Below are 93,336 nucleotides of genomic sequence, written 5' to 3'. Positions count from 1 at the left end.
AGGTAGTGGGGCTGGGGGGGACTTGGGGGCTTCGATGGCTTCCGGGGGGGGTGGGGGCTCGGGGGCCTCGATGGCTTCCGGGGTTTCCAGGACTTCCGGGGGCGGTGGGGTGGTTGCGGTGCTTGATGCTCGGGTGTTGTCCGGGTGGGTGCTGGGGCCGGCCGCCGGGCGGATGACGACGGTCGCGGTGCGGGCGGCGGCGTACGGGACGGGGGCGGCGGGCGCGGGCGGGCGTGAGGGCGACGGGCTTCAGGGGGGCCTGTTCTGACCGCGTTCGCGGGGTGCGTGGGCCGGTGACGGGACTCCCTTCGTCCCGGGGAGGAAGATCGGACCCCGGCGCGGAATACCGGACCCCGACGAGGAAGACCGGACCCCGACGAATGCGGAATGGGGTGCCTGCCTCGTCCACTTCGAGAAGCGCAAGCCGTCCCTCGGAACCTGCGCTCGGGCGTTCGGGCCCTCGCGTATTCACGGGCACGCCTGCTTCTCTGAACTGGCGATAACCCGGGTGAAGAGGCGCGAGGGAAGATCGTGATTGTCCCGGCTCGCCTCCGGGCCAGGAACTACTGTCGCGAGCATGGTCGAACACGATGCCCTCAGTGCCACCAGCGAGGCTTACGACGCTGCCGCCGCCACCTATGCGCAGATGTTCCGCGACACGCTGCGTGACAGGCCCCTGGACCGCGCGATCCTGGGCGCGTTCGCCGAGGCCGTAGGCGCGAGTGGGGACGGTCAGGTCGCGGACCTGGGGTGTGGGCCCGGCCATATCACTGCCTATCTGGACGAGCTGGGGCTGGCGGTGTTTGGTGTTGATGCCTCTCCGGCAATGATCGAGTTGGCTCGACAGGCATATCCGGGCCTGCGGTTCGACGTGGGCTCGATGGCCGCGTTGAACATCGCTGACGGTGCGCTGGGCGGCGTACTCTCACGTTGGTCCGTCATCCACACCCCGCCGCGGGAACTCCCCGTCATCCTGGCGGAGTTCCACCGCGTGCTGGCACCTGGCGGCCACCTTCTGATCGGCTTCTCGGCAAGCGATGACCCGTCTCACCCGACGCAGGTCTTCGATCACACGGTCGCGCCGGCCTACCGGTGGTGGCCTGATCACCTCGCCGCGATGCTGCGCGAGTCCGGGTTGACCGAGGTGGCCCGGATGGTGCGCGAGCCGCAGCCCACCGACCGGCGGCAGTTCCGGGAGACTCAACTGCTCGCCCGCAAAGCCTAGGCGGGGCTTTCTGATCGAGTGCATGACCGCGTCCAGCCTGCTGGGCGGGGAGCCTCGCTCGCCTGGGCTTGCCCATGTTCGGCCGGCTCGCGGGGTGCCGTGACGGCACGGGGATCCCTTGGTTGCCGACAACGAGGCCCGTCACCTGGCGCACAGCAGGTGCACCGACGGTTAAGGCGGGGGAAGGCTCGCTGTGCCGCTGGTGTTCTTGGTATTGGTGATGTCGCTGATGCGGTTGGCATGGTGGGCGTTGCTGGCCTTGTTGAGAGGGGAGGGGGCGGCGTGACGGTAGGTGGTGTGGCGGCGGATGGTGCTGCTGCGGACGGTTTGGTCGTGGACGGTGCGGTCCTGGATGGTGCGGTCCCAGATGGTTCGGAGCAAGTACGGGCGTTTTGGAGGGAATTGGGGCTTCCTGGGCTAGTTGATGTGCATACGCACTTCATGCCCGAGCGGGTGATGGCGAAGGTCTGGGCGTATTTCGATGCCGCCGGGCCGCTGGTGGGCAGGGAGTGGCCGATCGCGTACCGGTTGGCGGAGGAGGAGCGGCTGGCGGTGCTGCGGGGCTTCGGTGTGCGGGCCTTCACCTCGATGATTTATCCGCACAAGCCCGGTATGGCGGTATGGCTGAATGGCTGGGCGGCCGGATTCGCGGCCCGTACGCCCGGCTGTCTGCGGACCGCGACGTTCTTTCCGGAGGACGGGGCGGCGGCGTACGTCCGTGCCGAAGTGGCGGATGGGGCCCGGGTGTTCAAGGCACATGTGCAGGTCGGCGGGTACGATCCGGCCGGTCCGCTGCTCGATCCGGTGTGGGGTGCCCTCGCGGAGGCCGGGACGCCGGTCGTCATCCACTGCGGCTCCGGTCCGGTGCCGGCCCGGTACACCGGGCCCGGACCGGTCGCCCGGCTGCTCGCCCGCCATCCCCGGCTGCGGCTGGTCATCGCGCACCTGGGGATGCCGGAGTACGTCGAATTCCTGGACCTGGCGGAACGCTATCCGGGCGTGCACCTCGATACGACGATGGCCTTCACCGACTTCTTCGAGCGGACCGCGCCGTTCCCGCGTGCCGCACTCGGCCGGCTCGCGGACCTCGGCGACCGGGTGCTCTTCGGCAGCGACTTCCCCAACATCCCCTACGGGTACGCCCATGCGCTGGAGGCGCTCACCCGGCTGGAACTGGGCGAGGAGTGGCTGCGGGCGGTCTGTTACGGGAACGGGGCGCGGCTGTTCGGGGTGGGGTGAGCGGGGCGGCGGGCGGCCGTAGCGCCAGCAGTAGAGCTGTGGGGCGGGGTCCGTGGGGGCTCGGCCGGGCCGGGTGTGCGGGGGTTCAGGCGTCGGCCGCCGCCGCGCGTTCGGTGGCGGCCGTCACGGCGGCGGCCAGGTGGGACATGGCCGTACGGAGGTCGGCCAGGGTCGCTTCGTCGGCGACGCGTTCCGTGGCGCGGTCGATCTTCGCGCCGATGGCGGGGATCTCGCGGCAGGCGGCGGTGACGACCTCGGCCGTCAGCATGCGCAGGGTCTCGCGGAGCTGGGCGTGGGCGTAGTCACCCCCGGTGGGGGATGGCGAGGCGGTGATCACCGCGACCGGCTTGTGCATCAACTCGGCGCTGCTGACCAGCCAGTCGAGGGCGTTCTTGAGGGTGCCGGGGGCGCCGTGCGCGTACTCGGGGCTGACGATGAGAACGGCGTCGGCGTCCGCGACGGCGGTGCGCAGGGCGGCGACCGGGGCGGGTGGTGTGGCGCCCTCGCCGTCCAGGTCCGGATTGAAGTGCGGGAGCGATCCGATGTCGGCGGTGGCGGTCGGCCCGTCGACGAGGGCGAGGGCGGAGCGCACCACCGCACCGTTGGACGAGCGGGCGCGGAGGCTGCCGGAGAGGGCGAGGAGCTTCATACCCGCGACCGTACGGGACGGGCAGAGAGAGGGAGGGAAGGAGGGGGGAGGGAAAGGAGACAGGAGGCTACGGGAGGGGGAAGAGGGGTGGGCCGAGAGGCGTGGGTGTGGGTGAGGACCGGTGATTGTCAGTGGTGGCTGCCATGCTGAACGCGTGTTGATCGGGCTGGACCGCGCGGGGGGCGGCCCAGCCCGGTCGGACGGGTTGCCGGGGCGACGTGACGGGTCGTCGAGGGGACGGGACGGACGGGGGGCGAGCGACGGGATGGACAGGGGCCGAGCGAAGGGACGGGCGGCGTGCCGAGGGGGTGGGTGGTACGGGAAGTCGGGGGAGAGGGGTTGCCGAGGGGACGGGAACGGATGTCGAGGGGACGGGACGCCGACAGGGCAGAGTGGGGCGATGTAACGGGGGCGGGATGTGACGGGGGCGATGTGAGGGGGACGGGATGTGACGGGGCGTTGAGGGCGAGTTGGGCGTGAGGGACGGACGGGGGAGCTGGTGACGGTGACGTCTACGGGGTGAGGAGTTCGCGCGCGGGCGGGGGATCTCGCGTCGAGCCGGGTGGGAATGCCGGGCGCGGGACCGGATGGGGTACGCGCGCGGGATCGGACGGGTACGCGCGCGGGGATTCTCAGGAGATTCACAGGAATCGGCAAGGGAGATCTCACCGGGATTGATGAGGCTGGGGTCATGACCGTGACTCCGTCGTCCTCAGCGTCGTCCCGTCCGTCGTACGCCGTGTCTGACTCCGTGTCGTCCGCCGTGGCAACCGCTGCTCCGGCCGTGGCGGTGCCCGCAGCGGCATCGTCGGTGGCGTCATCGGTGGCAGCCCCTGTGGTGTCCTCCGCGGTGTCAGGCGCGGCGGGCTCCGTGTCCACGGCTCCTTCCACGGCGCCTTCCACAGCTCACTCCTCCTCCGGCGTGAAAGGTGCGCGGCGTATACGGGGCGCGCAGGCCGTGCGGGGTGTGCCGGGGGAGAGCGGGGCGGCGGCGCGGGCGACGGGTAAGAAGCCGGAGTTGTTGCGGGCCGACGGCAGCCCGGTGCGGGTGCTGGTCGTGGACGACGAGTCCTCGCTGGCCGATCTGCTGTCGCTGGCGCTGCGGTACGAGGGCTGGGATATCCGGTCGGAGGGGGACGGCGCGGGCGCGTTGCGGTGCGCTCGCAGCTGGCGGCCGGATGCGGTGCTGCTCGACGTGATGCTGCCCGATATGGACGGGCTGACCGTACTGGGGCGGCTGCGCCGGGACTTGCCCGACGTTCCGGTGTTGTTCCTGACGGCCAAGGACGCGGTGGAGGACCGGATCGCCGGGCTGACGGCGGGCGGCGACGACTACGTCACCAAACCGTTCAGCCTGGAGGAGGTGGTGGCCCGGCTGCGCGGGCTGCTGCGCCGGGCCGGGACCGCGGCCGCGCGCAGCGAATGCCTGCTCACGGTGGGGGATCTGGTACTCGACGAGGACAGTCACGAGGTGTGGCGGGACGGTCAGGAGATCCATCTGACGGCCACCGAGTTCGAGTTGCTGCGGTATCTGATGCGTAATCCGCGGCGGGTGCTGAGCAAGACGCAGATCCTGGATCGGGTCTGGAGCTATGACTTCGGCGGCCAGGCCAATGTCGTGGAGCTGTATATCTCGTACCTGCGGCGGAAGATTGACGCGGGCCGCGAGCCGATGATCCATACCCGGCGCGGTGCGGGGTATCTGATCAAGCCGGGCGGGTAGCCGGCCGATGCCCGGGACGCCGCCCGTATCACCCGTACCGCCCGTATCGCCCGTGCTGCCCGTATCAGCCGCGCCGCCCGAATCATCCGTGCCGCTCCCCGTATCCCCTGTGCCGCCCGAACCGCTGCCGCCGCCCGTATCGTCCGAGTCGCCGGCACGGTCCGAACCGTCAGTGCCCTTCGTACCCTCTTCGCCCTCTTCGCCCTCCGCACCACCCATATCCCCCACACCTCCCGCACCCTCCATGCCGTCCGTCCCGCCATCGGCCCCCGGTGAGGGGCCGACCGGCCGACCCGGCCCCCGCCGACCTGACTCGCGTCTGCCTGGCCCGCGCCGACCCGGCCCCCGCCGACCCGGTCCGCGTCTGCGCGGCCCGCGGCGGCGGTGGTCGTTGCGGACCCGGCTCGTGGTGTCGGCGGTGGCGCTGATCGCCGTGGTGGGGGCCGTTATCGGTACGGTCACCACCATCGCGCTGCACTCCTATCTGCAGGGGCAGCTGGACTCGCAGCTGCGGGAGTCCGTCGTCCGTTCCCAGGCGCCCCGCCCGCACGACCCGATGCGCAACCAGAGCCTGGACTTCGTCGCGATGGGCGGTCTGCCGATCGGGACGGTGGGGGCGCGGGTCGCGCCCGGCGGCCTGGTCGAGGACGGTGCGCGGAACAACGCGTCCACCAGCCGGTTGCCCGGCGAGCGGCTGGACCCGCTGACCGGCCACCAGGTCGCGGCGCTGAACTCCGTACCGCGGGACGGTGCGCCGCACACCGCCGAGCTGCCCGGTCTGGGCGACTACCGCGTGCAGTTCACCGGGGACGGTGCGGCCGTGCTCGGCCTGCCGCTCTGGTCCGTCGACAACACCGTTGGGACCCTTGTTCTCGTGGAGGCGTGTGTGACAGTCGCCGGTCTGATCGCGGCCGGGATCGCGGGCGCCGCCATGGTCGGCATCGCGCTGCGGCCGCTGCACCGGGTCGCGGCCACCGCCACCCGTGTCTCCGAACTCCCGCTCCACCAGGGCGAGGTGGCGCTGCACGTCCGGGTGCCGGAAGCCGAGGCCGATGCGCGTACCGAGGTGGGGCAGGTCGGCGCGGCGCTGAACCGGATGCTGGGGCACGTCGGGTCCGCGCTGTCGGCGCGGCAGGAGAGCGAGACGCGGGTGCGGCGCTTCGTCGCCGACGCCAGCCATGAGCTGCGTACGCCGCTCGCGTCGATCCGGGGCTATGCCGAGCTGACCCGGCGCGGGCGGGAGCTGCCCGGCCCGGAGACCCGGCACGCGCTGGGGCGGATCGAGTCCGAGGCGGAGCGGATGACGGGGCTGGTGGAGGACCTGCTGCTGCTGGCCCGGCTGGATTCCGGCCGTCCGCTCGCCTGCGAGAGCACCGATCTGTCGCCCCTGGCCGTCGATGCGGTCAGCGATGCGCGGGTCGCCGGCCCCGGCCACCGGTGGCGCCTCGAACTGCCCAAAGACCCCGCACTGGTGCTCGGTGACGGCGACCGGCTGCACCAGGTACTGGCCAATCTGCTGGCCAACGCCCGTACGCACACGCCCGAGGGGACCACCGTCACCGCCCGGGTGGTGGCCGCCGCGGGCACCGCGCAGCCGGGCCGGCCGGCGGTCGTCCGCCTGGAGGTGCAGGACGACGGGCCCGGTATCCCGCCCGACCTCCTGCCGCGGGTCTTCGAACGGTTCGCGCGCGGCGACGCGTCCCGCTCCCGCGCCGCCGGCAGCACCGGACTCGGCCTCGCCATCGTCCAGGCCGTGGTCGCCGCGCACGGCGGTACGGTCGCGGTCGAAAGCGTGCCCGGCCGGACGGTGTTCGGGGTCACCCTCCCGGCCGCGTGAGGAAGGGCGGACCAGTTGTCTTCGCCCTTCCCGACTCACAGCCAGGACACAGGTTCAGCACACGGCGGTGACAGGGCGGTTGGCCAGTGTCGTCGGCATGACGACGACACAGCCGGCCCGCGCACCGTTGGGCTCCCTCCCGCCACGCGAGCATCTGCGCCTGGGCCAGATCGAGACGGTCCTCGACGTCGTGGTCCCCGTCTACAACGAGGAGACCGACCTCGAACCCTGTGTACGACGGCTGCATGACCACCTCACCCGCACCTTCCCGTACGGCTTCCGGATCACCATCGCCGACAACGCGAGTACGGACCGTACGCCCGAGGTCGCCGCGCGGCTCGATGACGCGATCGACGAGGTCACCGCCGTACGGCTGGAACAGAAGGGGCGGGGGAGGGCGCTGCGCACGGTGTGGTCACACTCCGAGGCGCCGGTGCTGGCCTATATGGACGTCGATCTGTCCACGGATCTGAACGCGCTGCTGCCGCTGGTCGCGCCGCTGATCTCCGGCCACTCCGACCTGGCGATCGGCTCGCGGCTGGCGCGCAGTTCGCGGGTCGTCCGCGGCCCCCGGCGCGAGTTCATCTCGCGCGCCTACAACCTGATCCTGCGCGGTTCGCTCGCCGCCCGGTTCTCCGACGCGCAGTGCGGATTCAAGGCCGTACGCGGCGATGTCGCCGAGCGGCTGCTGCCGATGATCGAGGACAGCGGCTGGTTCTTCGACACCGAGATGCTGGTGCTCGCCGAACGGGCCGGGCTGCGGATCCACGAGGTGCCGGTGGACTGGGTCGACGACCCGGACAGCACCGTGCACATCGTCCGTACGGCGACCGACGACCTCAAGGGCGTGTGGCGGGTGGGGCGGGCGCTGGCCACCGGCGGGCTGCCGCTGGACCGGCTAGCCCGGCCCTTCGGCGACGACCCCCGGGACCGTGAGCTGTCCGGGGTGCCGGGCGGGCTGGCCCGGCAACTCGTCGGCTTCTGCGTCGTCGGCGCGCTGAGCACGCTGCTCTATCTGGGCCTCTACTCCCTCTTCCGGCTCGGTGTCGGCCCCCAACTGTCCAATGCCTGCGCCCTGTTGGTGTCCGCCGTCGTCAATACGGCGGCCAACCGGCGGCTCACCTTCGGGGTGCGCGGCCGGGACCGGGCGGTCCGCCACCAGGCCCAGGGGCTGGTCGTCTTCGCCATCGGACTGGTCCTGACCAGCGGTTCGCTCGCGGCCCTCGACGCCGCCACCGGCCGGCCCTCGCACGGCACCGAACTCGCCGTGCTGGTGGCCGCCAACCTCGCGGCGACGGTGCTGCGGTTCCTGCTCCTGCGCGCCTGGGTCTTCCCGGAGCCCGATCGCGGGGAGCCCGTGAGCCCCACCGGCCCCCCGAGCGGCTCCGTGAGCCCCACCGGCTCCCCGAGCAGCTCCGTGAGCCCCATCGGCCCCCCGAGCCCCGCTGGTACCCCAAGCACCACCGCTACCCCGAGCGCCCCCGGCTCCCCGAGCCCCACCAACACCCCCAACGCACAGCGCAACCCGAACGACCCCACCAGGAGCGCCCGATGACCCCGCAGCAGCCCAGCATCCCGGCGCCGCCACCGAATCCCCCGGGTTCGTCGCAGAACGCGCAGAGCACGCAGAGCACGCAGAGCACGCAGGCCACGCATCCCCTGCCGGCCCCACCACCCCCACCCGTACGCAGCTACGAGCCCCGGTCCGGGCTGCGGGGGCTGCCCGAGCGGATCGTGCGCGGCCGTCCGGAGGATCCGCGCTGGGCCCGGCCCGCGCTGCTGGTGCTGCTGGCGGTCACCGCCGTGCTCTACCTCTGGGATCTGGCGGCCTCCGGTTACGCGAACCAGTTCTACTCGGCCGCTGTGCAGGCCGGCAGCGAGAGCTGGCAGGCGTTCTTCTTCGGCTCCTCGGACGCGGCGAACTCCATCACGGTCGACAAGCCCCCGGCCGCCCTGTGGCCGATGGCGCTCTCCGTACGCCTCTTCGGGCTCAGTTCCTGGGCGATCCTGGTGCCCGAGGCGCTGATGGGCGTGGCGACGGTCGGGGTGCTGTACGCCGCCGTACGGCGCAGGTTCGGTGCGGCGGCCGGGCTGCTGAGCGGTGCGGCGCTGGCGCTGACCCCGGTCGCCGCCCTGATGTTCCGCTTCAACAACCCCGACGCGCTGCTCTGCCTGCTGATGGTCTGCGCGATCGCCGCCGTGCTGCGCGCCCTGGCGGACGGCCGGACGAAGTGGCTGGTGCTGGCCGGTGTCTGCTTCGGGCTCGGTTTTCTGACCAAGACGCTCCAGGCGTGGCTGATCCTGCCGGCACTGGCCCTGGTCTACGCGTGCTGTGCGCCGGTAGCGCTGCGCCGCCGGCTGGGCCAGTTGCTGCTCGCGGGGCTGGCGATCGTGGTGTCCGGCGGCTGGTGGGTGGCGATCGTCGAACTGATGCCGGCGTCCGCGCGCCCGTACATCGGCGGTTCGCAGCACAACAGCTTCCTGGAACTGACCTTCGGCTACAACGGGTTCGGCCGGATCAACGGCAACGAGACCGGCAGCGTCGGCGGCGGTGGCCACCGGGGCGGGGGCGGCGGTGGCGGCTGGGGCGATACCGGTCTCACCCGGCTGTTCTCCTCCGACATGGGCGGCCAGATCTCCTGGCTGCTGCCCGCCGCGCTGATCCTGCTGGTCGCCGCCGTGTGCGTGCTCCGGCGGGCCCGGCGCGCCGTCGCCGCCGAACAGGCCGCGCAGCGGGCGGAGTTCCTCGTCTGGGGCGGGGCGCTGCTGATGACGTTCGCGATCTTCAGCTTCATGTCCGGGATCTTCCACCAGTACTACAACATCGCGCTGGCGCCCTATATCGCGGCGCTGGTCGGTATGGGGGCGACGCTGCTGTGGCGGCGCGGTGGCCGGTCGGCGCCGGTGGTCCTCGCCGGGACGGTGGTGGTGACCGCCGTCTGGTCGTACGTCCTGCTGGACCGTTCGCCGGACTGGCTGCCGTGGCTGCGCTGGGTGGTGCCGGCGCTCGGCCTGGCGGCGGCGCTGGGGCTGCTGCTCACGGCACATGCGGGCCGCCGCCGGCTCGCGGCGCTCGCGGCGGCGTTCGGGGTGGCGGCGGCGCTGGCGGGCCCGCTCGCGTACACGCTCGACACGGTCGGCACCCCGAAGGGCGGTTCGATCATCACGGCCGGACCCGCGGTCCAGGGCGGCCGGGGCGGACCGGGCGGCGGATGGCCCGGCGGCGCATGGCCCGGCGGTAAGGGCGGCAAAAACGGAAAGGGTGGCAACGGTGGTATGCCGGGCATGCCAGGTATGCCGGGTGCGCCGGGTGCCGGCCAAGGCGGACGGGGCACCGGTCAGGCGCAGGGTGGCAGCCATGGCCAGTTCCCGCAGGGCTTCCCCGGTGGGCCGGGCGGTATGGGTGGTGCGGCGGCCGAGCGGTTCGGTGGCCGGATGGGCGGTATGGGCGGCGGCGGTATGGGCGGTCTGCTCAACGGCAGCAAGGTGAGCGACCGGGCCAAGGCGCTGCTGGAGAAGGATGCCGACCGGTACACCTGGGCCGCCGCGGCCATCGGCTCGCAGAACGCCGCGAGCTACCAACTGGCCACGGAGCGGCCGGTGATGGCGATCGGCGGCTTCAACGGCAGCGACCCGTCGCCGACCCTCGGCCAGTTCAAGCAGTACGTCCGGGACGGCAGGATCCATTACTTCATCGCCGGGGAGCGGGGTGAGCCGGGCGGACAGGGTGAGCCGGGCGGTCCGGGCGGACAGGGCGGACCGGGCGGTCGCGGGGGCTTCGGCGGCGGCAAGGGCCACTCGTCGGAGATCACCTCGTGGATCGAGCAGAACTTCACGAAGGTGACGGTGGGCGGCGCCACGTTCTACGACCTGACGCGGCCGGCCTGACCCGCCGGAATGTCCACCGAAGCGCCCGCCCGATAATGAAATGTACGGCGTATAAGACTCCCTGTACGGTGTAAAGCGATCCGCTCGCACCGTACAGGGAGCCTTCATGCCCACCGTGACCTCCGACGTCACCGTCGTGTCCCGTCAGCCACCCGACCGCCACCCCGCCCGCTGGCTGATCCTGGCGGTCATCTGCCTCGCCCAGCTCACGGTGGTCCTCGACAACACCGTGCTGAACGTCGCCGTGCCCTCCCTCACCGAGGAGCTGGGCGCGACCACCGCCGATGTGCAGTGGATGCTCAACGCCTATTCGCTGGTCCAGTCCGGTCTGCTGCTCACCGCGGGCAATGCCGCCGACCGCTACGGCCGGAAGAAGATGCTCGCCATCGGACTGGCGCTGTTCGGTCTCGCCTCGCTCGGTGCCACCCTCGCCCAGACGCCCGCCCAGCTGATCGCCGCCCGCGCCGGTATGGGCATCGGCGGCGCCCTGCTGATGACCACCACCCTCGCCGTCATCGTGCAGGTCTTCGACGAGGCCGAGCGCCCCAAGGCGATTGGCATCTGGAGCGCGATCAGCTCCCTCGGCTTCGCCGCCGGGCCGCTGATCGGCGGTTCGCTGCTGAACCACTTCTGGTGGGGCTCGCTCTTCCTGATCAACCTGCCGGTGGCGCTGATCGGGCTGCTCGCCGTGGTCGCGCTCGTCCCCGAGTCGAAGAGCCACGGCGGTGAGCGTCCCGACCTGCTCGGCGCGCTGCTGTCCATGGTCGGCATGGTCGGCGTGATCTTCGCGATCATCTCCGGGCCCGGACACGGCTGGCTGTCGGGCCGGGTGCTGATCTCCGCGGCCGTCGGCGTCGTGGGGCTGATCCTCTTCGTGCTCTGGGAGCTGCGCGTCCCGCATCCGATGCTGGACATGCACTTCTTCCGCAATTCCCGGTTCGTCGGCGCCGTCTCGGGCGGCATCCTCGTCGCCTTCGGCATGGGCGGTTCGATGTTCCTGCTCACCCAGCACCTCCAACTGGTGCTCGGCTACGGCCCGCTGGACGCGGGGCTGCGGATGGCGCCGCTCGCCGGCACGGTCATCCTGGTCAACTTCAGCGGGCTGAGCACCCGGCTGGCGCCGCGGCTCGGCACCTCCGGCATGATCCTCTCCGGGATGACGCTGCTGGCGGGCGGTCTCGCCGCCATCGCCACCCTCGGCGGGGACAGCTACGGCGGCATGCTGACCGGTCTGATCGTCATGGGTGTCGGCATCGGGCTCGCCATGCCCACGATGGCCAACGCCATCATGTCCGCGATCCCGCCGGCCAAGGCCGGCGTCGGCGCCGGGGTCAACGGCACGCTGATGGAGTTCGGCCAGGGCCTCGGTGTCGCCGTCCTCGGCGCGGTCCTCAACTCCCGTTTCGTCGCGCTGCTTCCGCTGGTCGCGGCCGGTGCCGGATCGCTCCCCGAGGCCCTCGCCGCGGCCCGTACGGATGCCGAGCGGACCGCCGTCCACGACGCCTTCGCGGCCGGTATCGGCACCAGCCAGCTGGTCGGCGCGGCGGCGGTGTTCCTCGGCGGGCTGCTCGCCGCGGTGCTGCTGCGCCGGGCCGCGGGCCCCGGGGACGAGGGCGGCGCCGGTGCCGCGGCGCAACCGGCCGCCGCCACGGCGGAATAGCATCAGCGGTACGACCCGTATGCCCCGTACGCGAGGTACGGGGCATACGGCGGGGCTTCAGCGAAAGGGAGGGGCGCCATGACAGCGACGGACGGCGGCACCGGGAAGCGGCTGCGCAGTATCTGGCTGGCCGAGCGCCCCCGCCCCAGGCGGAAGGCGGACCAGCCGGCCGGACTGGACCTCGACAAGATCGTCGCGGCGTCGGTCCGGCTGCTGGACGCCGAGGGGCTGGCGAAGTTCTCGATGCGCCGGCTCGCCGCCGAGCTGGGCGTCACCGCGATGTCCGTCTACTGGTACGTCGACACCAAGGACGACCTGCTGGAACTGGCCGTTGACGCGGTGGCCGGCGAACTGACGCTCCCGGACGAGTCGGACGACGCCGCCGACTGGCGCGACCAGCTGCGCGTCCTGGCCGTCGGCTACCGCGACACGCTGCTGCGGCACTCCTGGGCGGCCCGGCTGCTGGGCGAGTTCATCAACGTCGGCCCGCACGCGAGCGCCTTCTCCAACGCCACGGTCCGGGTCATGCACCGCACCGGTCTGGCGCCGGAGCGGATCTCCGGCGCGCTGGCCGCCGTCTTCCACTTCGTCTACGGCTTCTCGACGATCCGGGCTCTGCACGAGGCGCGCTGCCGGGCCGCGGGCATCAGCCTGGACGACTACTTCGCCCAGATCGCCGCCGCGCTCTCGGAACGCCCGGAGCTCGCCGAGGCGCTGGAGCTGTCCGCCGGGACCGCGTACGCCGGCGGGGGCGACGCCCTCGACACGCTGGACCGGGACTTCACGTTCGCCCTGGACCTCCAGATCGCGGGGATCGAGGCGATGCGGGACGGCGGCGGAGCCTGAGGCCCCGCCGCCGTCCCGCCCCGCCCCGCCGTCAGCCCGTCAGCCGGTCGGCAGGCTCTCGCCCTGCACCGCCTGGATGTCCAGTTCGACCTTCAGCGTCGTGCCGATCGCCGCGATCCCGGCCGCGACGACCTGGTTGTAGTTCATCTTGAAGTCCTCGCGGCGCAGCGCGGCGGTGGCCCGGAAGGCCGCCCGCACCCCGCCCCACGGGTCGGGGCCGGTGCCGAGATAGCTCAGGTCCAGGTCCACCGGCCGGACGACGCCGTGCAGGGACAGCTCGCCGTGCACCGTCCAGCGGTCCGCGCCGGCCGGCTCCAGACCGCTGCTGCGGTAGGTGAGTTCGGGGAACTCCGCGACGTTCAGGAAGTCCGCGGAGCGCAGATGGTCGTCGCGCAGACCGTTGCCGGTGTCGATCGACTCGGCCTTCATGACCGCCTGGACGGTCGAGTGCGCCAGGTCCTCGGCGATCTCGATCCGGCCGCTGAACTCGGTGAACCGGCCGTGCACGCTGGAGATCCCCAGGTGCTGGGCGACCGCGGCCACCGTCGAGTGCACCGGGTCGACCGTCCAGACACCGGGCGGCGGCAGCTCCGTACCGCCCTGCCGCGCCAGCACCACCGTGCCGGCGTCCAGCCGGCCGCTCGCCGTCACGATCGCACCGGCCGCCGCCGGGGCGTAGCCGACGGCCGTCACGATGACCGTGTACGGACCGGTGGGCAGCGGCTGTTCGCCGCGGACGGTGCCGTCCTCGTCGGCCGGTGCGCGCAGCACCTGGGCACCCGCCATATCGGTGACGGTCAGTACGGCGTGCTGGACCGCCCAGCCGTCCCGTGTGCGGATCCGCGCCCGTACTCCCGCAGTTCCCGCGCCCGTCGAAGTCATTGCCACTCCCGTTTCTTGCCTGGTACGTGTCGGGCCCCGGGCGGCGGCGTGCAGGCCGTCCCCTGCCTGTGCGCACGGCCGCCGCCGGGGCCCTGGGGCCGGGCCGGGGCGCGTCGCCGCTCACGGCGCGCCCGGCCCGGGGTTTCGCATCCCGGGCGGTTCACCCGGGGCCGGGTCAGTCCCCGGGGTGGGCGAGGTCGATGTCGTGGCCGTCGACCCCGCGTGCGTCCACCTGGAGGCCGGTGGCGACCGGCGGGTAGCCGCTCGCGATGACCGTGTAGTCGCCGGCGTCCAGATCGGTGAAGGCGTACGCGCCGTCCGCACCGGTCGTCGAGGTGGCGACGACGTTGCCCGCCGCGTCCACCAGCGTGACCCGGGCGTCCGTCAGCGGGTCGCGCCCGCCGCCCGCCCGGACGGTGCCCTGCACCCGGGCGCCGGACAGCAGCTCGATCTCGATATGGGCCGTGCCCTGGCCGCCGACCTCGACGGGCAGTGCGGTCGGCCGGTAGTCCGCCGCGTTCACGGCGACGGTGAAGGTGCCGGCGGCCAGTTCGTCGAAGGCGAAGTAGCCCTCGGCCCCGGTCTTCCCGGTGGCCAGCACCTCGCCGCGGACGTCGGTGACGACGACCATCGCACCCTCGACCGGCTCACCGGTGACCGCGCCGCGGACCTGGCCGCCGAGGCCGCTGGTGCCGCTGAGCAGGATGTCGTAGCCGACCGGCCGGTCGCCGACGACGACCGTGGACGCCTGCGGCTGGTGGCCGTCGGCCGCCGCGATCAGGACGTACGAGCCGGCGCCGGGGGCGTCGAGCGTGTACGCGCCGTCGGCCTGGGCGACCGAGCGGCCCAGCTGGCGCCCGCCGAGCGAGATCAGCGTCACCGCGGAGCGCGGTACCGGACCGCCCTCGGCGTTGCGGACGAAGCCGTGCACCGCCGGACCGGCCGGGGTGGCGTCCCCGCCGCCCGCCGAGGCGAACGCCGCCAGCGGCTGAGTGGCCGCCGCCGGGGCCGGCTGGGCCCAGGAGGGGGTGTGGCCGTCCTCGGCGGAGCCGGCCGACGGGGCGCCCACCAGCGCGGGCTCCCGCTCCTCGGCGGCCGCCGGGGCGGCGGTGTCGGCGGAGGTCAGGACGGCGGTACCGGCCGGGGCCGTCGAACCGGACGCGCCCTGCTCCAGCCCGCCCCGGGTCTTCAGCGCGACCTCCTTGATGAACAGGGTGAAGAGGAAGGCGAGCAGCGCGCAGGGCGCGGCGTACATGAAGACATCGGCGACACCGTGTCCGTAGGCGCTCTCCATGATGGTCCGCAGTGGAGCCGGCAGCGCGGACAGGTCCGGGATGCCACCGCCGCCGGCTTGGCCCATCTGCGCGGCCTTCTCGGGACCGAATGTCTCGACCAGGCCGTCCTTCACGTAGTGCGTGACGCGGGTGGAGAGCACCGCACCGAGCACCGAGACGCCCACCGCACCACCGAGGGAGCGGAAGAAGGTGACCAGCGAGGAGGCGGAGCCGAGGTCCTCGGGGGCGACCTGGTTCTGGGTGGCCAGCACCAGGTTCTGCATCATCATGCCGATGCCGAGACCCATCAGCGCCATGAAGATCGCGATGTGCCAGTACGTGGTGTCGTAGCGGATGGTGCTCAGCAGGCCCAGGCCCGCGGTCAGCAGCACACCGCCGGTGACCAGCCACGCCTTCCAGCGGCCGGTCTTGGTGATGACCTGGCCCGAGACGGTCGAGGAGACGAAGAGACCGGCGATCATCGGGATCGTCATGACACCGGACATCGTCGGTGATTGGCCGCGCGCCAGCTGGAAGTACTGGCTGAAGAAGACGGTGCCGGTGAACATCGAGATACCGACGAAGAGCGAGGCCACCGAGGCCAGCGTGATCGTCTTGTTGCGGAACAGCCGCAGCGGGACGATCGGCTCCTTCGCCCTGGACTCGACGAAGACGAAGACCGCGCCGAGCACGATCGCGCCGCCGACCATCACGAAGGTCTGCCACGACAGCCAGTCGTAGTTGCTGCCGGCCAGCGTCACCCACACCAGCAGCAGCGAGACCGCCGCGCTGATGAAGAAGGCGCCCGTCCAGTCGACCTTGACGCCCTCGCGCTTGACGACGGGGAGCTTCAGGGTCTTCTGGAGCACGATCAGCGCGATCACCGCGAAGGGCACGCCGACGTAGAAGCACCAGCGCCAGCCGAGCCAGCTGGTGTCGGTGATGACGCCACCGAGCAGCGGGCCGCCGACGGTGGCGACGGCGAAGGTGGCACCGAGGTAGCCGCTGTACCGGCCGCGCTCCCGCGGCGAGATCATCGCGGCCATCACGATCTGGGCCAGGGCGGACAGACCGCCCACGCCTATGCCCTGGATCACCCGGCACGCGATCAGCATGCTGGTGTTCTGCGAGAGCCCGGCCACCACCGAGCCCAGTACGTAGATGACCAGCGCGGCCTGCACCAGCAGCTTCTTGCTGAACAGGTCGGAGAGCTTGCCCCACAGCGGGGTGGTCGCGGTCATCGCCAGCAGCGACGCCGTCACGACCCAGGTGTAGGCGCTCTGGCCGCCGTCGAGTTCGTGGATGATCTGCGGCAGCGCGTTGGAGACGATCGTCGACGAGAGGATCGCGACGAACATGCCGAGCAGCAGCCCGGACAGCGCCTCCATGATCTGACGGTGCGTCATCGGGCCACCGGCGGGGGCGTCGTGACCGCCGCCCCCGTGCTTGGCGTGGCCGCCCCGCACACCGGCTGGTGTGGTCGTAGCCATGTAGTTCCTTTTCATCCTGCGGGTGTACGGGTGGTGGAGTCGTGATGCGCCCGGATACGGCAGTCGCCGAAGCTCGAACGGAGCCTGGCGAGCAGCTCGGTGAGATGCCCGACGTCGGTGTCGGTCCAGTCATCCAGATACCGGGCGAGTGTTTCGGCGGAGCGTTTGGCGAGGTCGTTGAGGACCTCCGTGCCGCTCGGGGTCAGGCGCAGCAGCCGCGACCGCTTGTCGGCGGGGTCGGGCTTCCGCTCGATCCAGCCGCGCTCGGCGGCGTGCGCGACATGCCGGCTGGTCACCGACATGTCGATCGCGAGCAGCTCGGCGAGCTGGCTCATCCGCATCTCGCCGTGCCGGTCGAGAAGGGTGAGCACACCCGCCGAGGCGGGCGGGCAGTCCGGGGGGAGGATCCGCCCCATTCCGCGTTTGACGGCGCCGATGGCACTGAGTTGCCTGGCCAGCTCTTCGTACTGACTCCGAGCGGCCATGAGCTCCTCCACGATCATTTGTTGCTTCGGGCAACCATAAACTCTGTTGGTTGCTGAAGGCAAACGATTTTGGGGGTCCGGCGGTAAAGGGAGCCAAAATTCTCCCCCGCGACCGGGTCAAAAGGCGGACAGCGGTACGCGCACCCATCCCCCCTCCACGAGCTCCCCGCACCCCCTCGGGCACCCCCGGTTGTGCCCGGACGCGCCCCAGAGGTGCCCCGTCAACTCCCCGTTCGCTAGGGTCCTTCCCCATGGCGACCAACCCGCAGAACCAGGCCGAGGGCAACTACGACCCGGCGGGCAGCACGCAGATGTTCCGAGCCTTCGTCGACGAGGGCGCCCCGCCCCAGCCCGCCGGCTCCCGCCGCGCCGCGGCCCCCCAGCCCGCGGGCTCCCGCCGTGCCGCATCGGGCGGCCCCAGTGTCGGCCTCATCGTCGGCGTGATCGTCGCGATCCTGGTCGTCGTGGGCGCGGCCTGGCTGGCCCTCGGGTAGGTGGCGCCGGGGGCGGCTCCGGGGCCGTCCCCTATATAGCTGCCTCCGCGGCCGCCTCTCCCGCTGTACTCAGTAGTCCTCGGCCGTCCTCTGTGCCCGCGTCTGTGCGCGACTTCCGGTATGCGCCGCCTGTGCGTGACTTCCCGTACGCGTCCGCTGTGCGCTCCCGTCTCTGACTTCCGTGTGTTCCGTGTGTGACTTCCGTACGACCGAGGGGCCCGGCGATGCCGGGCCCCTTCGCTATGCGTGCGCCGCCCAGGCTCCGCCCGTCCGTCCGCCCGTCCGCGCGATCGGGTGCAGGCGCGCGCGGACTGCGGCTCCGCCGGGCCGGAGCACGTTACGTTGCCCCATATCTCCCTATTCGGGTCTTTTTAGGTCTTTTCGGCAGCATCTGGAGTGATGGCATGAGGCAGCTCTGCAAGGCTCTCGGCGCGGTGGTCCTGGCGGCGGTGGTGGGCGTGGCGGTACCCGGATCGGCCCAGGCGGCCACCGGTGACCTCAAGGTCGGCTTCACGACGTACCACAACCCGCGCGGCTGCTACGAGAGCGATATCTTCCCCCTCATCGTCGGGAACCAGACCGACCAGGTGGCGAACGTCTACGACCGGCCGGGCTGCCAGGGGCCCGTCGCGGGCCAGGTCAAGCGGGGCGAGTCCAAGACCTTCGAGTTCGGGGCGAGCGTGCGCATCCAGTGACGGCCACCGGATGACCGGCGGCCCCGCGGCCGGGCCGGCCCGTCGGCCGTCGTCGACCGGACGGGGCCGCCGCGGGCCGTCCGGCGCCGTCAGCCGTACGAGGCCGACCATCGGCCGCGTGCGAAGTGGCATACACCGTCGGGCGTGATGTGCACCCGGCTGCCGTAGATCGGCAGGCCGCCCTCGGCGTTGAGCCGGTGCCGGATGCGTTCCAGCGCCGTCCACAGGCGCCGCGGGCCGCCCTGGTGGACGGCGGGCGGCCGGATCCACGTCGCCGAGGCACGGGCCCATGAGCCGTCGGGGTGTACCAGCCACGCCGTGCGCTGCTCGCCGCGTTCCTCGTAGTGGCACTCCACCCCGGGTGCGGCGAGTTCGAGCATGGCGTGCACATCCCACGCTTCGGCCACGTTCAGCACCGGATAGCGGCCCTCGGTCACGTCCTCGCCCGCACGGTCCCGTACGGCGGCGAACAACTCGCCCGCGTCGGAAGGGTAGGTGGAGCCGGTACGGGTGCGCATGAACCCGGCCCGGTCCCATTCGACCACCCCGCGTGCGCCGCCGTCCGGCTCCTTGTCGGCCGTGACGATCACGTGCATACGGGCGAGGGTGGTCACCAGCCGTCCGCCGGGCCGGAGCGCGGCCAGCACACCGGCGAGATTGCGCAGGGCCACCATCGACACGATGCGGTCGAAGTCCCCGGGGAGCGATTCCGTCGCGTCACAGGTGACCACCCGGGGGGACATGCCCAGCGAGGCGAGCCGCGCCGTCGCGGCCTCGGTCAGGTAGGGGTCCACGTCCATGGCCGTGACGTGCCCGGCCCCGAGCCGGTGCACCGCGAGGGCGGTACTGGCCCCGGTGCCCGTGCCGATCAGGCCGAGGTCGGCACCGTCGTACAACAGCCCGTGGCGCAGCATCCGCACCACCAAGCCGGGCATGGTGCCCGACGACGTGGGCACCCCGCTCGGCCGCTCGTCGGGGCTCGCGTCGTCGGCGTGCCGCGGGCCGACCCGGGTCACCAGGGACGTGTCCGAGTAGGCGGCGCGCAGCCATGCCGACGCGTCTCCCGGCCCGTCCCGCAGCGCCCACGCGCCATCGCCCGCCGGTTCCCACCACCGGGGCACGAAGACGTGCCGGGGGGTACCGGCGACCGCGTCCCGCCACCGGGAGACGGCCGGAGTCACCTCGGCCGCGAGCCGTTCGGCGTGCGTCTTCCACTCCATGGGCAGCCTCACTCGTCGTACTTGAGGTCGCATGCATCCCGCTCGGCGGGCGAGCAGTCGCCGCTGTCCGACGCGGGCTTGCAATCCGGGTCGCACGAGTTGCCGTCGGCGCGGGCCGGGATCGCGTGCAACGCCTCGGCCCACGACTCGCCCCCCAGGATGGCGGCCAAGCCGCTCTTTCGGACGTTGCCGGTGACCAGCCATCGCGACATCACGCACGGCGTCACCTCTCCCGAGGGCAGCACGGCCACCTGTCCGTGCCCGCAGCGCCCGCAGAGCTCCGTCGCGTCTGCCTCGGTGCCAGGCAACGAGGCCCGGCCGAGGTGCCGTGTCCGGTCCGTGCGGATCTGCGTCACGCCGAGTGCTTCCAGTTCCCGGCGCGCCTCGGCCACGCGTTGCCCCCGCAAGACGGACACGATGCCGACGCGCAGCGGGATACCGCGCCGTACGGCCTCGGCGATGTGGGCCCGGGTCCGCTCGTAGCTCCCCGGCCGGGTCGTGATCGCGTCGTGTTCTTCGGCGCGGTCGCTGTAATAGCTGGTGGCCAGCTTCACGCCCTCGCGCGCGAGCACACTCCACCAACCGGGCTTGATGTGGAACAGGTTGCTGTAGACCTCGACCCCGATGCCGAGACACAGCGCGCGGTCGACCAGTTCCGCCCAAGCCGGGTGCATGGTCGGCTCGCCGCCGATGAGCTGTACTTCGCGCATGCCCAGCGCCGCGGCGTCACTGATCACTCGCCGCCAGTCGTCGGCCGTCATCGCGCCGTGCGTGCCGTGTGGCCCCGATTCGGCAAAGCACTGCGTGCACTGGAGCTGACAGGCCCCGGTGATCTCCAGTTCGACAACCTTCGGGGCGGTCGCCGTGCTCTCTACGACCGTGCTCATTGCCGCTCCTTCGGTCTCGGTGTGCTCCGTGACTTCGACCCTGGCGGGGACTCGACGGACCCGATACACGGCTCCGCAGACTCCGCCCCGTACCCGCCCCACGCCAGGAATCCGGCATCGCGCCCCAACGGACGCCTGCGCCGCATTATTTACGGCGCCGCATAAATCCGGAGGTCGGTTTTTCCAGAAAGATGGAAGTGGCGTTTTCTGTAAGCGCATACGGTCAGAAAAGATCGAACGGGTCCGGATTCTGGGCCATATCCCCTAGATCGCGCACCATGACTCCCCCCCCGGAGAACATTCGACCGTGGCCCGCCATAAGGATCCCCCCCAGAATTCCAGGCCCCGCAAGAACTTTGCGTGATACTCCCAGGTCATCGTTTCGCTCTTTCGGGAATTTCTCCGCGGGGGTCGGGAAGGGCCGGTTCCGGGGATGCCGGGGGATAGTGTGGCCGCTTCCCGCGACCCGCCTCGGAGGTGGCTGCCCGGTGTCCGACAGTTTTGTTCACCTGCATAATCACACCGAATACTCGATGCTCGACGGAGCCCAGCGGCTGAAGCCGATGTTCGCGGAGGTCGCGCGGCAGGGAATGCCCGCCATCGCCATGAGCGATCACGGCAATATGTTCGGTGCGTACGAATTTCAGCAGGTGGCCAAGGGCTTCGACGGGGTGAAGCCGATCATCGGGATCGAGGCGTATGTCGCCCCCTCCTCGCGCCGCAATCGCAAGCAGGAGTTCTGGGGCCCCGGCGGTGTCCGGGCGATGGCGGATGACGGTGAGGGTTCGAAGGATGTCAGTGGTGGTGGCCGCTTCACCCATATGACGATGTGGGCGCGGAACGTCACGGGTCTCCAGAACCTGTTCCACCTGTCGACGGAGGCGTCGTACACGGGCCAGTTCCCGGCCGGTAAGCCGCGCATGGACCTGGAGCTGATCGCCGAGCATGCCGAGGGGATTATCGGGACGACCGGCTGCCCCTCGGGCGCCATCCAGACCCGGCTCCGCCTGAACCAGTACGACGAGGCCCGGGAGACCGCCGGCCGCTGTCAGGACATCCTCGGGAAGGAGAACTACTTCCTGGAACTGATGGACCACGGCCTGGACCTGGAGCGCGGCGTCCGCGGTGACCTGCTGCGGCTGGCGAAGGAGCTCGCCATCCCCCTCCTGGCCACCAACGACGCGCACTACGTCCTCGAAGAGCACGCGGACGCCCACGACAACCTGCTCTGCATCGGCGTGGGCAAGAACAAGGACGACCCGAACCGCTTCCGGTTCAACGGCACCGGCTACTACCTCAAGACCGCCGCCCAGATGCGCGAGCTGTTCGCCGAGATCCCCGAGGCGTGCGACAACACGCTGCTGATCGCCGAGCGCATCGAGTCGTACGCGTCGGTCTTCGAGAACGTCGACGAGATGCCGAACTTCCCCGGCGTTCCCGACGGCGAGACCCAGGAGTCCTGGCTGCGCAAGGAGTGCCTCCGGGGCCTCGCCATGCGCTACGGCGACCCGGTCCCCGCCGAGGTCCTGGCGCGGTTCGAGACCGAGATGGCGGTCATCGGCCCGATGAACTTCTCCAGTTACTTCCTCGTCGTCGCCGACATCTGCCGCCACGCCCGCGACAACAGGATCCCCGTCGGCCCCGGCCGCGGCTCGGCGACCGGCTCCATCGTCGCGTACGCCACCCGCATCACCGAGCTGTGCCCGCTGGAGCACGGCCTGCTCTTCGAGCGGTTCCTGAACCCCGAGCGCATCAACCCGCCGGATGTCGACCTCGACTTCGACGACCGCCAGCGCGACCGGATGGTGCGCTACGTCGTCGAGAAGTACGGCGACGCGTACACGGCCATGGTGAACACCTTCGGCAAGCTCAAGGCCAAGAACGCCATCAAGGACACCTCGCGGCTGCTCGGCTACCCCTTCTCGCACGGGGAGCGGATCACCAAGGCGCTGCCCCCGGACGTGATGGGCAAGAGCATCCCGATCAGCGGGATCTTCGACTCCGCGCACCCTCGGTACGGCGAGGCGGGCGAGATCCGCTCGCTGTACGAGAGCGAACCGGACGTGAAGCGGGTCGTCGACGGCGCCAAGGGCGTCGAGGGCCTGATCCGCAACACCGGTGTGCACGCCGCCGCCGTCATCCTGTCGAAGACCCGGCTCACGGACCGCATCCCGCTGCACATGCGCGCCAAGGACGGCGTCAAGATCACCGGCTTCGACTACCCGTCCTGCGAGGACATGGGCCTGGTCAAGATGGACTTCCTCGGTCTGCGCAACCTGGGAGTCATCGACCACGCGCTGCAGAACATCCGCGAGAACCGCGGTGTCACCATCACCACCGACACGGTCCCGCAGAACGGCGACCGGCCGATCCCGCTGGACGACACCGCCACCTTCGAACTGCTCGCGCGCGGTGACACCTTCGGCGTGTTCCAGCTCGACGGCGCCGGTATGCGCACCCTGCTGAAGCTGATGGAGCCCTCCCGGTTCGAGGACATCGCGGCCGCCCTCGCCCTCTACCGCCCCGGCCCCATGGCGGCGAACGCCCACACCAACTACGCGCACCGCAAGACCGGCCGCCAGCAGATCGAACCGATCCACCCGGAGCTCAAGGACGCGCTGGAGCCGATCCTCGGCAACACCTTCCACCTGCTCATCTACCAGGAGCAGATCATGGCCATCGCCCGGCAGCTCGCCGGCTACACCCTCGGCGGCGCCGACCTGCTGCGCCGCGCCATGGGCAAGAAGAAGCCCGAGGTGCTGGCCGCCGAGTGGGAGAAGTTCCACGGCGGTATGCGGGGCAACGACTACAGCGAAGAGTCGGTCAAGGCGCTGTGGGACGTCATGCTCCCGTTCTCCGGCTACGCCTTCAACAAGTCGCACACCGCCGGGTACGGGCTCGTCTCCTACTGGACCGCCTACCTCAAGGCCAACTTCCCGGCCGAGTACATGGCCGCGCTGCTCACCTCGGTGGGCGACGACAAGGACAAGGCGGGCATCTATCTGGCGGACGCCCGCAAGCTGGGGGTGCAGGTGCTGCCCCCGGACATCAACGAGTCCGTCGCCAACTTCACCGCCGTCGGCGACGATGTGCGGTTCGGCCTGCGTTCCGTGCGGAACGTCGGTGAAGGCGTCATCGAATCGCTGGTCGCCTCCCGCAAGTCCAAGGGAAAGTACGCGTCCTTCCCCGACTTCCTCGACAAGGCCGATATCGCGGCACTCAACAAGCGGGCCGTGGACTCGCTGATCAAGGCGGGTGCCTTCGACTCGCTCGGGCACACCCGCAAGGGCCTGTCCGCCGCCCACGAGGACGCCATCGACGCGGTCATCCCGGTGAAGAAGGCCGCCTCCTTCGGACAGGACGACCTCTTCGCGGGGATGGGCGGCGGAGGCAACGATGAGCAGCCCGTGTTCGGGCTGGACTTCCCCATCGGCGAGGACGAGTGGCCCCGCAAGCAACTCCTGTCCACGGAACGGGAGATGCTCGGCCTGTACGTGTCGGCGCATCCCCTGGACGGCACCGAACACATCCTGACGCGCAACCGCGACACCACGATCAGCGAACTCCTCGGCTCGGGCCGCACCGAAGGCGTGGTGCGCCTGTCCGGCCTCATCACCAACGTCGACCGCCGGATGACCAAGCAGGGCAGCGCCTGGGCGATCGTCAACCTCGCCGACCGGGACGGCGAGATGGAGATCCTGTTCTTCCCGGCCACCTACGGCCTGGTCCAGCACGCGCTGATCCCGGACAGCGTGATCTCCGTCCAGGGCCGGCTGAACGAGCGGGACGGGGTGGTCAACATCTACGGGCAGGAGATCCAGCTGCTGGACATCTCCTCCGCCGAGAGCGGCGGCCGGCCGCCGGTACAGCTCGCGTTCTCCGCGTACCGGGTCAACGAGCCCGTGGTCGCCGAGCTGAAGCGGATCCTCACGGCCCACAAGGGCGAAAGCCCGGTACGGCTACGACTCGGGACGCCCGGCCGGACGGTCGTGTACGAGCTGGGCTTCCTGGTGGATCCGGCCTCGCTCGCCTCCGACGTCAAGGGCGCCTTCGGGCCGGGTGTGTGGCTGGGCGTGACGTGACCGGGCCGGACGTACGGTTGCCGAGCGGGGCGTCCGCGCGCCGGTCACACTGGTGCTGAACACCGAACCCCCTGAGCCCATCGTGACCCGGTGGCTCAGGGCCGACGCACCGGAGAGCGCCCCATGAAGATTCACCTGTCCAGTGTCTTCGTCGACGACCAGGACAAGGCCCTGCGCTTCTACACGGACGTGCTGGGCTTCGTGAAGAAGACCGAGGTCCCGCTGGGCGCGGACCGCTGGCTGACCGTGGTCTCGCCGGAGGCCCCCGACGGGACCGAACTGCTGCTGGAGCCCGACGGCCACCCCGCGGTGAAGCCGTACAAGGCGGCGCTGGTCAAGGACGGCATCCCGGCCGCCTCCTTCGCCGTGGACGACGTACCGGCGGAGTTCAGCCGGCTGCGCGGGCTCGGGGTGCGCTTCACCCAGGAGCCGCTGGAGATGGGCCCGGTCACCACCGCGGTTCTGGACGACACCTGCGGCAATCTGATCCAGATCGTGCACAGCGAGTAGGGGCGGGACGCGGGACGCCGGAGGACCTCGGGACGCCGGAGAACCCCGGGGCGTCAGAGGACCTCGGGCCGGCCGGGTGTGAGCCAGTGCAGGCGGTCGGCGATGCCCTCGGCCGCGAACGCGGCGGTGATATCGGCGCGGTCCTCGGTGAAGTGTTCCCACGAGGCGTAGTGGAGCGGGACGACGGTGCGCGCGCCGAGGGAACGCGCCAGGGCCGCCCCCTGGGCGCCGTCCATGGTGATGAGGTCGTCGCCGGCGAAGGCGGCCAGCCGGGCGGCGCCGAGGTGGAGGAAGGCGGTGCCGATGGTGAAGCGGCGGCCGATCTCGTCCAGTTCGGGGAAGTGCACGGTGTCCCCGGAGATGTAGACGGCGCCGTCCTCCCCGGGCGTCTCCAGGACGAAGCCGATGACATCGCCGAACGGGCCGTGCCGTCCCGGGGTGGCGGTGATCCGCAGCGTGCGGCCGTGGGCGGTGAGTTCGCGGGTCTGCCAGGGCGCCAGGCCGATTGCTCCGGCACCGAGGCGGGCCGCACCACTGACGGTGGTGAGGACGGTCTTGCCGGGCAGCAGGGCGCGGCCGGCGTCATCCAGGTTGTCGGGGTGCTCGTCGTGGCTGAGCAGGACCGCGTCGACCGGCGGCAGCTCAGCCGCGGTGAGGGCGGGGTGCCCGGTGCTGCGCAGGGTGATCGGGCCGTGCACGTACGTGGCCGGCGCCGGGTCGAAGACGGGATCGGTGAGCAGCCGCAGGGGGCCGGCCTCCACCAGGGCGGTGGCGGTCCCGATGTGCGTGGCAGTGATCTTCATGAGGTAGTCCCGGTGGTGTTCTGTGCGGTGTTCGGTACGGGGTTCTGCACGGTGTTCTCCTGGGTATCGGTGCGGAAGCGCCGCCGGTATTCGGCGGGGGAGGTGCCGAGCCGGTCGCGGAAGACGCGGTAGAACGTTTCGACGGAGCGCAGCCCGGTGGCGGCGGCGATGCCGGCGGGTGGCCGGTCGGTCCGTTCCAGCAGGCGGCGCGCCGCCTCCAGGCGCAGCCGCTCCACGAAGGCGCCGGGGGTGCTGCCGGTCTCCCGGTGGAAGACGCGGGAGAAGTGCCGCTCGCTCATGTTCATCCGGGCGGCCAGGACCGGTACGGACAAGTCCTCGGCCAGATGGTCGCCGATCCACAGCCGCAGGGCGCGCACATCGGTGCGGACGTCTGCGCGGGCGGCACCGCGGCCGGGCTGCTGATGCGAGAGCTGCACGCTGAACTGGCTCTGGCCGCCCGGCCGCTGGAGGTACATGACCATGATCCGGGCGACCTCCAGGGCCGCCTCGTCGCCGTGGTCGTCCGCGACCAGGGCCAGCGCCAGGTCCATGGAGGACGTGATGCCCGCGCCGGTCCAGATCCGGCCCGAGCGGATGAAGATCGGATCGGGGTCGACCGTCACCTCGGGATGCTCGGCGGCCAGCAGCTGCGCGGCGGCCCAGTGGGTGGTGGCGCGGTGACCGTCGAGGAGTCCGGCCGCGGCGGCCACATGCGTGCCCGCGCAGACGGCGGCGACCCGGCCGGCGTGCGGCGCCGTCTCGCGCAGCCAGGCGACCACCTCGTGGTCGATACGCGGCACCGGCCCCTCCGGGCCGATGTCCATCCGGCCGGGGATCAGCAGGGTGTCGATGGTGCCGGTGTGGTCGGCGAACGTCCCGTCCACGCCGAGCCGCACCCCGGAGAAGGTGTCCACCGGTTCCGCGCGGTGCGCGAGGATCCGCACGTCGTACCCGGGACGGCGCCCGCCCAGGACCTGCCCGGCCATGGCGAAGACCTCGACGGGACCGGTCACGTCGAGTGCGTCCACGCCCGGGAAGACGGCGATCACCACACGGTGCCGGGGAGTGCTCATGGTCACCAGCCTCGCCCGCCTCCCCGATGTCTGCAATGACCGGTCTCTGCATGATCCGGACGTGACCCGGACATGGCGACAACGTGGGGCCCGACGGCTCCAAAGGCGGGTGGCGGCGGTCCGCGCGGGGGCGTGAGCAGGGGCGTCCCGGCTGCGCGTACGTGCCGCCGGGTGCACGCTGGAGGAGTAACTCAGGAGGTGGACGGTATGCAGACGATCGTCGGATGGCACATCGAGGTGGAATTCGAAGAGGTCGAGAAGAAGACACGGGCGGCCGTCCTGCTGCGGCTCCAGGACGGCACCGAGCTACGCGCCAAGGGCCAGGCCACCCGCCACCCCAAGGACCCCGAACAGCAGCGGACCGGTGAGGAGGTCGCGGCGGCCCGGGCGTTGAACGAACTCTCCTGGGCGCTGCTGGAGAAAGCCGGACACGACATCGAGGACGTGACCCATGTGAAGGCCCACCCGGCGATGCGCGTGATGACGTGAGCCCTGACGCGTGTGACGGCATGAGCCCCACCGCGCGACGGCGTGAGCCCCGTACGGGCCGGTGGTGAAGATCCCGCCCGGACCAGCGGCGGGCGGACCCTGACCTGGGCCTGGACCCTGAGGACCCGGACCCGTAGGCACCCCTGCGCCACCACCTCCAGTTCCCCGGCCGGACCACGCTCAGGCCCGACCGGCCACCCCCGGACCACGCTCAGGCCGTCTCCGGGATCGTCTCCGGATCGCCTCCGGGTCACTTCCAGCCGAAGGTCACGTCCCGCGTCTCGATGTGCATCCCCAGCGGTACGCGCCACGCGGCCACGCAGACCCGCCAGGTGCCGGTCGTCCGTCGGCCCGGCGCCAGGGGGAGGGGCAGGCTGTGGGTGGAGTTGACGGTGGCCCAGTCGACGCCCAGGAGGCCGATGACGTGGGTGCCGAAGGTGACGGTGCCGGAAGTCACCGGGGTCTTCGCGGTGTTGAGAAAGTTTAGGGAGACCTGCTCGCACCGGCGGACGTCGGTACCGGCGAGCACCGGCTCGCCGATCAGGAGGCCGACGGGGGCGTTCGGCCCGGCGGGGATGGTGGGGAAGTCGGTGTCGGGGGGAGTGGTGGGAGCGGGAGTACCAGGGGGTTGACCGGTGCCCGGGGAACCATTGCCGTCGCCATCGCTACCGCCGCCACTCGCGCCTCCGGGGGTCCCGGAAGGTGAACTGGGCTTACTTGGGCGGGAGTTGGGTGAGCCGGTCGGCCCGCCACCGGTGCTCCCGCCGCGCCCCACCGCCGACGTACCAGGCGCGCCCGGCCTCCCCGGCGACCCCGAGGCCCTCGGCGATCCGCCCCCGCCCGCGGCACCCGAATCACCGCGGCTGCCACCGCTGCCACCGCCCCCGCCGCCACCGCTGACGTCGCCTTCTCCGCCCCCTCCGTGGTCGCCGCCGTCCAGCGGCGTCAGCTCGACCCCGTCCCGCGGGGGTACGGGCTGCGTCGGCGCCCGGCTGTCGGTGGGGCCTGCCGCGCCCAGCGCGAGGTAGCTTCGGCCGGCCGTGGAGCCGCTGCCGGTGAACAGGATGGCGCCCAGGCACAGTACGGCCGCCGAGGCGGAGGCAACTGCCGTCGTCCGTCGCATCGGGACAGTGTGAGTGACGGGGCGTCAGGTGTACATGCCCGTGAGAGGACCGGTACACCGGGCTGCCCGTACACCAGGCCCCGCGTACGCCCCACGCCCCTCGGCCCCGCCCGAGGGGCTGTCGGAGGCGCGGCGACCGGACACCGGTGGCACGGCGGCACAGGCTGTCGGGACGGCGACGACGGGCCCGCCGGTACGGGTCGTACGGGCGGTGTGGCCGTCCGCCGCCGCCCGGCGGTCAGTCCGAGATCAGGCCCTCGCGCAGTTGCGCCAGGGTGCGGGTGAGCAGCCGGGAGACGTGCATCTGGGAGATGCCGACCTCCTCGCCGATCTGGGACTGCGTCATGTTGGCGAAGAAGCGCAGCATGATGATCTGGCGCTCGCGGGGCGGGAGTTTGGCCAGCAGCGGCTTGAGGGACTCGCGGTATTCGACGCCCTCCAGCGCGGTGTCCTCGTAGCCGAGGCGGTCCGCGAGGGAGCCCTCGCCGCCGTCGTCCTCGGGGGAGGGGGAGTCGAGCGAGGAGGCGGTGTAGGCGTTGCCGACCGCCAGGCCGTCGACGACGTCCTCCTCCGACACTCCCAGGACCACGGCGAGTTCGGTGACGGTAGGGGAGCGGTCGAGCTTCTGGGCCAGTTCGTCGCTGGCCTTGGTGAGCGCGAGGCGCAGCTCCTGGAGCCGGCGCGGCACCCGTACCGACCACGAGGTGTCGCGGAAGAACCGCTTGATCTCACCGACGACGGTCGGCATGGCGAACGTGGGGAACTCCACGCCGCGTTCGCAATCGAAACGGTCGATCGCCTTGATCAGGCCGATCGTGCCGACCTGGACGATGTCCTCCATCGGCTCGTTGCGGCTGCGGAAGCGCGCCGCGGCGTACCGCACGAGCGGGAGATTCAGCTCGATCAGGGTGTCGCGGACGTACGTACGCTCCGCGCTGTCCTTGTCTAGCGTGGCGAGCCGCAGGAAAAGGGAGCGGGAGAGCGTGCGGGTGTTGATGGCGTCGTCGTGCACGTGTGGTGCAGGCGCGGGAATCGCGGGAAGCACCTTCGAGCTGCCCAGTTCTACGGACATGCCACCCCCTTGAGGTCGCGGTCGGGTCGCTGCGGCATGTCCCCGGACCGAGGCGGACCGAGGAGTTGTGCCTCCACCTGAATACCGGAGGCGGCGCCACGGCAAACGCGGTTCCAGCAGAATGTCACATGTCGGCAACACGCTGTAGCGCCAAGTCGACATATCTGCGCGAGAACGGGTCGCTCGTATCGGTTAGACGTCGATCCTGTTTGCGGACCTGAGGCGGGCGAAGCTCCGTGAGAGCAGCCGCGAGACATGCATCTGCGACACGCCCAGCTCCACGCTGATCTGGGACTGTGTCAGGTTGCTGTAGTAGCGGAGGAGGAGAATCCGCTGTTCGCGCTCGGGGAGCTGGACGAGCAGATGCCGGACGAGGTCGCGGTGCTCGACGCCGGCCAGCTCCGGGTCCTCGTAGCCGAGACGGTCCAGCAGGCCGGGCAGTCCGTCGCCCTCCTGCGCGGCCTCCAGGGATGTGGCGTGATATGACCGCCCCGCCTCCAGGCAGGCCAGCACCTCGTCCTCGCCGATCTTGAGGCGGTCGGCGATCTCGGCGGTGGTGGGGGAGCGGCCGTGCAGCACGGTCAGATCCTCGGTCGCGCCGTTGACCTGCACCCATAGCTCGTGGAGGCGGCGCGGGACGTGGACGGTGCGAACGTTGTCACGGAAGTAGCGCTTGATCTCGCCGACGACGGTCGGCATGGCGAAGGTCGGAAACTGGACGCCACGGTCGGGATCGAACCGGTCGATCGCATTGATCAGGCCAATGGTGCCGACCTGGACGACATCCTCCATCGGCTCGTTGCGACTGCGAAACCGGGCCGCCGCGTAGCGGACCAGCGGCAGGTTGGCCTCGATCAGCGCGGCGCGGACCCGGGTGTGCTCGGGGGTTCCGGGGTTGAGGCCGCTCAGCTCGGCGAACAGCACCTGGGTGAGCGCCCGCGTGTCCGCGCTTCGGCTCTCGCGGGATGGAGCCTTGGGCGCAGTACGGGCAGTCACGGTCACGCCACCCTTCACAGTGCATTCATCCGGCAAAAGCGGTCATAGCATCACAAGACATGTGCACTGTGTGCAAGCACCCCATAACGCCGTGTTGGGTAGAGAGTTGGGGTGAAAGGCCCTCGTACGGACCCCTGCCGGTACGGGTGGCCCTCGGGGTGTCGTTCGGGTGGTTGTCCGGGGTGCCGTCAGGGGTGTCATGGCGTACCCCGTTCGGCCCCATGGGGACACGGCGAAGCCCCCCGCCGCGGGGCGAGGGGCTCGGGGGACGGAATAAGGGGAATGAGGGGAGCGAGTGGAGCGGGGCCGAAGGGCGGCGAGGCGCTACGGGCGGCGCGGCTCAGAACTCGTAGTCGGCGATCACCCAGGTGGCGAACTCGCGCCACTGGCCGGCCGCCGCCTGGTGGGCCGGGTGCTCCGCATAGCTCTTGAGGGCGTCCCGGTCGGCCACCGACGAGTTGATGGCGAAGTCGTACGCGATCGGCCGGTCGGTGATGTTCCAGGCGCACTCCCAGGACTCCAGCTCCGGAATCCGGCCCGCCAGCTCCTGGAACGCCCGCGCGGCGGCCTGGACGCGCGGCTCGTCGCGGGAGACGCCTTCGTTGAGCTTGAACAGGACCAGGTGGCGGATCACTGGGGCCTCCGTGCGGGCGGGTGAACGATGCGTGACGGGTCCGGTGGCGCTCAGCTGACCAGCTGGGTCATGAACTCGCCGACGCCCTGAGCGGCGTTCGAGATGCCTTCGAACCCTATCTGGACCAGGCCGGCGGCCCGCGCAGGGGACGTGATGATCGTGTAGAGCACGAAGATGAGGACCAGGTACAACACGATCTTCTTCGCCTGTGCCATCAGTCCGTCTCCCCCTACGGCAGTCCCCGCACGCCCCGGGCGGGTTCCCGGATGCGGTCGGGTGAGTGTAACCACTGGTGTTCGATATTGGTGGGCTCGATCGCCGTATCGTTCCACTTCAGAGCCGTTATGGAACCATGGACGACCGGATTCCCGGCCCCCGTACCGCCGCGCCCGCCGCCCCCTCACCCCCGCCGGCGGGCCGCCCCTCACCCGGCCTTTAAGGACCAAAGGCCCCCCAAACGAGGCCCTTTGCCCGGCCGTTGGGGAATACGGCGCAGGCAGGATAGGTGACGAGCCCAACGGATCTGGCAGGAATCCGGAGGGCCCGGGACCAGGACCTCACTGCGGGGTCCGCGCCGTGAGCTTCCCCCTGAATGCGGCGTGGACTTGGAGGTTCGGTCCTCTTCGGGGGAAGCGGGTTGTCCCCCCGATGCCGCTTCCCCCGACCGAACCACAGGAGCCCCGGCTCCGGGCCGACCGATACACGGCCCGGAACCGGGGCTCTTTCGCGTACACGCCCGTTCCCCCGGTCGTCCCCGTTTCGGGAGCGCCCGCCGCCCCGTCTCCCCGCCGCCCCGTCACCGCGCAACCTTCCGGTGTCCGTCCGGCGTCCCCTTCTCCGTACCACTCCGGGGAGCATCATGTACGCGACAGTACGGAGGACGCGGGGACGCGCGGCGGCACGGGAAGCGCCGCGGCGCGGCGGCGCGTCCGACCACGGAAGGGAAACGGGGCACCGACGATGAGGATCGACTGGGACCGGCGTACCTGCGCGCGCCGCGGGCACGTCACCTACCTCCCCCAGGAAGACGCGCTGCGCGCGCGGCTGCACGCGGCCACCGCGCTCGGTACGGCATGGCGCTGTCTGCGCTGCGGCGACTTCGTGCTCGGCGAACCGCACGGCTCCGGGCCGGCCGCCGACGCCCCGCTCGTCCCGCGCGGCAAGGTGCTGCGCGATCTGTTCATCCTGCGGTTCCTGGCCGTGGAACGCGCGATCCGCGGGGTGTTCATCGTGCTGGCGGCGGTCGCCGTATGGAAGTTCAGCAACAGCCAGGACGCGGTCCGCCGGTTCTTCGACCAGAACCTCGACGTGATCCGCCCGGTGGCCCGGCACTTCCACTACGACCTGGACCACTCCCCGGTCGTCGGCACCATCCAGAAGACCTTCGGCTACCGGCACTCCACCCTGGTGCTGGTGGCCACACTGCTGCTCGTCTACGCCCTGGTGGAGATCGTCGAGGGCGTGGGGCTGTGGCGCGCCAAGCGCTGGGCGGAGTATCTGACGGTGGTGGCGACGGCCGCGTTCCTGCCGCTGGAGATCTACGAGCTGACCGAGAAGGTCAGCTGGCTCAAGATCGCCACTCTGGTGATCAATATCCTCGCGGTGCTCTACATTGCGCTCGCCAAGCGGCTGTTCGGGCTGCGCGGCGGCCGGGCGGCGTTCGACGAGGAGCGGCGGAGCGCCTCGCTGCTGGAGGTCGAGACCTCCGCCGGCATGCCGGCCCCCGCGTACCACGGCGGCACCGGCTGACCGCACGACCTGGGGGAACGAACCGATGGGTAAAAACAACACGATGGGCACGACGGGCACGATGAAGACCAAGGACACGATAGGCATGGGTGAGATGAACTCCGCACGGCAGCAGGCAGGTTCGCGTCGGCACGGTGCGCGGGCGACGGGTGCGCAGGGCACGCAGGGTTCGCCACGACGCACCCGGCGACGGCCGGCGGTGGTGCTGGCGCTGCTGTTCGGCCTGCTGGCGGCGGCCGCCGCGCCGGCCGCGGCGGCCCAGAGCGAGCCGGCACCACACACCGCGGCCGCCGTCCGGCACACGGCCCCGGACACCCGTACGGCACCGGCCGACACCACGCGCCTCGCCCCGCACTCCCAGGACACGAGCCTCCGGGCCGCGGCCCCGGCGCGGGTGACGCTGGCCCAGGAGAAGAAGAAGGTCGGCTTCTTCAAGAAGCTCGGCATCTTCCTGCTCGTGCTGATCCTCATCGTCGTGGCCATCGTGATCCTGGTGATCTGGCTGATCGTCCGCCTGATCCGCCGCATGCTGGGCCGCCGCTGACCCCTGCCGCCGCCCCGGCCGCCGGATGCCGCTTCCGGGCGGGGGCGGCGGCGGGGGCGCGGGATGCCGGCTGCTGGTGGGCGGTGCCCCGGCTCAGCGAGTCCGAGGCCGTACCCACCCTCTTCCGGCGCACCGCATGACGCGTACGGCCGGGAGGCTCGGCGTCTCCTCCCACGGCCGGCCGGACATGATCGCCGGTACACCGAGGCCGTGCGGGCGGAGTCCGGGACGCGCGCGAAGGGGACCCGCACCTCAGGTGCGGGTCCCCTTGCCGTGGAGGTGCGGCGTGCAGCGTGCTCTCCAGGGAGCTGATCCGGCTGGAGGCCCCCGCCTCCGCGCCGAGGGGCCGTCAGAAGTTGTACGGCTTCTCGGTGTTCCAGTTCAGTACGTCGGCCTCGTTCCAGCTGAACTGGGGCTTGTCGCCCTTGAGGTCGACGGAGTAGAAGGGGCCGTCCTGGCCGCCCGTGCCGCGCAGTGCGAGGGCGAAGGAGGTGGCGGTGTGGTTCTTGGAGCCGTAGTCGAACAGGTTGACCGCGCTGTAGACCTTGGCGCCGGGCTGGAGGGTGATGTGCTTGCTGCCGCCCGGGTTGTCCTTCTTGGAGTGCGCCAGTGCGGGGCCGTCGACGTTGTCGCCGAGCTTGACGGAGGGGTAGGAGGTCACCCGGCAGGGCTTGCCGCCCTCGTTCGAGGCGGTGATCAGCAGGTGGTCGCCCTGCTGTCCGGCGAAGCGGTGCACCGCGGTGAGCAGCATCTCGTCGCCGCGGCACTGCTGGGCGCCGGCGGTGGTGCCCTTGCCCGCGACCTCGTGCGTCCCGCCCGAGGCGCTCGTCGAGCGCGCGCCTTCCTTGGCGTGGCCGCTGCTGTTGACCTGCTCCGCACCGCCCTTGCCGTCCGTGGTGGAGGCGGTCCGGCTCTGGGCGGTGCCGGCGGCGTTGTCGTCGCCCGCCGCCTTCGAGCCGGTGTCGGCGCCGCCGCAGGCGGTCAGGCCCAGCGCCAGTGCGGCGGTGACGGCGGCCAGGGTGGCGGTGCGGATCCGGGAAGTGCGCATGATCAGGTTCCCCCTGCGGTTGGTGCGGGACTTCCTTGGGTTGTTCCCGCGGTGTGAACACCACTCTTCCCGGGTCCGCTGACGTCCTGGCAACGCCTCACTCACGTCCCGCAAACAGACCGCGCGCGAACGGGTGGGGACGAGGGTTTCGGCGGCCCCACCGAGGGGGCGCTCCAGCAGCCCCTGTCCGCAGGGGAGTTGGTGACAGTTGCGCTCTCGACGGCGCGCCGTTCGGCGACACCGTGCCGTGCATGTGGGCACCTGCCGCACGCAAAACACCCCCCTGACCACGTTTCCGCAGTTCAGAGGGGTGTTACAAGCGGTAGCGGTGGGATTTGAACCCACGGAGAGGTTGCCCCCTCACACGCTTTCGAGGCGTGCTCCTTCGGCCGCTCGGACACGCTACCGAGAGAGAGCTTAGCCCACGGGGGGCTGTGCTCCGAAATCGGGTGACGGGGGCGGGCCGGGGCCGGTGTCAGCGGTCGCGGAAGAAGGCGGTGAGCCGAGCGGCGCAGTCGGCTTCGAGGACGCCGGTGATGACCTCGGGGCGGTGGTTGAGGCGGCGGTCGCGGACGACGTCCCAGAGGGAGCCGACGGCGCCGGCCTTGGCGTCGCGGGCGCCGTAGACGACGCGGTCCACCCGGGAGAGCACGATCGCGCCCGCGCACATCGTGCAGGGTTCGAGGGTCACGACGAGGGTGCAGCCGGTCAGCCGCCACGCCCCGACGGAGCGGGCGGCGGCCCGCAGGGCGAGGACTTCGGCGTGTGCGGTCGGGTCGCCGGTGGCCTCGCGTTCGTTGTGGCCGGTGCCGAGCACCGTGCCGTCCGCGGACAGCACGACGGCGCCCACCGGGACATCGCCGGTCCCGGGGGCGAGTGCGGCCTCGTCCAGCGCCCGCCGCATCGGCGCGGTCCAGGGATCGCGCAGCGGGTCGGGTACGGGGGAGGACAGCGGGGCGGATGGGGGGACGGTCATGTCCCCAGTGTCGGGGACGTGACCGGGGTGGTGCCCACGGGGCGGCCGGCGGCTTCCGTGCCGGCCGCCGCTAGCGCACGGCTTCCAGGACTTCTGTGCAGCCGAGGGCGTCGGCGATGGTGGCGAGCGCGTCGCCGTCCAGGGCGAGCAGATCCCGCTCGCCGACGCCGAGGTCGGCCAGGAGCCCGGCGTCGCCGAGCGGGCCGGCCGGCGGCAGGAGGGTGTCCGCGCCGCTCACCGTGGAGTCGTTGGGATGGTTGTGGTGGATGTCGTCATCGTTGGCGTCTGATTCGGGTTCGCCGTCCTCCGTGCCGTCCAGGTCGAGGCTGTCGAGGTCGGTCATATCGTCCTCATCGCGGCCGAGGAGCTCGTCGGTCAGCATCGCGCCGTACGAGCTTTTGGCGGCGGCGGCGGCGTGGGACAGGAAGACCCGCGGGTCTTCCTCGCCGTCCACCCGGATGACGCCGAACCAGGCGTCCTCCTGTTCGATGAACGCCACCACCGTGTCGTCGTCGATCGCCGCCTCCCGGGCCAGATCGACCAGATCGGTCAGCGTCTCCACATTGTCGAGCTCCGTATCGCTCGCTTCCCACCCGTCTTCGGTGCGCGCGAGCAGTGCGGCGAAGTACACCGTGACTCTCCCACTGGATAGGCGTGCCGGGCCGGGCGGGGCGGCGCTGGCTGCGCCGAGGTCCCGCCCCCTGGGAATCGTGGCAGAAACAACGCCGCCACGCCGGGTCTTCGGCGTTGCGTCGTGCGTACGTTATGAGAGATGTCGCTCACGTGCCGGAGCGCGGACGGGGGCGCGTACCCGCGCGGCTACCAGCGGAACGTGCGCATCCGCACGGCCTGACGCATCCGGGCGGCCCGTGCGCGGCGCGGCTGGACGCGGTCCCGGAGCTCCTTGGCCTCGTGCAGTTCACGCAGGAACTGCGCCCGGCGCCTTCGGCGCGCCGCGTCGCTCTCGTCACCGGACGCAGCGTCCGCCGCCTCGTCGGCCTGCTCAGGGTCGGACACGCCGCACACCCCCTCGGGCGAGGTCCGCGCCCCGTACCGGAGCCGCGGACCGGGTGTCTGTGCACACGGTGCACGCCTTCCCTGGAAGGCGTATGTCCACACTTTCCCTTGTATCGGTGGTTTGGTGCGGGTGTGGCCGCGGCGCCGGAACGGTCGCGGGGCGCCCCGGGCCGGGCGCCGGGGGCCTCCGGCTCGGTTACTGTCGATGTCATGCGGATCCATGTCGTCGACCACCCGCTGGTGGCGCACAAACTCACCACTCTGCGCGACAAGCGCACCGACTCCCCTACCTTCCGGCGGCTCGCCGACGAGCTGGTCACCCTGCTCGCCTACGAGGCCACCCGTGATGTGCGTACCGAGCAGGTCGACATCGAGACCCCGGTGACGGCGACCACCGGGGTGCGGCTGTCGCACCCGCGGCCCATGGTCGTACCGATCCTGCGGGCCGGTCTGGGCATGCTCGACGGCATGGTCCGGCTGCTGCCCACCGCCGAGGTCGGCTTCATGGGCATGGTGCGCAACGAGGAGACGTACGAGGCGCAGACCTACGCCACGCGGATGCCCGACGACCTCTCGGGCCGCCAGGTGTACGTCGTGGACCCGATGCTCGCCACCGGCGGCACGCTCGTCGCGGCGATCCGCGAGCTGATCAAGCGGGGTGCGGACGATGTCACCGCGATCTGCCTGCTGGCCGCGCCGGAGGGCGTCGAGGTCATGGAGCGCGAGCTGGCCGGTGCGCCGGTGACGGTGGTCACCGCGGCCGTCGACGAGCGGCTGAACTCGGCCCGCTACATCGTGCCGGGCCTCGGCGACGCGGGGGACCGGATGTACGGCACGGCCGGCTGAGCCGACCGCCCGCCGCCCCACCCCTGTCTCACCTGATCATCGCGTTCGGGCCCCTTGCCGCAGACCGGCGAGGGGCCCGAAGGTCTTTCTCCGGACGCCTTCAGGGGCGGCCGGCCCGCGGGCCGGGGACGCGGGTGCGGCGGGCGGGTGTCAGCACTTGGTGCTGCCGGAGGGGGCCGGGGCCGGGTGGGTCAGCCGGGTCAGGGACTTCTCGGCGTCCTGCGGCCGGGCCAGTTCCTTGAACGCGTCGCCGATGATCAGGTCGAGTTCGGCGTCCGCACGGTCGTCGGTCTTCTGCTCGGCACCGGCCAGCTGGGTGCCGAGCACCTTCAGCGGGCCGTCGGCCGCGGCCTTGGGGCCGACCAGCACCCCGGCGCTCTTGACCTTCTTGTCGAAGGCGGCCGGGGCGTTGCCCACCTCGCCGATCTTGAAGCCGCGCTTCTTCAGCTCGTCGGCGGTGCGCTTGGCGAGCCCGCCCTGCGGTGTGGCGTTGAAGACGTTGACGGTGAGGGTGCCCGGTTTGGGCAGCGGTTTGCCGGCGACGGGTTTGGCGCTGGACTGCCCCGCGGCGCCGTCGTCCCGGCATCTCCCCTTGCCCGGCGCGGCGTCGGCCGTACCGCTCGTGCCGCCGAAGACGTCGATGAGCTGTGCGGTACCCCAGCCGGCCAGGCCGAGGACGCAGACCGAGACGGCGGCGACGAGGGCGATCCGGCGGCGGTGCCGGGGACGGCGCATCCTCGGATACCTGCCGCCCGTGACGCGGTACTTCTTACCGCCCATGCCTGGGGGCGTCAGCATGCTCATGGGCGCAGCGTAGTAGGGGCCGGGGGCCGTGCGTACTAAATGATCAACCCGTGGCGCAAGACCCAACCCAAAAGGATCAATCCGGCCACGGGGGCGGGACGGGGGCGGGGGAGGAACCGTACGGGGCGGCCGCGCGCCGGCGGGGCCGGTGGCGTCAGCCCATTTCGAGCACGCGGGCGTGGAGGACCTGGCGCTGCTGGAGCGCCGCGCGCACGGCGCGGTGCAGCCCGTCCTCCAGATAGAGGTCGCCCTGCCACTTCACGACATGCGCGAAGAGGTCGCCGTAGAACGTCGAGTCCTCGGCGAGCAGCGTTTCGAGGTCGAGCTGCTGCTTGGTCGTCACCAACTGGTCGAGGCGTACCGGGCGCGGGGCGACATCCGCCCACTGGCGGGTGCTCTCCCGGCCGTGGTCGGGATACGGCCGCCCATTTCCGATGCGCTTGAAGATCACACGGAAAGCCTACCGGGCGAGCGGCGCCGGGCGCAGCCAGGCCGCGGAGTACGAAGGCGATCAAAGGCCATATGACGGGAGGAGTCGCCTGATGGGAGTGCCGATGGTGACGGGGACTCGGGCGAGGGGCTGCTGCTTGCGTTCGGTGGTTACCCCCTGCGGGCGTCCGTGCGGTACGTCGCGGGCGTCGCGCGGTGCGTCGTGGGCGTGCGGTGCGGCTGCCGGGAGGTGACCCGGGCGGTGCCCCGGCCGACGTGCGCGGGGGCGCCGCTGTCCGGGCCGGCCCGGGGGTTCTTCGCCCCGTGCCCGCCCCGGCCCGCGCGCACGGGGAGAGGGGCGCGGGGGCCAGGGCGGCGGTCCGGGGCGACGCGCCGGTCTCAGGGGGAGTTGCCGGAACCGCCGTTGGGGCGCTGTGCCGGGTCGGGGGTGGCCGTCCCCGGTGGGTGCGGTGTGGCCGGTGGGGTGATCCGGTGTCCTGACGGATCCGTCGGGTGCGGTGTCGGGGTGCCCCTCGGAGGGTGCTGGGGCGGGCTGACATGGACCGTGCCGGAGGGCTGCGAGCCGGGGGTCCGGCCGCTCGGGCCGGGGACGGTGGACGGTTCGCCGGGGTGCCGAAGGGCCGGGCCGGTGGGTGCGGGGGGCGACGGGGACGGGCCCACCGGGCTCGGCGACGACGCGGGCACGGGGCGGGGCGGCGGGCCGCCGGGGCCGAGCGCGAGATAGCCGGCCGCGGCGGCGGTGACCGTGGCGGCGGCCGCCAGGGGCAGCCCGATGCGCCGCAGCCCGAAACGGCGCAGCCGGACCAGGGAGCCGGTGCGGCGGGCGCGGCGCGGATACGGTCCCGGCGGCTCGGCGGGCCGCAGATCACGGATGCCGATCGATTCGGCGCGGGCCGCGAACGCCCGGCGGAGCCGGTCCTCGACGGGGCGGATTTCGGCGGGGTGATCCCCGGTGGTGCGATTCTCGGCGGGGAGGTTCCCGTCGGTGCCATGAGGGGCGGGGCCACCGGGACAGTAGGGGGGAAGGGGGCTGTCGGGGTCTGGTCTGCTGCCGCTGCCGTTCACGGCCGCGCCTCCAAGATCTTCTCCAGGGAGTCCAGGGCGCGGCTGGCGAGGGACTTCACCGAGCCGCGGCTGATCCCGAGGGCCGTCGCGATCTGTGCTTCGGTCAGGTTGCCCCAGTACCGCAGGACGAGGACCTCGCGGCGGCGGGTGGTCAGCTGCTTCAGGGCGGTGAAGACCTCGCGGTGTTCCTCGTCCAGCACGACCAGCTCCTCGACGGAGGGCGCGTTCGCCTCGTGCGGCGGGGTGTAGGCGCGCGCGGTCCGCCGGCGCCGCAGGACCGAGCGGGCGGCGTTGACGACGGCGGTACGCAGATAGGCCAGGGCGTTGTCGACGTCGCCGAGCCGCTCGCCGTGGCGCTTGTAGAGCGCGGTGAACGCGTCCTGGACGACGTCCTCGGCGGTCGCCCGGTCGTCGACGAGCATGATGGCCAGCCGGACCATGTTCAGCCGGTGCGCGTGGTAGAGCTCGCTGATGGTGGGCTGCGGGGCGCCGGACGCGTCGGGTGTGCCGGGTGCGTAGCCGGGGTGCGGACCGTCGTGGGGTGCCGGTGCGGGGACGGTCGTGGGGGAGGGGGCCGGGCGGACGGTGCGCAGCAGCCGCTGCCACCGGCCCGGCGACGGATGCCGCACCGGGCCGGGCGTCCAGCCCTGGGGCGGCCCGGGTGTCAGGGCAGGCCGCAGCCCCGGCACGGTGCACCGTGCCGGGGCGGTGTGCGAGGCGGCGGAGTACTCCATCGCTTCCTCGGGCGGGCGTCGTGCCGTGGCTCAGGCGCGGCGGCGGCGGACCGCGAAGACGGTGCCGCCACCCGCGGCGATCAGCCCGGCGGCGGTGCCGCTCATCGCCACGGTGGCGGCGGGGGAGGCACCGGTGTGGGCGAGCTGCTTGCGGCCGTCGGCCTCCACGGCCGCCTTCCCGGAGCCGCGGTGGGCGCTGGGCTGCGCCTTGTCGCTGCCGGTGCCGGTGCCACGGACGGCGGGGCGGCCCTCCGGCGCCGCGCTCGGCTCGGCGCCCTTGCCGGGCACGGCTGCCGGGGCTCCGCGGCCGGGGCTCACCACCTTGGGCGCGTCGGCCGAGGCGCCGCGACCGCTCGGGGCCGCGGGCGCGGCGCTGGGGGTGCCGCGCCCGGCGGGTGCGGCGGCCGGGGCCGAGGCAGCGCCCGAACGCTCGGTGACCTTCGGCGCCGAGGAGTCGGCGTGCGCGGTGCCGGCCGCCGACAGCGCCGCCAGCGCGACCGCCGCCAGCAGTCCGGCGCCGGCCGCGCCGCGCCGGCGGAGGCGGCCGGCGGGGCGGGACGCGATGCCTTCGGCAGCGGACGACTCGATGCGGTGAGGGGTGCGTGAGAAGTTCACAGTGGGCTGCTCCACGTTCGGCGGGACGGCGCCTGATGGCGCCCTCACCTCTGACGACGTGCGGCGGGGGCCGGGGTTGCCGCCCGGTCCGGGAAAGTTTTCGAGGAAGGTTCGATGACGGGGACGGAGGGGTGGCGAGGGGCGGACGGGGTCGGCGTACGGCGGTGGTCGGCCGGGCCCCTAGAGCATTGGCGCGGCGAGGAGTTCGCGCAGCCAGCGGGCGCTCTCGGCCTCGCACACCGCGCCCATGGTGTCGGCCGCCCCGGGGAAGAGGCGGCCCCAGGAGCAGGCCCGGCCGATCGCCCCGAGCAGGGCGGCGAGGCGCACCGCGCGCCGCAGTCCGGCCGGTGTACGGCCGCCGCCCGTCCACGGCTCCAGATAGGCGTCCCGCAGCCGCGGCAGCACCTCGGGCCCGTACCGCTCGCGGGCCGCTCGGGCGGGGACCAGCAAGCTGCCGAAGGGGTGGGCGACGGCCGCGTCACCCCAGTCGAAGAAGGTGAAACGGCCCGGCTCCGGGACGAATACCTGACCGTCGTGCAGATCGGAATGGTCGAGGGAGTCGGCGATACCCGAGCCCGCGAGCTCCGCGCACCAGTCCGCGATGCGCGGCCGCAGCGCGCGCAACGCCGTACGGTCGCCGGGCTCCAGCGCGGCGTTCGTGCCGACGAGCCGGTCGAAGATCCCGGGAAGCGCGGCCGTACGCGCGTCGGGGACACCGAGTGCCGCGAGCTCCCCGGTGTGCGGCAGCAGGGCCCGCTGCAGCTCGGCGTACTGGCGCAGCGGCGCTTCCCAGGCACGCGGGTCGGCGGGGGCGCGGTGGAGTACGTCCCTGAAGAGCGGGCCGCCGTCCGGGAACAGCGACCAGCCGCGGCCGGCGTCGACGGCGAGCGGCCTCCCCACATGCCCCGGGACCCAGCGGGCCAGCGCCTCGCCCAGCCCCGCCTCGAAGGCACTGGCGGGCGGATTGGCCTTGAACCACACGTCGGCGTGGTCCTCGACGGACATCCGCACCAGCAAGGACCACGGCCGTACCCGCACCGTCCGCGGGCCCGTGGCGCGCAGCCCGTGCGCCGTCAGCTCCCGCTCCGCCCACCCCAGGACGGCCGCCCGCCACCGCGCACGCTCCCAGGGCGTCACCGTCCCCGGGTACCGCCCCCGGTCCACACTCTCCGAAACCTCCGACGCGTCGTGCCGCATCGCGCCATCCCAGCACCGGGCCCGCCGCCACTTCCACCGGGTTTCCGCGCGGGCCGGCGGGCGGTGGTTGTCCGTGACGGTGGGCCGTAGGACGTGGCACCGACGGGCCGCCCGCCGAACGGCGGCAGCCGCGCCCCTGCCGTCAACTAGCCCGCGACAGCGACCGGTTCAGCGTGCTCGTGCGCGCAGAGATCGTCCGTGCCGTGGACGTCCCAGGCCGGGAACGGGTCGTCGGCGGGGGTGGGGGTGGGCTCGCCGGCCGTGAGCAGGCAGGCGGTGAGAGCGGTGTGCAGCCGTTCGGCGCGCAGACCGGTGCCGATGAAGACCAGTTCCTGGCCCTGGACCTCGTCGCCCGCCGCGGCGTCGGCGCCGTCCCCGGCCGTCATGCCCGAGGGCTCGAACCGGGCGACCGCACCGGCCTGGGACCACAGCCCGGTGACGCCGGGGCGGCTCGCGAGCCGGAAGAAGCCCTTGGAGCGCAGGACGTCGCCGTACGCGCCGCTGTCCAGCTCCTCGGTGACGAACCGCCAGAGGCGGCCCGGGTGGAAGGCGCGGGCGGCGCGGAAGACGGTGCTGGAGATGCCGTACTCCTCGGTCTCCGGCACATGGTCGCCGTTGAGTTCCCGGACCCAGCCGGGCGCCTGCTGGGCGCGTTCCAGGTCGAACCGGCGGGTGCCCAGGATCTCGGCGGGCGCCACCCGGCCGTACGCGGCGGTGAGGATCCGCGCGGCCGGGTTGAGGCGGGTCAGTGCCGCCCGCAGCCGGACGGCGGTGTCCGTGTCGACCAGGTCGGTCTTGTTGACCACGATGACGTCGGCGAACTCGATCTGGTCCATCAGCAGATCGCTCACCGTGCGCTCGTCGTCCGCGTACTGGTCGAGGCCGCGCTCGGCCAGCCCGTCGCCGCCGGAGAGTTCGGTGTGGAAGTTCGCGGCGTCGACGACGGTGACCATGGTGTCCAGGCGCGCCAGCTCGCCGAGGGTGGTGCCGTCGTCGTGCGGGAAGGCGAAGGTGGCGGCGACCGGCATCGGCTCGGAGATGCCGCTGGACTCGATCAGCAGGTAGTCGAAGCGGCCCTCGCGGGCCAGCCGGCCGACCTCGTCCAGCAGATCGTCGCGCAGGGTGCAGCAGATGCACCCGTTGGTCATCTCGACCAGCCGCTCCTCGGTGCGGGACAGCGCCGCGCCGCCGCCGCGTACCAGCGCCGCGTCGATGTTGACCTCGCTCATGTCGTTGACGATGACGGCCACCCGCAGCCCCTCCCGGTTGCCCAGGACGTGGTTGAGCAGGGTGGTCTTGCCCGCGCCGAGGAAGCCGGAGAGCACGGTGACCGGCAGCCGGGGGTGCGCCATGACGGGTCAGTCCTCCGGGGTGATCAGGCCGAGCCGGTACGCCTTCACCAGGCGGCGCGGGACCTGGTATACGGAGCCGTCGACGGTGACGGGCACCAGCTGCGGCACGGTCGCCTTCCACTGGGCGCGACGGTGCCGGGTGTTGCTGCGGGAGAGCTTGCGTTTGGGTACGGCCATGGGGGGCCTCCTTCGGGGCGGGCGGGAGCTGCCGGAGGCCAGAGGTTATATGGAAATGACTCTCGTTTTCAAATGGTCCCCCGCTCGTCCGGCCGGTCAGTCGTCCGTCCCGTGACCGGCCCCTGCGGGGCGGTCACGGGACGGGGCGGGGTGACGTCTATCGGGTCCGGACGCGTCGGCCGCGCCCGGTGTGCGGGTCCGTCACACCCGCTCCGGCGCCTGTTCCAGCAGGATCGCGGCGGCCGGGCAGATGGCCGCGGCCTCGCGTACCGCCTCGTGGAGCTCCGCGGGCGGCTGGGCGTCGAGGACGATGACGATGCCGTCCTCGTCGCGCTGGTCGAAAACGTCCGGAGCCGACAGCACGCAGCTTCCGGCGCCGCAGCACTTCTCCTGGTCAACGTGTACGCGCATGGCTCTTCCTGTCGTGGGTCCGGTCCCGGAGGCCGGTGGTTAAAGGGTTAGGGGGTGAGGCGAGGGGCGCGGGCCCCTCGCCGGGTGCTCACCAGGCGATCGGCAGCGAATGCACCCCGTAGATCGCCATGTCATGACGGAACGGGACGTCCTCGAAGGGGACGTCGAGCCGCAGACCGGGCAGCCGGCGCAGCAGCGTCTCCACGGCGATCTGGAGCTCCACCCGGGCGAGCGGCTGGCCCAGGCACTGGTGGACGCCGAAGCCGAAGGCGACATGGCGGCGGGCGTCGCGGCTGACGTCGAGGGTGTCGCCCCCGGGGAAGACCGCGTCGTCGCGGTTGGCCGTGTTGATCGTGCACAGCACGCCCTCCCCGGCGGGGATCGTCTGCCCGCCGATGGTGACGTCCTCGGTGGCGACCCGGCTGACGCCGTTGTGCACGATCGTCAGATAGCGCAGCAGCTCCTCGACGGCCCCCTTGATCAGCGAGGGGTCCTCACGCAGCTTGGCCAGTTGGGCGGGGTTGCGCAGCAGGGCGAGCGTCGACAGTGCCGTCATGTTGGCGGTGGTCTCGTGCCCGGCGATCAGCAACAGCCGCCCCATGTTGGCGACTTCCTCGAAGTCGAGCTCGCCGCGGGCGACCAGCCGGCTGACGATGCCGTCGTCCGGCTCGTGCTGCTTGGACTCGGCCAGGCGGACCAGATAGTCGAACAGTTCGTCCGAGGACGTACGGACCTCCTCGGGGGCCGACCGGAGGCTGAGCAGCACCCGGCTGCGCTCCTGGAAGAAGTCGTGGTCCTCGTACGGGACGCCGAGCAGCAGGCAGATCACCAGGGACGGCAGCGGCAGCGCGAACTCGGTGACCAGGTCGGCCGAGGTCCGGCCGTCGGTCATCCGGTCCACCAGGTCGTCCGCGAGGCGCTGCACGTCGGGGCGCATCGCCTCGACCTTCTTGACCATGAAGTCGGCGGTGAGCATCCGGCGCAGCCGGGCGTGCTCCGGGTCGTCCATGCGGATGAGGCTGGAGCTGGTACTGGTGATCAACTCCCGCAGTCCCGCGGTGAGGAAGGGGAATCCCGGGCGAGTGGCCTCGGCGCTGAACCGCGGGTCGCCGAGTACGTCCCGTACGTCCTGGTGGCGGGTGACCAGCCAGCACGGGGAGCCGTCCCACAGCGTCGCCCGGGTGACCGGCTGCTCGCGCCGGGCGTGGTCGACGGCGGGCGCCGGGTCGAAGGGGCAGCCCGCGGCGCGCGCGGCCGGGTAGGCGAGGGGGCCGGGGTGTCCCGCGGTCTCCGTGCCGGTGGGTGCTGCGGCTATGCGTTCTGCGGTCGTCATGGTGCTGGTCCTTCCACGAACGGGACACGGCTCTGCCGTGGCGAACGGTGCGGGTGGCGCCACTTCTCAAGGGTCGGCAGCCGGTGCGGGCCGCACTGCCGTGCCGCTCGCCCGGTACCGCGGCGCTCCGATGCCGATGGCTCACCGAAGCGCTGGCCGGTGAGCCGAAGTCGCGGCCGCGACCTCACCGACTGGTTGCCTCAGGCATCGACTTGATTACCTAACTAAAGCAAATAAGTTATCGACACGCTAACTCACCACGAGGTGGCGGGGAAGGGGTGTCCCGGGTCGTCCACAGGTTGGCTGAATCCCGCCGGGTGCCTCGAAGCGCCCCCGTCCGACGGATGCCCGCCACATCCCGACCACGCGTCCCGCCGGCCTCTCGTGACTCCTCGGGCAGCTCTGCGCAGGCCCGCCGCCGGTCCGCAACAGGGCGGCTAAAGTTCCCCCATGCCGGACCCCGCGAGAGACCAGGACCCCACCGTCGCGCTGCAGAAAGTGCTGGCCACGCTGTCCTACCTCCTCACCCGATCACAGGCGCACGAACGCCAGGCGGCTCGGGCCGGTGTGAAAGCGGGACGCTCCGACCTGTGGCTGCTGATGACCCTGGACGCCCACGGAGGCGTCAGCCGGGTCGGTGACCTGGCCGCCCTCCTGATGGTCGAACCCCCTCATGTGACCCGCCAGATCAGCCAGTTGGCGTCCCAGAACCTGGTCGAGCGGACCCCGGACTCCCTCGACCGCCGCGCTCGCCAGGTGGCCATCACCCCGCACGGCAAGGCCGTTCTCGAACGCCTCCAGCAGGCCAGTCAGGCCACCCTGCACCAGGCCCTGGACGGTATCGACGACGAGGCCGTGGCCACCACCGTCGCCGTACTCAACCGCCTGGTGGACCACGCCCGCCGGCCCGATGCGGAGGACCCCCGCCCACCGCAGCCGGAGGCGTGATCCGGCCCTCGGACGTACGCGGTTCGGCCACCTGGTGAGCCGGGCGGCCGGAGCGGAGTCCCCGGCCGGCGGCCGGAATCCTCCGCCGGGCAGCCGGAATCCCCCGCCCGGTGGAGAAGCGCCCCTCCTGATGGAGAAGCCCCGGCGAGTAGCGCGAATCCCCGGCCCGGGGGCGGCATCCCGTGGGCCGGGGAGCGATCGTCAGTCGATCTCGATGGACCGGCCGGGTGCCTTGCGCGTACCGCCGTCCGCCTTCTGGATGCCCGCCGGGGCGCCTGCCGGGGTACCGCCCGTGGCGCCCTCCGGGGCGCCGAGGTTGCGGCGGACCGAGTCGAGGATGGTCAGGCCCTGGCCGACCAGGCCCGCGGCGATCTCGCCGAGTCCGTCGGCACCGTTGAGCACATTGACATTGGCGCCCTGGAGGCCCGCGGAGGCCTCCTTGACGATCTGCGGCAGCTGGTCGATCAGCATCCGGTCCAGCGCGACCCGGTCGTACGAGGCCGCGGCCGCGGCCTGGATCTTCATCCGCTCCGCCTCGGCCAGCGCCAGCAGCCGGATCCGCTCGGCCTCCGCCTCGGCGGGCTTGACGATCTCGGCGACCAACTGCTGCTGGCGGAGGAGCGCCGCGCGCTCGGCGAGTTCGGTCTGCGCGGCGAGCACCTCCTGCTGGGCGTGCGCCTCCGCCAGCGGGCCGGCCTGCGCGGCCTGGGCCTGGGCGCGGTCCACCTCGGCCGAGTACTGGGCCTGCACGATGGCGGTCTGCCGGGAGTACTCGGCCTGATTGCGCGCCGCCTCCTGCTGCGCCTCGACCGACGCCTGGGTGGCCTGCGCCTGCGCGATCTGGGCCTGCCGCTGGATGGCGGCCTTGTGCGGGGCGGACATCGCGTCGATATAGCCGGTGTCGCCGTCGTCGATCGACTGGATCTGCAACGAGTCGACGGTCAGACCGATCTTCGCCATCTCGGTCTTCGATGTCTCCAGGACCTCGGTGGCGAGCTTCTGCCGCTCCGTGACGATCTCCTCGACCGTCATCGAACCGATGATGGAACGCAGATGTCCGGCGAAGATCCGGCCGGTCAGCACCGACATCTGGTCCTGTTCGGAGAGGAACCGCTGACCGGCGTTGACGACGCTCTCGGTGTCGTTGCCGACCTTGAAGGCGATCACGGCGCGCACCGTCAGCGCGATGCCCTGCCGGGTCACGCAGGTCTCGGCGACCTCCGCCTCACACATCGCCAGGGTCAGGAAGCGGACCTTGCGGAAGATCGGCAGCACGAACTTGCCGTGACCGGTCACCACACGGAATGGCGCGCCCCCCTGACCACGCCTGCCTCCCGAGATCAACATGGCCTCATCCGGGGCGGGAACGCGGTAACCGAACATCCTTCGTCTCCTCAGCCGGCGTCGCCGGCAGCGCCGGGCAACGCGTCCAACGGATCGGCCCACTCGGCGACATCGACCTGGCGGGTGCCACGGGTCTCGATCACGAGTACGGTCGCCCCTACCGGGAGGGGCTCGGCGGACCAGGCGAGAAAGGTCTCGGAACCGCCCCTGATCCGCACCAGGACCTCACCGGGGCCGGCCGCCCCGCGAGTGGCGATGACCAGCACTCCGTGACAGCCGATGACCGCTTCGTCCCGCACCATCGACGGCCGCCCCCCTGCCATTTCGATCCTGTCCGATTCCGGAAATCCGACCTTAGCGCTACGACGACCGGCGGCCTATCCTCGGGTGGTCGCGACTTCGGCCACCCATCGGATGGCCTGCCCGGTCGGCCGTCGGGCACTCGACTCGGTCTCCAACTCGCTGTCCCCGGGCCGCCGTCCCGGCCGCCGGAGCCGTCTCCCACTCGTCCGCCCGAGACGCCACGCGTCATCAACTCGGCACGTAACCAGCCCGATGTCTCGCCTCGTCGACGCGTCCCGCAGTCAGCCCGTACGGGGCCGCCGCCCCGTCCCGGCGGATCCGCCGTCGACCGGGCGAAACCCCGGGGCGGGCCCCGAACCTCAAGTCAGCCCGAGGTATCACTCGTTCGAGTGGAATGGCGCAACCCCGTTGCCGGGCGGGCCGTTCGTCAGCAGGTCGTGGTGAGTCGGCCGACGGATCGGGGCAGCGGTGGACAGGAGAGACGCGGACGGCGGACGGAGCGCTCTGCTGGAGGCGGTGGCCGGGTGGGTGCCGGGGGCGCCGGTGCACAACGAGGCACTGCCCGCCGACTGGGGCGTGGACGACGCCTGGGTACGTACCCGTACGGGGATCGTCAGCCGGCACCGGGCCGGACCGGACATGTCCACCGGGGACCTGGCCCACGAAGCCGCCCGGCTGCTGCCCGGACTCGCGGCGGACCCCGGCGGCCCGGACCGCCCGCCCCGCGTGGACGCCGTGGTCCTGGCCACCGCGACCCCGGACCACCTCTGCCCGGGGACGGCGCCCGCCCTGGCGGCGCGGCTGGGGCTCGGGACCGTCCCCGCGTTCGACATCGCCGCGGTGTGCAGCGGTTTCGTCTACGGACTCGCGGTCTGCCACGGGCTGGTGGTCTCCGGTCTGTACGAGCGGGTGCTGCTGGTGGGCGCGGATGTGTACTCGACCTGGCTGGACCCCGCGGACCGGTCGTCGGGTGTGGTGTTCGGCGACGGCGCGGGGGCGGCCCTGATCGCGGCGGGCCCGCCCGGGGCCCCCGGCGAACTGCTCGCCTTCGACCTGGGCAGCGACGGCACCGCATACGACCTGATCAAGGTGGCGGGCGGCGGCGCGCGGTCCCGGGCGGCGGCCGGTGCCCCGGCCGCGGACGACGCGTACTTCCGGATGCGGGGGAGCGCGGTGTACCAGCACGCGGTCGAGCGGATGACCCACTCCTGCCGGACGCTGCTGGCGAAGGCGGGCTGGGACGCCGCCGAGGTCGATCACTTCGTCCCGCACCAGGCGAACGCCCGGATCCTGCGGTCGGTCGCCGAGCGGGTGGGGATCGGCGCGCAGCGCTGCCTGACGCACCTGGAGCGGGTGGGCAACACCGGAGCGGCGTCCATCCCGCTGGCACTGGCCGACGCGGACGGCGCGGGGCGCCTGGCGGCGGGTGACCGGGTGCTGATCACCGCGTTCGGCGGCGGGCTGACCTGGGGTTCCGCGGCGTTCCGATGGCCCGGGGCGGCCGGGACGCGTGGGTCGACCGGTGCGCGTGGCACAACGGCCGCGGCGGACACGGCAAGCGCCACAGCCACAACAAGCGCAGCAGCAACGGAAAGACGAAGGGAGTCAGGACATGACGCAGGTTGATATGAGCGTCGCGGTGACGGGAATGGGGATGGTGACCCCCGCCGGCGCGGACGAGGAGACCTTCTGGGCGGGGCTGTGCGCCGGGCGATCCACCGCCCGTCGGCAGGACGAACTGGCCGGGCTGCCGGTGGACTTCGCCTGTGCCGTCGAGGGGCTGGATCTGGACGAGGCCGTGGGCGGGCGCTCGGTGTGGCGGATGGCGCGGTTCGTGAAGCTGGCGCTGATCGCCGCCCGGCAGGCGGTGGCGGACGCCGGGCTCTCCCCGGCGGAGTGGGACGGCGGGCGGGTGGGGGTGGTGCTCGGCGTCGGCGTCGGCGGGGTCTCCGTACTCATCGACGGCGCACGGAAGCTGGACGCCCGGGGACCGGACGCGGTCTCCCCGCTGCTGGTGCCGATGATGATCCCCAACGCGGCCGCGGGGGAGGTCGCCATCGCGCTCGGCGCGCGCGGCCCCAGCATGGCGCCCGCCACCGCCTGCGCCTCGGGGGCCGGCGCGATCGCCCTGGGCCGGGACCTGCTGGCCACCGGGCAGTGCGATGTGGTGGTGGCCGGCGGCGCCGAGGCGGTGCTGACGCCGCTGGTGGTGACGGCGTTCGCGCGGATGGGGGCGCTGTCCCGGCGGACGGCGGACCCGGCCGGGGCGTCGCGGCCGTTCGCCGCGGACCGGGACGGGTTCGTCATCGGCGAGGGCGCCGCCGTGGTCGTACTGGAGCGGACCGCCGACGTCCGGGCCCGCGGCGGCCGGTCGCGCGCGCTGCTCGCCGGGACGGGGTCCACCACGGACGCCTACCACCCCACCGCGCCCGGCCCGAACGGCACCGTCGCCCAGGCGGCGGTGGCGGCGGCGGTGCACCAGGCGGGCTGGCGGCCCGACGAGGTCGGGCACGTCAACGCGCACGGCACCTCGACCCCGCTCAACGACGCCATGGAGGCCGGGCTGATCTCCCGGCTCTTTCCGCACCGCCCGCCGGTCACCGCGCCCAAGGGCGTGGTCGGGCACACGCTCGCGGCGGCCGGGGCGATCGAGGCGGTGGCGACCGTACTGACCCTGGAGCGCGGGGTCATCCCGCCGATCGCCAACCTCGACGCGCTGCCGTTCGACTACGACCTCGACTGCGTCACCAAGGAGCCGCGGGTGCAGCAGGTCGAGACCGCCGTCAGCCATTCGTTCGGCTTCGGCGGGCACAATGTCGCGCTGGCCTTCCGGCGGGCCTGAGGCCGGCCGCGACCGGGCTCCGGGCGGGGCCGGCGGACGCGTTCACCGGCGGCCGGCGTGGGTCTCCGATCGGAGATCTGATCGAGGGACCGTGAGGAGTGTCCTCGCCGTCCCTTGGTCGTTCCTCCCGGCGTGACCTTAATGACCAAAAGTAACTCGGTGGCGGTGCCCACGGCCCGCAGGTTGACGCGGGTGCTGTTCGGCGACGACTTCGCCACGGAGCACGAACCCTGGCGGCGGCTGATCGCAACAGAATCGTTCCGCCGCATGCCGGACGGCTCTTCCGAGGACCGGCTCACGCTCGTGTACCGGCGGCTCAGAGCCCTCAACGACGCACTCGACGGCGGTGCGCGACTGGCCGCCGACCCCCGCGCGCTGGCGGCGCTGCACGAGTGGTTCGGACCGGTCGACCCGGCCCTGACCACCGTCGCGGGCATCCACTACAACCTCTTCCTCGGCAGCCTCCTCGACCACGGACCGGGCCCCGCCGCCCCCGCCGCCCACCCCGGTCCCGGCCCCGACGGCGGGGGCGGCCGGGACCTGACCGACTTCCTGACGATGCGGCAGGTGGGCACCTTCCTGTGTACGGAGGTCGCGCACGGCAACGACGCGACGGCCCTGGAGACCACGGCCACCTACGACGCCGGGCGGGACGGGTTCGTACTGCACACACCGAACGCCGGGGCGCAGAAGTTCATGCCCAACACCAGCCCGGCCGGCGGCCCCAAGTCCGGTCTGGTGGCGGCCCGGCTGCTCGTCGACGGCACCGACCAGGGGGCGTTCCTCTTCCTGACGCCGCTGACCGACGGGACCCGGGCCCTGCCGGGCGTACGGGTGCGCCGGCTGCCGGCGCGGCTGGGCAGCCCGGTCGACCACTGCCTGACCTCGTTCGACCGGGTCTTCGTGGGGCGCGACGCGCTGCTGGCGGGCGACCAGGGACGGCTGGGCGCGGACGGGGAGTTCCACAGCGGCCTCGGCAACCGCCGCCGCCGCTTCCTGCTCTCGATCGGCCGGGTCACCCCGGGCAAACTCTGTATGAGCGCCTCGGCCGTCGGCGGCGCCCGTACGGCGCTCGCCATCGCCGTCCGCTACGGCGGGCACCGCCACATCTCCGGGGCCAGGGCCGCGCAGCGGGTGCCGGTGTCCGCGCACCGCAGCCACCACGGGCCGCTCGCCGGGGCGCTGGCCACCGTCTTCGCGATGAGCCTGCTGCACCGCAGGGCCCTCGCCCGGTGGGAGGCGCACACGGCCGCGGACCGGGACGACGCGGAGCGGCTGGTGGCCATCGCCAAGGGGTGGATCACCTGGCGGGCCCGGGACGTCATCATCGAGTGCCGCGAACGCTGCGGTGCGCAGGGGCTGTTGGCGAACAACGGCATCAGCCGCCTGGTGACCGCCATCGAGGGCACCATCACCGCGGAGGGCGACAACATCGCCGTACACGCCAAGGCGGCCGCCGAGATGCTCTTCGGCGCCCCGCCGCCGCCCGCCCCGCCGGCCGCGCGTACGGCGCCCGGCGATCTCGCCGACACCCGTTTCCTCGGCCGGCTGGCGGCGGCCGTCGAACGCATCTGGTTCGTCCGCGCCCAGCAGCGGATGCGCCGGGCGCCGGGCGGCGACCCGCTGGCGCGGTGGAACGCGGCGTCCGGACCCGCGCTGCGCGCCGTCGAGGCGTACGCGTACCGGCAGGCCGCCGAGGCGTTCGCCGGGGCGGTGGCCGGTCTGCCCGCCGGGCCGGCCCGCGACCTCCTGCACGCCCTGGAACGGCTCTTCGCCCTCCAGTGGCTCGGCCGCAACACCGGTGACCTCCTGGCTGCCGGCCATCTCGTCGCCTCCCAGGTCGAGTTACTCCAGGAGGCCGTCGAGCAGCTGATCGGCGAGGTGGCCGGGCACGCCCCCACGGTGGTCGAGTCGTTCGCGCTGCCCGAAGAGCTGCTGGCCGGCTGGCCGATCACGCAGCCGGGGTACGTCGACGCGTACGACGACCCGGAGGCGGCGTGGCACGCGGGGGCCGGTGCGGCTGACGCATCGGCGCCGCCGGACGCACCGGGCGAGTCCGATGTGGCCGGGGTGCCCGATGTGGCCCAGGTGGCCGGCCGGGGCGGTGCGGCGCATTCGCGGGGGGCGTGATGAGGGGCGCGAGGGGCGCTTGCCGCATGTACGAGGCAGCGGCGGGAGCCGGCGTGCGCGCCGTGCTGCTGGCGTACTGGGGCACCACCTACGCCGTCGTGCACTGGCTGGGGAAGCCGTACGGGCGGGCCGCCGGTCCGGGGCGCCGCACCCCGGGAACGGCCGCGCCCACCGGGCACCGCATCCCGTAACCGGCGGATCCGAATCGAGTTATCCGGAATATACGGAATGTCCTGGCGTGTCGGGCATCCGGGCTCCGGCCGAAGTTATTCAACTCTCCATATATATCTGCGAAGGCCACGAGAGGACAAAGGACGTCATGAACACGCTCCACCCCAAGATCGCCGAGGTGCTCACCCAGACCTTCAAGGTGCCCGCGGAGGACATCCGCCCGGACTCCACGATGGACAGCCTGGAGATGGACTCCCTGGCCGTCGCCGAGTTCGCCGTCATCATCAAGGAGCACCTGGGCGTCGACGCGGACGCCGACAAGCTCTACAAGGACGCCACGCTCGCCGAGATCAGCGCGTTCATCGGCGGCGCCGCGATGAGCGGCCGCCGATGACCAGGCCCGCCATCGCCGTCACCGGCCTGGGGATGATCACCCCGGCCGGCCATGACACCGCCGCCACCTGGGAGGGGGTGTGCGCCGGCCGCTCCCTCGCCCGCACCGTTCCCGAACTCCGCGGCAGCACCGTCGACTTCGCCTGCACCGTCGACGGCATCGACCTGGACGACGCGGTCGGCGGCCGGTCGGCGTTCCGGATGGGGCGCTACGTCAAGCTCGCGCTGCTCGCCGCGCGGGAGGCCGTCGCCGACGCCGGGCTCTCCCCCGCGACCTGGGACGGCACCCGGGTCGCGGTCGTCGTCGGGACCAGCAGCGGCGGGGCCGTGGGCCTGGCCGACCAGGCCGTACGGCTGGACCGGCGCGGGCCCGAGGCCACCTCACCGCATGCCGTGCTGCTCACCATTCCGAACATGCCGGCCGCCGAGATCGCCATCGAGATGCGCGCCACCGGGCCCAGCATGGCGCCGTGCACGGCGTGCTCGTCCGGGGTGACGGCGCTGTCCGTGGCGCGTGATCTGCTGGCCGCCGGACAGTGCGATATCGCCGTGGCCGGGGCCACCGAGGCGATCGTGGTCCCGGTCGTCATGACCGGTTTCGGCCGGTCCGGCGCGGCGGCCCGCGCGGACGGCGACCCGGCGCTGCTGTCCCGGCCGTTCGCCGCCGACCGGGCGGGGCTGGTCATGGGCGAAGGCGCCGCGATCATGGTGCTGGAACGCGAGGCCGACGCCCGGTCCCGCGGCGCCCGCCCGCGCGCGCTGATCGCGGGCGCCGGTGCCACCACCGACGCCCACCACCCCACCAGCCCGCACCCCTCCGGCGCCATCGCCGAAGCGGCGGTCCGGGCGGCGCTGCGCGACGCGGGCTGGCAGGCCGCCGACGTCGAACACGTCAACGCGCACGGCACCTCCACCCCGCTCAACGACGCCACCGAGGCCGCCCTGATCAGCCGGGTCTACCCGCACAGCCCGCCGGTCACCGCCCCCAAGGGCGTACTGGGCCACTGCATGGGCGCGGCCGGCGCCATCGAGGCCGGACTGACCGTCCTGACCCTCCAGCACGGCGTCGTACCGCCCATCGCCAACCTCGACGCCCCGGCCCCCGAGTTCGACATCAACTGCGTCACCAAGCTGCCGCTGACCCACCCCGTCGAACGCGCCATCAGCCACTCCTTCGGCTTCGGCGGGCACAACGCGGTACTGGCGCTGCGGCGGGCGTGAATCGCCGGCCACACCGGGGCCGACGTCCATGAACAGCCCCTGGGGACCACGGCTGCACGCGCTTACGGCGGTGCCTGTTCATCCGGTTTCTCTGCGCGGCCGGCGGAGTCTTTTCTAGGGTCACGGTATGAGTGACCACGTGGGTGGAACGGCGGACCCGGCCGGCCGGACGTTGCGTGGCTTTGTGGGGGAGGCGGTCTGGGCCGACCTGCTGGAGCCCGCCGTCGAGCGTCGGCACCAGGCCGGGGACGTGCTGTTGCGGCAGGACGAACCCGGTACGCACGTGCTGGCCGTGCTCAGCGGAGTGGTCAAGGTGATCCGGCGCGAGCGGAACGGCGAGCTCACCCTGCTGGCCTTCCGCGGTCCCGGTGAACTCCTCGGCGAAATCGCGGTGTTGGACGACGGGGTGCGGCTGGCGAGTGTCGAGGCGCTGTCGCACTGCGCTGTCGCCGTCCTGAGCAAGGCGCAGTTCACCCGCTTCGCTGCCGGGCATGACCTGTTCCCCGTGCTGCTGCGCTACGCCTTCACCCGGCTGCGGGAGTCGGACCAGGCGCGCGGGGGCGGCGACGCGCTGGCCCGGCTGGCAGCGGCCCTGGTGCGGTTGGCCGATATCTCGGGCCATGCCGCGCACCGTGCCGACCAGTCACTGGAACTGGCCCTGACACGTCATGAGCTGGCCCAGCATCTGCGGACGTCCCGCAACACGATCACCGCGAAGCTCGCGGAACTGGGGCCTGAGCAGGTCCAGACCCGGCGGATGGGCATTGTGATCACCGATCTGCGCGCGCTGCGCCGCACCGCCGAGGCCCTCGGCGGGTGATGCCGGCACCGCCGGATGTGGTGCGCGTCACGCGGTATCTGCACTGAGAAGGCACACGGGAAGGCGCGCTCACGCGAATCTCAGGTGACCGGTTCGGCAGCCCCGACGCCGAACCGGTCACCGCACGACACCCTGTCCGCGAACTCCGCAAAGGAATCCCGATGTCCGAGTCCCGCCAGCCGTTGCCCGAGGCCACCGCCGGTCCCCGTACCGCCAGCCGTCGGCTTCCTCCGTACCGGGGCATCGTCGCCGTCGATGCCAAGGACTTCACCGGCTATCCGGCGATCGAGCACGGAGCGATCAGCCGCCTCATTCCGCAGCTCCTTCAGGAGTCCTTCCAGCGCGCCGAACTCGGCTATGTGTGGGCAGACCGGCGATTCCCCAACTCGACCGGGGACGGCTATGTCTTCGGATTCGATCCGGCGGCAATGCCTTTCGTCATCCACCCATGGCTGGGAACCCTGCAGAACGTACTCACCGAATTCAATGTGAACTCCACGGGTGCGGTACGTATCCGGCTGCGGGTGAGCCTGCACATCGGCCCGCTGCCGGATTCGGGAGAGGAGTACGACGGCAACGGAACGGCGCGCAACGACACCCATCGGCTGCTGGACTCCCGGCCCGTCAAGGCCATTCTGGCGTCTTCCAGCGAGAACATCACCCAGGTGGCCGCCATCCTCTCCGACCGTTGCTATCAGGACGCGGTGGCCGGCGGATATGTCGGACGGCACAGCGACTACTTCATCGAGGTGCCCGCCACCGTCGAGGGCAAGCGATTCGAGCAACGGGCCTGGCTGCACGTGCCCGCCCCGTCCGGTGGGCTGTACGACCGACGCATCCTCGGCGAGCAGGTGGCCGACGGCCCGCACACCTCCGATGCGCACGACGGCAAGTCCGCGGCCGGCGATGCACCGGCCAACGGCGACAGTCCTGCGCGCGGGGAATCCGGCCGATCGGTCGCGGTGACACATGTCGACGGGGGAATCGTCAACACCGGGACGGTCGAAGGCGGTCAGAATCTCAATAGGTTCGCGGGTGATTACGTCGGCGGCAGCAAGGCCGGCACCGTGTACGGCAACCAGGGCGACATCGTCCATGGGAACAAGGGCGGTAGCGGACGGTGAGTGCCGAACGCGATTCCTCGTCCGACGCGGCGCCGGACGAGGGCGAACCGGAGTCCGCTCCACAAGAGGTGGCCGACGGTCTGGACGACGAATCCGTCGCCGACCTCCTGGACGACCCACTGGGCGCCGGCCGGCCGAGTCAGCTGTGGTACGCGCCCGGTGCGGTGATCAACACGGGCTCCTTGCGCGGCGGCCAGCACCTGTACAGCCATGGTGCTCCGGGTGACCCGGGAACCCGGCACGTGGAATCCCACGAGGGCCCCATCTCCCCGGAGGAACTGCTGAACGCGGGGGCGGGGTTTGTGGCGCCCGACTGCTTCCCGGCGGGTCTCGCGGCACTCGACACCCGCCTTCTCTTCCTGGCCGGGGAGCCGGGAACCGGTCGACGTACGACCGCACTGAACCTGCTGCGGCGACACAGGGGCGGCAGCATGGCCCTGCGCGCGGTCGACAGCGACGTGGACCTCTCCTCGTGGCGGCCCACGCCCGGCGAAGCCCGCGGCTATCTCGTCGACGGCATCCCCGCCCGGCACACGCTGAAGGCCGGCGTCATCAACAATCTGCGGCACCGGCTGGCCGACGCGGAAGCCCGCATGGTGATCATCCTGCCGGATGACCCCGGACTGATCCGTGACCTCGAACGTGATCTCCACCTGTCCCCGGTGCGGTGCGACCCTCCGCCGCCGCGCCAGGTCTTCGACGCCCGTCTCGCGGATACGGTCCCTGGTCCGGATGAGCGGAACCGGCTGCTGGCGAACCTGGAGCCCGGCCTGCTCGACGAGTTGCTGCTCCCCGGACTGGTCCCGGCGCAGGTCGCGGAACTCGTGGCAGTCGTGGCCGGGACCGCTGACGGCGGAGCGGACGCCTCCGACATCCGGCAGCGGCTCAGCTTCCTCGCGGAGGAAGAGGTACCGGACCTGCTCAAGAAGCTGCTCGACGATCGTGATGGTCTCGCCTTCCTCCTGGCGAGCTGCGTCTTCGAGGGTCTCGACCACCGGACCGTCAGGGAGGAGGCGGAGCGGTTGCTGGAGCTGGCGGACGGCAGACTGCACGCCGTTCGCCAAGGACGGGATGAGGGGCAAGGCGCGGGGCAGGAGGAGAAGACCCGGCCCAATCCGGAGTTCGTCTTCCGGCGGTCCATGGACGACCTGCTGCGGACGGTGCGCGCGCACTGCGCCCCCAAGGAGATCCGGTCGGGCGCCCGCTTCAACTATGCGGTGGAACCCGTCCGGTTCACCCGGCAGGGGCAGGCGGAGGCGGTACTGAAGTATGTCTGGCGCGAGTACGGACAGCTGTCCGGACTGCTGACGGACTGGCTGTCGAAGGTCCGGTCCGAGAGCGAACTGACCCAGCCCGTGGGCCGTGTCATGGGCTTGGCGGCGACCTGGGGCGGCGGCCGTAGTGCGCTCCGGCACATCCGTGAGCTCGCCGAGTCCGATCTGGCGACGAGCCGTGCGATCGCCGCCTACGCGCTGGGGATGGCGGCGGAAGACTCCGTCCTGGCAGGCGAGGTCAAGTACCGCCTCGGTGAATGGAGCCAGTTGCAGAGCTGGCAGCTGCGCTGGACGGTGGCTCAGGCATGTGGCACCGACTTCGGGGCCTCCCGGCCGGACCGGGCGCTGCAACTGCTGCGCCGGCTGACGCGGGGTTCGGGCGAGGGGCACGAGATCGTCGTGGGGAGCGCTGTACGCCGGGCCCTGCTGGCGCTGTTCCGGGAAGGTCATCAGATCTCCGTCTTCCGGCATCTGTCCGCCTGGGTCGATGACGAGAGCGTCGGCGCCGACTTCTCGCTTCGGATGCTGCCGGCCCTGTTGCACACGGACCCCGCGTGGTTCGGCGAACAGCTTGTCTCGGAAGACGAGTTCGCGGTGCGGATCGTCGATCTGGTCCGCCGGATGCTGAACGACGACGAGCTGTTCGACCCGACGATGAACGCGGTGATCTTCTGGTGCCGCATGGTCGCCTGGGACGAGCGGCAGCGGCCCGCCGTGGAGATTCTGCTGACCGCCCTGGCGGCGGATATGGAGCACGGCGTCCTGCGCCTGTTCGTCGAGATCGACCGGCACGAGGACATCCGCTTGGCCGGGAAGGGCATCGCGCGCCAGGCGCTGGACTCCTGGCGGAACGACACGCCGCTGCACGACAGCATCCGTCAGCCCTGGAGGACGTCATGACGACCGAGAGCACCGAGCCCGCCTACACCCTTGCCACGCACGCTCCATGGCGGGAGATCCTGCGCCAGCGCTGGTCCGGCCGGCGGGACCGCGCCCTGGTGCTGAGGGGGCGGGACGGCCGTCACCACGTCCTGTGGCCCCGGCGCCGGCACAGCGTCGAACAGGCTTCCTTCTCCGCCGGATACGGGGATGATGACCAGGTCACCGTCGTGAGAGAGGCGGCGACCGCCCTCCGCCTGCGGGGCGACCACGAGTGTGCGTTCCACGTTCCGCTCGCTGAACACCAGGCGACCCGGGCCGTCCGCCTGCCCGACGAGTACGGACCCGAACCGGTCAATGTGCGGGTGCTGTGGTGGGTCCACGATCCGGCGCAGGTCGTCCGCACCCAGACCGGCTACGGCTGGGACGCGGTACGCAAGGACTTGGACCGGCGCCTGCGGGAACTGGAGCACGCCTATGCCTCCGCTCAGCAGCCGCTGCGTGCCGCGGACGTGGCGCAGCAGCTGGCCCTGCCCCAAGAGCTTCCGGAATGCGGGCTCACCTATCGCGTCACGGATGTCCGCGCCCGGGATGCGGACGGCGAGCTGTTGCTGGTCCCGTCCGCCGGCGGAGGGTTCCCGGATGTGTGGAACGCCAACCGCAGGGAGGAGTACGACTTCTGCCTCCAGGCGGTCCGCAGCGGGCCGGCATCGCTCGCGGCCCTGTGGCTCATGCTCCACCCCAATCAGGTCCCGGATGTACTGACCTGGGTGGCTGGCAACCAGAGTCTGGTCCGGGAAGAGCCCAACTGGCAGGACGAGATGGCCGGTCTGCTGGGCAAGCTCACGGAGCAGGAGCAACTGGAGCTCTCCAAGATCCTCCGGGACCGGCTCGTCTCCCTCGGCCGGCGGGTGCCCACTCAGAAGGAGTCACCCGTCGGTGCGACCGGCCCCGGGGGTCACGGCCGGCCGGCCGGTGCACCGAACGGACGGCCCGTATGACCTCCCTATCCCGGAGTCGGTCCGTGCCCGGTGGGCCGTGCCACCCCCGCTCTCACCGGCAGCTGCATCGCACGCTCCGTGACCACCGACGCCGGGTCGCCGGGCCCGCCGTCGGCACACTGCGGGCGGAGACGGTGGCCGCCATGGAGCGGTTCATGGCGGCCAATGGCGCCGAGATCATCCGCGCGGACACCAAAGCGGCCGTCTTGCTGGGCTTCATGGGAGCGATGCTCGGCACCTTCATGACGCTGACCCGGGCCGCCGCCGTCGGAGCGCCGCACACGTCTCGGCTGACGACGGCGCTCTGGTGGAGCGCGGTAACGCTCACCTTGCTGGCCATCGTCAGTCTCCTGTGCGCCCTCACGCCCCGACGACGCCGGGGCAGGCAGCCCACCCCGGCCGCGCCCGGCTATTTCGAGGACCTCGCACCCAGACCGGACAGTGAGCCGCTGAACCGGGCCTTCGAGCGGATCGCCCACGACCCGACCGGACCGCTGCTCTCCTCTCTGCAAAGAACCAGCGAGATCATCCGCGCGAAGTACCGCTGGATCGAGACGAGCATCGTCCTGCTGCTGGCCGCTCTCCCCGCGGTGACGGCGGTGTTGCGGATGACTGCCTGAGGGGACTTCGGCGCTCCAGGGCAGGGGTGTGGCCGGCCCCTCCGGACCGGACGGCCACCCCCTCCGCCGGGCGCCGGCCCGAGAGTACGGGCAGCGGCGCCAACGTCGCGTCGCGCCCCGTCAGCGGACCGGGATCGGGGTTCCCCTCTCGGCAGGTGGGCGTGGGCCGAGGATGCGGCGGTCCGCGGCGGTGATGGGGAGGTCGTTGATGCATGCCTCGCGGCGGTGCATCAGGCCGTCGGCGGAGAACTCCCACAGTTCGTTGCCGTAGCTGCGCCACCACTGGCCACTCGCGTCGCGGCACTCGTACTGGAAGCGCACCGCGATCCGGTTGCCGCCGAACGTCCAGAGTTCCTTGCGCAGCGCGTAGTCCAGCTCCCGGGTCCACTTCTCGCGGAGGAAGGCGATGATCTGCGGCCGGCCGGTGACGAAGGTGTCCCGGTTCCGCCAGACCGAGTCCTCGGTGTAGGCGAGTGCGACGCGTTCGGGGTCGCGGGTGTTCCAGGCGTCTTCCGCGGCCTGGACCTTCTGGAGTGCGGTCCGCTCGTCGAACGGGGGGAGGGGCGGTCTGGTGGGTGTGGTGGGGGTGGGGGGCATGGCGGGCTCCTTCTCGGGTGGGTGGTTCTGGTGGGTGGTTTGCGTCGGACGGTCCATGGAGAACGGTCGTTCTCTGTGGTGTCAGCTAGTGTAGAGAACGATCGTTCTCGGAGGAAGGGGAGGGGTGGGCGTGGGAGGTGCGATGGACCAGGAAGAGGCCCGTTCGCGGATACTCGACGCCGCGGAGGAGCTGTTCTACGGCCGGGGTATCCAGACCGTCGGGATGGATGAACTCCGGGCCGCCGCCGGGGTGTCGCTCAAGCGGCTGTACCAGTGCTTCCCCGCCAAGCACGACCTGGTGGAGGCGTATCTGCGCCGCCGCGACGCGCGCTGGCGGGCCGAGCTGGCCGAGCATGTCAGCAGGCACGCCGCCACCGCCGAGGACCGGCCGCTGGCGGTGTTCGACTGGCTGCGGACGTGGTTCGCCGACCCGGGGTTCCGGGGTTGCGCGTTCATCAACTCGTTCGGCGAGCTGGGTCCCGTCTCGGACGGGGTGACCGGCGTCGCCCGCCACCACAAGCAGGCCGTCCATGCCTATGTGACCGGTCTCGTCAGTGCACTGCCGGTCGGTGATCCGGCGTTGCTGGCCGGGCAGTTGGTGCTGCTCATGGACGGTGCGATCACCACCGCGGCGGTGTCCGGTGAGCCGGCCGCCGCCGAGTACGCCCGGACGGCGGCCGAAGCTCTCGTGGCGGCCGCGAGGGCGGCCGGGCCGGGGGCGGCGGCCGGACCGGGCTGAGGCGGCGGGGCGGGGATGGCGGCGGCTGGGCCCGGCTGAGTCGGTGGGGCCCGGCTGAGGTGGCGGGGCGGCGGGACTCGGGCGGGTCCTGGCCGGACCCGGGGAGGTCCGTGGCGGCGTCCGTGCCGACGGCCGGCGGGCCGCTGCCAAGGCGCGGCCCGCCATCAACTCCGACCGCCGTGGCCGGAGTTCGGGGTGCCGGTCAGGAACCGGATGCCGGGCGGTCCTGGGGCAGCTTCGTCAGGCGCGGGGGCTGCGGTGCCGATCCGTTCGCGAGCGGGCCGCCGGTGTCCGTTCCCTTCTTGAGGGTGTCGAGGATGGCCAGGCCCTGGCCGACGATGCCGGAGACGATCTCGTTCATACCGTCGGTGCCGTTCAGGACGGTCAGGTGCGAATCGGAGATTCCCTTGGCCGCGGCCTCCGCGAGCGCCGGGAGGTTCTCGACGGTGCGGTTGGCGGCGATCAGCTCCTGGTTGCCGTCCCGCAGCGAGGCCGCGAGGACGTTGTTCGCGTCGGCCCGCGCCTGGGCGACGGCCCGCTCGGTGTACGCACGGGCATCCGCCTCGAACTGGACCTGATCGCGCTGCGCCTCCGCCAGGGTGCGCTGCCGGTACGCCTCGGCGTCCGCCGGGCGGCGTACCTCGGCCTCCAGCCGCTGGGCGGCGAGCGCCGCCTGCCGCTCGGCCAGCGCGGTCTGCTCCTCGATGACCTCCTGGGACGCCCTGGCCTGGGACAGCGGACCGGCCTGCGCGGCACGGGCGTTGTACTGCTCGGTCTCGGCGAGGAACCCGGCCTTCTTGATCGCGGTGTCCCGCTCGTACTCGGCCTTGAGTGCCGCCGCCTGCTGTTCACGCTCGGCGGCTTCCTGGTCGGCCTTGGCCTGTGCGATACGGGCCGCGCTGGCGACGGCCGCGGCGTGCGGGGCGGCGAGGTTGGTGATGTAGCCGGAGACATCGCCGATCTCCTGGATCTGCAAGGCGTCCACCACGATGCCCAGCTTCTCCATCTCGGAGTGGCTGCCCTCCTTGACCTCCTGGGCGACCCGGTCGCGCTCCCGGATGATCTGCTCGACGGTCAGTCCGCCGACGATCGACCGGAGGTGACCGGCGAAGATCCGGCCCACCAGCTCCTCCATGCTGGTCTGCTCGTCCAGGAAGCGGCGGGCGGCGTTGGAGATGGAGGTCTGGTCGTCACCGACCTTGAAGACGGCGACGGCCCGGACCCCGAGCCGGATGCCCTGCTGGGTGACGCACTCCTCGGCTATCTCCGACTCCCGCAGCGAGAGGGAGAGCAGGCTCGCCTTCTGCTTGACGGGCATGACCCAGCAGCCGTGGCCCGTGACGATACGGAACTGTGCGTCTCCGGTCCGGCGTTTCGACCCGGAGATGAGTAGCGCCTGGTTCGGCGCGGGAACGTGCCAGAACAACATGGGAAAGCTCCTGGTCCGATACGACCGGCCTCGGTTTCCGAGCGGGGACGGCAGGGGGAAGGGTCACGTGGTGGGCAGGGGCTCGACGATCACCGACCGCGCCGAGGTGCGGTCGGTGACGATGACCTGCGTATGCCGGGCGATGGGCCGGTCGGACCAGGCCGCGTACGCCTCGGTCCCGCCGCGTACGGGCAGCAGCACCTCGCCCGGCCCGTCGGACGGGATCGAGACGGTCACCCGCCCGATCACTCCGACCGGGCTGAAGTCCGCGTCATCCGTCGCGCTCACGCGAACTTTCCGTTCCTGAACGAAACCGCGCGGGGGAGGTACGGAGGGCGGTCCCGCAGGCCGTCGAGGCGGGGGTGGCGTGTCCAGCCGTTCCATCCATGACGCGAACCTGTCCCCGGTACGGAGTGGCCGTCCGGCGTTGTCGCTCATCAAAAGACGCCGTCGGCCCGAAGCCGACGAGCGAGAAATTCTCTCCTTTTCACGGTACTCCGGCGCGGCAGCGGCGCATGGTTTCACGTGGAACATCGGCCGCGCAGGGACGGGCTGCGCCCGGAAGGGCCGTGCAGGGAAGGGGCGCGCAGGACAGGGGCCCCGGGCGCGCGGCTAGACGTGGAACGGGACGGTGGTGACGACGATCTTCGGCAGCGGGCGCAGCGCGTGCCGCAGCCGGGCGGCGGTCCTGCTGTGCAGGGCGCGGTGCCACCAGTGCCTCGGCACGATCTCCGGGAGGATCACGGTCAGGGTGAGATCGGGGCGCTGCCGGTGCAGCGCCTCGATGTAGTGCACCAGCGGCGCCACGATCGCGCGGTACGGCGAGACCACGACCTCCAGGGGCAGATGATCGCCCCACAGCGACCAGTAGCCGCGGAAGCGTTCGGCCTCCTCCTCGGCGGGGCTCACATGGAGCGCGAGGACGGGCTGCTGGAGCGAGGCCGCGTAGGCCAGTGCGCGCATCGCGGCGAGGTCCAGCGACGCGACCGGGACGACCGAGAGATGGCGGATCTCCTCGGGGGTCTCCTCGCTCTCCTCCGCCGCCGCTGCCCGTCGTGCCTCCACCGGCGCTTTCGGTGGTGTCTCCGCCGAGCCGGGGGGCGCGGGGAGCCGGAGTGCGGGGGCCGTGGGCAGCTCGATGGCGCGCGGGTGCAGCCGCAGCGCCCGGCCGACGGTGTCGTAGTGGTGCCGGATGCGCATCGTCACCAGCAGGAACAGTCCGACGGTGAGTACCGCGACCCAGGCGCCCGAGGTGAACTTGGTGATCCCCGCGGTGATGAAGACGAGGGCCGACAGCAGACCGCCGGTGGCGTTGAAGAAGAGGCTCTTGCGCCAGTGCCGGTCCCGCAGCCGCCACCAGTGGACCACCATCCCGGCCTGCGACAGCGCGAAGGCCAGGAAGACGCCGACCGCGTACAGCGGGATCAGCGCCCCGGTCATCCCGCTGAACGCCACATAGACCACCATCGCCGCGACCGAGAGCAGGATGATCCCGTTGCTGAACGCGAGGCGGTCGCCCAGCCGCAGGAAGATCCGCGGGGCGTGGTCGTCGCGCGCCAGCAGATAGAGCACGCGGGGAAAGTCGTTGTAGGCGGTGTTCGCCGCGAGCAGCAGCACCGCCGCCGTGGCCGCCTGGGTGAAGACGTACAGCGCGCCCGATCCGAAGCTGCGGTGGGCGAGCTGGGAGAGCACGGTCTCCCGGGAGTTGGGCACCACACCGTCGAGATGGACCACGGCGATGGTGCCCGCGAACAGCGCGATGAGCAGCAGGACCATCCAGGTCAGCGTCGTACGGGCGTTACGCCAGGCCACGGGTTTGAACGCCGGTACCGCATTGGAGATCGCCTCGATACCGGTCATCGCCGTCGCACCGGAGGAGAACGCGCGCATCGCCAGCAGCACGCCGACGCTCTCGGTGGCGTTCAGCGGCGGGGCCGCGGCCGGCTGGAACCCGCGGTCCGCGGCGTCGAAGAGGCCGACGGCGATGAGCACGGACATCGCGATGATGAACGCGTAGGTCGGCGCGGCGAAGAGCGATCCGGCCTGCCGGATGCCGCGCAGGTTGCCGGCGAGCAGTGCGGCGATCACGATGACGCCGATCGGCACGGCGTCGTCGGCCAGCGAGGGAATCGCCGAGGTGATGGCCGCCACCCCGGAGGCGATCGAGACGGCGACCGTGAGGATGTAGTCGGTCATCAGACCGGCCGCGGCGATCAGCCCCGGCACCCGTCCCAGGTTGTCCCCGGCGACGATGTACGAACCGCCGCCGTGCGGGTACGCGCGGATCGTCTGCCGGTACGAGACGCCGACGGCCAGCATCAGGAAGGCGATCGTCGCGGCGATCGGCAGCGAGTAGCTCAGCCCGGCGGCGCCGCCCAGGACGAGGATGGCGAGCATGGCCTCGGGGCCGTAGGCGACGGAGGAGAGCGCGTCGGCGGACAGTACCGGCAGCGCCACGAGTTTGCGCATCCGCTCCTGCGCCAGCGCGGTGCTCTTCAGCGCGGCGCCGAGCACCACCCGCCGGACGCGGTAGCCGAAGCGGCCCAGCCGGCCGGTGGGCAGCTCCGCCGCCGCCTCCGCCTCGATCTCGGGCGGCTGTCCGCTGAGCGGGGTGATGCTGACCAGGCGGCCGATACGGGCCGGCCGGATCTCCGCGGGTGCGGGGAAGACGCCCAGGTCGGGGTCGACCGGCAGGGTGCGGCGCCGCACTCCGGGGTCGCCCGACACCCGCCCCCATTCGTGCCCCACCCGGCGCAGCACCGCCAGTTGCTCGTCATCGAGTCCCGGCAACAGGGCGGCCGGGCTGGGCGCTCCGCTCGTGCTGCCGCTTTCGCCCTGGTTTCGATGCGTATCCGACACGTCGCTCAGTGTCACCCACGGCGGGGCGTCGGCGCGGCAGCCCACGGTGCGAGCCCTGCGCGTGCCGGACGCGGCGGCCGCCGCGTACAGCCGAGTACAGACTGGGGGAGCGATGGCCTGGCGTCCCACGCGGGCCCGCCCGCTCAGCGCCCGCCCGGCGCCCGCTCAGCGCCCGCCCCGCCGTGTGTCACTCACGGCGAGGCGTCGGCGCGGCAGCCCACGGTGCGAGCCACGCATGTGCCTCACGCGCTGGCCGCCGCGTACAGCGGGGGAGCGGGGGCCCTGCGCCCCACCCGGGCCCCGCCCGCGCAACGCTCACCCGGCACCAGCCCGGCGTCGGCCCCGCCGTTCACCCCGGCACCGTCGCGCCTACCCCAGCACCTTCCCCAGCGACTTCAGCGCCGACTCCAGTACCTCGCGGGTGATGGTCAGCGGCGGGGCGAGCCGGATGGTGGAGCCGTGGGTGTCCTTGACGAGGATGCCCTCGTCCAGCAGGCGTTCGCTGATCTCGCGGCCGGTGCCGAGGGCCGGGTCGATATCGACGCCCGCCCACAGCCCGCGGACGCGGAACCCGGTGACGCCCTCGCCGACCAGCGCGGCCAGTCCGGTGCGGAGCACCTCGCCCAGCTCGGTGGCCCGGCGCTGGAACTCGCCGGTGGCCAGCAGCTCGACGACGGCCGAACCGACCGCCGCCGCCAGCGGGTTGCCGCCGAATGTGGAGCCGTGCTCGCCCGGGTGCAGCACGCCGAGCACCTCGCGGCGGGCGACGACCGCGGAGACCGGCACGATGCCGCCGCCGAGCGCCTTGCCGAGCAGCACGACGTCCGGGACCACCGCTTCGTGGTCGACGGCCAGCGTGCTGCCGGTCCGCCCCAGGCCGGACTGGATCTCGTCGGCGATGAACAGGCATCCGTGGCGCCGGGTCAGCTCCCGTACGCCGGTGAGGTAGCCGTCGTCCGGGATGATGACGCCCGCCTCGCCCTGGATGGGTTCGATCAGCACGGCGGCCGTCGTCTCGTCCACGGCCGCTTCGAGCGCGGCGAGGTCGTTGTAGGGCACGACGCGGAACCCCGGGGTGAAGGGGCCGAAGCCGGCGCGGGCGGTCTCGTCGTCGGAGAAGCCGACGATCGTCGTCGTCCTGCCGTGGAAGTTGTCCGCGGCCACCACGATCGTCGCCCGGTCGGCCGGGACGCCCTTGACGTCGTACGCCCATTTGCGGGCGACCTTGATGCCGCTCTCCACCGCCTCGGCGCCGGTGTTCATCGGGAGCACCATGTCCAGGCCGGTCAGTTCGGCCAGCCCCGCGGCGAAACCGGCGAGCCGGTTGTGGTGGAAGGCGCGGGAGGTGAGGGTGAGCTGGTCGAGCTGGCGGTGCGCGGCCTCGACCAGCGCCGGGTGCCGGTGGCCGAAGTTGAGCGCGGAGTACCCGGCCAGCATGTCCAGGTACCGGCGCCCCTCGACGTCCTCGACCCAGACGTCCTCGGCGCGGGCGATGACCACGGGCAGCGGGTGGTAGTTGTGCGCGAGGACCGGCGCCTCGGCGCGGATCAGCTCCGCCGACGAACCGGGCGTACCGGCAGAGGTGTTGCCGGCGAAAGCGGTACCGGTGGTGCGGGTGGGCGCGGTCATGGGCGGACCTCCTGGGTGCAGCACTTGATGCCACCGCCGGCCTTGAGCAGCTCCGACAGGTCGACGGGGACGGGGACGTAACCACGGGCGGCGAGCTGGGCGATGAGGCCACCCGCCTGCGGGGCGATGAAGACGTGCCGCCCGTCGGACACGGAGTTGAGGCCGAACGCCATGGCGTCCGCCCGGGAGGCGATCACCGCCCGCGGGAAGAGCCGCCGGAGGACCGCCCGGCTGCCGGCCGAGAACGCCGCCGGATAGTAGGCGATGTTCTCCCGGCCGCTCGCGTCGTCGAGGACGAAGAGCGCGGTGTCCAGGTGGTAGAAGTACGGGTCCACCAGTTGCAGGCCGATCGTCGGTACGCCGAAGAACTCCTGCGCCTCGTGGTGCGCCGCCCGTGCGGTCCGAAAGCCCGTACCCGCCAGGATGAAGCGCCCGGCCGGTATGAGATCGCCCTCGCCCTCGCACTTCGACTCCGACCGGTGCACGTCGTACCCGGCCGCCGCGAACCACGCCTCGTACGCGGCGGTTTCGGGTTGCCGCTGGGGCGCGTGGAACCGCGATCCGAAGACCCGGCCCGCCAGCACGAGCGCCGCGTTCGCCGAGAACACCATGTCCGGCAGCCCGGCCACCGGCTCCACGCACTGCACGACATGGCCGTGGTCGCGGTAGGCGCGGACCAGCGCCGCCCACTGGCGGCCGGCGAGTGCGGTGTCGACCTCCGTGTCCTGGCGCATCCACGGGTTGATGGCGTACCGCACGGTGAAGTGCCGGGGCTCGCAGACCAGGTAGCGCCGGGGGCGCGCCACCAGATCCGGCGACGGTGTGCGGGGTATCGGTGTGGGGTCCGTGGACACCGGACCCGTGGGCACAACGCTCGTCGACACGGAACGCTCCCTCCGTCTCCTTCGGGACGACCCGGGCGGGCCGCCCTGGACGCCGCGGGGGCGGCCGCGAGCGACCCTCCCCGGGACGGCCGCGGGCGACCACCGCTCCGGGTGATCGCCGGGCCGTTCTCAACGGTAGGCAGCCGCCGTGACGGGCGACAAGCAACAAAGGCTGCGTGCAGGCGCAGGAATGCTGCGTAGAACGGCGCGGGAGAGCCGGTTCGCTGCGTCAGTCCTGTGCGGAGACGCGTGCGCCGGCCTCCGGACTGTCCGGGAGCAGATGGGAGAGGACCAGATAGCTGATGGTCTTGCGGATGAACGGTTCGGCCCGGATGCGCTCCAGCACCTCCTCGAAGTGCTGCACATCGGTCGCCCGGACGTGCAGCAGCGCGTCGGCGCCGCCGGTCACGGTCATGGCGGCGGCGATCTCCGGATGGTTGCGCACGACCTCCGCGAGCCGCCGGGGCGGCGCGGCGCTGTCGCAGTACACCTCGACGTACGCCTCGGTCAGCCAGCCCAGCGCGGCGGGCCGGACGGTCGCGCTGAACCCCGTGATCACCTGGTGTTCCCGCAGCCGGTCGACCCGGCGCTTGACCGCGGTCGCCGACAGCCCGATGGCCGTACCGATCTCCGCGAAGCTCGTCCGGGCGTTGTCGATCAGCGCGGCGAGGATCTTGCGGTCCAGCTCGTCGAAGGGCGCGTGCCTGGCCGGTTCGGGGGACCGCGCGGGCCGGGCGGCGGAGGACCGGGCGGGCGTGGTGGCGGACGCGGCGTGCCCGGCGGATTCAGCAGGTCCGACAGGGCCGGCAGGTCCGGCGGTGGCAGCGGATCCGGTCGGTTCGGTGGGTTCAGCGGGCCGGTGTGTCATGGCTGGCGATCCTCGCACGGCGCCGGCGCGGTGCGAGCTGCGCGCCGCCGCGGCGGGAGCGGGGAGCTGCCACGGCGTACGCGGCCGTCCGGGCGCCGCCGGAAGCGGCCGAATCGAACATATTTCGCCATCGGGGATGGGTCTAGGAGATCGCGGGCCGGGGTAGTGCCGACCAGCCAAGAGGGGCGCATTCGCTTACATCTGCGCCTCCCTGCTGCCGTACATACCCAGGAACCCAGGAACCCCAAGAATGAGGCCAGGAACGGTGACACAGCCATTCGAATTGCCGCACTTCTATTCTCCCCATCCGGCGCGGCTGAATCCGCATCTGGAGGCGGCCCGGGAGCATTCCAGGAAGTGGGCGCGCGATATGGAGATGCTGGAGGGCTCGGGCATCTGGACGGAACGGGATCTCGACGCCCACGACTACGCCCTGCTCTGCTCCTACACCCACCCCGACGCCCCCGAACCGGCACTGTCGCTGGTGACCGACTGGTATGTGTGGGTCTTCTTCTTCGACGACCATTTCCTGGAGAAGTTCAAGCGGACGCTGGACCGCGAGGGCGGCAAGGAATACCTGGACCGGCTGCCGCTCTTCATGCCGATGGACCTGTCCACGCCCGTGCCCGAGCCGGCCAACCCCGTCGAGGCGGGACTGGCCGATCTGTGGGCGCGCACCGTGCCCGACATGTCCGTGGAATGGCGGGCGCGGTTCGCCGAGAGCACCGAGAATCTGCTCAATGAATCACTGTGGGAACTGTCCAATATCCACATCAACCGCGTCCCCAACCCCGTCGAATACATCGAGATGCGCCGCAAGGTCGGCGGAGCGCCGTGGTCCGCGGGCCTGGTGGAGTACGCGACCGGCGCCGAGGTCCCCGCGGCCGTGGCCGGATCCCGGCCCCTGCGGGTCCTCAAGGACACCTTCTCCGACGCCGTACACCTGCGCAACGACCTCTTCTCCTACCAGCGGGAAACGGAGGAGGAGGGCGAGCTGAGCAACGGTGTGCTGGTGCTGGAGACGTTCCTGCACTGCACGACGCAGGAGGCCGCGGACGCCGTCAACGACCTGATCACCTCGCGGTTGCAGCAGTTCGAGGACACCGTGCTGACCGAACTCCCCGCCCTCTTCGTGGAGCAGGGTCTGGACCCGCACGCCTGCGCCGACGTCCTGGCGTACGCCAAGGGCCTCCAGGACTGGCAGTCCGGCGGCCATGAATGGCATCTGCGCTCCAGCCGCTATATGAACGGCAGCGGCGCGGCGGCCGGCGCCTCCCCGGCCGCGCACCCCGCCGCGGCGTCCTCGTCCGCCCTGTCCGGGCCCGCCGCGGCGTCCTCCGGGCTGCCCTGGTCGCCCTTCGCCTTCAGCGGGCTCGGCACCTCGGCGGCGGATCTGAAGACCGTCCTCGCCACGGCCGTCACACAGCGCCTCCGCCGCCACACCCATATCCCGTACCAGAAGGTCGGCCCCTCCCAACTGCCGTCCTTCGTCATGCCGTTCACCACGACGCTCAGCCCGCATCTGGACCTGGCGCGCCGCAATGTCGTCACCTGGGCGCACCGTATGGGCCTGCTGCGGCCGCAGCCCGGTGTGCCGTTCTCCGACGTCTGGGACGAGGACGCGCTCGTCAGGTTCGACTTCGCCCTGTGTGCGGCGGGCCTCCACCCGGACGCCGACACGGAGCAACTGGATCTGGGCACGCAGTGGCTGACCTGGGGCACCTACGCGGACGACTACTACCCGGCGGTCTTCGGCCGGACCCGGGACCTGGCGGGCGCCAAGGTGTGCACCGCCCGCCTCTCGGCCCTCATGCCCCTCGACCCCGCGGCCCCCACACCGGCCCCCGAGCCGGGACCGGGCTCGTCCCCCGCCGCCCTCGAACCGGCCTGCGCCCTCGAACACGCCCTGGCGGACCTGTGGGCCCGTACGACGCGGCCGATGTCACCCGACGCGCGCCGGGCGTTCCGTACGGCCATCGAGTCGATGACCTCCAGCTGGCTCTGGGAACTGGACAACCAGGCCCAGCACCGCATCCCCGACCCGGTCGACTACATCGAGATGCGCCGGTCGACCTTCGGCTCGGAACTCACCATGAGCCTCAGCCGTATCGGACACGGCCGACAGGTCCCGCCGGAGATCTACCGCACCGGCCCGATGCGCTCCCTGGAGAACGCGGCCGCCGACTACGCCTGCCTCCTCAACGACGTCTTCTCGTACCAGAAGGAGATCGAGTACGAGGGCGAGGTCCACAACGGCATCCTGGTCGTCCAGAACTTCTTCCACTGCGACTACCCGACCGCGCTCGCCATCATCCACGACCTGATGACCTCCCGGATGAGCGAGTTCCAGCATGTCGCGGCTCATCAACTCCCGGTCCTCTACGACGATTTCCGGCTCTCGGCCGAGGCCCGCGCGGCCCTCGACGGATACGTGAAAGAGCTGGAGAACTGGCTGGCCGGCATCCTCACCTGGCACCGCGAATGCCGCCGCTACCGCGAGGCCGACCTGCGCCACGGCCCCGGCTCCGTACAGCGGCTCATGGGCCCCACCGGACTGGGCACCTCGGCCGCCCGCCTGGTCCGGTCGGCCGTGAGCGTGGGGTAGGGGTACGGTCCCCGGCTCCGGCAACCGCCCGGAGCCGGGGGCCATCGCCGCGCCCCGCCCGGCGAGCTGCCGCGCGGTACCGGGCCAGGCGGCCGCCCCCGGGAGGGTCGGGCAACGCGGCATCACCCCTTTGCCGCACCGCACATGAGGGCGTTGCCGAAATGAACTGAGTTAGCTTCAGGAGGCCCCGGGAGAAGCCGCTTCGCCGGCTCATTCACCTATTCGCTCACGCGAGGTATTCCGCCCATGCCGGACCTTGTTTATATCGCCCTGGTGATCCTGACGTTCGCGGTCATCGGCTGGGTCGCGAAGGGGGTCGGGCGGCTGTGAGTGTGGAGAACATCGTGGGCCTGATCGTGGCCGTATGCCTGGTCGGCTATTTGATCGTCTGCCTGATCTTCCCGGACAAGTTCTAGGCGCGGGCCGGATGAATGACACGCTCGCGGGCTGGCTCCAGATTCTCCTGCTGGTCCTCGCGCTGGCCCTCACCTTCCGGCCGCTCGGCGACCATATCGCCCGCGTCCTCACCGGCACCCGCCACACGAAGACCGAGCGGCTGGTCTACCGGGCGGCCGGGGTGCACGGCGACATCGACCAGACCTGGCCGGTGTACCTCCGCGGTGTGCTGGCCTTCTCCCTGGTCTCGACGCTCTTCCTGTACGGGTTCCTGCGGGTGCAGAACCTGCTCCCGCTCTCCCTCGGCCGGGGAGCCGTCACCCCGGACCTGTCGTTCAACACGGCCGCGTCCTTCGTCACCAACACCAACTGGCAGTCCTACGCGGGCGAATCGACCATGGGCCATCTGGTGCAGATGGCCGGTCTCGCGGTACAGAACTTCGTCTCCGCCGCGGTGGGAATTTCCGTTCTCGCCGCGCTGCTCCGGGGATTCACCCGGCAGAGCACCGGCCGGGTCGGGAATTTCTGGGTCGATCTGACCCGGATCGTGGTGCGGCTGCTGCTGCCGCTCTCCTTCGTGTTCGCGATCGTTCTGGTGGCTTCCGGGGTCATCCAGAATTTCCACGGATTCCACGATGTCACCACCCTCGCGGGCGGCCACCAGAGCATTCCCGGCGGGCCGGTCGCCTCGCAGGAGGCCATCAAGGAACTCGGCACCAACGGCGGCGGTTTCTACAACGCGAACTCCGCGCACCCCTTCGAGAACCCCACCGCGCTGACCAACCTGATCGAGATCTACCTCCTGCTGGTGATCGCGGTCTGTCTGCCGCGGACCTTCGGGGTGCTGGTCGGCGACCGGCGCCAGGGTTACGCGGTCATCGCCGTGATGGCGCTGCTCTGGGCCGCGTCGGTGGCCCTCGTGACCGCGAACGAACTGCACAGCGTCAGCAGTACGGCCGGTCACGCCGCGGGAGGCATGGCGGAGGGCAAGGAGCAGCGGTTCGGCATCTGGTCCTCGGCGCTCTTCGCGGTCTCCACCACCCTGACCTCGTGCGGCGCCGTCAACTCCGCCCACGACTCCTACACGCCGGGCGGCGGCGGGATGACGATCTTCAACATGATGCTCGGCGAGATCGCGCCGGGCGGCACCGGTTCCGGGCTGTACGGAATCCTCATCCTGGCCGTCGTCGCGGTCTTCGTGGCCGGGCTGATGGTCGGCCGGACGCCGGAGTACCTGGGCAAGAAACTGCGGGGCCGGGAGATGAAGTTCGCCTCGCTCTACCTCCTCACCACCCCCCTGACCGTCCTGGTGGGCGCCGGGCTAACCATGGCGTTCCCCGGTCCGCGGGCGGCCATGCTCAACACCGGGCCGCACGGCTTCTCGGAGGTGCTGTACGCCTTCGCGTCCGCGGCGAACAACAACGGTTCGGCGTTCGCCGGGCTGAGCGCGGACACCGTCTGGTACAACACCGCCCTCGGCCTGGTCATGCTCATCGGCCGCTTCCTGCCGATGGTGTTCGTGCTGGCGCTCGCCGGATCCCTCGCCGGCCAGCAGCCCGTACCCGTCACCGCGGGCACCCTGCCCACCCACCGGCCGCAGTTCGTCGGGCTGCTGACCGGCGTGATCCTCATCGTCGTCGGCCTGACGTACTTCCCCGCGCTCGCGCTCGGACCGCTCGCGGAAGGTCTCCACTGATGCCCACGACCACCGTTCCCCCGCCGGACCCGGCCGCGGGGGCGCCGCCCGGCCTCGGACCGCACCGGGTCCCGGCCGGTCTGCTCGACCCGAAACAGCTGCTCGGCTCGTTCCCCGGCGCGCTGCGCAAACTCGACCCGCGCACGATGGTCCGCAGCCCGGTCATGTTCGTCGTGGAGGTCGGGGCGGTCCTGACCACCCTGTCGGCCCTGCGCACCCCCGGCGTCTTCGCCTGGGTCATCACGGGCTGGCTCTGGCTGACGGTGGTCTTCGCGAATCTGGCCGAGGCGGTCGCGGAGGGCCGCGGCAAGGCGCAGGCGGAGACGCTGCGCCGGACCAAGACCCTGACCATGGCCCGGCGCCTCACCGGCTGGCGGCCGGGCGCGGCCGAACCCGTCGAGGAGGAGGTCCCCGGTCTCGACCTCCGGCCCGGCGATCACGTCCTGGTCGAGGCCGGGCAGACCATTCCGGGCGACGGCGATGTGGTCGAGGGCGTCGCGAGCGTGGACGAGTCGGCGATCACCGGGGAGTCGGCGCCGGTGATCCGCGAGTCGGGCGGCGACCGGTCGGCGGTCACCGGCGGTACGAAGGTGCTGTCCGACCGGATCGTCGTCAAAATCACCTCGAAGCCGGGGGAGACCTTCATCGACCGGATGATCGCGCTGGTGGAGGGCGCCGCCCGGCAGAAGACGCCGAACGAGATCGCGCTCAACATCCTGCTGGCGTCCCTGACCGTCATCTTTCTGGCCGCCGTGGTGACCCTGCAGCCCTTCGCCGTCTTCGCCGGGGCCGAACAGCCCCTCGTCGTCCTGGTCGCCCTCGTCGTGGCCCTCATCCCGACGACGATCGGCGCACTGCTCTCGGCGATCGGCATCGCGGGGATGGACCGGCTCGTGCAGCGCAATGTGCTGGCGATGTCCGGGCGCGCCGTGGAGGCCGCGGGCGACGTCAACACCCTGCTGCTCGACAAGACGGGCACCATCACCCTCGGCAACCGCCAGGCGGCCGAGTTCCTGCCGGCGCGGGGCGTGGACGCCGAGGAACTCGCGGACGCCGCCCAGCTCTCCTCGATCGCCGACGAGACGCCCGAGGGGCGCTCCATCGTGGTCCTGGCCAAGCAGCGGCACGCGCTCCGGGCCCGCGGCGAAGGGGAGCTGGCGCACGCGGCGTTCGTGGCCTTCACCGCCCAGAGCCGGATGAGCGGCGTCGACCTCAGCGACCCCGGTGCGGGCCGGTCGCTGCGCAAGGGCGCGGCGACCGCGGTGATGCGCTGGGTCCGCGACAGCGGCGGGCACCCCACCGAGGACGTCGGACAGCTCGTGGACGGCATCTCCGCGAGCGGCGGCACCCCGCTGGTCGTCGGCGAGGTGACCGGCGCGGACGGTATCCGGACCGCCCGCGTCCTGGGGGTGATCCACCTCAAGGACATCGTCAAGGAGGGCATGCGGGAGCGGTTCGCCGAACTGCGCCGGATGGGCATCCGGACGGTGATGATCACCGGTGACAACCCGCTGACCGCGCGCGCCATCGCCCAGGAGGCGGGCGTGGACGACTTCCTCGCGGAGGCCACCCCCGAGGACAAGATGTCCCTGATCCGGCAGGAGCAGGCGGGCGGCAAGCTGGTCGCGATGACCGGCGACGGCACCAACGACGCCCCGGCGCTGGCCCAGGCGGACGTCGGCGTGGCGATGAACACCGGCACCTCGGCCGCCAAGGAGGCCGGGAACATGGTCGACCTCGACTCCAACCCCACCAAGCTCATCGAGATCGTTGCGATCGGCAAGCAACTCCTCATCACCCGAGGCGCGTTGACGACATTCTCGATCGCCAACGACGTCGCGAAGTACTTCGCGATCATCCCGGCCATGTTCGCGGGGGTCTATCCGGGCCTGGACCGGCTGAACATCATGCGCCTGCACAGCCCTTCCTCGGCCATCACGTCCGCGATCATCTTCAACGCCCTCATCATCGTCGCGCTGATCCCGCTCGCCCTGCGCGGTGTGCGCTACACCCCGTCCTCGGCGGCCGCGCTGCTGAGCCGCAACATCTGGCTGTACGGGCTCGGCGGGCTGATCCTGCCGTTCCTCGGCATCAAACTCATCGATCTGATCGTCCAGTTCCTCCCCGGACTGCGCTGACGGCCGGGGCCGCCGGGGCCGACGAGCCGCCGATGGCCGAGGCCCCGACCGCCCCGGGCCGACGCGGACCGAACCAGGCAGACGCGGACCGGGCCCGGCCCCGGAGGAAGCAGGAGACCCATGCGTACGATCCACTCCCCGCTGCTCCGGCAGCACCTGGCGGCCCTGCGGCTGCTGCTCGTCCTCACCGTGCTCACCGGTATCGCCTATCCGCTGGCCGTCACCGGTATCGCCGAGACCGTGTTCCCCCACCGGGCCAACGGCTCCCCGCTGCCGGCGCACGGCACCCCGGTGGCCTCCCGCCTGATCGGGCAGAGCTTCAATCTGCCGAAGCAGCACCCCGCCGACCCGCACGAGGCGCTCCGGCCCGACCCCCGGTGGTTCCAGCCCCGCCCGTCCGCCGCCGACGCGGGCAAGGGCGCCGGACCGTACGACCCGACGGCCTCCCACGCCTCCAACCTCGGCCCCAACGACGCCGGACTGACCAGGACCGTCCGGGCCCGCCGCCTCGCCGTGGCCGCGTTCGACCACGTCCCGCCCGCGTCCGTCCCGGTCGATGCGGTGACCGCGAGTGGTTCCGGGCTCGACCCCGACATCTCCCCGGCGTACGCCTACGAACAGGCGGGCCGGGTGGCCGGGGCCCGCGGCCTGGCCCCCGCCGCGGTCCGCGGGCTGGTCGCCGGCCATGTCCAGGGCCGCTTCCTGGGCTTCCTGGGCCAGGAGCGCGTCAACGTCGTCGAGCTCAACCACGCGCTGGCCCGGCGGCCGTGACCGCGCCGCCGGGGACCGGGCCCGTGCGGTGGTCGGCTCATCCGCCGCCCACCCGGTCGACCAGCAGATGGCGGGGGCCGCGCAGTACCGGGCTGCGCCGGTACGGGGGCGGGTCCTCGACCAGGCGGGGAGTGTCGAGGTGGCGGAGCAGCTCGGTCAGCGCGATCCGGGCCTCGATGCGGGCGAGCGGTGCGCCGAAGCAGTTGTGGATGCCGCTGCCGAAGCCGAAGTGCTGGTTGTCCTGCCGGGCCGGGTCGAAGCGGTCGGGGTCCGCGAACCGCAGCGGGTCCCGGTTGCCGGCGGCGAGCACGAGGACCAGGGGCGCGCCCCGGGGGACGGTGATGCCCCCGACCTCGACATCGGTGAGCGGGGTCCGCTGCGGCAGCAGCTGCACGGGCGGTTCGTAGCGCAGCAGTTCCTCCACCGCCGACGGCATCAGCTCCGGCTCATCGCGTAGCCGCGCCAGTACGTCCGGGTGGCGCAGGAAGGTGAGCATGCCGTTGGTGATCAGGTTGACGGTCGTCTCGTGCCCGGCGATGAGCAGCAGGACCGCGTTCGTCATCAGCTCCGGTGTGGTGAGCTGTCCCTCGGGGCCGGCGTCGTTGACGAGGGCGGAGAGCAGATCGCCGGACGGATGGCCGCGTCGGGACCCGGCGAGCTCCTCCAGATAGTGCGCCATCGCTGTCCGGGCCTCACCGGCCGCGCGCCGGCGCCGCTGCGGGTCGGTCCCGGGGGTGAAGTCGAGACCGGCGATGACCGCGTTCGTCCAGGCGCGGACGTGGGGCACGTCCTCCCGGGGCACGCCCAGCAGCCCGCAGATCACGGTGACGGGGAGCGGATAGGCGAAGTCGTCGACGAGGTCGATCCGGTCCTTGCCCCGGAACGCGTCGATCAGCTCCCGGGCGATCCGCGTGATGTCACCGTGCAGGGCGTCGATCCGCCCGGGGGAGTGCGGCGGGCCGAACGGCCGCATGACGATGCGGCGCTGCCGGTCGTGTTCGGGGTCGTCCAGCCCGATGAAGGACGGCGGCAGATCGCCCACTCGCAGCAGCGCGTCGCCCGGGTCCGTGAGGTGCCGGACGTCCGAGCTGATCCGCGGGTCGTGGAGCAGTGCGGCGATCTCGTGGTACGTGCCCACCAGATAACTGCCGTCCTCCTGCCGGGCCACCCCGTTCTCCCGGAGCTCGGCGTAGAGCGGATAGGGGTCGGCGCGGTGGGCGTAGTCGGTGATCCGGTGGAACAGGGTGTCCGTGGACATCGCGCGGGCTCCTCATCGGGGGCGGGGGAGGTGTGCCGAGGGCGGCGGGTCAGCCGCTCTGCCGCACCACCACGGCCAGCCGCCGGTCCGGCAGATGGCCGGTGAGGGCGACGGTCGGGCCGTGCGAGAGCACCTTGGGGTCCGGTACGTCGGAGGGGACGGGGACCGGGGACTCGGGCCGGTCGGCGGCACCGGCCGGGGGCGGGAACGGCGCCGCGGACTCGATCAGCGTCCGGTAGTGCTCCAGCCACTTGGCCCGGTTCACGCTGACCGCCGCGGTGACGCGGCCCCGGTACCCGTAGACCGCGACCAGCCGGCCCTCCTTCAACGAGCCCTGGGCGATGACCACTTGGTCGGAGAACGTCGGTACGCCGACGGACTTGATGTTGAGGCCGAACTGGCTGGACCAGAAGGCCGGCACCGTCAGATGCGGGCGTCGGCGCGGCCCCGGGCTGACCATGTTGTGGGCCGCCACCTCGGCCTGCGCGACCGCGTTGCCCCAGTGTTCGAGGGAGAGCATCTGGTACTCGAAGAGCGGATGCGGGAACCGGGCCACGTCACCGGCGACGAAGACATCGTCGGTGACGATCCCGTACATGTTGAAGGCCCGGCACCCCGCGTCGCAGGCCACGCCTCGGGGGCCGGCGGCGAGCCCCGACCCGGCCAGCCATTCGGTGTTGCGGACCGCGCCCAGGGCGACCACGGCGATGTCGGCGTCGATCCGGGTGCCGTCGGACAGATCGGCGCCGGTGAGCCTGCCGCCGCTGCCGCGCAGGGCGGTGACCGTCACCCCGCAGCGCAGATCGACGCCGTGCGCGCGCTGCAACTTCGCGGCGAAGGCGCCGAGGGTCCCGCCGAGCGCGCCGACCAGCGGCGCGGGTCCGCGTTCGGCGACCGTCACCGCCAGACCGCGCTCCCGGCAGGCGGACGCGATCTCCGAGCCGGTGAACCCGGCGCCGATCACCAGCACCCGGCGCGGTCCGGCGTCGAGGCGCTCGGCGAGGCGGGCCGCGTCGTCGAGCGTGCGCAGCGTCAGCACCCCGTCCAGCCGGGCCTCGTCGGACTGCGGCCAGGGCCGGGCCCGCGTCCCGGTGGCGATCAGCAGCCGGTCGAAGGGCAGGTGCTCGCCGTCGGCGAGCAGTACCCGCTTCTCGACCGGATCCAGCCCGCTGGCCCGCACCCCGAGCTTCCACCGCGCGTCCACCGCGTGGCGGCGCGGCAGCCCGGCATCCGCCGCGCGCACCCGCCCGAGCAGCACCTGCTTGGAGAGCGGCGGCCGGTCGTACGGGGGGTGGGGTTCGTCCCCGACCACCGTCAGTGAACCGCCGAAGCCTTCCGCGCGCAGTGTCTCGGCCGCCCGCAGCCCGGCCAGCGACGCACCGACGATGACGATCCGCCCGCTGTGCCCGCCCCACCCTTCACCGGCCATCGACGCCCGCCCGTCCACCACCGGCACCGGAAGACGGACCAGCGTCCGCCGGACCACCGGCACCGGAAGGCGCGGCACCGTCCCCCGCCGGTTCGCCGACGAGGATGGCCTGCACCGGACAGGCCGCCGCCGCCCGCCGTACGTGCTCGTGCTGCTCACCCGGTACCGCCGGCGCGTACATCAGGGCCTCCTCACCGTGCAGCTCGAAGACGCGCGGCGCGAGGAACACGCACTGCGCATAGCCCTGACACCGATTGAGGTCGACAACGATCTGCATCCCGGTCCGTTCCACGCCTCGGCGCCACCCGTCCGCTCCGTCCCCTCCGTCTTACTCCCCCGCACCGGACGGCGCGGCCGGAGCGGGGCCGGTCGGGGGACGGCGGGGAGCCGGGGCGGGGCCGGCGGGACCGTCCGCCCGCGCCGCCCGGCCCGCGGAGCGCCCGGCCCCGCCCGGCCGCCGCAGGTCAGGGCGTACGAGGAGGACGGACCCGGATGAACCGCGGGCCCACGTCAGTTGTCCCGTACGCCATCTCCGCGTCACCCGCGGTATCCGCGGCCCTGGTGTGCTCTGAACCGGAGGCGGCGTGGGCCGTTCCGTCTAGGAGGAGATCGCATGTCCCGTTCCCGTATGCACCGCCGCGGCCTGGCCTGGGGCGCCGCTGCCCTGCTGGTCGCCGGTGTCGCGGTGCCCGCCGCCGCGTACGCGTCCGACTCCGGGCAGAGCGTCGCGCACACGCCCAAGAGCAAGCAGGCGAAGAACGTCATCCTGCTCATCGGCGACGGGATGGGCGACTCCGAGATCACCCTCGCCCGCGACTACACGGTGGGCGCGGCGGGCCGGCTGAACATGGACAAGTTCCCGAGCACCGGCGCGTACACCACCTACGCCGTCGACAAGAACGGCAAGCCGGACTACGTCACCGACTCCGCCGCGAGCGGTACCGGCTGGGCCACCGGCCACAAGACCGTCAACGGCCGGATCTCCAAGACCCCGGGCACCGACAAGCCGCTGCCGACGATCCTGGAGCTGGCGCAGAAGAACGGGCTGGCCACCGGCAGCGTCACCACCGCCGAGCTGACCGACGCCACCCCCGCCGTACTCGCCTCGCACGTCGGCGACCGCAGCTGCCAGGGCCCGGCCGATATGAAGAAGTGCTCCGCGGACACCCTCCGCAACGGCGGCCTCGGCTCGATCGCCGAGCAGAGCGTCAACCACAAGGTGGACGTGCTCCTCGGCGGCGGCAAGGCCCGCTTCGACCAGACCATCACCGAAGGCCCGTACAAGGGCAAGACGGTCACCGAGCAGGCCCGCAAGCTCGGCTACCAGATCGTGACCGACGACAAGGGCCTGAGCGCCGTCAAGCCCGGCAAGCCGGTCCTCGGCCTCTTCGCGCCGGGCAACGTGCCCGTCGAGTGGACGGGCAAGCCCGCGGCCGTCGGCGGCACCGACCCGCAGCGCTGCACCACCGGCAATGCCGAGCGTCCGGCCGGCACCCCCCGCCTGGAGAACCAGACCCGCAAGGCCCTCGCCCTGCTGGAGGCCAAGCAGAGCAAGAAGCACGGCAACGGCAAGGGCTTCTTCCTCCAAGTCGAGGGCGCCTCGATCGACAAGCAGGACCACGCCGCCGACCCGTGCGGCCAGATCGGTGAGACCGCCGCCTTCGACCGCGCCGTCAAGGTCGCCCGCGACTACGCCGCCAAGCACCCCGACACCCTCGTGGTCACCACCGCCGACCACGGCCACACCAGCCAGATCGTGCCGCTGGAGGCCACCCCGCCCGGCCTCTCCTCCACCCTCGTCACCAACGAGGGCGGGAAGCTGAAGGTCAACTACTCCACCAACACCCCGGGCCAGTCCCAGGAGCACACCGGCACCCAGGTCCGGATCGCCGCCCAGGGCCCCAACGCCGACCGGGTCCTCGGCGTCACCGACCAGACCGACCTCTTCACCACCCTCCGCACGGCCCTGCGGCTGCGCTGAAACCCTGACATTCAGGTGAGGTGAGGTGAGGGAGGGCCGGTGCACCCGGCCCTCCCTCACGCATCCGGTCCTTCCCCTCCCGCATTCGGCCCTCCCTCGTGAAACCCGGGGGAGGGCCGAGTGCTTACGTGAAACCCGGGGGAGGGCCGAGTGCTTACGTGAATCCCGAGGGAGGGACGAATACTTACGTGAATTCCGGGGGAGGGCCGAATGCTTACGTGAATCCTGAGGATTGACTTGGGCGAGGGGCGCCTCGAAGCTCGTTCGGAGAACCGGGCGGCAACCTGCCCCCGCGCTCGGCTCACCGGTCCGGTCCGGAGCGGGAAGGCGCGGACAGGGGTCGACCCACCCACGGTGGAGAGGACCTACGCGTGCGCACGACATCACCGCTCACCGACACCCCCGCCCCGCACCGGTGGACCGTCGCCGTGCTCGGCCCCGGAGGCGTCGGCGGTCTGCTGGCCGGTCTGCTCTCCCGGGCCGGACACCGGGTCATCTGTGTGGCGGGGGAGGACACCGCACGGACCCTGCGCCAGGACGGCATCCGCGTACGCAGCGGGCAGTTCGGCGACTTCACCGCGCCCGTCGAAGCGGACACCGCACTGCGCGAGCCCGTCGGCCTGTGCCTGGTCACGGTCAAACACACGGCGCTGACGGCGGCCCTGGAGCGGGTACCGCCCCAGGTGCTCGGGGACGGCCTGGTCCTCCCCCTCCTCAACGGCGTAGAACACCCGGCCGCCTTGCGCGAACGCTACGGCGCACGGCGGGTCGTAGCGGGCACGATCCGGGTCGAGTCCACCCGGATCGCCCCCGGAGCCATCGAGCACGGCAGCCCGTTCACGGAGATCGACCTGACCGGAACGGCGGAACGGCTCGGCCCGCTGACCGCGATGTTCGAGGACGCCGGCGTGCGTACGCGCCCGGTCGCGGACGAGACCGCCGCGCTCTGGGCCAAACTGATCTTCCTCGCCCCCTTCGCCCTGCTCACCACCCGGTACGGGCTCACCATCGGCGAGGTACGCACCGGGCGGCGCGCGGAACTGGCGGCGCTCGTCGCCGAAGCCGCCGCGGTGAGCGGGGCCTGCGGCGTCCCGGCCGACGCCGCGCGGACCCTGGCGCGGTACGACACGTTCCCGGCCGGCGCCAAATCGTCCATGCAACGCGACGAGGAGGCCGGCCGGCCACTGGAACTCGACGCGATCGGCGGCGCACTGCTGCGCGCGGCCGAGCGCCACGGAGTCCCCACACCGGTCGCCAGCCGGCTGATGAGCGAGCTGATGGCGGGCTGAGGGAGCTGATGACGATGGGCTGAGCGAGTTGATGACGGGGGCCGGGGGAGCTGATGACGGGTGGGCGGGCCCGGCCTCGGTGGGTACGAAGCTGCCCCCTGTCGGCACTGCCTGCGGGTCACCCGCGCATTCCCGGATCGACGCACGCAGGTCCCCCACAGGTCCCCGGAGTCACGCGAAGCTCAGCTCTCGATGCCTCGTCTCGCGAGATCGGCCGCGATGCCGTCGAGGACGCCGGCGAGACCCGAGACGAACAGGGCGTCGAGATCCCAGGGGTCGGCGCCCGCGCGCATCGCGGGGCCGAGCCGGGGATACGCGCCGGGCTCGAAAAGCGGACTCCGCGCGCCACCCGCCCCCGTGGCCGGCTCCTCCTCTCCCCGCTTCGCGGTGAGGCGCGCCTGGCGCTCCGCCTCCACATCGCTGACGTAGGTCAGGGCCACGCCCTGTACGTAGGAGGTGAACATGAACATGTACCGGAAGGCGTCGGCGGGTTCGAGGCCGAGCCCGTCGAACGAGGTGAAGGTGCTCTCGCTGTCCGCCGCGAGGGCCGGGCTGAAATATGCGCGGGTCGTCACCATGACCTTCGACAGGATCCACGGGTGGCGGTGGTACAGGTCCCAGTCGCGGCGGGCGGCGCGTTCGAGGCCGTGACGCCAGTCGCGCGGCGGCGAGTCGGGCAGCGGAACACCGGTCATCGCGGCTTCCACCATCAAGGCCACCAACTCGTCCTTGGACGCCACATGCCGGTACAGGGCCATGGTGCTCATACCGAGATCCATGGCGACCCGGCGCATCGACAGCGCGTCGAGCCCCTCCGCGTCCGCGACGGCGATCCCGGCCCGCACGATGCGCTCGACGGTGAGCTGCGGCGGCGCATCGCTCCTGCCCTCCGGGGCGTCGCCACCGCCCGCGGGCGCATCGGCCGGCGCTTCCGCCCGGCGCGCCCGGTACGCCCTCGCCTGACACGCGCGGGAGCAGTAGCGCCTCGGCCGTCCCCGGTTCGTGGCCTCCAGCGGCTTCCCGCACGATGCGCACGCCAGCTGCACCGACACCACCACACTCCTTTTCGTCACGCCCCCATGTCTTGTGTCGAAAGTCTATCCCGGTGACGCATGGTGGGTCCAAAGGCCGCACCTCCTGCGCCGAGCATCGGTGCTCACCAGCGGTTTGAAAAAACTTTGCGCGACTCCGATGTGCATGTTTATCTAGTACGCATCACCGCGTACGACGTACGCACCCGCGCGATCAGTGCCACGCCGCCAAGGCCGACGTTGGCGACGACGCCGGGAACACCAGAAGTACCGGGAGAAGGAGACATGGCCGAAGGAGATATGGCCGGAGAAGCCATGGCCGGACAAGTCGTGGCCGGAGAAGGCGGCGGCGAACGGGCCGGGGTCAGGGAGTGGGTCGGGCTCGCCGTCCTGGTGCTGCCGTGCGTACTGGCATCCATGGACATGTCCGTCATGTTCGTCGCGCTCCCGTCCCTGACGGCCGATCTCCGGCCGAGCAGTTCCGAGCTGCTGTGGATCATGGACGCCTACGGCTTCCTCCTGGCCGGTCTGCTCATCACGATGGGCACCCTCGGCGACCGGATCGGACGGCGGCGGCTGCTGCTCGCCGGCGCCGCGGCCTTCGGCATCGCCTCGATCCTGGCGGCCTGCTCGACCAGCTCCGGGACGCTCATCGCGGCCCGCGCGCTCCTGGGCATGGCCGGTGCCACGCTGGCGCCGTCCACCCTCGCCCTGATCCGGAACATGTTCCACCACGCCGGGCAGCGCGCCACCGCGGTCGGCGTGTGGACCGCGGGCTTCGCGGGCGGCGCCGTGGTCGGCCCCATCATCGGCGGCCTGCTGCTGGAGCACTTCTGGTGGGGATCGGTCTTCCTGATCAACGTCCCCGTGATGATCCTGCTGCTGGTCCTCGGCCCGCTGCTGCTCCCCGAACACCGCGACCCCCGGCCGGGTCGTTTCGACCTGCTCGGCGCCGCCCTGTCCCTGGTGGCCGTGCTCGGCATCATCTACGGCATCAAACTGATGGCGGCACACGGTTTCGGATGGGTCCCGCTCGCGTACTGCGCCGCCGGACTCGCCGTGGGAGCGGTCTTCATCCACCGTCAGCGCACGGCCGCGAACTCGGTGATCGACATCTCGCTGTTCCGCACCAGCCGGTTCAACGTGCCCTTGCTCATCGACGCGCTGGGGACATTCGCACTGGTCGGATTCTCCCTGTTCAACTGGCAGTTCATGCAGCTCGTCCTGGGCATGAGCCCGTTCGAGTCGGCCCTGTGGTCGCTGCCCACCTTCCTCGTGATGCCCGTGGGCATCGGACTGGCCACCACGATGGCGGCCCGCATCGGCAAACCCCGGGTGATGACCGCCGGGCTGTCCCTGGCGGCCTGCGGTTACGTCCTGCTCGCCCTGGTCCGGACCGGCTCGGGAATCGGGTACGTCGTCGCCGCGCTGGTGGTCGTCTCGATCGGGATCGGCGGGGTCTCCGCCGTGGTCACCGACGTGATCCTGTCCGCCGCCCCGCCGGAACGGGCCGGGATGGCCTCCGCCATGGCCGAGACCTCGGCGGAGTTCGGCGGCGCGCTGGGCATCGCGGTACTGGGCAGCATCGGCACCGCCGTCTACCGCTCGGAACTGACGACGACGGCCCCCGACGCCCTCTCGCCCGGGGAACTGGAGGCGGCCCGGAACACCCTCGGCGGCGCCGTCGACACCGCCGCAGCCCTTCCGGCGAGCACCGCCGACGCCCTGCGGGACGCGGCCTTCGACGCCTTCACCCGCGAGATGCGCATCGCCGCGGTGGCCTGCGCCCTCCTCACCGCGGCCGCCGCCGCCCTCATCGCCACCCTCCTCCGCACCCCACCGAACCCACCCGAACCGAAGCCCACAACAGAACCCGACGACCCACACCGAACGGACGAGACGCCCTCCACGGCAACCTCAACCTCACCGTGAACGAAGGCGCCGCTAGCCGCCGTGCCGTCGCCCCGTGACGCCCGATGCCGGGTGTCACGGGGCCAGGCATCGAGTGCGGGCGCCGGCGGCTGTCTCCGGCCCGGCGATGCGACGGCACTCGGCATGCACAGAGGTGGCCAGGCGATGCACCACCTGGACTCCGTACGCCTGCTCCGGACCCGGACTTCGTACGCCTGCTCCCACCGCCGCGCCCGGCCGCGGCGCACCGCCGCCCGCGAGCGATGACCAGGGCGCCACGGCTGAGCCGATCGAGCTTCGGGGTGTGCTCGGCCATGGAACTGACGCCCCAGGGGCTCACCCAGAGAGATATCTGGCGCACCCTCATCGACGACCACGGCATCGATGTGCCCCACAGCGCAGTGCGCCACCACGTCATCCAAACCAACTGAGACGGACAACATCGAAGGGCCCCACCGCAAACGGTGAGACCCTTCGACATCGTGCCTGGTGAGGCACTGGCGGAGGATACGAGATTCGAACTCGTGAGGGGTTGCCCCCAGCACGCTTTCTAAATGTTCGTACGGGGGTGCGACGGCGTACCGGAACGTTGTGACCTGTGATGCGACAGGTGTGAATGGGGCGTCTGAACGGTGCTGTACGGCGGTGAATGCAATCGGAACTGCAACCACGGAGGAGGGCTATCTCGGTCCAGTGCCGACATCGCACCGTGGTCGACGACCCACCAGAGCCCCCGGAGATCGCCTGACCGAAGGCGCTACGGACAGACGTAGTGAGTTGCCCAACATGGCCATTCCGCATGGAGGTTGTCCGGGTGCGCAGAACTGATACGTCTCGCCAATCTTCGGCTCGCGTCGTGCGGTAAGTGATCGTGTCGCTACAGTTTTCGCAGGTTCGGTGATACCTAGCAGTAGGGCGGTTGAGTGGGTCGGCGATTTTTTATAGCGCTGGGGAGCGGTCGGTACCGTCATCTTCCCGAGGACGAACAACTGCGATCCGTGCCCAAAGACGTTCGCGCGACGACGGAGCTCTTCGCTACCTTCGGGTATGAGTCAGTGCTGTCCGGGCTCGGGGAGTACGACGGGGCTGAGCAGATCCGCCAGAAGCTGTCGCACTGGTCTGAGGATACCGTCCTGACCAGTGATGACGTGGTGGTTGTGTACTTCGCGGGCCACGGCTCGGTGGAGGAGCGCGATCGGCACTATCTGCTTTGTTGGGATTCGCGCGACGGGGACCTCGCGACTACAGCGCTGGCCACCGAGGACTTGGTGCGCATCCTGTGCAGGGGCAATCTGCGGCACCTTCTGCTGATTCTCGACACGTGTGCCGGCAGCGCGGGCGGCGCGGAGGCGTCTGCGGTCGCGCTGCAAACGATCGCGTACCGCAATGCGCACGCCGACTCGACAGGGCTGTGGTTCCTCGCCTCTGCCCGCCGCAAGGACATTGCCGAGGACGGTGTGTTCGTAGCTGCCCTGGGTGAGGCGGTGGAGACGACGACGGGGCGTACCGGCCAGCGGCAGCAATACCTCGACCTCACCGAACTGGTGAAGGCGGTCAACGAGCGCTTCGAAGGCAACGGACGCGGTCAGCGAGCCGAGTTGGCCAGCGGTCTCGTCACAGGGCTGGCACCTTTCCTGCCGAACATCGGATACGAGGAAGAGCTGCCACCGCTCGGTACCGACCTCGAAGTGCAGCGTCGGGTGGTTGCGCGAGACCTCACAGAGCACTTTGGACCACGCTCGCGCGGCGTGGAGTTCGAGTCGGAGCAGGGCCTGTACTTCAGCGGACGTGTGCGGGTGTTGTCCGAGCTGGTGGCCTGGTTGACTGCGGAGGTCGGGGACGGCCTGGGACGGGTCGTCACCGGCAGCCCGGGCTGTGGGAAGTCCGCGGTCCTCGGCAGGATCGTCGCGTTGTCGGACAGCCGGTACCGCTCGCGGCTCGACCTCGGCGGTGTCGACCCTGGGACCGTAGTGCCCCCCGGATGCGTAACAGCGGCTGTGCACGCCCGTCACAAGCGACTGGAAGAGGTTGTGGAACGGCTTGCCACTGCCCTCGACGTGGAAGCGGATGGCGCCGCCGCGCTGCTCCAGGAACTCACCAGGAGAGGCCGCCAGGGACCGCCAATGATCATTGTCGTGGATGCCGTGGACGAGGCAGGGTCGGACACCGCAGCGGACGCGGGTGGCCATGGCGAGCCGCGCAGGATCACTCGGGAACTGCTGCGGCCCATGTCGGAGATCCAGGGTGTACGGCTTCTCGTGGGGACTCGCCACGAACTGGTCGCACCTCTCGGACCCACTTTCACTTGTATGGATCTGGACCGGCCCGAATACTGTGCTGACGAGGGCGATGTGGCCGGATACGTCACCCGGGTGCTTCTCGCCATAGAGGAGTCCGACGTACGCACTCCGTACCGTGGTCGGCGAGAGCTCGCCAGGGCTGTGGCGAAAGGCGTTGCTGAGAAGGCCGCGGGTGTCTATCTCTACGCGAGGACAACCGCACGCACCCTGCGGTCGGACAAGACTCCGGTGGATGTCAGTCGGCCCGGCTGGGCAGACGCATTACCGAGTGAGATCGGCGAGGCGTTCGACGACTACCTTGCCCGCTTCGGCCCTGACGAGTCACGTGTGCGTCGTATGCTGCTCGCCCTCGCCTTTTCCGAGGGAAAGGGGCTTCCTCGGGGCTTGGTCTGGACGGCGCTGAGTTCGGTGATTTCGGGGATTCCTTGCACGGAGGAGGATGTCTCCTGGGTCCTGGATGTCGCCGAGGCGTACATCGCCGAAGTCATCGACGACGACCGGCGTTCTGCCTATCGGCTCTACCACAAGGCGCTGGCCGAGCACTTGCGCGCGACCGCTGACCGTCCGCCGGAAGAGATCCAGAGGTCGGTCGTCGAAGCGCTCAGCTCCCTTGTTCCCGAATCGTCGGACGGACGTCCCGACTGGTTCGTGGCTGTTCCGTATGTGCGTCAGCACATGGCCACACACGCGGCGGCGGCGGGCGTGCTTGCCGACCTCGTTGAGGATCCGGGCTTCTTGCTCGCCAGCGAACGCCTTGCCCTGTTAGGGGCGTTCGCGTCGATCGAGGGAGAGGGACCGAGACGGATCCGCGGCTCGTACGAGCAGGTCGCACACCGGCTGACAAACGACCGTGCTATGGGGGAGAGGGCTGCTGATCTGCAGCTGTCGGCCCGTCGATGCGAGGCTGATCAACTGGCGGATCGGATCGGCGAACTGGGTGTTTCACTTCCATGGTCCGCACGCTGGGCATGGTGGTCGACCAGCGGAGTGCACAGGCTTCTCAACGGTCACAGCAAGACAGTTCGCTGTGTCGCGGTCGGGGCTCTTGACGGGCGTCCCATCGCGGTGACGGGAAGTGTGGATGGGACAGCGCTGGTATGGGACCTCACCTCGCAGCGTCAGATCGGCGATCCGCTGTCCGTGGGCATCGCGGTGAGTGCCATAGCCATCGGCGATCTGGGCGACTACACGGTCGCCCTCATCGGCGCGGAAGACGGCACCGTGAGGATCTGGGACCTGTCCGCGGGCCAGGAGTACGGCCGAGCGCTGATGGGGCATACGAACCGGGTCGAGAGCATCGTGGTAGGAGCTGTCCACGGGCGCCTGGTGGTGCTGACGGCGAGCGCGGACGGCACGGCACGTATCTGGGATCTCGTCAACAGGCAACAACTCGGCTGTGATCTGAGTGCGCACAAACGGACGGTCTGGGACGCTGATCTGGGCGAGCTTGATGGACGTCCCATCGCGGTCACCGGCGGTGATGACAAGGCCGTCTATATCTGGAACCTGAGCGAGATTTTCGACGGCGGTGACGCGCGCATCGACGGCAGCCCGCTCATCGGCTCGGCGCATGCGGTCACCGCGGTTTGCGTGGCACGACTCGACGGCAGAGCCGTGGCACTCGTCGGAGACAGAGCGGGAATGCTTAGCAGGTGGGACTTAGCCGACCGCCGCCAGATCGGCGAACCCGTCACGGCTCACGTCCACTGGGCCGGTAGCGGAGTCGCCTCTGCCCTGATCGGAGAGTCCGACGGGCGTCCAGTGGCGCTGAGCAGTGGACGTCACGAAGCACGTCTGTGGGATCTACGTACTCTTCAGCCGCTCGGTCATCCGCTGCGTGGTCACGTCGAGCGCATCACCGCGGCAGCACTCACCAATCGCGGTGACGCTTCTTTGGCGGTCACGGTCAGCGAGGATCGAAGCGCGCGCATTTGGGATCTGACGGCAGATCAACCAGACGAGGGCCACACGCGCCCGGTGTGTTCCACGGCGTTCTGCGAAATCCAAGGTCGCCCAATGGTCGTCACCGGCGGAACGGACGCCACTGCCCGGCTCTGGGACCTGCGGACCCGTACGCCGGTCGGCAACCCTATGGAGGGGCATTCCGGGGAGGTGTCCGCCGTGGCTTTTGGCCTCGTAGGGGGACGGGCAGTGGCCGCGACGGGCGGGTCCGACACCACGGTCCGGCTCTGGGATCCGTTCCGAGGGGCTGCCCTGGGCCCGCCATTGACGGGACATACCAACGCAGTGCGCTGTGTGGCGTTCGGTGAGTTGGACGGTGCGCGGGTCGTCGTCAGTGGTGGTGAGGACGGCACGGTTCGGGTCTGGGACGCCATCTCCGGAGAGGTAGCCGGCCCTCCATTGGTGGGGCATGTCGGAGGTGTCTCACACCTTGCCGTACGCCGTGCGGGCCGGGGAATGGAGATCGTCCTCGCGACTTCGTCGGGTCACGCGTATGTATGGCGCGTGACCGGTCGTGGGGCACACTGGTCGGCCGGAACCCAAGCGCATTTCAATGTGGAAGCTCTCACTCCCTCCGCGCTGGCCGTCGGCGTGGCGTTCCATGGGATGCGACCAGTGGTGCTGTCCATGCTTGAGGGCAACAACGTCCATGTACACGACGTCGTGAACGGTTCAGCCGTCGGTGGTCCGTTTCTCGGGCATACCGGATACGTGATGGTGGGAGCTCTTGGTCGGCTTGGCAGAAACGCCGTCGTGGCGACCATGGCCTACGACAACACCGTCCGGATCTGGGATCTGGAGACAGCCGCACCATTGGGGTCGCCGTTGGAGGGCTTCACCGAGGTGGGTCCGAGTGGGACACGCGCGGCGCCGCTGTTCGCTCAGGTCGATGGGGCACCGGTGATACTGATCGCCACCTCACACGATGTGCGGATCTGGGACGCGTCCGCCATGCGTCCCTTCAGAGAGCCGCTCTGCGGCCAGGAACAGAGCTTGGTATCGGTCGACATCCTTCGGCCGTCGGACGGCAGGGCGATTGTCGTCACAGGAGCCACTAACGGCGTCGTTCGCACACATGATCTCGACGACGGACGCCAAGTGGCCGCCCAACTTACCTCGGCGACGCAAGCGATCAACGACCTGACGACCGTTCAGCTGCATGGTGATTGCGTGGTGGTACGCAGCAGCTGGAAGGAGGCGGAGGTGTGGAATCTCGGGTCCCGAAGGCGTCTCGGTAAGCGCTCGGGTACTTCCCGGCGGGCGTGCCTGCAGACGATGGACGGCAGTGTCGTCGTGGTGTCGGTCGCGGGTGATTACACGCTCCATGCCTGGGATCTGCACACACAGGCCCCGGTGTGCCCCCCGATGGTCGGCCACACCGCCGCTGTGATGACAGTACGGTCGGCAGCGGTCGGCGGCACCCCGGTCGTGGCGAGCGCCTCCGTGGACGGGACAGTACGGCTGTGGGACATAAGCACGGGAGGCCTGTTCGCTGAGCCGCTCAGCGGTCATGAGATGGGTGCGTTCGGTTTGGAGATCGCGCACTTGGACGGCAGAGGCGTCGTCATCTCCGGGGCGGGCGACGGACGCCTGCGGTTCTGGGACATAGCCGATGGGAAGGATGCCGGAGTGGAACTCGCGCCCTTCCCATCGGCAGTCCGGGCCATCCGTGCCGCAGTTGTTGACGGCACACTCACCACGGTCGCAGCCGACCGCTACGGGCTGATGCGTGTCTGGGAGATGAACTCCTCCTCGTGGACGGCCGAACTCGACATCGGCAGCGGCATCAACGGCATCGCACTCGATAGCGACGGACGGGTCTGCGCGGCGACCGACATGGGAGTGGTTGCACTCCGTCTCAACCCCTCGCGACTCGCGAAGGATCGGGGCCTCCTGTGACCCGTATCGTCCTCGTCCACGGCATCGCCCAGGAGGTTAAAGGGCCAGCGACGCTGCTCGCGGACTGGTATCCGGCGCTGAGTGACGGCCTCGCCCTGGCGACCGACGAGCATGTGGCGCGCGACGAGGTCTCCATGGCCTTCTACGGCGACCTCTTCCGCCCCGCCGGCCACCGTGGACTTGGCACCCCAGAGCTGGATGCTTCCGACGTTCAGGATGGTCTCGAGCGCGAACTGCTGATCAAGTGGTGGGAATCCGCGTCAGAACAGGAGACGCGCATCGCGGGCCCGGCCGTCCCGGTCCGGCTGCGTACCCCTCACCTTGTTCAGCGAGCCCTGGACGCACTCAGCCATTCGTCCTTCTTTGCCGGGCTCAGCGAACGCATGATGATTTCCAGCGCCCGGCAGGTACGCCGCTACTTCACCGAGCCCGACGTACGTCCCGGCATCCAGGACAGGATCGCCCGGCGCATTACGCGTGACACCGAGGTGATCGTCGCCCACTCACTTGGGACGGTCGCCGCGTACGAGACGTTGCACGCCCTCCCTGATTGCCCGTCTCTGACGCTGGTGACGCTGGGCTCTCCCTTGGCCGTACGCAACCTCGTCTTCGAACGCCTCAAGCCCCGACCCGTCAACGGTTATGCCCGCTGGCCGACTCCAGTGAAGCGCTGGACCAACATCGCTGACGCGGGTGACGTCGTCGCGCTGGCAAAAGAGCTGGCCCCATCGTTCGGGGATCGTGTCCGGGATCTCCGGGTCCATAACGGTGCCACGGCGCACGACGTGCGGCCGTACCTTACGGCTCGTGAGACTGGCCAGGCCATTGCCGAGGCGCTGCGCTCAGGTGCCACGGACCCCTGCTGAGACGGCTCAGCGCGCTGCAAGCCCCGTCAGAGCGGCGCCGGTGATGGTGAGAAAACCCCAACGGTCCATGCGGCCACTCCCCACCAGGTCAGCCGGTGCCTCGGCGGTACCGGCCTCTGTCCAGGGAGCCGTGAG

The 93,336-nt window shown here is 71.4% G+C and carries 80 protein-coding genes, 1 tRNA gene and 2 pseudogenes (1 of these 83 running past the window's edge); 40 read left to right on the top strand and 43 right to left on the bottom strand.

Features of this window, described 5'->3' with window-relative positions; all coding sequences use genetic code 11:
- Nucleotides 1–136: 136 nt before the first annotated feature.
- Nucleotides 137–268 (top strand): hypothetical protein, encoded by a 132-nt coding sequence (locus tag IH09_RS39730; protein WP_275126356.1) that lies wholly within the window; start codon nucleotides 137–139, stop codon nucleotides 266–268.
- Nucleotides 269–577: 309 nt separating this feature from the next.
- Nucleotides 578–1,225: a class I SAM-dependent methyltransferase gene (locus tag IH09_RS09370; RefSeq protein ID WP_052855637.1), complete on the top strand. Its 648-nt coding sequence runs from the start codon at nucleotides 578–580 to the stop codon at nucleotides 1,223–1,225.
- Nucleotides 1,226–1,396: 171 nt separating this feature from the next.
- Here the strand turns inward: IH09_RS09370 and IH09_RS39725 are convergent, their stop codons facing one another.
- On the bottom strand, nucleotides 1,397–1,606 hold the full coding sequence (locus IH09_RS39725) for a hypothetical protein (RefSeq protein WP_240151020.1): 210 nt from the start codon (nucleotides 1,604–1,606) through the stop codon (nucleotides 1,397–1,399).
- Here IH09_RS39725 and IH09_RS09365 point away from each other — a divergent pair.
- Nucleotides 1,508–2,464: an amidohydrolase family protein gene (locus IH09_RS09365; RefSeq protein ID WP_318279414.1), complete on the top strand. Its 957-nt coding sequence runs from the start codon at nucleotides 1,508–1,510 to the stop codon at nucleotides 2,462–2,464. The two genes, IH09_RS39725 and IH09_RS09365, sit on opposite strands and share 99 nt — an antisense overlap.
- A gap of 85 nt (nucleotides 2,465–2,549) precedes the next feature.
- Here the strand turns inward: IH09_RS09365 and IH09_RS09360 are convergent, their stop codons facing one another.
- On the bottom strand, nucleotides 2,550–3,113 hold the full coding sequence (locus IH09_RS09360; protein ID WP_052855635.1) for an NADPH-dependent FMN reductase: 564 nt from the start codon (nucleotides 3,111–3,113) through the stop codon (nucleotides 2,550–2,552).
- A 1,021-nt stretch (nucleotides 3,114–4,134) separates the two neighbouring features.
- Between IH09_RS09360 and IH09_RS09355 the strand changes: the two genes are divergently transcribed.
- The 6 genes from IH09_RS09355 to IH09_RS09330 all read left to right on the top strand — a co-directional run bounded on the left by IH09_RS09355 (nucleotide 4,135) and on the right by IH09_RS09330 (nucleotide 13,067).
- Nucleotides 4,135–4,836 carry a response regulator transcription factor gene (locus IH09_RS09355; protein WP_052855634.1) on the top strand — a complete coding sequence of 234 codons (702 nt, stop codon included), beginning with the start codon at nucleotides 4,135–4,137 and terminating at the stop codon, nucleotides 4,834–4,836.
- A 244-nt stretch (nucleotides 4,837–5,080) separates the two neighbouring features.
- Nucleotides 5,081–6,673: a sensor histidine kinase gene (locus IH09_RS09350; RefSeq protein WP_094793739.1), complete on the top strand. Its 1,593-nt coding sequence runs from the start codon at nucleotides 5,081–5,083 to the stop codon at nucleotides 6,671–6,673.
- Nucleotides 6,674–6,770: 97 nt separating this feature from the next.
- Entirely contained in the window at nucleotides 6,771–8,228 is a 1,458-nt protein-coding gene (locus IH09_RS09345; RefSeq protein WP_240151005.1) for a glycosyltransferase, read from the top strand.
- Complete coding sequence (locus IH09_RS09340; protein ID WP_110952171.1) at nucleotides 8,225–10,561, top strand: ArnT family glycosyltransferase; 2,337 nt, start codon at nucleotides 8,225–8,227, stop codon at nucleotides 10,559–10,561. Before IH09_RS09345 ends, IH09_RS09340 begins: the two co-directional genes overlap by 4 nt.
- Nucleotides 10,562–10,667: 106 nt before the next feature.
- On the top strand, nucleotides 10,668–12,221 hold the full coding sequence (locus IH09_RS09335; protein ID WP_052855633.1) for an MFS transporter: 1,554 nt from the start codon (nucleotides 10,668–10,670) through the stop codon (nucleotides 12,219–12,221).
- A 78-nt stretch (nucleotides 12,222–12,299) separates the two neighbouring features.
- Nucleotides 12,300–13,067 (top strand): TetR/AcrR family transcriptional regulator, encoded by a 768-nt coding sequence (locus IH09_RS09330; RefSeq protein ID WP_052855632.1) that lies wholly within the window; start codon nucleotides 12,300–12,302, stop codon nucleotides 13,065–13,067.
- 39 nt (nucleotides 13,068–13,106) lie between these two features.
- Here the strand turns inward: IH09_RS09330 and IH09_RS09325 are convergent, their stop codons facing one another.
- The 3 genes from IH09_RS09325 to IH09_RS09315 all read right to left on the bottom strand — a co-directional run bounded on the left by IH09_RS09325 (nucleotide 13,107) and on the right by IH09_RS09315 (nucleotide 17,198).
- Nucleotides 13,107–13,949: a YceI family protein gene (locus tag IH09_RS09325; RefSeq protein ID WP_052855631.1), complete on the bottom strand. Its 843-nt coding sequence runs from the start codon at nucleotides 13,947–13,949 to the stop codon at nucleotides 13,107–13,109.
- A 175-nt stretch (nucleotides 13,950–14,124) separates the two neighbouring features.
- Nucleotides 14,125–16,713: an MFS transporter gene (locus IH09_RS09320; RefSeq protein WP_052855630.1), complete on the bottom strand. Its 2,589-nt coding sequence runs from the start codon at nucleotides 16,711–16,713 to the stop codon at nucleotides 14,125–14,127.
- 11 nt (nucleotides 16,714–16,724) lie between these two features.
- A complete protein-coding gene (locus IH09_RS09315; RefSeq protein WP_052855664.1) occupies nucleotides 16,725–17,198 on the bottom strand; it encodes a MarR family winged helix-turn-helix transcriptional regulator in 474 nt (157 codons plus the stop codon).
- A 251-nt stretch (nucleotides 17,199–17,449) separates the two neighbouring features.
- Here IH09_RS09315 and IH09_RS09310 point away from each other — a divergent pair, with 251 nt between their 5' ends.
- Nucleotides 17,450–17,692, top strand: a complete 243-nt coding sequence (locus tag IH09_RS09310; protein WP_052855629.1) for a hypothetical protein — start codon at nucleotides 17,450–17,452, stop codon at nucleotides 17,690–17,692.
- Nucleotides 17,693–18,096: 404 nt separating this feature from the next.
- The gene (locus tag IH09_RS09305) at nucleotides 18,097–18,387 is read left to right on the top strand and encodes a hypothetical protein (RefSeq protein ID WP_052855628.1); all 291 of its coding nucleotides are present in this window, start codon (nucleotides 18,097–18,099) and stop codon (nucleotides 18,385–18,387) included.
- 89 nt (nucleotides 18,388–18,476) lie between these two features.
- Here the strand turns inward: IH09_RS09305 and IH09_RS09300 are convergent, their stop codons facing one another.
- Together IH09_RS09300 and IH09_RS09295 are read right to left on the bottom strand one after the other, a co-directional pair.
- Nucleotides 18,477–19,607 (bottom strand): methyltransferase domain-containing protein, encoded by a 1,131-nt coding sequence (locus tag IH09_RS09300; RefSeq protein WP_052855627.1) that lies wholly within the window; start codon nucleotides 19,605–19,607, stop codon nucleotides 18,477–18,479.
- Between the two features lie 8 nt (nucleotides 19,608–19,615).
- Nucleotides 19,616–20,494, bottom strand: a complete 879-nt coding sequence (locus IH09_RS09295; protein WP_052855626.1) for a radical SAM/SPASM domain-containing protein — start codon at nucleotides 20,492–20,494, stop codon at nucleotides 19,616–19,618.
- A 488-nt stretch (nucleotides 20,495–20,982) separates the two neighbouring features.
- Between IH09_RS09295 and dnaE the strand changes: the two genes are divergently transcribed.
- Together dnaE and IH09_RS09285 are read left to right on the top strand one after the other, a co-directional pair.
- On the top strand, nucleotides 20,983–24,576 hold the full coding sequence (gene dnaE / locus IH09_RS09290; protein ID WP_052855625.1) for a DNA polymerase III subunit alpha: 3,594 nt from the start codon (nucleotides 20,983–20,985) through the stop codon (nucleotides 24,574–24,576).
- 123 nt (nucleotides 24,577–24,699) lie between these two features.
- Nucleotides 24,700–25,086 carry a VOC family protein gene (locus IH09_RS09285; protein WP_052855624.1) on the top strand — a complete coding sequence of 129 codons (387 nt, stop codon included), beginning with the start codon at nucleotides 24,700–24,702 and terminating at the stop codon, nucleotides 25,084–25,086.
- A gap of 53 nt (nucleotides 25,087–25,139) precedes the next feature.
- On the opposite strand, the gene IH09_RS09280 is transcribed toward IH09_RS09285, so the two are convergent.
- On the bottom strand, nucleotides 25,140–25,889 hold the full coding sequence (locus tag IH09_RS09280) for an MBL fold metallo-hydrolase (protein ID WP_052855623.1): 750 nt from the start codon (nucleotides 25,887–25,889) through the stop codon (nucleotides 25,140–25,142).
- Nucleotides 25,886–26,962 (bottom strand): GlxA family transcriptional regulator, encoded by a 1,077-nt coding sequence (locus IH09_RS09275; RefSeq protein ID WP_110952178.1) that lies wholly within the window; start codon nucleotides 26,960–26,962, stop codon nucleotides 25,886–25,888. The genes IH09_RS09280 and IH09_RS09275 overlap by 4 nt, the downstream gene beginning before the upstream one ends.
- Before the next feature lie 207 nt (nucleotides 26,963–27,169).
- On the opposite strand from IH09_RS09275, the gene IH09_RS09270 reads away from it, so the two are divergent.
- Nucleotides 27,170–27,451 (top strand): DUF1876 domain-containing protein, encoded by a 282-nt coding sequence (locus IH09_RS09270; RefSeq protein WP_052855663.1) that lies wholly within the window; start codon nucleotides 27,170–27,172, stop codon nucleotides 27,449–27,451.
- 250 nt (nucleotides 27,452–27,701) lie between these two features.
- Here IH09_RS09270 and IH09_RS39720 read toward each other — a convergent pair whose 3' ends face one another.
- From IH09_RS39720 to IH09_RS38895, 5 genes are all read right to left on the bottom strand, one after another.
- Complete coding sequence (locus IH09_RS39720; RefSeq protein WP_240151004.1) at nucleotides 27,702–27,908, bottom strand: hypothetical protein; 207 nt, start codon at nucleotides 27,906–27,908, stop codon at nucleotides 27,702–27,704.
- Nucleotides 27,909–28,812: 904 nt separating this feature from the next.
- Complete coding sequence (locus IH09_RS09260) at nucleotides 28,813–29,646, bottom strand: RNA polymerase sigma factor SigF (protein ID WP_052855621.1); 834 nt, start codon at nucleotides 29,644–29,646, stop codon at nucleotides 28,813–28,815.
- Between the two features lie 192 nt (nucleotides 29,647–29,838).
- Nucleotides 29,839–30,648, bottom strand: a complete 810-nt coding sequence (locus IH09_RS09255) for an RNA polymerase sigma factor SigF (protein ID WP_052855662.1) — start codon at nucleotides 30,646–30,648, stop codon at nucleotides 29,839–29,841.
- 334 nt (nucleotides 30,649–30,982) lie between these two features.
- Nucleotides 30,983–31,276 (bottom strand): Dabb family protein, encoded by a 294-nt coding sequence (locus IH09_RS09250; protein ID WP_052855620.1) that lies wholly within the window; start codon nucleotides 31,274–31,276, stop codon nucleotides 30,983–30,985.
- A gap of 50 nt (nucleotides 31,277–31,326) precedes the next feature.
- A complete protein-coding gene (locus IH09_RS38895) occupies nucleotides 31,327–31,491 on the bottom strand; it encodes a hypothetical protein (protein ID WP_165484985.1) in 165 nt (54 codons plus the stop codon).
- 745 nt (nucleotides 31,492–32,236) lie between these two features.
- Between IH09_RS38895 and IH09_RS09245 the strand changes: the two genes are divergently transcribed.
- Together IH09_RS09245 and IH09_RS09240 are read left to right on the top strand one after the other, a co-directional pair.
- Entirely contained in the window at nucleotides 32,237–33,025 is a 789-nt protein-coding gene (locus IH09_RS09245) for a DUF2127 domain-containing protein (RefSeq protein WP_052855619.1), read from the top strand.
- A gap of 25 nt (nucleotides 33,026–33,050) precedes the next feature.
- Nucleotides 33,051–33,569 (top strand): hypothetical protein, encoded by a 519-nt coding sequence (locus IH09_RS09240; protein ID WP_190233245.1) that lies wholly within the window; start codon nucleotides 33,051–33,053, stop codon nucleotides 33,567–33,569.
- Between the two features lie 349 nt (nucleotides 33,570–33,918).
- On the opposite strand, the gene IH09_RS09235 is transcribed toward IH09_RS09240, so the two are convergent.
- The 5 genes from IH09_RS09235 to IH09_RS09215 all read right to left on the bottom strand — a co-directional run bounded on the left by IH09_RS09235 (nucleotide 33,919) and on the right by IH09_RS09215 (nucleotide 36,619).
- Complete coding sequence (locus IH09_RS09235) at nucleotides 33,919–34,617, bottom strand: DUF4232 domain-containing protein (RefSeq protein ID WP_052855617.1); 699 nt, start codon at nucleotides 34,615–34,617, stop codon at nucleotides 33,919–33,921.
- A gap of 320 nt (nucleotides 34,618–34,937) precedes the next feature.
- Nucleotides 34,938–35,024, bottom strand: a tRNA-Ser gene (locus IH09_RS09230).
- 68 nt (nucleotides 35,025–35,092) lie between these two features.
- Nucleotides 35,093–35,593: a tRNA adenosine(34) deaminase TadA gene (tadA, locus tag IH09_RS09225; protein ID WP_052855616.1), complete on the bottom strand. Its 501-nt coding sequence runs from the start codon at nucleotides 35,591–35,593 to the stop codon at nucleotides 35,093–35,095.
- A gap of 70 nt (nucleotides 35,594–35,663) precedes the next feature.
- Nucleotides 35,664–36,224 carry a tRNA adenosine deaminase-associated protein gene (locus IH09_RS09220; RefSeq protein WP_052855615.1) on the bottom strand — a complete coding sequence of 187 codons (561 nt, stop codon included), beginning with the start codon at nucleotides 36,222–36,224 and terminating at the stop codon, nucleotides 35,664–35,666.
- A 188-nt stretch (nucleotides 36,225–36,412) separates the two neighbouring features.
- Nucleotides 36,413–36,619, bottom strand: a complete 207-nt coding sequence (locus IH09_RS09215; RefSeq protein WP_242641305.1) for a hypothetical protein — start codon at nucleotides 36,617–36,619, stop codon at nucleotides 36,413–36,415.
- Between the two features lie 201 nt (nucleotides 36,620–36,820).
- Here IH09_RS09215 and upp point away from each other — a divergent pair, with 201 nt between their 5' ends.
- The gene (upp, locus tag IH09_RS09210) at nucleotides 36,821–37,456 is read left to right on the top strand and encodes a uracil phosphoribosyltransferase (RefSeq protein ID WP_052855613.1); all 636 of its coding nucleotides are present in this window, start codon (nucleotides 36,821–36,823) and stop codon (nucleotides 37,454–37,456) included.
- 150 nt (nucleotides 37,457–37,606) lie between these two features.
- Here the strand turns inward: upp and IH09_RS09205 are convergent, their stop codons facing one another.
- The 10 genes from IH09_RS09205 to IH09_RS09160 all read right to left on the bottom strand — a co-directional run bounded on the left by IH09_RS09205 (nucleotide 37,607) and on the right by IH09_RS09160 (nucleotide 45,594).
- Nucleotides 37,607–38,260, bottom strand: a complete 654-nt coding sequence (locus IH09_RS09205) for a LytR C-terminal domain-containing protein (protein ID WP_052855612.1) — start codon at nucleotides 38,258–38,260, stop codon at nucleotides 37,607–37,609.
- Nucleotides 38,261–38,414: 154 nt separating this feature from the next.
- On the bottom strand, nucleotides 38,415–38,711 hold the full coding sequence (locus tag IH09_RS09200) for a type II toxin-antitoxin system VapB family antitoxin (protein ID WP_052855611.1): 297 nt from the start codon (nucleotides 38,709–38,711) through the stop codon (nucleotides 38,415–38,417).
- A gap of 377 nt (nucleotides 38,712–39,088) precedes the next feature.
- The gene (locus IH09_RS09195; protein ID WP_052855610.1) at nucleotides 39,089–39,775 is read right to left on the bottom strand and encodes a hypothetical protein; all 687 of its coding nucleotides are present in this window, start codon (nucleotides 39,773–39,775) and stop codon (nucleotides 39,089–39,091) included.
- Nucleotides 39,772–40,509: an RNA polymerase sigma factor gene (locus tag IH09_RS09190; RefSeq protein ID WP_052855609.1), complete on the bottom strand. Its 738-nt coding sequence runs from the start codon at nucleotides 40,507–40,509 to the stop codon at nucleotides 39,772–39,774. The genes IH09_RS09195 and IH09_RS09190 overlap by 4 nt, the downstream gene beginning before the upstream one ends.
- A 30-nt stretch (nucleotides 40,510–40,539) precedes the next feature.
- Complete coding sequence (locus tag IH09_RS09185; RefSeq protein WP_052855608.1) at nucleotides 40,540–41,124, bottom strand: hypothetical protein; 585 nt, start codon at nucleotides 41,122–41,124, stop codon at nucleotides 40,540–40,542.
- 180 nt (nucleotides 41,125–41,304) lie between these two features.
- On the bottom strand, nucleotides 41,305–42,321 hold the full coding sequence (locus IH09_RS09180; RefSeq protein WP_052855607.1) for an aminoglycoside phosphotransferase family protein: 1,017 nt from the start codon (nucleotides 42,319–42,321) through the stop codon (nucleotides 41,305–41,307).
- 146 nt (nucleotides 42,322–42,467) lie between these two features.
- Nucleotides 42,468–43,673, bottom strand: a complete 1,206-nt coding sequence (locus IH09_RS09175) for a GTP-binding protein (protein WP_052855606.1) — start codon at nucleotides 43,671–43,673, stop codon at nucleotides 42,468–42,470.
- 6 nt (nucleotides 43,674–43,679) lie between these two features.
- Nucleotides 43,680–43,850 carry a 50S ribosomal protein L32 gene (gene rpmF, locus IH09_RS09170; RefSeq protein WP_052855605.1) on the bottom strand — a complete coding sequence of 57 codons (171 nt, stop codon included), beginning with the start codon at nucleotides 43,848–43,850 and terminating at the stop codon, nucleotides 43,680–43,682.
- A 201-nt stretch (nucleotides 43,851–44,051) separates the two neighbouring features.
- Nucleotides 44,052–44,261, bottom strand: a complete 210-nt coding sequence (locus IH09_RS09165; protein ID WP_052855604.1) for a ferredoxin — start codon at nucleotides 44,259–44,261, stop codon at nucleotides 44,052–44,054.
- Between the two features lie 88 nt (nucleotides 44,262–44,349).
- Nucleotides 44,350–45,594 carry a cytochrome P450 gene (locus IH09_RS09160; protein ID WP_052855603.1) on the bottom strand — a complete coding sequence of 415 codons (1,245 nt, stop codon included), beginning with the start codon at nucleotides 45,592–45,594 and terminating at the stop codon, nucleotides 44,350–44,352.
- Nucleotides 45,595–46,044: 450 nt separating this feature from the next.
- Here IH09_RS09160 and IH09_RS09155 point away from each other — a divergent pair, with 450 nt between their 5' ends.
- Nucleotides 46,045–46,542 (top strand): MarR family winged helix-turn-helix transcriptional regulator, encoded by a 498-nt coding sequence (locus IH09_RS09155; RefSeq protein ID WP_052855602.1) that lies wholly within the window; start codon nucleotides 46,045–46,047, stop codon nucleotides 46,540–46,542.
- A 201-nt stretch (nucleotides 46,543–46,743) separates the two neighbouring features.
- On the opposite strand, the gene IH09_RS09150 is transcribed toward IH09_RS09155, so the two are convergent.
- Together IH09_RS09150 and IH09_RS09145 are read right to left on the bottom strand one after the other, a co-directional pair.
- Complete coding sequence (locus IH09_RS09150) at nucleotides 46,744–47,925, bottom strand: SPFH domain-containing protein (protein ID WP_052855601.1); 1,182 nt, start codon at nucleotides 47,923–47,925, stop codon at nucleotides 46,744–46,746.
- A gap of 11 nt (nucleotides 47,926–47,936) precedes the next feature.
- Nucleotides 47,937–48,188 (bottom strand): hypothetical protein, encoded by a 252-nt coding sequence (locus IH09_RS09145; protein WP_052855600.1) that lies wholly within the window; start codon nucleotides 48,186–48,188, stop codon nucleotides 47,937–47,939.
- 469 nt (nucleotides 48,189–48,657) lie between these two features.
- Between IH09_RS09145 and IH09_RS09140 the strand changes: the two genes are divergently transcribed.
- The 11 genes from IH09_RS09140 (at nucleotide 48,658) to IH09_RS09095 (ending at nucleotide 60,664) form a co-directional block, all read left to right on the top strand.
- Complete coding sequence (locus IH09_RS09140; RefSeq protein WP_318279413.1) at nucleotides 48,658–49,815, top strand: beta-ketoacyl-ACP synthase 3; 1,158 nt, start codon at nucleotides 48,658–48,660, stop codon at nucleotides 49,813–49,815.
- Nucleotides 49,802–51,031, top strand: coding sequence for a beta-ketoacyl-[acyl-carrier-protein] synthase family protein (locus IH09_RS09135; RefSeq protein WP_052855599.1), 1,230 nt, complete (start codon nucleotides 49,802–49,804; stop codon nucleotides 51,029–51,031). The genes IH09_RS09140 and IH09_RS09135 overlap by 14 nt, the downstream gene beginning before the upstream one ends.
- Nucleotides 51,032–51,190: 159 nt before the next feature.
- A complete protein-coding gene (locus IH09_RS09130; RefSeq protein WP_404827248.1) occupies nucleotides 51,191–53,161 on the top strand; it encodes an acyl-CoA dehydrogenase family protein in 1,971 nt (656 codons plus the stop codon).
- Nucleotides 53,162–53,187: 26 nt separating this feature from the next.
- Complete coding sequence (locus IH09_RS38890; protein WP_190233244.1) at nucleotides 53,188–53,352, top strand: hypothetical protein; 165 nt, start codon at nucleotides 53,188–53,190, stop codon at nucleotides 53,350–53,352.
- Nucleotides 53,353–53,480: 128 nt separating this feature from the next.
- Entirely contained in the window at nucleotides 53,481–53,726 is a 246-nt protein-coding gene (locus IH09_RS09125; RefSeq protein WP_052855598.1) for an acyl carrier protein, read from the top strand.
- Nucleotides 53,723–54,946 carry a beta-ketoacyl-[acyl-carrier-protein] synthase family protein gene (locus IH09_RS09120; RefSeq protein WP_052855597.1) on the top strand — a complete coding sequence of 408 codons (1,224 nt, stop codon included), beginning with the start codon at nucleotides 53,723–53,725 and terminating at the stop codon, nucleotides 54,944–54,946. The genes IH09_RS09125 and IH09_RS09120 overlap by 4 nt, the downstream gene beginning before the upstream one ends.
- Before the next feature lie 127 nt (nucleotides 54,947–55,073).
- Nucleotides 55,074–55,766, top strand: coding sequence for a Crp/Fnr family transcriptional regulator (locus IH09_RS09115; protein ID WP_240151003.1), 693 nt, complete (start codon nucleotides 55,074–55,076; stop codon nucleotides 55,764–55,766).
- Between the two features lie 161 nt (nucleotides 55,767–55,927).
- The gene (locus tag IH09_RS09110; protein WP_052855596.1) at nucleotides 55,928–56,890 is read left to right on the top strand and encodes a hypothetical protein; all 963 of its coding nucleotides are present in this window, start codon (nucleotides 55,928–55,930) and stop codon (nucleotides 56,888–56,890) included.
- Complete coding sequence (locus tag IH09_RS09105) at nucleotides 56,887–59,064, top strand: hypothetical protein (protein WP_318279412.1); 2,178 nt, start codon at nucleotides 56,887–56,889, stop codon at nucleotides 59,062–59,064. The genes IH09_RS09110 and IH09_RS09105 overlap by 4 nt, the downstream gene beginning before the upstream one ends.
- Nucleotides 59,061–60,044, top strand: coding sequence for a hypothetical protein (locus IH09_RS09100; protein WP_190233243.1), 984 nt, complete (start codon nucleotides 59,061–59,063; stop codon nucleotides 60,042–60,044). Before IH09_RS09105 ends, IH09_RS09100 begins: the two co-directional genes overlap by 4 nt.
- 155 nt (nucleotides 60,045–60,199) lie before the next feature.
- Nucleotides 60,200–60,664: a Pycsar system effector family protein gene (locus tag IH09_RS09095; RefSeq protein ID WP_190233242.1), complete on the top strand. Its 465-nt coding sequence runs from the start codon at nucleotides 60,200–60,202 to the stop codon at nucleotides 60,662–60,664.
- Nucleotides 60,665–60,784: 120 nt separating this feature from the next.
- On the opposite strand, the gene IH09_RS09090 is transcribed toward IH09_RS09095, so the two are convergent.
- Nucleotides 60,785–61,261 carry a nuclear transport factor 2 family protein gene (locus IH09_RS09090; protein WP_052855594.1) on the bottom strand — a complete coding sequence of 159 codons (477 nt, stop codon included), beginning with the start codon at nucleotides 61,259–61,261 and terminating at the stop codon, nucleotides 60,785–60,787.
- A gap of 142 nt (nucleotides 61,262–61,403) precedes the next feature.
- On the opposite strand from IH09_RS09090, the gene IH09_RS09085 reads away from it, so the two are divergent.
- On the top strand, nucleotides 61,404–62,000 hold the full coding sequence (locus IH09_RS09085; RefSeq protein WP_052855593.1) for a TetR/AcrR family transcriptional regulator: 597 nt from the start codon (nucleotides 61,404–61,406) through the stop codon (nucleotides 61,998–62,000).
- A 202-nt stretch (nucleotides 62,001–62,202) separates the two neighbouring features.
- Here IH09_RS09085 and IH09_RS09080 read toward each other — a convergent pair whose 3' ends face one another.
- The 6 genes from IH09_RS09080 to IH09_RS09055 all read right to left on the bottom strand — a co-directional run bounded on the left by IH09_RS09080 (nucleotide 62,203) and on the right by IH09_RS09055 (nucleotide 69,486).
- Nucleotides 62,203–63,429, bottom strand: coding sequence for an SPFH domain-containing protein (locus IH09_RS09080; protein ID WP_052855592.1), 1,227 nt, complete (start codon nucleotides 63,427–63,429; stop codon nucleotides 62,203–62,205).
- Nucleotides 63,430–63,492: 63 nt separating this feature from the next.
- Nucleotides 63,493–63,717: a hypothetical protein gene (locus IH09_RS09075; RefSeq protein WP_052855590.1), complete on the bottom strand. Its 225-nt coding sequence runs from the start codon at nucleotides 63,715–63,717 to the stop codon at nucleotides 63,493–63,495.
- Nucleotides 63,718–64,041: 324 nt separating this feature from the next.
- Entirely contained in the window at nucleotides 64,042–65,898 is a 1,857-nt protein-coding gene (locus tag IH09_RS09070) for an APC family permease (RefSeq protein ID WP_240151016.1), read from the bottom strand.
- A 759-nt stretch (nucleotides 65,899–66,657) separates the two neighbouring features.
- Nucleotides 66,658–67,917 carry an ornithine--oxo-acid transaminase gene (gene rocD / locus IH09_RS09065; RefSeq protein ID WP_240151002.1) on the bottom strand — a complete coding sequence of 420 codons (1,260 nt, stop codon included), beginning with the start codon at nucleotides 67,915–67,917 and terminating at the stop codon, nucleotides 66,658–66,660.
- Complete coding sequence (ddaH, locus tag IH09_RS09060; protein ID WP_110952175.1) at nucleotides 67,914–68,723, bottom strand: dimethylargininase; 810 nt, start codon at nucleotides 68,721–68,723, stop codon at nucleotides 67,914–67,916. The genes rocD and ddaH overlap by 4 nt, the downstream gene beginning before the upstream one ends.
- Nucleotides 68,724–69,030: 307 nt before the next feature.
- On the bottom strand, nucleotides 69,031–69,486 hold the full coding sequence (locus IH09_RS09055; protein WP_052855656.1) for an Lrp/AsnC family transcriptional regulator: 456 nt from the start codon (nucleotides 69,484–69,486) through the stop codon (nucleotides 69,031–69,033).
- 448 nt (nucleotides 69,487–69,934) lie between these two features.
- On the opposite strand from IH09_RS09055, the gene IH09_RS09050 reads away from it, so the two are divergent.
- The 5 genes from IH09_RS09050 (at nucleotide 69,935) to kdpC (ending at nucleotide 77,275) form a co-directional block, all read left to right on the top strand.
- Entirely contained in the window at nucleotides 69,935–72,274 is a 2,340-nt protein-coding gene (locus IH09_RS09050) for a terpene synthase family protein (protein ID WP_446750521.1), read from the top strand.
- Between the two features lie 326 nt (nucleotides 72,275–72,600).
- Nucleotides 72,601–72,690 carry a K(+)-transporting ATPase subunit F gene (gene kdpF, locus IH09_RS36855; protein ID WP_107436896.1) on the top strand — a complete coding sequence of 30 codons (90 nt, stop codon included), beginning with the start codon at nucleotides 72,601–72,603 and terminating at the stop codon, nucleotides 72,688–72,690.
- 11 nt (nucleotides 72,691–72,701) lie between these two features.
- On the top strand, nucleotides 72,702–74,366 hold the full coding sequence (gene kdpA / locus IH09_RS09045) for a potassium-transporting ATPase subunit KdpA (RefSeq protein ID WP_052855586.1): 1,665 nt from the start codon (nucleotides 72,702–72,704) through the stop codon (nucleotides 74,364–74,366).
- A complete protein-coding gene (kdpB, locus tag IH09_RS09040) occupies nucleotides 74,366–76,504 on the top strand; it encodes a potassium-transporting ATPase subunit KdpB (RefSeq protein ID WP_052855584.1) in 2,139 nt (712 codons plus the stop codon). Before kdpA ends, kdpB begins: the two co-directional genes overlap by 1 nt.
- A 120-nt stretch (nucleotides 76,505–76,624) precedes the next feature.
- Nucleotides 76,625–77,275, top strand: a complete 651-nt coding sequence (kdpC, locus tag IH09_RS09035) for a K(+)-transporting ATPase subunit C (RefSeq protein ID WP_052855583.1) — start codon at nucleotides 76,625–76,627, stop codon at nucleotides 77,273–77,275.
- A gap of 37 nt (nucleotides 77,276–77,312) precedes the next feature.
- Here the strand turns inward: kdpC and IH09_RS09030 are convergent, their stop codons facing one another.
- The 3 genes and pseudogenes from IH09_RS09030 to IH09_RS09020 all read right to left on the bottom strand — a co-directional run.
- A complete protein-coding gene (locus tag IH09_RS09030; protein ID WP_052855582.1) occupies nucleotides 77,313–78,533 on the bottom strand; it encodes a cytochrome P450 in 1,221 nt (406 codons plus the stop codon).
- Nucleotides 78,534–78,582: 49 nt separating this feature from the next.
- Nucleotides 78,583–79,962 (bottom strand): NAD(P)/FAD-dependent oxidoreductase, encoded by a 1,380-nt coding sequence (locus IH09_RS09025; protein ID WP_052855655.1) that lies wholly within the window; start codon nucleotides 79,960–79,962, stop codon nucleotides 78,583–78,585.
- Nucleotides 79,963–80,035: 73 nt separating this feature from the next.
- Nucleotides 80,036–80,239, bottom strand: a pseudogene (locus IH09_RS09020) (ferredoxin); the annotation flags it as partial.
- A 336-nt stretch (nucleotides 80,240–80,575) separates the two neighbouring features.
- Here IH09_RS09020 and phoA point away from each other — a divergent pair.
- Both phoA and IH09_RS09010 read left to right on the top strand, forming a co-directional pair.
- Nucleotides 80,576–81,943, top strand: coding sequence for an alkaline phosphatase (gene phoA / locus IH09_RS09015; protein WP_052855581.1), 1,368 nt, complete (start codon nucleotides 80,576–80,578; stop codon nucleotides 81,941–81,943).
- Between the two features lie 371 nt (nucleotides 81,944–82,314).
- Nucleotides 82,315–83,232, top strand: a complete 918-nt coding sequence (locus tag IH09_RS09010) for a 2-dehydropantoate 2-reductase (protein ID WP_052855580.1) — start codon at nucleotides 82,315–82,317, stop codon at nucleotides 83,230–83,232.
- Between the two features lie 182 nt (nucleotides 83,233–83,414).
- On the opposite strand, the gene IH09_RS09005 is transcribed toward IH09_RS09010, so the two are convergent.
- Entirely contained in the window at nucleotides 83,415–84,284 is an 870-nt protein-coding gene (locus tag IH09_RS09005; protein WP_052855579.1) for a TetR/AcrR family transcriptional regulator C-terminal domain-containing protein, read from the bottom strand.
- A 294-nt stretch (nucleotides 84,285–84,578) separates the two neighbouring features.
- Between IH09_RS09005 and IH09_RS09000 the strand changes: the two genes are divergently transcribed.
- From IH09_RS09000 to IH09_RS08990, 3 genes are all read left to right on the top strand, one after another.
- Complete coding sequence (locus tag IH09_RS09000) at nucleotides 84,579–86,195, top strand: MFS transporter (protein WP_110952169.1); 1,617 nt, start codon at nucleotides 84,579–84,581, stop codon at nucleotides 86,193–86,195.
- A gap of 902 nt (nucleotides 86,196–87,097) precedes the next feature.
- Nucleotides 87,098–92,335 carry a caspase family protein gene (locus IH09_RS08995; protein ID WP_052855578.1) on the top strand — a complete coding sequence of 1,746 codons (5,238 nt, stop codon included), beginning with the start codon at nucleotides 87,098–87,100 and terminating at the stop codon, nucleotides 92,333–92,335.
- A complete protein-coding gene (locus IH09_RS08990; RefSeq protein ID WP_052855577.1) occupies nucleotides 92,332–93,201 on the top strand; it encodes a hypothetical protein in 870 nt (289 codons plus the stop codon). The genes IH09_RS08995 and IH09_RS08990 overlap by 4 nt, the downstream gene beginning before the upstream one ends.
- A 12-nt stretch (nucleotides 93,202–93,213) precedes the next feature.
- On the opposite strand, the pseudogene IH09_RS08985 reads toward IH09_RS08990, so the two are convergent.
- A pseudogene (locus tag IH09_RS08985) lies at nucleotides 93,214–93,336 on the bottom strand (transcriptional regulator); its annotated part runs 272 nt beyond the window's last position; the annotation flags it as partial.

It is taken from the genome of Streptomyces celluloflavus, from assembly GCA_000720995.1.
In the GTDB taxonomy this organism is placed as follows: Bacteria; Actinomycetota; Actinomycetes; order Streptomycetales; family Streptomycetaceae; genus Streptomyces; species Streptomyces celluloflavus.
The sequence above is the reverse complement of the archived record's forward strand: the minus strand, read 5'-3'. Positions and strand labels throughout refer to the sequence as shown.

Excerpts from the sequence above, each read along its gene's own strand:
- tadA (WP_052855616.1), bottom strand. The coding sequence starts at position 35,593 with ATGACCGTCCCCCCATCCGCCCCGCTGTCCTCCCCCGTACCCGACCCG.
- IH09_RS09100 (WP_190233243.1), top strand. The coding sequence starts at position 59,061 with ATGACGACCGAGAGCACCGAGCCCGCCTACACCCTTGCCACGCACGCT.
- IH09_RS09125 (WP_052855598.1), top strand. The coding sequence starts at position 53,481 with ATGAACACGCTCCACCCCAAGATCGCCGAGGTGCTCACCCAGACCTTC.
- IH09_RS09155 (WP_052855602.1), top strand. The coding sequence starts at position 46,045 with ATGCCGGACCCCGCGAGAGACCAGGACCCCACCGTCGCGCTGCAGAAA.
- IH09_RS09110 (WP_052855596.1), top strand. The coding sequence starts at position 55,928 with ATGTCCGAGTCCCGCCAGCCGTTGCCCGAGGCCACCGCCGGTCCCCGT.
- IH09_RS38895 (WP_165484985.1), bottom strand. The coding sequence starts at position 31,491 with ATGGCACAGGCGAAGAAGATCGTGTTGTACCTGGTCCTCATCTTCGTG.
- IH09_RS38890 (WP_190233244.1), top strand. The coding sequence starts at position 53,188 with ATGTACGAGGCAGCGGCGGGAGCCGGCGTGCGCGCCGTGCTGCTGGCG.
- IH09_RS09260 (WP_052855621.1), bottom strand. The coding sequence starts at position 29,646 with ATGTCCGTAGAACTGGGCAGCTCGAAGGTGCTTCCCGCGATTCCCGCG.
- IH09_RS09340 (WP_110952171.1), top strand. The coding sequence starts at position 8,225 with ATGACCCCGCAGCAGCCCAGCATCCCGGCGCCGCCACCGAATCCCCCG.
- IH09_RS09150 (WP_052855601.1), bottom strand. The coding sequence starts at position 47,925 with ATGTTCGGTTACCGCGTTCCCGCCCCGGATGAGGCCATGTTGATCTCG.
- IH09_RS09305 (WP_052855628.1), top strand. The coding sequence starts at position 18,097 with ATGAGGCAGCTCTGCAAGGCTCTCGGCGCGGTGGTCCTGGCGGCGGTG.
- IH09_RS09205 (WP_052855612.1), bottom strand. The coding sequence starts at position 38,260 with ATGAGCATGCTGACGCCCCCAGGCATGGGCGGTAAGAAGTACCGCGTC.
- IH09_RS09295 (WP_052855626.1), bottom strand. The coding sequence starts at position 20,494 with ATGAGCACGGTCGTAGAGAGCACGGCGACCGCCCCGAAGGTTGTCGAA.
- IH09_RS09345 (WP_240151005.1), top strand. The coding sequence starts at position 6,771 with ATGACGACGACACAGCCGGCCCGCGCACCGTTGGGCTCCCTCCCGCCA.
- IH09_RS09335 (WP_052855633.1), top strand. The coding sequence starts at position 10,668 with ATGCCCACCGTGACCTCCGACGTCACCGTCGTGTCCCGTCAGCCACCC.
- IH09_RS09320 (WP_052855630.1), bottom strand. The coding sequence starts at position 16,713 with ATGGCTACGACCACACCAGCCGGTGTGCGGGGCGGCCACGCCAAGCAC.
- IH09_RS09370 (WP_052855637.1), top strand. The coding sequence starts at position 578 with ATGGTCGAACACGATGCCCTCAGTGCCACCAGCGAGGCTTACGACGCT.
- IH09_RS09095 (WP_190233242.1), top strand. The coding sequence starts at position 60,200 with ATGGCGGCCAATGGCGCCGAGATCATCCGCGCGGACACCAAAGCGGCC.
- IH09_RS09350 (WP_094793739.1), top strand. The coding sequence starts at position 5,081 with ATGCCGTCCGTCCCGCCATCGGCCCCCGGTGAGGGGCCGACCGGCCGA.
- IH09_RS09325 (WP_052855631.1), bottom strand. The coding sequence starts at position 13,949 with ATGACTTCGACGGGCGCGGGAACTGCGGGAGTACGGGCGCGGATCCGC.
- IH09_RS09190 (WP_052855609.1), bottom strand. The coding sequence starts at position 40,509 with ATGGAGTACTCCGCCGCCTCGCACACCGCCCCGGCACGGTGCACCGTG.
- IH09_RS09160 (WP_052855603.1), bottom strand. The coding sequence starts at position 45,594 with ATGACGACCGCAGAACGCATAGCCGCAGCACCCACCGGCACGGAGACC.
- IH09_RS09270 (WP_052855663.1), top strand. The coding sequence starts at position 27,170 with ATGCAGACGATCGTCGGATGGCACATCGAGGTGGAATTCGAAGAGGTC.
- IH09_RS09165 (WP_052855604.1), bottom strand. The coding sequence starts at position 44,261 with ATGCGCGTACACGTTGACCAGGAGAAGTGCTGCGGCGCCGGAAGCTGC.
- IH09_RS09310 (WP_052855629.1), top strand. The coding sequence starts at position 17,450 with ATGGCGACCAACCCGCAGAACCAGGCCGAGGGCAACTACGACCCGGCG.
- IH09_RS09025 (WP_052855655.1), bottom strand. The coding sequence starts at position 79,962 with ATGGCCGGTGAAGGGTGGGGCGGGCACAGCGGGCGGATCGTCATCGTC.
- IH09_RS09115 (WP_240151003.1), top strand. The coding sequence starts at position 55,074 with ATGAGTGACCACGTGGGTGGAACGGCGGACCCGGCCGGCCGGACGTTG.
- IH09_RS09030 (WP_052855582.1), bottom strand. The coding sequence starts at position 78,533 with ATGTCCACGGACACCCTGTTCCACCGGATCACCGACTACGCCCACCGC.
- IH09_RS09285 (WP_052855624.1), top strand. The coding sequence starts at position 24,700 with ATGAAGATTCACCTGTCCAGTGTCTTCGTCGACGACCAGGACAAGGCC.
- kdpA (WP_052855586.1), top strand. The coding sequence starts at position 72,702 with ATGAATGACACGCTCGCGGGCTGGCTCCAGATTCTCCTGCTGGTCCTC.
- IH09_RS09135 (WP_052855599.1), top strand. The coding sequence starts at position 49,802 with ATGACGCAGGTTGATATGAGCGTCGCGGTGACGGGAATGGGGATGGTG.
- IH09_RS09235 (WP_052855617.1), bottom strand. The coding sequence starts at position 34,617 with ATGCGCACTTCCCGGATCCGCACCGCCACCCTGGCCGCCGTCACCGCC.
- IH09_RS09175 (WP_052855606.1), bottom strand. The coding sequence starts at position 43,673 with ATGGCGCACCCCCGGCTGCCGGTCACCGTGCTCTCCGGCTTCCTCGGC.
- rpmF (WP_052855605.1), bottom strand. The coding sequence starts at position 43,850 with ATGGCCGTACCCAAACGCAAGCTCTCCCGCAGCAACACCCGGCACCGT.
- IH09_RS09240 (WP_190233245.1), top strand. The coding sequence starts at position 33,051 with ATGGGTAAAAACAACACGATGGGCACGACGGGCACGATGAAGACCAAG.
- kdpC (WP_052855583.1), top strand. The coding sequence starts at position 76,625 with ATGCGTACGATCCACTCCCCGCTGCTCCGGCAGCACCTGGCGGCCCTG.
- IH09_RS09085 (WP_052855593.1), top strand. The coding sequence starts at position 61,404 with ATGGACCAGGAAGAGGCCCGTTCGCGGATACTCGACGCCGCGGAGGAG.
- IH09_RS09000 (WP_110952169.1), top strand. The coding sequence starts at position 84,579 with ATGGCCGGACAAGTCGTGGCCGGAGAAGGCGGCGGCGAACGGGCCGGG.
- IH09_RS09315 (WP_052855664.1), bottom strand. The coding sequence starts at position 17,198 with ATGGCCGCTCGGAGTCAGTACGAAGAGCTGGCCAGGCAACTCAGTGCC.
- rocD (WP_240151002.1), bottom strand. The coding sequence starts at position 67,917 with ATGACCGCGCCCACCCGCACCACCGGTACCGCTTTCGCCGGCAACACC.
- IH09_RS09300 (WP_052855627.1), bottom strand. The coding sequence starts at position 19,607 with ATGGAGTGGAAGACGCACGCCGAACGGCTCGCGGCCGAGGTGACTCCG.
- IH09_RS09280 (WP_052855623.1), bottom strand. The coding sequence starts at position 25,889 with ATGAAGATCACTGCCACGCACATCGGGACCGCCACCGCCCTGGTGGAG.
- upp (WP_052855613.1), top strand. The coding sequence starts at position 36,821 with ATGCGGATCCATGTCGTCGACCACCCGCTGGTGGCGCACAAACTCACC.
- IH09_RS09145 (WP_052855600.1), bottom strand. The coding sequence starts at position 48,188 with ATGGTGCGGGACGAAGCGGTCATCGGCTGTCACGGAGTGCTGGTCATC.
- IH09_RS09275 (WP_110952178.1), bottom strand. The coding sequence starts at position 26,962 with ATGAGCACTCCCCGGCACCGTGTGGTGATCGCCGTCTTCCCGGGCGTG.
- IH09_RS09360 (WP_052855635.1), bottom strand. The coding sequence starts at position 3,113 with ATGAAGCTCCTCGCCCTCTCCGGCAGCCTCCGCGCCCGCTCGTCCAAC.
- IH09_RS09120 (WP_052855597.1), top strand. The coding sequence starts at position 53,723 with ATGACCAGGCCCGCCATCGCCGTCACCGGCCTGGGGATGATCACCCCG.
- IH09_RS09080 (WP_052855592.1), bottom strand. The coding sequence starts at position 63,429 with ATGTTGTTCTGGCACGTTCCCGCGCCGAACCAGGCGCTACTCATCTCC.
- IH09_RS09090 (WP_052855594.1), bottom strand. The coding sequence starts at position 61,261 with ATGCCCCCCACCCCCACCACACCCACCAGACCGCCCCTCCCCCCGTTC.
- IH09_RS09070 (WP_240151016.1), bottom strand. The coding sequence starts at position 65,898 with ATGCGCAAACTCGTGGCGCTGCCGGTACTGTCCGCCGACGCGCTCTCC.
- phoA (WP_052855581.1), top strand. The coding sequence starts at position 80,576 with ATGTCCCGTTCCCGTATGCACCGCCGCGGCCTGGCCTGGGGCGCCGCT.
- kdpB (WP_052855584.1), top strand. The coding sequence starts at position 74,366 with ATGCCCACGACCACCGTTCCCCCGCCGGACCCGGCCGCGGGGGCGCCG.
- IH09_RS09245 (WP_052855619.1), top strand. The coding sequence starts at position 32,237 with ATGAGGATCGACTGGGACCGGCGTACCTGCGCGCGCCGCGGGCACGTC.
- IH09_RS09180 (WP_052855607.1), bottom strand. The coding sequence starts at position 42,321 with ATGCGGCACGACGCGTCGGAGGTTTCGGAGAGTGTGGACCGGGGGCGG.
- IH09_RS09330 (WP_052855632.1), top strand. The coding sequence starts at position 12,300 with ATGACAGCGACGGACGGCGGCACCGGGAAGCGGCTGCGCAGTATCTGG.